This window comes from Novosphingobium sp. SG707 (genome assembly GCF_012275515.1).
In the GTDB taxonomy this organism is placed as follows: domain Bacteria; phylum Pseudomonadota; class Alphaproteobacteria; order Sphingomonadales; family Sphingomonadaceae; genus Novosphingobium.
In genome coordinates, this window is sequence record NZ_JAAZQL010000008.1 from 1 (window position 1) to 112291 (window position 112291).

Here is a 112291-nt window from a genome sequence, read left to right on the forward strand (position 1 = left end):
CGGAGCAAAGCCTGTCAGATAACGGCGGAATCGGGCGAGTTTTAGGAGTTGAAGCCGCGTTCCTTCACATTATCGACACCTCGCGATTACTGGAAGTCTTGCGCGAGGATAACCGGGCGATCTTCCGCGCCGCGAGTCAGGCCAGCAAGGCCGCCGACTGGTTGCTGGCAAGGCATGCCGAATACAGGGTGAGCAAGGACAGCAGGGACAGCGAGGACAACAGGGATACGCCGCAGTCGGAGCCTGCTGAACCGGAGCAAGGCTCTATGACCGAAGGGAGGGCAGCGGCATGATCCTCCTGCCAGAAAAGATCCGTGTGGCCCTGCTGGTCAATGGTGCCCTCCATAGGGTGGCGCAGCGCGACAATCTGCCCGCGCCCGATCCGGTGCCCGTGCTCAAACTGTTCAACCCCTGCGGCGCGGCGACATGGCTGGCAAGCGAACTGGACGAGGATGGTGATACCTTATTCGGGCTGGCTGATCTCGGTTTCGGCTGTCCGGAACTGGGTTATTTCTCGCTGAACGAGATCGCTTCGGTGCGTCTGCCCCTAGGCCTGCGGATCGAGCGCGACCAACATTTTTCCAGCCATCACTCGCTGTCCTTATGGACGCAGACCGCGCGGCGGCTGGGTTCGCTCACCTGGGCGGAAATGTCCTTGAAGCGGAACGGTGGTGTGTCCAACCTTAGCGGCAGGGCATAGGCCATGGGGCGCGAACGACAGCACCGGGACCAGCCTCAGGATCAGGTAGAGCGGCAACGCCAGCGCCTGATTGCCCTGCTCGACACTTTGCCGATGGTGGAGAGGGCAGCCTATCTTCTGTCAGCCACTGATGGTCTCAGCCATGGTGCCATTGCCTTCCGTTTGGGGGTGAGTGTCCGGGAGGTGGAAATCGCTCTGGCGCTGGCTCTGAGCAAGCTCACCGAGGGACTGGAGGAGCCCTGACAGCAAGGCGACCGGCATGGAAGCAGGACAGGCGCGGAAAGGGTGTTGAGAGGCTGCGTATCGCCCCGTGGCGTGGGCGTAGGGGGCGAAAGCGGGGCAGATTGAAGGGGTGATGGCCAACAGGCCATCACCCCTTCACAGCAGCTTCCAGCGCGGCGAGACGTTCCGTGCAGATGGTGTGGACGATGCGCCCCAGTTCCTCGACCCGTTCGCCCAGCCATGCCAGTTCCTCGGCAGTGATCCGATAATGTTTGGAGTAGCGGGCCTTGACGTAAGCGTCCTTGAGCTTCTCGAACAGGGCGCGATCCTTGCGCAATTCGCGGGGCCATGCCTCCACCAGCCGGAGGTCCAGCCGTTCGGCCTGGGTGCGCAGGAAGGCGAGATTATGATTATGTGGCGAATACAAGGTGCTCACGAGAAGGACCGCGTGGAAGAGGCTCTCCGTCGCTTGATGGAGAAGGAACGCAGACTTCTTGTTCCATCCCTTTTCAGCAGTGAATCTCGCTGTCTGGAGAAACTGCAGAGCGCCGGGCATCCACTCTTCAAAATACTCCCGCGCCATATCGAGATTGGCCTGCGGTGTCCGGGGCACCGGTCTTGCCAGCTCACGGTCATCGGATTCGTAGATCGCGATACCTTCGTTGGCGATGTCCATGAAGAAGAACCGCCCATGGGCGAGACCGTCATTCACCTGCTGAAGCGAATGGACGATGAAATTGACCGGCGTCCGCAACCGCCCGGCGATCATCTCCTCGATGAGACGCTCATCCGCGCGGGTCCAGTAGGCGGCCCGGTCAGCCAGTTCCTTTTGGCTGACGATGATCAGCAGATCGAAGTCGGAACGATAGCCTTTGGCGGTATGAGGTTCATCCACCCAGCCGCCGCGCGCATGACTACCATACAGAAGAATCTTGACGATCTTCCCCGTCCTGCGCCTGCCGGTTGCCTCCACATGGGCGCCGTCAAATTCCTCGAACAGCAACTGCACCACGCGGTCGAGTTCGCGCTGCTTATGGGCCGGCAGATGATCGAGATCGGTCTTCATCACCTCATCCTAACAACATCTTGCATGGCCCGCGCAACTGAATTGGTCAGCGGCAAAAAGGGGGCCTCGCTCCGGCATGGTCTTCCGATCCTCAGGACACGTGGGGATTTGCTCCGAGGGGCTTTGTCACCGGCCTTGCTGTCGCCAAAGCCACCCGAAGCCGTTGCCCCCGACTTCCGCGAATCATCCCATAAAGCCAGCCGTTTGGCCACCCATGCAAGTCGTCTATCGGCGCATGGGACAGGCCCATGCGGAGGATCGGACGCACGCCCAAAGCGGGCGTAAGTGTAATGGACCCTACGCACGGGTGCTGCTGCCAATTTCAGCATGAAAATCAGCCTCTTGAGGCTGTAATACGTGTAGGGCTGATTTTCGGTGCTGCGTTGTACAGTGTGCACAAGCCTCAACAGGTGCGGCCTCAACCAGCGGAAAGAGAACCGTTTTCTCCCGTAATACATGTACCACCCGGCATTGCGGACCTTTGGTTGAGAAAGGGAATGCGGCCCCGGAAAGATCGGTCCCTCCCGAGGTGCTGTGGTGCCCGGGATCGCGCCGTGCGCCGGGATGCTGAGCTTGAAATGAAGGCCATGCACCTGTATCTTCGACAGCGCTTCATGACCCCGGCGAAGGTTTCCCCATAAGGAGGCTTTTGCCATGTTCAGAATGAATTTCAGTCCTGACAGATCGCTGCATACCGCTTGGATGCGATGTGCTTGCCTTCCCTTATCAAGCCTGCTTAGGCAGTGGCTCAACCGGGCATGGCCGCCCATGATGGGTGCCATGCTTCGGGACAGCGACACACCCCAACGCGGCTTACTCTGCAATCTCGCCATGCTGCTTTCCACCGGTTGCGGCCCAGTCATTGCGGGAAGGGATATGCTCCAATGAAAAAGCGTATCCCGCCCGCTCAGCCCTCTGCGGCCCAGACTATCGCCCCGCCCATGCTGCCCAAACCGCTCGCCCTGCGCATTCCTGAGGTCCAGCGCATGACCGGCCTTGGACGCACCAAGCTCTATGCCCTTATCGCCGATGGCGAGCTGGCCACGATCAAGATCGGCAGGGCAACGCTGATCCCACTGGCCAGTCTTGAAGCCCTGCTTGAGCGGGGGCAGCAGCACCGCCCCTAGCCGCGTTTCTGTTCCGGAAAGGGCAGGATCTCAGCCCCATTCCGCAGCGCGTCGAGATAGTCGGACCACCACTGCGCCATCTCGACGCGCTCTTTCCAATGCGTCCCCCGATGATAGGCCGCGCGTACCTTGTCGCTGTCGCCATGCGCCAGCGCCCGTTCAATCGCATCGGAGGACCATTTGCCGGATTCATTGAGCAGGGTGCTGGCCATCGCGCGGAAGCCGTGCGCGGTCATTTCGTCGCCAGTGTAGCCTAATCGTCGCAATCCGGCATTGACCGTGTTTTCGCTCATTGGGCGATTGCGGGTACGGATGGAAGGGAAGACATAGCCTGACGGACCAGTGATCGGCATCAATTCCCGGAACACTTCAACCGACTGCCGGGATAGCGGAACCTGATGGGCTTTGCGCATTTTCATTTTCGTTGCCGGAATGATCCAGAGTGCGCCGTCCAGATCAATTTCATCCCATTCGGCGTGGCGCAGTTCGCCGGGCCGCACGAAGAGGTGCGCAGAGAGGCGCATGGCCAGTTTTGTAATGCCCATGCCTTCGTAGGTTTCTATTGCCCTTAGCAACTCGCCAGCGGCCTTCGGCTCTGTGATGGCGCCATAATGCTTTGATTGTGGAGTGGTCAACGCACCCCGCAGATCGCGACTTGGGTCTGACACGAGCCGCGCTGTGGCAATGGCGTAGCGAAACACTCGCCCTGCCAGTTGTAATACCCGGCGCGAGGTTTCGTAATTCCCCTTGCTTTCGATCCGGCGAAGGACCGCAAGCAACTCGGGCGCCGTGATTTCAGAGACTGGCATCCGTACAATCTGGTTGCCCATCCGCGAGACGTAATATTCGCTTTTTTCTGCGGTGGATTCAGACATGCCTTCGCGGCGACGTTTATCGATGAGTTCCTGCGCTACCTCGCCAAAGGTGTTTGCCGCTGCGACCTTGGCTCTGAGCTTCGCTTGCTGCTTTTCCCGAGCAGGGTCTGCACCAGTTGCAAGGGTCTCTTTGGCTTTGTCACGTTCCTTGCGGGCAGCTGCTAAGCTCACCTGTGGCCAAGCACCAAGCGACAGCAGTTTTTCCTTGCCGTCAGTGCGGAACTTAACCCGCCACAGCTTCCCCCCTGCGGGAGAGATAAACAAAAAGAGACCGCCTGAATCGCTAAGTTTGTAAGGCTTATCTTTCGGCTTGGCATTTCGGATTGCAGTTTCTGTCAGCGCCATACCCCGACGCTCCTCATGACCTTGGGGGTATCGGATTCCGGGAGGTATCGAATACCCCACTTCATACCCCCATTACGGGATGGCTGCCTGTGAACGCACACGGACACAGGCGACCGGCTCACGAGAAAATATAGCAGATTTCCGGGGTTTATAAAGCCTTGAGCGGGCTTCCGCGATCAAGGGAATGGTGGGCGATGACGGGCTCGAACCGCCGACCCTCTCGGTGTAAACGAGATGCTCTACCAACTGAGCTAATCGCCCCGATCACGGGAAGGGCGCGATTAGGCGGTTTTTTTCGGGGCGTCAACAGGGCTTTGGCGGCGCAGTTCGGGAAAATCGGCGGCGGGCAGCGCGCGGGAAAACAGATAGCCCTGCGCCTGATCGCAGCCTTCGGCCAGCAGCACGCGCATCTGGTGCTCGTTTTCCACCCCTTCGGCGGTGGTGGTCATGCCCATCGCATGGGCCAGCGCGATCACGGCGCGCACGATGGGCAAGGTCTCGTCGCTTTCGCCCAGACCCTTGAGAAAGCAGCGGTCGATCTTGATCTTGTCAAAGGGAAAGGCGCGCAGATAATTGAGCGAGGAATAGCCGGTGCCGAAATCATCCAGCGCCACCCGCACCCCCAGCCCGCGCAATTTATGCAGCAGCGCGCCATGGACGGCATTGTCCTTGAGCAGCACGTTTTCGGTGATTTCCAGTTCGAGCCGGTCGGGCGCGATGCCGTTTTCGGCAACCGCCTGCATCACGGTGGAGATCAGCCCGGCGCTGCGCAATTGCGCGGGGCTCAGGTTGACCGCCACGCGCAGATGGGCGGGCCATAGCGCCAGCTCCTGACACGCCCGGCGGATCACCCAATCGCCCAGCGGCACCACCAGCCCTGTCTCTTCGGCCAGCGGGATGAACAGATCGGGCATGACCATGCCGCGCGCGGGGTGCCGCCAGCGCACCAGCGCCTCATAGCCCACCGTCCGGCGCGTGATGACATCGATCAGCGGTTGGTAATGCAGCTCGAACTGGCCCTCGCTCAGGCCGGTGCGCATGTCCATTTCCAGCTCGCGCCGGGCCGCGGCGGCCTCGTCCATGCCGGGTTCGAAATGCGAAAACACGCCGCGCCCGCGCCCCTTGGCGACATAAAGCGCAAGGTCGGCCTGTTTCATCAGCGTGGCGGCGTCGGTCTGGCTGTCATGGCTGACCGCGATGCCGATGCTGGTCGAGGTGAGGACCTGGCCGTCCTCGATCAGGCAGGGCTGGCGGACTGCCTCGATGATGCGGTTGGCGGTCTTTTCGGCGATATGGTCGATGCGGCGCCCATGCATCAGAATGGCAAATTCATCGCCCCCCAGCCGAGCCACCAGGTCGCTCTTGCGCACCGCATCCTCGATTCGCCGCGCCACTTCGCACAGCAGCTTGTCGCCCACCGGATGGCCCAGCGTGTCATTGACCGATTTGAACCGGTCGAGATCGAGGTAAAGCACCGCGACCCCGTCATCCTGTGCGCGCCGCCGCAGCAGCGCCCCCGCCAGCGTTTCGTTGAACAGAAAGCGGTTGGCCAGATTGGTGAGGCCATCATAATGGGCCATGTGGCTGACGCGGGCCTCGGCGCGCTTTTGCGCGGTGACATCGCGGGCCACGCCGCGCATCCCGTCCTGCCACGGCTGGGCCGAAAGGGTCCACCAATGGGGCGATCCGTCCAGTGTGAGCGGCAGGGTGATATCGCGAAAGGGCGTGCGCCGGGCCAGATGCGCGGCCAGCCGCTCGGTTTCGGGGCAGGGGGCGAAGAGATCCGGCAAAGGCATCCCGTCCAGCAATTGCCATGCCCGGCGCGCGGCATCGCCAAAGCGCGGGCTGGGCTCCTGAATGCGGCCCAGACTGTCGACTTTCCAGAGCCAGTCGGCCGATTGCGCCTCGAAATCGTTGAGCAGCAATTGCACCGTGGCCCCGGTCTCGCGTAATTGTTCGCGCGCGTGAAAGGCTTTGGTGAATTCGCGCTGGTTCTGAAACGCCCCGCGCGACAGGATCAGCAGATAGGAGGCGCAGAACAAGGTCCCGACCCATACCTGCGCGCCCGGAAACAGCGCCCACGCTATGATCGTGCCGACACAGATCGGCACCATGAACAGGACCGCTGCCAGCGCCATGGTCGAATAGGTCAGCACCGAAGCGCCCAGCATCCCGCCCGACAGGATGGCGATAACGATGAACTGGCGGGTGTTGGCTATGCTGGCCCCGGCGGCGATGCCCGCGCCCCACAGCAGCCCGTTGGCCAGCGCCGTGGCGTGGATATGCCAAAGGTCGCGCCGCCCGTCGATGGTGGCCCATCCCGCCCGCCTGCGCCGCAGCGCCAGTTCCAGCCGGGCGCCGGACACCGCAAATATGCCCGCCAGCCACAACAGCACCATGCCGGGATAGGGCGAGGAAAGCATGGTCAAGGCCACAGCCACGGCATTGGCCGTCCCGCCGATGGCCCCCGTCACGGCGCGGCGCAGATTGTCCGCTATACGCTCGGTCAGCAATTGGCGGGCGGAATCCCCCGTTTGTGGAGACAAAGGATGGATCATTTGCGCCGTGCCGGGAACGTCCTGAAGTTGCATGGGAGTATAGACCCGAGAGCCAATCTTGGCCAGCAAGTCGAAAACCCAATATCTGCGGGTGCTTATCGCCGTTTGATAAATTTTGGCCCTGCCTTCACATCGGGATTGCCCCTAAGGGCGCGTCCCGAGGTGTTCAGGCCGCGCGGTCGGTTGGGGCCATGCGGTCGCCGCGCCTGCCATCGGCAGAAGTCCCATCGCGCAAAGTGTGGCGGCGTTCGAAGCTGAACTGGCCCACGATACCGGCCATGCTGGCAGCCTGATCGGACAGGCCGCGCGCGGCCGCATTCGATTCCTCGACCATGGCCGCGTTCTGCTGGGTGTTGAGGTCGATCTGCTGCAATTGCGCGTTGAGCGCGACCATGCTTTCGGACTGCTGTTCGGAAAAGCTGGCGATGTCGCTCGCCTTGCTGCTGGTATCGTCCAGCCGCCCGATGATCTGGTTGAGCGCATCGCGCATCTGTTCGACCAGATCGGCGCCATGCTGCACATCCTCATTCGATGTGACGATCAGGCTCTTGATGTTCTTGGCCGATTCGGTGGTGCGATGGGCCAGCGCGCGCACCTCGCTGGCCACCACGGCAAAGCCCTTGCCCGCCTCGCCAGCCCGCGCGGCCTCGACCCCGGCGTTGAGCGCCAGCAGGTTGGTCTGAAACGCGATGCCGTCGATCACATCGACGATCTGGGCGATCTGGGTGGCCGAATCCTTGATCTTTTCCATGGCCACAACGGTGGAATCCATGATCGGCCCACCCTTGCTGGCATGGCCCGAAACCTCGGCCACCGATCCGTCGACATCGCGCGCATTGCCCGCCGTGGTGGCGATGGCCGTGGTCACATCGCGCATCACCTCGGAAATATGCGCGACCGATGCGGCCTGCTGCTCTGTGCGGTTGGCCAGATCATTGGCCGCGCAACTGATCTCATGCGCGCCCGATTTCACCCCATGGGCGGCATCGGTCATCTGGATCACCAGATTGCTGATCTGATGGCGCATATTGTGGAAATCGGCGGCCAGTTGTTTGTACGCCGGCGGCACGTCGCCCAGTTGCGCGCGCAGATTGCTGCCTGCCACTTCGCCCATCGCCTTGCTCATGGCCGCGATGATATCGTTGCGCTGGGTCGCCTCGGCCTCGAAATAGGCGCCCAATGCGGCCTCCATGTCGAACAGCGCGGTCTTGACCAGCGTGGCCACGGCCCTGGCCTGACCACGCCTTTGCCATGGCAGGGTAAAGCCCTTGAGCGTGTCCTCGATGATGCTTTCCAGCACCAGCGCATAGCCGCTGATATAAAGGTCCGCCTCCAGCCCGACGCGGGCGTGGATATGGCCGATCTTGGTGGCGCGGGCCACGGCGGCATCGTCAAAGGAGGATTCAAAAAGCGAGAGCCAGTGCTGCAATTGCGCGCTGGAGGCTCTCTCGCGCTGTTCCTGGGTGGGAATGATTTTGGAGGCGGCCGGATGGGCCGCGATGGCGGCATAGAGCCTTTCGAGCGCGCGCGGGGCGTATCGCGCCACCATCGCCCGGATCGCGGGAAACACGCGCAGGTTGGAGGAATCGATCGAGGTTACCGTTTCGCGGCGCGCGCGCTTTGTCGTTTGAATGCCCTGCATCGATCCGATTTCCTCTGCCCTGAGGTCATATGTGTAAAATCGGATCCTGTTCTAGTCGGGCTTGGTTAAATCGGGGGCAAGCGACAGGGAGGGGAAATACCGGATGCCCCCGTTGTGCCTATTGCTCGGCCAGCAGCGCGGCCGCCTCGGCCCCGGCCCAGTCCTTGCCGCCATTGATGCGCCAGACCTCGCGCCCCTGCGCATCATAATAGATCGAGGCGGGCAGGGTGCCGACCTGCCACTGGGTGGCCGCCGCGCCTTCGGGGTCCAGCCATGGTTCCAGCGCATCGCCCCCCCGCGCCTTGAGGAAGGCGGCGACCTTGGCCTTGGCGCTTTCGCTGTCCTGCGACACGGTCAGCACGCGGATCCTGCCGCCTGCTGCCAGCTTGTTCAGCGCGGGCAGTTCGGCGATGCACGGCCCGCACCATGTCGCCCAAAGGTTGATCAGCAGGGGCTTGCCCTTGAGGCTGGCGGTGTTGATCTCCTTGCCCTGCGCATCCCTGAAGGTCAGCGCGGGCAGTTGCGAACCCTTGTGGCTGCGGTCGAGCGCGGCGCCTTCGGCATTGGGCGCCGAGGATGGGGCTGATGCGCTTGCTTCTGGCGGTTGCTTATCGCCGCCGCTTTGCCTATCGCAACCCGCGATTCCGGCCGCGATGGTGGCCACCATCAGGCCCCTACCGGCAAGTTTGAGGATTTTGCGCGTGAGCGAAGGTGACAACAAGGCAGGCTCCAATCAGATGTGGGGAGGGCGCTTTGCCGAAGGGCCCAGCGCCATCATGCGTGAGATTAACGCCTCGATCCCCTTCGACAAGGCCCTTTGGCGCCAGGATATCCGCGCCTCCAAGGCCCATGTCGCCATGCTGGGCGCGCAGGGAATCGTGAGCGCCGATGACGCCGCCACGATCAGCGCCGGTCTGGATCAGGTCGCGGGCGAATATGAAGTGAGCGGCGTCCCTGAGAACTGGGATCTCGAAGACATTCACATGACGACGGAAAGCCGCCTTGCCGAACTGGTCGGTCCGGCGGCGGGGCGTCTGCACACCGCGCGCAGCCGCAACGATCAGGTCGCCACCGATTTCCGCCTCTGGGTCCGCGATGCGGTGGACGAGGCGCTGGCGGGTCTCAACGCGCTGCAAAAGGCGCTGGTGGCCCGCGCGGGCGAGCATGTGAACTCGATCATGCCCGGCTTTACCCATCTTCAGACCGCGCAGCCGGTGACGCTTGGCCATCACCTGATGGCCTATTACGAAATGGCCGCGCGCGATGTCTCGCGCTTTGCCGATGCCCGCGCGCGCATGAACCAGTCGCCGCTGGGCGCGGCCGCGTTGGCCGGGACCGGGTTCCCCATCGACCGTTTCGCCACGGCGCGGGCGTTGGATTTCGACCGCCCTACCGACAACAGCCTCGATTCGGTTTCGGACCGCGACTTCGCGCTCGATTACCTGATGGCGGCGGCGCAATGCTCGCTCCATCTTTCGCGTCTGGCCGAGGAATTCATCATCTGGGCGTCGCAGCCCTTCGGCTTCGTCCGTCTGCCCGACAGTCTCTCGACCGGCAGCAGCATCATGCCGCAAAAGAAGAACCCCGATGCCGCCGAACTGGTGCGCGGCCATGCCGGGCGCATCATCGGCTCGCTCACCAGCCTGATGATCACGATGAAGGGCCTGCCGCTGGCCTATTCCAAGGATATGCAGGACGACAAGCCGCCCGTGTTTGAAGCGGCCGGTCTGCTGACCCTGTGCCTTGCCGCGATGACGGGCATGGTGGAAAGCACCACCTTCCGCACCGACCGTATGCGTCAGGCCGCCGAACTGGGCTATGCCACGGCCACCGATCTGGCCGACTGGCTGGTTCGTCAGGCCAACATCCCCTTCCGTGAGGCCCATCACATCACCGGCGCGGCGGTCAAGCTGGCCGAGAGCAAGGGGATCGCGCTGGATCAGCTCAGCCTCGATGAACTGCAGGCGATCGACCCGCGCATTACCGATGCGGTCTATCCCGCGCTTTCGGTCGAGGCATCGGTGGCATCGCGCGCCAGCCATGGCGGCACCGCCCCATCTCAGGTAGAACAACGTGTGGCGCAGGCTCGCGCCGCGCTTGGTATGGAGTAACGCCCTTATGCGTGCCGTATTTTTCCCGATGGTTGCGCTCCTGGCGCTGGCGGGCTGCGGCACGCAGGGCGAACTTAAACCCGCGCCGGGGCATCAGTTGCCCCCTTCGCCCATTGGCCGCAAGGACCGGCCGAGTGCGACGGAATTGCTCAGCCAATCGTCTCAGGCCCGTCCCAGCCGCAATGTGGAGCTGCACACGCGCTCTGAACCGCGCACGGACGATGCTTTCGATCTGCCTCCTTCAGAATGAGCCGGGGGGCCTTATGCCCCCACGCAGGATTTAAAGACACATGGATCATTTTCATTACGTTGACGGCGTTCTTCATGCCGAAGACACCGCCATTCCCGCCATTGCCCGCGCCGTGGGCACGCCGGTTTACATCTATTCGGCCGCCACGCTGACCCGCCACGCGCGCGTGTTCCGCGAGGCTCTGTCGATCCTGCCCTCGACGCATATCGCTTTTGCGGTCAAGTCGAACCCCAATCTGGCGGTGTTGAAGCTGCTGGCGCGCGAAGGTTACGGCGCGGACGTGGTCTCTGCAGGCGAGATGGACCGCGCGCTGGCCGCTGGCATCCCGGCCAAGGGCGTGGTCTTTTCCGGCGTCGGCAAGACGGCGGACGAGCTGACCCGCGCGCTTGAGGCAGGTATCGGCCAGTTCAACATCGAGAGCGAAGAGGAAGGCGTCGAGCTAGCCGCGATTGCCGCTTCGCTCGGACTGGTGGCCCATGCCGCGCTCCGCGTGAACCCGGATGTGGACGCGGGCACCCATGCCAAGATTTCCACCGGCATGGCGGAAAACAAGTTCGGCGTGGCCTATGACCGCGCCGCCGGTATCTATGCGCGCCTGTCCGCGCTGCCGGGTATCGAGATGCGCGGGCTTGCCGTCCATATCGGCAGCCAGTTGTCCAGGCTCGACCCGCTGGAGGCCGCGTTTAGCAAGATGGGCGAGCTGATGCGCTCGATCCGCGCGCAGGGCCTGAGCATCACCCATATGGATCTGGGCGGCGGCATCGGCGTACCGTACAAGGCTGATGAGGTGTTTCCCTCTCCGGCAGAATATGCGGCCATGGTGGCGCGCGTCACCGCAGACTGGGGCGTCACACTGATGTTCGAACCGGGTCGCGTGATCGCGGGCAATTCGGGCGTGCTGGTCACCGAGGTTGTGCGCGTCAAGGAAGGCGTGACCACGCCCTTCGTCATTGTCGATGCGGCCATGAACGACCTTGCCCGCCCGGCGCTCTATGGCTCGTGGCACGATTTTCTGGCCGTCGAGCCCAATGGTGAGAAGTTTACGGCCAATATCGTCGGCCCGATCTGCGAATCCTCCGACACCTTTGCCATGGGCCGCGAGATCGACGTGGTGAAGGCGGGCGATCTTGCCGTGTTCCGCACCGCCGGGGCCTATGGCGCGACAATGGCCAACACCTATAACAGCCGCGCGCTGGTGCCCGAGGTGATGGTCAATGGCGATCAGTGGGCCATCGTGGCCAATCGCATCGACCCTGCGGCCATTTTGGCGGCGGAGCAGGTGCCGGATTGGTTGATGGATTAAAGGGGGTTTTGCCTCCGGCGGGCAAAGGGCGGGGGCCCTTTGCAATCCCGTTAATGGGGATAGTTTGGGGGATTGGAATTTTAAAAGCCTGCGGCGCTTACGAAAGAGCGCCGCAGGCTCTATAATTTCTGACATTGCGTCCGACACAAAACGCCGAACTCTTCGCGCAACGAGGACAGTAAAGGGAGCGCGAGGGTCTAGACCCTCGCATCTTGTCCTATTCTCCTTATAACCCCCACCATGATCGACACACTCCCTCTCTTTCACCGCATCAAGGGCCAACCCGTCATCGTTCTGGGCACAGGCGATGCGGCTGATGCCAAACGCCGCCTTGTCGAACGCGCGGGCGGACAGGTGTTCGACGATATGCAGGAAGGGATCGACCGCTGTGCGCGTCTCGCCTTCGTCGCCTATGAGGACCGTGAAGCCGCCGCCGCTGATGCCCTGCGGCTGCGCGGGGCGGGCCTGCTGGTAAATGTCGTCGACCAGCCTGATCTTTGCGATTTCACCACGCCTTCGATCCTGGACCGTTCGCCCGTGCTGATCGCGGTGGGGACGGGGGGCGTCTCGGCGGGGCTGGCCAAGCAATTGCGGCTGCGGCTGGAGGCGCTTTTGCCCGAGAGGCTGGGCGCGTTGGCGCAGGCGCTGGGCGCGGCGCGGACCGTGCTGCGGCGGCGGTTTCCCGATGCGGCCGACCGCCGTCGCGCGCTCGATGTGGCGTTGGGGCAGGGGGGAATGCTCGACCCTCTCGACGATGGCAGCGCGGGGCGGGTGGATGCCTTCCTTGCGGGCGCCAGGCTGCCTGACGAGACGCTGGCCGAAATCGTACTGACCTCGCCCGATCCCGATGATCTCACGCTGCGTCAGGCCCGCTGGCTGGGCGGGGCCGATGGGATCGCGGTTGAGGAAGGTGTGCCCGATGCCGTGCTGGCGCGGGCGCGGGCCGATGCGATCCGATTGAAAATCGCGCGGGGGCAGGGGTTTGAGGCGCCCGGTGGGGTTTGGGTTATTGTGAGGAATGGGGGGTAGGAAGCAGGTTTGCCTCCGGCGGGCAAAGGGTGGGGCCCCTTTGCAATCCCTTTAATGGGGATGGTTTGCGGTGGGGTGTTTGGGGCGATATTTATAAAGCTTGCGGCGCTACTTAAAACGCGCCGCAGACTTTAAAATTCTAGCGTCGCGTCCGGTACCCAATGGCCGAATCCATAGCGCAACGCAGACAGTAAAGGGAGCGCGAGGGTCTAGACCCTCGCATATTCATCTTCACCTTGATGCCAGGATCCAAACAAGCAACCCGGTGATCATTAAGCCAATAACGAACCAGCAACCAATGCGCAGGGGCCGTGGCAGCTTATTAAATAGCCAACTTATTACTTCTGAAATGCAATCGCCGATTATGTCGCCGATGAAGTCTACCACCGCATCCCGCCCGCCATCGCATCGCAGGCCGCCTGCAGGATCACCGCCGCCGCTGCGCTGTCGATGCGGGTCTTGCGCTTGGCGCGGCTCATGTTCTGCTCGATCAGCCCGCGCTCAGCGCTGGTGGTGGACCATCGCTCGTCCCACAGCAGGATGGGCAGGCCCAGCACGGCAAGGTTTTTGGCATAGGCGCGGGCCGATTGGGCGCGTGGACCCGATGTGCCGTCCATGTTCAGCGGCAGACCGATAACGATGCCCTTGATGCCGCGTTCCTCGATCAGCGCGGCGATGGCCAATTTGTCCACGCTGAATTTGCCGCGCGCGATGGTCTTGCCGGGCGAGGCAATGCGCCATTCGGGATCAGCAAAGGCGGTGCCGATCGTCTGCGTGCCAAGGTCGAGGCCGATCAGGCCCCCGCCATCGGGCAACGCATCGCGCATATCCAGCGCGGAAAGGGTAATCAGCTCAGCCATTGGCGCCACCAGCCTGCGGTTTTTTCGGTTTGCATATCGGGTGCCTTGCGGGCGCTCCTTGCGGGAGGCGTGCCATGCCATGCTTTGACCCGCCGCGCCACATCCGCGCGCAGGGCGCTCCAGAACAGGGGGATGTCATAGACGTGGAAATTGTTGCCCGGCGCGACGAAGGGGCCAAGCTGGGGCGCGGGGCCGATCATCAAAAACCCGTCCGGCGCGCAGCGCGCAGGCACGAGGCCGGGGACGATGCTGGCCCCGGTCAGCGCCGTATCAGGCACCAGCGTGCCGGGATTGGCCTGCGCCGGGGCGGCGTCACCGGGGCGGCCGGTGAGTGGGTTGACGCAGAGGAACGGGCTGTTGCCGCGGGCTGCGCCATCAAGGCCGGGAAAGCGGGCATAGGCCTCGCGCACCATGTCGGTTTCGGCAGGTTCGGCAAAGCTCTGCCATGAGATGACACAGCCCGCCTGATCGGGGCCTTCGCAGGCGGGCAGGCCCATCGCGGGCAGGTCATGGTCCAGGCTGACCGGCCAACCCACCGCATAGGCCGCCGCCACCCGCGCGGCCAGCGGCTTGCCCGCCACCCGGTCCTGCATCAGATGCATCAGGTGAAATGCGCCCTGGCTGTGCCCGGCGATCACGATGGGCAGGCGCGGGTCGACCGTTGCGATAAATTCATCAAACGCGGCCAGCACATCGCCATAGGCCACATCGAGCGCCTTTCTCCCTGATGGCCGGTCGGTCAGGAAAGCGCCCAAGGTGGCCTGTCGATAGCGCGGCGCCCAGACTTCGGCCGCCGCGCTGAAGGGTGTGGCCAGACCGCGCAGCAGGATTTCCGTCCGCCCCGAAATCAGCGTTTCGTCAACGGCCGAATTCCAGTGCAGCCGGTCGAAATGGCTGGTGGGATGGATGAAAAACACCGCAACGGGCAGGGTCGCCTCGCCCACCGGTGCGCCGGTGGGGCGCCAGCGCGAGGGATCATTCGGCCCGCCCGCCCCGCGCGAATACCACATGGCCGGATCGGCATAGGCATTGGCGGCCAGAGGCGGCGCGGCGGAAAACGGCACGACCGGCACAAAGGTGAATTGTGTCAATTCCTTGGCCCAATAGCGCAAAGCACCCAGCGCACCGATCACAAGCACCACCAGAATTGCAACGCCATAGAGAAACTTTCGCGCCAAGGGGGATTTACACCTGCTCTGTCACTTCGGCGCCATCATGCGCCATCGCGCCGCGCGCCGCCAGCCTTTCCAGCAAGACCTTGAGCATGGCCAGCATCGGATCCGCCAGCGCCAGCCCCAGAATGCCGAACAGCGCCCCCATCATCAGCTGCATCGCCAGGACCAGCGCGGGGGCCAGATCGGCGGTTTTCTTGGCCACCATGGGCACAACGATATTGCCGTCGATCCCTTGGACCACGATATAAACGCCGATACAATAAAGCCCCATCGAGGTGCCGCCCGAAAAGCCCACCATCACCATCAGCAGGCCCGACACCGGCGCACCGATATTGGGCAGGAACGCCAGCACGCCCGTAATCAGGCCCAGCAGCGTCGCCATGGGCACGCCATAGGCCGAGAGCGCCAGACCGATCGTCACCCCTTCGATCACCATGCCCACCAGCCGCCCGAACAGCAGGCGGCGCATCGTATGGCCCATCTGGGTGAACATCTGTTCGAAAAACGGGCGGCTTTCGCGCGGCAGCATCCATGCCAGACCGCGCTGATAGGGCTGGGGGTCGATGGCAAAATAGACGCCCAGCACGAGGATCAGAAACAGCGTGGCCATGCCGCCGAACAGCCCGCCCAGCACGCTGGGTAATTGCGCCGCGCCCGCGATGGCCTGTTCGGTAAAGGTCTGGATCGTGCTGCGGTTCAGTGTAATCAGCCGGTGGCGTTCGGCCCAGTGCAGGCCCTTTTGCGCCTGCGCCATCAGGATTTCGGGCAAGGCGGCGGCCTGAAGCGCGAGTTGCGACCCGGCATAGGTGGCAAACCAGATGGCAAAGCCGGCCGCCGCCGCCAGCACGATGGCCACCCGCCACAGGCGCGGGATCGGCAGCACCCGCCCCAGCAGCCGCGCCCCGCCATCCAGCAGCGCGCCAAACACCATCCCGCCAAACACCACCATCAATGGTTGCGCCAGCACCACCAGCAGCACCATCAATCCGGCAATGCCCAGCCAGATCAGCGCCTTCTTCGCCTCATTGCGGACCATCGGGTCGCGAATGTCGGTCGGGCCGGCGCGGCGCTGGCGAGGTGTGGAGGGCTTGCGGGGTGTTTGGGCCATATTATTTGGGTTTGCTCACCAAGGGCGGGCGCAGCGAGGTGCCCGCGCGGCCCGAACGCAGGCCGGTGAACCAGCTCAGCGGGTTCCAGCCCGCCGTGCCGTTGAAGGAATGGGTGATGAATTCGGCGCGCCCGCCCACATCCGACAAAGGCACCGGCCCGCCAAGCCCGCGTTCCTCCAGCGGCACGCGGCTGTCGGCGGAGTGGTCGCGGTTGTCGCCCATCACAAAGACATGGCCTTCGGGCACACGGATTTCGGCCATGTCGTCAAAGGGCTGTTCCATATGATCGAGGATCGTGTAGGTCGCGCCATTGGGCAAGGTTTCACGCCATGCCGGGATCGAGCAGACCTCCTGACCAGAAGGCTTGCGTTCCTTGAGGCCGATAAAACCGGCGCCTTCGCAGGGGTAGGGGTCTTCATCGCCCCGGATCGCGTCGAGCGGGATTTCGGCGGGTGGTTCGACCGCCTGCGGCACAGGGCGGCCATTGAGGATGATCTGGCCATGGCGCAGCGCGATGCGGTCGCCGGGACGGGCCACCACGCGCTTGATATAATCGTCGCCCGGCCGGTCGCGCGGGACCACGATCACCACATCGCCATAATCGGGCGTGCCGGGCCAGATGCGCCAGCTCCCACGCGGCAGAACGTGAAAGCTGGGCGAGGCCCAGTTCCAGCCATAGGGATATTTCGACACCACCAGATGATCGCCCACCCACAGGCCCGGCAGCATCGAGGCCGAGGGAATGTAAAAAGGCTTGGCCACGAAAGAGTGAAACGCCAGCACCGCCAGCAACATCCCGCCCAGCCCGCGCACCTCGGCCCACCAGTTGATAGGCTGCTTGGCGGCGTCATTGATCTTGGTATCGCTGGAGGCGGACATCAGGGAATCGTCTTTCAAAGAGGCAGGGCTTCGATGATGACTGTGGCGCTGGCCCAAGGCAAATCATCGGTGAGCGAAAGGTGGAGGAAAGCTGTGTGGCCCGGCGGTGTCATCGCGGCCAGACGATCGGCGGCCCCGGCATGGAGAGCGAGTGAAGGCGCGCCCAGATCATTGCGCAAGACCTCGATGTCGGTCAGGCCAAAGCCGCGCCCGATGCCGGTGCCCAGCGCCTTGGCGCAGGCTTCCTTGGCGGCCCAGCGCTTGGCCAGCGTGGCCGCGCGCATCGCGGGGCGCGAATCGGCCAGCGCGATTTCGGCGGGCGTAAAGCTGCGCGCCAGAAAGCGCGCCTCATGCCGTTCCAGCGCGGCCTCGATGCGCTCGATATTCACCAGATCTGTGCCGAGGCCCAGGATCATATTACCCCCGCGCCGCGTCCATCAGTTCGCGCATCCGGCGCACCGCGTGTTCAAGGCCTACGAACACCGCCTCGCCGATCAGATAATGGCCGATGTTGAGTTCGGCGATCTGGGGGATGGCGGCGACCGGCTGGACATTGTCATAGGTCAGGCCGTGGCCCGCATGGGGCTCGATCCCGTTGCGCGCGGCGAGGGCGGCCATATCGGCAAGGCGCTTCAGTTCCACCGCGCGCGCGTCGCCTTCGGCATGGGCATATTCGCCGGTGTGGAATTCCACCACCGGCGCGCCAAGGCGGATCGCGGCGTCAAGCTGGCGCATTTCGGGCGCGATGAAGAGCGAGACGCGGATGCCCGCATCACTCAGACGCTGAACGATGGGGGCAAGGCGGTTGTGCTGCCCCGCCGCGTCAAGACCGCCCTCGGTCGTGCGCTCCTCGCGCCGCTCGGGCACGATGCAGGCGGCGTGCGGTTTGTGGCGCAGCGCGATGTCCAGCATCTCGTCCGTGGCGGCCATTTCCAGATTGAGCGGCAGCGAGGTCGAGGCCTGAATGCGCGCCAGGTCCTCGTCGCGGATATGGCGGCGATCCTCGCGCAGATGCGCGGTGATGCCGTCGCCGCCCACCGCCGCAACGATCTGGGCCGCGCGCACGGGATCGGGATGAGCGCCGCCCCGCGCGTTGCGGATCGTGGCCACATGGTCGATGTTGACGCCAAGGCGCAGGCGAGCGGGGCTGAGCGCGTTCATTACGGCTTGGCCCGGCTGCCGGGCTTGACCGCAGGCGTGGCGGCCAGAGCGGCGGGCACTTCATCGGGCGCATAGGTGGGGAAGTTGAGCGCGATCAGCGGATAGAAGGGCACGCCCAGATCCACCTTGCCCGCGCTGCGGTCGATCAGGGCCGCCGCCGCGATCACCTTGCCGCCCGCATCCTCGATGGCCTTGATCGCCTCGCGGCTCGACAGGCCGGTCGTCACCACGTCCTCGACCATCAGCACCTTGTCGCCCGGTTCGATGGAAAAGCCGCGGCGCAGTTCGAACGTGCCGGTGGGCCGTTCGACAAACATCGCGTCCACGCCCAGCGCGCGGCCCACTTCATGGCCGATGATCAATCCGCCCATCGCCGGGCTGATGACCTTCTGGATTTCCTTGCGCAGGTCGCGCGGCAATTTCTGGGCAATGCCAATCGCCAGACGGCTGGCCCGTTCCGGGTTCATCAGCACGCGGGCGCATTGCAGATAATGCGCGCTGTGGCGCCCAGAGGAGAGCAGGAAATGCCCTTCGAGCAGGGCATGGCTGGCGCGGAATTCGGCCAGCACCTCTTCTTCGGTCATGCTTTGTCTTGCCTTCGTCCAAAAAACTTGTGCGATTCCCGCAGGAGCGGCGCGCGCCCTGCTTCAAATTTACCCCTAGAGGCGCTTGTGGGCTGGGGCAAGCGCTGGTACACCCTGTTCCTAAGGGACAAAAGTCCCGGAGCCTGTGGGACGCCGGACGAGGAGGGGGCTTTTCTTCCGAGCGGCGAAGAAGAAAGAACGTAGGCCATGATTTTGGGAGAAGTATCCGGGGCCTTCGGGCGCCGAATGTTGCGTATTGCCTTGATGGCGCGAAATGTCCTGAAAGTGGCGCCGGGTCTGGCGCTGATCGCTGCGGGCGCGGCCCATGCGGCTGCCGATCGTCTTGCTGTTGCGCCGGGCGGCTATACCCCGATGAAGCCCACGCCCGGCAAGGGCATGCCGGTTGACGGCGGGCTGACCTTTCAGACCCAATATTCCCCCACCGGGCTTGAGGCCCTGTGGATGCACGATCATATCGTGATGACCGTCCTGATCGCGACCACGCTTTTCGTGCTGGCGCTGCTGGTCTGGGTGATGGTGCGTTATAATTCGCGCGCCAATCCGGTGCCTAGCAAGACCAGCCACAACACGCTGCTCGAAGTGATCTGGACCGGCATTCCTGTGCTGATCCTGCTGGTGGTCTTCGTCCCCTCGATGAAGCTGCTGGCCCATCAGTTCAAGACCCCGCCCAAGGAAGCGCTGACCATCAAGGCGATCGGCAACCAGTGGTACTGGACCTATGCCTATCCCGACAATGGCGAGTTCGAGGTGACCAGCAACATGCTGAGCCACGAGGAAGCGGTGAAGCGCGGCGAGCCGCCGCAGCTGGCCGCCGACAACCGCATGGTGGTGCCGGTGGGCGAACCGATTCGCCTGCAGACCACGGGCGCGGATGTGATCCACTCGTTTGCGGTCCCCTCGCTGTGGTTCAAGCTGGACGCGGTGCCGGGGCGGATCAACGAGAAGGTGTTGTTCGTCAAGGAGCCGGGCGTCTATTATGGCCAGTGCAGCGAGCTTTGCGGCGCGCGTCACGGCTATATGCCGATCGTGGTCGAGGCGCTGCCCCGTCCCCAGTATAACGCCTGGGTGATGACGCATGCCGGCGCCAAGATCGACGGCGCGCCCGAGGCGCCCGCTGCGGCCCCTGCCGCTGCCGCCGCCGCGCCTGCCGCCGAAGCCGCTTCGGGGACCGAGGTGGCCGCCGCCGCCTCGTCCGGCGAATAACTTTTACGCGAGGGTTTGAAGAACAATGGCTACCATCGCAGACGAATTTCACGCCCATTCCGACGGGCATGTGCATGACCATCACGATCATGACCACAAGCCGGGCTTTTTCGCCCGCTGGTTCATGTCCACCAACCACAAGGATATCGGCACGCTCTATCTGATCTTTGCCATCACGGCGGGGATCATCGGGGGCGCGATTTCCGGCATCATGCGTGCCGAACTGGCGCAGCCGGGCATCCAGTATCTGGGTTATTTTGCGCAGTTGCTGGGCACGAAAGATCCCAGCTTTGACCAGCAGCTCCACCTGTGGAACGTGCTGATTACCGCGCATGGCCTGATCATGGTGTTCTTCATGGTCATGCCTGCTATCATCGGCGGGTTTGGCAACTGGTTTGTACCGATCATGATCGGGGCGCCCGACATGGCCTTCCCGCGCATGAACAACATCTCGTTCTGGTTGACGGTGGCGGGTTTCTGCTCGCTGATGTGTTCGGCCTTCGTGCCGGGCGGCACGGGTCAGGGCGCGGGCATCGGCTGGACAGCCTATGCGCCGCTCTCGACCTCGGGTTCGCAGGGGCCTGCGGTCGATTTCGCGATCTTCTCGCTGCACCTTGCCGGTGCAGGCTCAATCATGGGCGCGATCAATTTCATCACCACCATCTTCAACATGCGCGCGCCGGGCATGACCCTGCACAAGATGCCGCTGTTCGTGTGGTCGGTGCTGGTCACTGCCTTCCTGCTGCTGCTGGCGCTGCCGGTGCTGGCGGCCGCTATCACGATGCTGCTGACCGACCGCAATTTCCACACCACCTTCTTTGATGCGGCGGGCGGCGGTGATCCGGTCCTGTATCAGCATCTGTTCTGGTTCTTCGGCCACCCCGAAGTCTACATCATGATCCTGCCCGGTTTCGGCATCATCAGCCAGATCGTCTCGACCTTCAGCCGCAAGCCCGTGTTCGGTTATCTGGGCATGGCCTATGCGATGGTGGCGATCGGCGTGGTGGGCTTTGTCGTGTGGGCGCACCACATGTACACCACCGGCCTGTCCGAAGATGTGAAGATGTATTTCACCACCGCCACGATGGTGATCGCGGTGCCCACCGGCATCAAGATCTTCTCGTGGATCGCGACGATGTGGGGCGGTTCGATCCGCTTTGCCTCGCCCATGGTCTGGGCCATCGGCTTCATCTTCCTGTTCACCGTGGGCGGCGTCACGGGCGTTGAGCTGGCCAATGGCGGTTTGGACGACAATCTTCAGGACACCTATTATGTGGTGGGCCACTTCCACTATGTGCTCTCGCTGGGCGCGGTGACCTCGCTGTTTGCCGGTTTCTACTACTGGTTCCCCAAGATGAGTGGACGCTGGCACTCCGAACTGCTGTCCTATCTGCATTTCGCGGTGTTCTTTGTCGGCGTGAACATGATCTTCTTCCCCATGCACTTCCTGGGGATGCAGGGCATGCCGCGCCGTTATCCTGACTTCACGCCTGCCTATGCCTATTGGAATCATATCGCCACGATCGGCTATATGGTGATGGCGGTGTCGATCGGCATCTGGATCGTCAACATCATCTATGCCTTCACTATGGGCAAAAAGGCCGAAGGCAATTACTGGGGCGAGGGTGCCACGACGCTGGAATGGACGCTGTCCAGCCCGCCGCCGTTCCACCAGTTCGAAACCCTGCCGGTGATCAAGGACGATGGTCACCATTAAGGATGGTTGCGGCGCCCGGACCCGCTCCGGGCGCCCGTAATCCGGCCGCATCTGTTACTCGAAGGGACAGCTATGTCTCGCGTGCTCCCTTTACATCGCGGCGCAATGGCGCAAGGGGGAATGCCCATGAGCATCCCCCCTGTCAAAACCGGCGCTAAACCCGCCGCTCGTCAGCCTGCCGACTGGCGCGATTTCTTCGCCCTGACCAAGCCGCGCGTGATGACGCTGGTGATCTTCACCGGCCTTTGCGGATTGCTGGCGGCGCCCGGTCATATCAACCCGGTCATCGGATTTGCCACGATTTTGTGCATCGCGGTGGGTGCCGGCGGGGCCGCCGCGCTCAACCAGTGGTGGGAAGCCGACATTGACGCGGGCATGAAGCGCACCGCCAAGCGGCCTTTGCCTGCCGGGCGGATGGACCGCGAATCAGCGCGCGATTTCGGCATGGCGCTCTCGGGCCTGTCGGTGCTGACCATGGGGCTGGCGGCAGGGTGGATCTGCGCGGTCATTCTGGCGGTGTCGATTGTTTATTACGCGCTGGTCTATACGGTCTGGCTGAAACCGCGCACGCCGCAGAACATTGTGATCGGCGGCGGGGCCGGGGCTTTTCCGCCGATGATCGGCTGGGTGGCGGTGACGGGCCATATCACATGGATGCCGGTGCTGCTGTTCCTCATCATCTTTATGTGGACGCCGCCGCATTTCTGGGCGCTGGCGCTGTTTGTGAAGACCGACTACGCCAAGGTGGGCATTCCGATGATGCCGGTGGTGGCGGGGGAAAAATCCACGCGGCGCCAGATCTTCGCCTATTCGGTGCTGCTGCTGCCGCTCACGCTGCTGCCGGTGTTTCTGCCCAAGGATGATGGCGGGCCGGGATGGATTTACGGCGTGTCGGCAGGCGTGCTGTCCACGCTGTTCCTGTTGCTGGCGATCCGGGTGGGTTTCCGCAACCGGCGCGATGAAGATGATTCCATGAAGCCGGAAAAGCAGCTTTTCGCTTTCTCGGTGCTTTATCTGTTCGCCCTGTTCGCCGCGCTGGTGGCGGATCGCTGGGTGCCGATCATCGGAGGATATTTGTGAGCGAACCGATCGACATGGACGCAAGCAAGATGGAGGAGCGCAAGCGCATCATCGCCGGGCGCAACAAGGCGCTGGGGCTGGTGCTGCTTGGTCTGGTGGTGCTGTTCTTTGCCATCACCATTGCCAAGATGGGGCATTGATCCATGGCCGGCCTGAACCCGCCCGTGCCGCAAAACCGCAACCGCCGCGTGGCGATGATCGCGGCGGGCGTGGCGCTGGGGATGGCGGGTCTGGGCTATGCCTCGGTGCCGCTTTATCGCATCTTTTGTCAGGCCACCGGCTATGGCGGCACGCCCCGCCGCGCCAGCGAGGCCCAGGCCGAAGGCGTCAAGGTGGCCGCCGGGCGCACGATGTCGGTGCGTTTCGACGCCAATGTCGATCCGGGCATGCCATGGCAATTCCGCCCGCGCCAGACCACGCAGACCGTGGGCATCGGCGCGCGCACGCTGGCCATTTTCGAGGCGCATAACACATCGGACAAGCCGATCACCGGGGCGGCCAGTTTCAACGTCTCGCCCGACGAGGCGGCGCGTTATTTCACCAAGGTGGCCTGTTTCTGTTTCACGCAACAGACGCTGCAACCGGGCCAAAGCGTGGCCATGCCGGTCAGTTATTACGTCGATCCCAAGATCCTTGAGGACAAGGACCTCAAAGGTCTGGAACAGATCACCTTGAGTTATACGTTCCACCCCGTGCCGGGAGCCTGAGGCAGGCGGGCGGAACGAGCAGGAAATCCACGCTTTTCGGCCTGCAAATCGTGCTGGACCGGGGGCTTCAGGAAAGATAGGTTTGAACACAACAAATGCCGGGGGAAAGAGGCCGCAACAGGCCCGCACCCATGGCAAAAAGGGGATGAATGCGATGGCCTCTGGCAAGACACATGACTACCATATCCTGCCGCCCGATCTGGTGCCTTTGGCCACCACGCTCGGGGCTTTCACCTTTACCACCGGCATGGTGTTCATGATGCACCCCGAGACGTTCGGGGCGCTGGGTCATATTGTGCCATGGGCGGGGCTGGCGCTGTTGCTGGCGGCCATGTTCACCTGGTTCAACAAGATCGTTAACGAGGCCCATGCGGGCGATCATACGCCGGTGGTGCAACTGCATCAGCGCTATGGCATGATCCTGTTCATCGCCTCGGAAGTCATGTTCTTTGTCGGCTGGTTCTGGGCCTTCTTTGATTTCTCGCTGTTTCCCTCGACCATTTCGAAGGCGATCGGCGGGCAATGGCCGCCCAAGGAATTGGAAGCTGTCCTTGACGCTTTCGACCTGCCGCTGCTCAACACGATGATCCTGCTGCTTTCGGGCACGACCGTGACCTGGGCGCATCACAGTCTGATCCATGGCGACCGTTCGGGGCTGAAAAAGGGCCTGTGGCTGACCATCGTTCTGGGCATTTTGTTCAGCAGCCTTCAGGCGTTTGAATATGCCCATGCGCCCTTCGCCTTTGGCAAGAACACCTATGGTTCGGCCTTTTACATGGCGACCGGTTTCCATGGTTTCCATGTGATCGTGGGCACGATCTTCCTCGCGGTCTGTCTGGCCCGCTCCTATCGCGGCGATTTTACCCCGCGCCAGCATTTCGGCTTTGAGGCCGCCGCATGGTATTGGCACTTCGTCGACGTGGTGTGGCTGTTCCTCTTCGTGTGCATCTACATCTGGGGCAACTGGGGCTTTGCGGTTGACTGATCCGGCAAAGCCATCCTCATCCGCAGGGCAGCCGGGAATTGTCTCGGCTGCCCTGTTCGGTTTGTGCCCGCGCTGCGGGGCCAAGGGCCTGTTTGCGGGCATTGCCCATTTTGCGCCGCGCTGCGAAAAATGCGGGCTGGATTTCGGTGCGTTCAATGTCGGCGATGGACCGGCGGCCTTTCTGACCTTTGGCGTAGGCGCTCTGGCGGCGGCGGTGGCGGCATGGCTGGCGCTGGATGTCGATCCGCCGGTGTGGGTCTATGTCGCGGTGCTGGTGCCGCTGGTGGTTTTGCCCACGCTTTATGGGCTGCGCGTGTCGAAGGCCGCGCTGCTGACGGCGGAATATCAGCGGCGGGCGAGTGAAGCAGGCGCAAAGGATGTCGATTCGCGATGAACTGGCGCAAATTGCCCGTGATCCCCACGCTGCTGGTGCTGGCGGCGGCGGGTTATATGGTCCACCTCGGCTTCTGGCAGCTCGACCGACTGGCCCAGAAAGAGGCCAAGATCGCGCGTTTCACCGCCGCGCAGGGCGACCGCAGCGCGGTTTCGATCGGCGAGGTATGGCGCTATCGCCAATCGGATGCGCGTGATTTCCACCGCACGCAGTTCTGGTGCCAGCAGGTGTTGCAGATCTCGGCCCAGTCCGGGCGCAATGCGGCGGGGCAGGCGGGATGGGCGCATATTGCGCGATGTCTGACCGCGCCGGTTGATACGCAGGGGTTCCACCCCACCGAGGCGCCCAAGGGTGTGCTGGCCGATGTGGTGCTGGGGTGGAGCAATAAGCCCGCGCCCGTGGCATGGACCGGCGGGCAGGTGCAGGGGCTGGTCGTGCCGGGGGGCGAATTTGCCCATCATGTCGTGGCCGATCCGGCACTGGCGGGGCTGGCGAGCAATGCGACGCCCGATCCGCGCGATTTGCCCAATAACCACCTGTCCTATGCGGTGCAGTGGTTCCTTTTCGCGCTGACCGCTTTGGTGATTTATGCGGTGGCGGTGAGGAAGAGGGTGTCGGGGGAAGAAGAAGGGGAGTGATGCGAGGGTCTAGACCCTCGCGCTCCCATTATCGTCTGCGTTGCGCTTTGGGTTCGGCGTTGTGTTTCGGACGTGCGGTTGGAATTTGAAAGCCTGCGGCGCGTTTCAGCCCGAGTTCGCCGCGCCGCAGGCCTTGCCAACGATCCCGATCGCGCCCCGTCACCGACCAAACGCATCCCCCATAATGGGATTGCAAAGGGTCGAGATCCCTTGCCCGCCGGAGGCATAAAAACCCCTGAATCCCGCAAAACCCTTGCCCCAGCGCCCCTCTGCGGCTAACGGGGCGGGCCAAACGGACAGGGAATCCCATGGAATATATCTCCACGCGCGGCAACGCACCGGTTCTTGATTTTGAAGGCGCGACTCTGGCTGGTCTGGCCAGCGACGGCGGGCTTTATGTTCCGCGTGAGTGGCCGCGTTTCAGCAAGGACGAGATCGCCGCGCTGGCAGGCCTGCCCTATGCGGAGCTGGCGGCCAAGGTGATGGCGCCTTTCGTGGGCGAGAGCCTGAGCTATGAGCGCCTGCTGGAGCTGACCACGGCGGCCTATGGCCGGTTTTCGCACGCTGCCGTGACGCCCTTGAAGCAGTTGGACGAGCAGCAGTGGCTGCTGGAGCTGTTCCACGGCCCGACGCTGGCGTTCAAGGACGTGGCGCTGCAATTGCTGGGCCTCTTGTTCGAAGAATTCCTGGGCCGCAGCCCGCAGAACCTGACCATCGTGGGCGCCACCAGCGGCGACACCGGCAGCGCGGCAATTGATGCCGTGGCAGGCCGCGCCAAGGTCGACATTTTCATGCTGCATCCCAAGGGCCGCGTCAGCGACGTTCAGCGCCGCCAGATGACGACCGTGCTGGCCCCCAACGTCTATAACATCGCCATCGAGGGCAGCTTCGACGATGCGCAGGCGATGGTGAAGCGCATTTTCAACGACAAGGCCGTGACCGATCGGTTCAACATCGGCGCGGTGAATTCGATCAACTGGGCGCGTCTGATGGCGCAGGTGGTCTATTATTTCGCCGCCGCGCTGCAACTGGGCGCGCCGGAACGCGAAGTGGCCTTCTCGGTGCCCACCGGCAATTTCGGTGACGTGTTCGCCGGCTATGTCGCCGCGCAGATGGGCCTGCCGATTGCCAAGCTGATCGTCGCCACCAATGTGAATGACATCCTGCACCGCGCGCTCTCGACCGGCGATTATTCGGCCGGGACGGTGACGCCGACGGCTGCGCCCAGCATGGACATTCAGGTGTCGTCGAATTTCGAACGCCTGCTGTTCGATGTGGGCGGCCGCAACGGCGCCGCTCTGGCCGAGCAGATGGCCGGGTTTGAGGCCAATAAGGCGATGACGCTGACCAATGCGCAGCGCGAAGGCGCCGCAGCGCTCTTCGTCTCGGCCCGCGCCGATGCCGATGAAATGGCGCAGGCCATCCGCTGGGGTTGGGAAGCGGCGGGCGAATTGCTCGACCCGCACACCGCCATCGGCATCCATGCCGCACGCAATGCGGGAATCGCCAAGGGCACCCCGGTGGTCACGCTGGCCACGGCCCATCCGGCCAAGTTCCCCGATGCGGTCGAGCGCAGCACCGGTCACCGCCCCGGCCTGCCTGAGCGTGTGGGAGATCTGTTCGAGCGCGAAGAGCGCTATGCCGAACTGCCCGGCGATTATGACGCGGTCTGCGCCTATGTCGCCGAGCGGGCGACCGCGAAGGCATAATGGCAGAGCTGATCCACCAGCCCGTCCTGCTGACCGGCGATGGCTGGGCCGATTACGGGCTGGTCGATTCGGGCGCGGGGCGCAAGCTGGAGCGCTATGGCGACTATCGCTTCATTCGCCCCGAGCCGCAGGCTTTGTGGCAGCCGCGCATGGCCGATTGGGATGCGCCCCATATTGCCTCTCATGGCGAATTCGTGCCGGGCGCGGATGAGGATGGCGGCGGGCGCTGGAATTATACCAAGCCGGTGCCGCGTGATGGCTGGCCGCTGAGCTGGGGTGATGTGAAATTCACCGCGCAATGCACGCCCTTCCGCCATCTGGGCTTCTTTCCCGATATGGCGCCGGTCTGGGGCTGGATGGGGCAGCAATTGCGCGAGCGCAGCGATGCCTCCACGCTCAATCTGTTCGGCTATACCGGCGTAGGCACGCTGGCGCTGAGCCGGTACGGCCCTGTCACCCATGTGGATGCCAGCAAGAAATCGGTGGCGCAGGCGCGGGTCAACGCGGCCCTGTCGGGCATGGAAAGCCGCCCGGTGCGCTGGATCGTTGATGATGCGGCCAAGTTCACCGCGCGCGAGGTACGCCGGGGCAAGCGCTATGACGGCATCATCATGGACCCGCCCAAATTCGGACGCGGGCCGGATGGCGAGGTCTGGCGTCTGGAAGAACACCTGCCCGGCCTGATCCATGATGCGCGGCAATTGCTGGATGAAAACAGCCGGTTCCTGTTCCTGACGGTCTATGCGGTGCGGATGTCCTCGCTGGCCATTGCCGGGCTGCTGGACGAGGCTTTCGCCGGGCTGCCGGGCTATGTCGAGCATGGGGATCTGGCGGTGCGCGAGGATGGCGCGGGGCGGATGTTGCCTACGGCGATCTTTGCGCGGTGGCGTCGGGATTAAAGGAGTTTGCCTCCGGCGGGCAAAGGGCGGGGGCCCTTTGCAATCCCGGTACTGTCTTTATTGTGTTCTACATCAACCGGGGTTGATCGACACAGCGCTTGGATTTTGAAAGCCTGCGGCGCCGATCAGCACTACCTCGCCGCGCCGCAGGCTTTATCCAACCATGCCACACAAGCCGGGTAGCCGGTGAAGCGCGACCCCATTAACGGGATGGCAAAGGGGCCCCGCCCTTTGCCCGCCGGAGGCCCTCCCTTGCCTGCCGGAGGCATTGCCCCTTAAAACCCCTAGACTCCCCCCGCGCAACCTGCCATCGGCCCGCGCGCAAACACCCCCTATCATCGTGAAAGCATCCAACGTGGCGGACAGCCTGATTCTTGAAGTGGCCGATTTCGAAGTGGACGTTCTGACGGGCGTTTATTCGGAGGAGACGGGCCAGAAGCAGCCCTTGCGTATCAGCGTGAGCGTGCGTTTGAAGCCCTATGACCGCTATTTGCCCGACACGCCGCTGGGGGCGAGCAAGAATTACATGGACCTGAAGTTTGCCGCCAGCGATGCGCTGCCCGAGGGCGTGCATTTCACGCTGATCGAGGCGGTGGCCGATCATATTGCCGACACCCTGTTCCTTCAGGACGAGCGGGTGGAGGGTGTGACGGTCAAGATCGTCAAGCTGGCCATCAGCGAGGCGGGGGAAAAGATCGGCATGACCCTGACGCGCGAGCGGCGGTAAATGCCCACGTCCGATCAACAGGTTCTGGCGATAGAGGATTTGCCGGGCGGGCCTTTGGCCGCCGCCGTGGCGTTTCATGCGCAATGGCTGGCGCAGGCCGAGGCAATGCTGGCCGATGGCGATCTGGTGCTGGTGATGCCTCTGGCGGGGCATGAGCATCGCGCCTGGCGTCTGGCGGCGGTGCAGGGGCTGGCGCGGGCCTATGCTCCGGCGCGGGCCAATCTGGTGGAATGCGACGAACCGGCGGGCATTGCGGCGGCCTGTGCCTTTCTGGCCGCTTCACCCGGGATTACCGGGCAAATCCTGCGACTGGATAGCCAAGCGCCCGGAGCGGTGATAGATTGACTCCATGAGCCAGCCGTCGCGTCAACCTTTGGTCGATCAGTTCCAACGCCGGATTTCCTATCTGCGGCTTTCGGTGATCGACCGGTGCGACCTGCGCTGTACCTATTGCATGCCCGAGCGGCAGACCTTTCTGCCCAAATCCGAAGTGCTCAGCCTTGAGGAATTGCACAGGCTGGCGCTGGGTTTCATCGGGCGCGGCGTGCGCAAGATCCGCCTGACCGGTGGTGAGCCTTTGGTGCGGCGCGATATGATCGAGCTGGTGCGGGCGATCGGGCGCAAGATCGGGGATGGTCTGGACGAGCTGACCATCACCACCAATGGCACGCGATTGGCCGAATTTGCCGATGATCTGCGTGAGGCGGGCATCCGCCGCGTCAATGTCAGCCTCGACACGCTGGACCGGGCCAAATTCGCCCGCATCGCCCGGCGCGATCAGTTGCCGCAGGTGCTGGAGGGCATTGCCGCCGCCCGCGCGGCCGGGTTGGCGGTCAAGATCAACACTGTCGCGCTGAAAGGCGAGAATGAGGGCGAGATCGGCGATCTTGTCGCATGGGCGCATGGCGCGGGCCACGAGATCACACTGATCGAGGTCATGCCGCTGGGCGAGGTGGAGGGGGATCGTTACGATCACTATCTGCCGCTGACGCAGGTGCGCACAGGGCTGGAGCAGCGCTTTACCCTGACCGAGGATGCGCATCGCAGCGGCGGCCCGGCGCGTTACTGGCATGTGAAGGAAACCGGCGGTCGGCTGGGGCTGATCACGCCGCTGACCAGCAATTTCTGCGATGGGTGCAACCGGGTGCGCGTGACGGCTACCGGGCAATTGTTCGCCTGCCTTGGCGGGCGCGAGCAGGTGGACCTGCGCGCCGCTCTGCGCAGCGATGAGCCGGAAAGCGCGCTCGAAGCCGCGTTGGACGAGGCGATGCGGATCAAGCCCGCGCGCCACCATTTCGAGATCAACCGCCCCGGCGCCGAGCCTGCCTTGCCGCGCCATATGTCGATGACGGGGGGGTGATGATGGCGCGGCTGGTGTTTCTGGGGCGTCTGGCGGATCTCGCCGGAGGGGCCGAGCGCGAGGTGGCGCCGGGGTCTTTGGCGCGGATTATGGCCGACATGGGGCCGGAACTGGCACAGGCTTTGGCCGGGCCGCGGGTCAGGCTGGCGCTGAATGGCGCGCTGGTGGCGGGCGATGGGCTGGTGTTGAAGGCTGGCGATGAATTGGCGTTCCTGCCCCCGGTGAGCGGCGGATCATCAAGGTCCGGCTGATCGAGCAGGCGTTTGACGCGGGCGATGCGATTCGCGACTTTGCCGCCGCCCATCCGCAATCGGGCGGCGTGGTCAGCTTTCTGGGGCAGGTGCGAGCTGACAGTTCCCAGCAGGGCGACGATGTTGAAGCGCTCGAGCTTCAGCATTACGCCCCGCTGACCCTGCCGGGGATGGAGGCGTTGGCGCGCGATGTGCTGGGCCGCTGGGCGCTTGATGGCCTGCTGATCTGGCACCGGGTGGGTGAGATGGCGCCCGGTGATCCGATCGTGCTGGTGGCGGCGGCCTCGCGGCATCGGCGTGATGCTTTTGCCGCCGCCGATTTCGCGATGGATCACCTGAAAAGCGAAAGCTGGTTCTGGAAGCGTGAAAAGCGCGCCGGGCAATGGGCCTGGGTCGAACCGCGCGAACAGGATTACGCCGATCTGGCCCGCTGGGGCCAAGCCGGGGTTTAACGCGGCAATTTCCGGCGCGCCGCGTCAAGCGCGCGATCCTGCGCCGCGCCAAGGGCGAAGATTTCCGACCTTGCGGTCTCGATCATCCGGGCGGCGGCGCGCGGCATATCTGGATTTTCGGGCGCATGGGCCATGCGGTCCTGCGTATAGAGTTCCTCGACATCGCCTTCGACCACGCCGAGCACGCCGCGCTGGCGCTCAAGATCGCTCAGCGCCAGATTGGCCTGTTGCCATGTCTCATCGCCGGGCTTGGCATGGTCGGCCGCATTGAGCGCCCGGTCGGTGGCAGGGCGGGCGGCGGCGAAAGCCTTGTCGGCATCATGCGCGGCGCGCAGCAGCGAATCGATTTTGGCGCTGAGACCGGCAGGGACCTGATCCTGCGCGGCACCGGCGGCGGCAGCGGCGGGCGTGACCATCGGCTTTTCCTCGGCCCGGCGCGCCAGCGAGGGATAGGAAGCGGTGCTGCATCCCCCCAGCAGCGCGGGAATCAGCAGGGCCAGCGGAGCGAATCGGGCCGCATGCGCGAATCGGTGGCGCTGCGCCCTGCTCGATTGGGCTGTCGATGAGGCGGATTTTGCGATAAGGCCAAGCATGGATGCGCCATAGCACGCCTGTGCCCATGCGCCAGAGGGCAGAAATCGGCCAGAGTTTCCGGGGGGGAATGGGCCTTTCTGTCATGCGGTGCATTGACACGCGGGGGCGGTTGCACTAACGGCGCAGCTTCTTTCCGAACCCTGCCGTGTGTGGCGGGGGTCGGCGCGTCGCTCGCGGCTCCTCGAATAACCGCCTTGCTCGGCCTTTGGCTTGGCGGCAGGTTTCGGGAAACGCGGCCGGGGCGGCCACGTAATTTTTTGAATGGATTTGCATCATGTTCGCTATCGTGCGCACGGGCGGTAAGCAGTATCGGGTCGCCGCCGGAGACAAAATCGCGGTCGAAAAGCTGGCTGGTGAAGCCGGCGAGACGATCACGCTGGGTGATGTTCTGCTGGCCGGCGAAGAAGGCGTTGTCGCCGACGCTTCGAAGGTGGTGGTCTCGGCCGAGATCATCGCTCAGGCGAAGTCGGAAAAGGTGATCGTTTTCAAGAAGCGCCGCCGTCACAACTATCGTCGCAAGAACGGCCATCGCCAGCTGCTCACGCTGCTGCGCATCGTGTCGGTCGCGGCCGCCTAAGCTCAGGAGTTTTCGACAATGGCACATAAGAAAGCAGGCGGTTCGTCGCGTAACGGTCGCGACTCGCAGTCCAAGCGCCTTGGCGTGAAGAAGTTCGGCAGCCAGCTGGTGATTGGTGGCAACATCATCATCCGTCAGCGCGGCACGAAGGTCTATCCGGGCGTGAACGTGGGCATCGGCAAGGACCACACCCTGTTCGCTCTGACCGAAGGCCGCGTGCGCTTTCATGAAGGCAAGCTGGGCCGCAAATACGTGTCGGTTGACGCGTTGGCCGAAGCCGCCGAGTAAGCGGATGGTCTATTTGGGCCATCCTGATGGGATGGCCCCGCCAAGGTTCTGACACCTTGGCTGAACGAGGGAGAGGGGCCCGGCCCATCTCCCTCTTTTCGTATCTCTCCTTCACCCGCCGATCGGTAGGACGCGACAAATTGGTCGGGCTGCGAGCATGGCTTTGCGTTCGATCAAGGCGGATTTGCGTCCAATGCGGTTCAGCATGCGCTGGGCTGAGGCCGGTCGTCACCGCAATGTCACCGCGCGCCCTTAGGAATCCTGCGCGGGACTGAGGATCATGGCGTCCCGAATGGGACCGGGGATTTGGAGCGATACACATGTTTTACCGCAGCGAACGGCTGTTTCTGCGGCCCGCGTGGCCAGAAGACTGGAACGCGATTCACGCCGCGATCGACGACGAGGGCATCGTGCGCAATCTGGCGCGCGCACCCTGGCCCTATACCGAAAATGACGCGCGCTGGTTCGCCAGCCAGCCTCAGGACGAGCGTCTGCCGCATTTCCTCATCACGCGCCCCGGCGCCGAGGGCAGCGCGCTGATCGGCTCGATCGGGTTGAGCGAGATCGAGGGCGAGGCCAACATTGGCTATTGGATTGCGCGCGCGCATTGGGGGCAGGGCTATGCCACCGAGGCGGGGCGCGCGATGCTGGCGCTGGCGCGCGGGCTGGGCCACAAGCGTCTGGTTGGGCGGCATTTTCTCGACAATCCGGCCTCGGGGCTGGTGCTGCGGCGGCTGGGTTTCCGGCCCGTGGACGAACGCGGCGCGATTTTCAGCGCGGGGCGCGGGCAGGCTTGCCCGTCGGCCCGGTTCGAAATCGAGCTGCGCGCCGAGCATGACGATCAGGATGATTCGCCCGATGGCGGTATGGAAGGGAGGCGCGCGGCCTGAAGCGTCTCTGCGCATAACAGGTCTATATGTCTGACATTACGCAAATTCGCTGATGCGTGAATGAAAATTACAGCTTTAGCGGGTAAAATCTTTCGCTTCTTGCTTGACCACCTGCAAACCTTTATGGGTCTGCAATGTGGTTTTGCGAGCCTGCGGGCTTGTACTGTTTGGACATAAGACATGGGCCCGAAGAAGCGTCTCTCCCCCGAAGCCAGCCGCAATGCCGCGATGGAGGCAGCGCGCGATCTGCTTGTCGAGCAGGGGCCGCAGGGGGTGACGCTCAAAGCCGTGGCGGCGCGGGTGGGGCGCACCCATGCCAATCTGCTGCACCATTTCGGTTCGGCGGCCGAGCTGCAAAAGGCGCTGGCCGAGCATATGGCGGTGTCGATCTGCGCCTCGGTCGCGCGCGCCGTGCTGGCCCAGCGCGATGGCAGCGGCAGCGCGCGCGATGTGGTCGATCTGGCCTTTGACGCCTTTGAAAAGCAGGGCGGCGGGCAATTGGTCAGCTGGATGCGGCTGATCGGCAATGTCGATGCGCTCGACACGATTGTGCGCTCGATCCACGCCATCGTGGACGAGGTGCATGATGCGGGCGAGGTCTGCATGCGCCATGTGACGCAGACGCTGGTGCTGCTGGCGCTGGGCGATTCGCTGATCGGCGCGCCCTTGGCCGATTCGCTGGAAATCTCGCGCGATTCGAGCCGCGAGATGGCCGCCCGCCTGATCGAAACCGAGGCGGTGCGGCTGGGGCTGGTCCCGGCGGAGCGGGCGCTTACGCCTCTGGGCTAAGGTCTTCCTGTGCGAACCACGCGGGCGGATTGGTGATGTCATCCACCCGCCAATGCTCGACCGACAGGCCCAGCGCGGGATAATCCACCCTCTGCCGATCCGGGCGTGATTGCGCGGCGGGCACCACGACCACCCGGCGATTGACCTTTTGCCGCCAGTTCATGCGCGCGGTGTTCTCCTGCCCGACATAGCAGCCCTTGGTGAAGGACACGCCGTTCAGCTCCACCGCGTTGCATTCGAGCCAGAGCAGGTCGGCAATCTCGGCCCCTTCAGCCACGCCCAGGGAAAGGCGATGGGCCAGATAGGCCTCATCAACCGCCGCATCGTCATCCGGCGCCAGCCAGCGATAGCCCAGTTCCGCAAGGCGCGGGTCAGGCGCGGCTCCTTCGCGTGGCGTCGGGCTCCAATGCACGGCCAAAGCATCATCCCGCGCGATGGCGATGGCGCGACGCAGGCGATACATCGACAGGCGTTTGACCACCCCATCGGCCTGATCCGCCGCCACATCCAGCAGCAGGTCCGCCCCATCGGCCCATACGATGAAATCGGCGATCACCTTGCCCTGCGGCGTCAACAGCGCGGCATAGGTCGGCAGCGCGCCCAGCACCACATCCTGCGTCACCAGCCCTTGCAGGAATTTGCGGACGTCCTCGTCCGGCGCGGTAGGGGAAAGGCGGATGATGGCGCGGGAGGCAAGTTTGGTCATGCTGATTAGGTGGGGATGATAAAGGGAAAAGGGAAGGGGGTTTGTGCCGTTAATGGGTGCCTCCGGCGGGCAAAGGGCGGGGCCCTTTGCAATCCCGTCAATGGGGTGGCGCCAAGGTTCGTAGCGGAGTGGGGGCGCCGCAGGCTTTAAAATTTAAAGGCCGCGTCCGACACCCCAAGCCGAACCCGAGGCGCAACGCATACATTCACGGAAGCGCGAGGGACGAGTCCCTCGCATCTAAACCTTCATCTTCCCGGCAACCTGTGGCAAAGCGCAACGCATGACCCAAGCGATAGACCTCGTCCTCACCGGTGGCACTGTCCACACTCCCTCTGGCCCAGCACAGGTTGATGTGGCCGTCCGCGATGGCAAAATCATCGGTATAGGCAGTTTTCCCGACGCGGCGCGGCGAATTGATTGCACCGGATTGGATGTTTTGCCCGGCGTGATCGATTCCCAGGTCCATTTCCGCGAACCGGGGCTGGAGTATAAGGAAGATCTGGAAAGCGGCAGCCGCTGTGCGGTGATGGGCGGGATCACCGCCGTGTTTGAAATGCCCAACACCAATCCGAACACCGATTCGGTGATGCGCGTCCATGACAAGCTGGAGCGCGCCCACCATCGTATGTGGTGCGATCATGCGTTCTATGTCGGCGCAACGGCCGCCAACGCGCCGGATCTGGCCGAGCTCGAGCGCATTCCCGGCACGGCGGGCGTCAAGATCTTCATGGGCGCTTCCACCGGCAGCCTGCTGGTCGCGCATGACGAGGAATTGGCCCGCGTGCTGGCCCATGGCACGCGCCGTGTGGCGATCCATGCCGAGGACGAGGATCGCATGAACGCGCGCAAGGATCTGCGCGTTGAGGGTGATCCGTCGAGCCATCCGGTATGGCGCGATGATGAAAGCGCGCTGCTGGCGACCAAGCGTATCCTCAAGCTGGCCCGCGCGGCGCGGCGGCCGATCCACATTCTGCATGTGACCACGCCTGCCGAGCTGGAGCTGATCAGCCAGCACCGCGACATCGCCTCCTGCGAGGTCACGCCTCAGCACCTGACCCTGCGCGGCGAGGAAGCCTATCCGCGCCTTGGCACCTATGCCCAGATGAACCCGCCGATCCGCAGCGGCGAGCATGTTGATGGCCTGTGGCACTGGCTGCAACAGGGCGTGCCCGATGTGATCGGCTCCGACCACGCGCCCCACACGATCGAGGAAAAGGCCAAGCCCTATCCCGCATCGCCCAGCGGCATGCCCGGCGTGCAGACGCTGCTGCCGCTCATGCTCGACCATGTGCTGAACGGGCGGATGACGCTGGCGCGCCTGATCGACATGACCAGCGCGGGCGTGCAGCGCATCTTTGGCTTGCAATCCAAGGGGCGTATCGCGGTGGGCTATGACGCCGACTTTACGGTGGTGGACCTCAAGGGGCAGTTCACCGTCACCGAGGACTGGCTGCAGAGCCGCTGCGGTTGGTCGCCCTATACCGACATGGAGCTGAAGGGTCGTGTGCTTGGCACGATTATCCGCGGGCATCAGGTGATGTGGGAGGCCCAACTGGCCGACAGCGCGGTGGGTGAGCCGTTGAAATTTGCGGGGGCGTTGTAAGCGGGGGTTTGGTTGGGGGCTTTGAATGCCTCCGGCGGGCAAAGGGCGGGGGCCCTTTGCAATCCCGTTACTGTCGGAGGTGCGCCATGGGTTCGGCCTTTGGTGTCGTACGCGATGGTTGAATTTTAAAGCCTGCGGCGCCGGTCGGCGTAAGATCGCCGCGCCGCAGGCTTTATTCATTGCCTGCGACGCGACGATCTCCATTCAAAACCCCCATAATGGGATTGCAAAGGGACCGAGTCCCTTTGCCCGCCGGAGGCATAAACCTCCTCGCTTAAACCACCTCATCCGAATGCAGCGCACACCCATGCCCGCCATCGGTTTCGATCTGGATCGTGGCATGGCCGATGCCGAAATCGTGCTCCAGATCATGGGCCAGACCATGCAGGAAGGCATCCCCCGGGTGGCCGCCGGGCATAATGATATGGGCGGTCATGGCGGTGTCGGTGGTGCTGATCGGCCAGACGTGGAGATCGTGGAGCGCGGCGATGCCGGGGCGCGCCAGCAGGAAGGCGCGCAGCTTTTCTTCATTCACCGAAGCGGGGACGGCGAGCAGGCCCATCTGCACGGACTCCTTCAGCATCGACCAACTGCCGAGCGCGATCATCAGCGTGATGACGAGGCTGGTGACGGGGTCGATCCAGTTCCATGCGGTGAAATGGATGGCCAGACCCGCCAGCACCACGCCCGCTGAGACTGCCGCATCGGCCATCAGGTGCTGAAAGGCGGCGCGCAGGTTGAGGTCATCCTTGCTGCCGCGTGCAAAGAGCAGGGCCGAGAGGCCATTGACCGCGATCCCCGCCGCCGCCACCGCCATCATCAGCCCGGCAGCTGCCGGTTCGGGCGAGGCGAATTTCTGCAACGTCTCGATCAGGATCGCCCCCAGCGCGACCCAGAGCAGCGCGGCATTGGCCAGAGCCGCCAGGATCGAGGCGCTTTTCATGCCATAGGTGAAGCGGCGCGAGGGCGCCCGCGCGGCCAGACGGCTTGCCCCCCAAGCCAGCAGAAGCGAGAGCACATCGGACAGATTATGCCCGGCATCGGCCAGAAGGGCGGTCGAATGGCCGATGAAACCGGCGGCGGTTTCTATCAGGACAAACAGGACGTTGAGTGAGGTGGCCACGGCAAAGGCGCGGCCATGGGTGGTCCCGGCCCCGTGATGATGGTGATGGCCATGATGATGCCCATGATGATGCCCATGGTGATCCCCATGGTGATCGTTGCCGCCATGCGATTCGCCATGATCATGGTTATGATGATGGTGATTGTGGCCGATACCCATGGTTTTTCCCGATCTGCTGCGTTGCACAAATGTCGCACTGCGGCCCAATTCGCAACAGCGGAATTTTGGGCCAACATTTAAATTCCATATGAATTTCGTCAAGGTCGTAACAAAGTTACATCAATGTCAATTAGGCGAGAAACAATCTTGCCTTTTGCGGCATCAGCCTGTCGCGCGCGCCGTCCCGTGTCAAAATTGCGTCACAAACCGCTGTTTAGAAGCCTCTCAAACATCGTTAGGTGTTTTGCATCCGAATGATTTTCGTCGCTCGGACGGGGGCATTTCGGCGATTTTGACACAAAATTGTCATGCAGGGGCATTCAGCATGCGCATTATTAAAAATTCGGCTCTGGCCTTCAGTTCATTCGCGATTGCAGCAGCGGTTGCATCGCCCGCTTTCGCTCAGTCGACCGGCGCGGTCGATTTCGAAAACACCATCGTTGTGACCGGCACCAAGGCCAAGGCGATCAATGGCGTTGATATTCCCGCCACGCCCAAGGCCAAGCAGGTTCTGGACCAGACCTTCATCTCCAAGAGCACGCCGGGCCAGTCGATCAATGAAGTGATCAACATGGTGCCGGGCGTGTCGTTCTACAATGCCGACCCGTTCGGTTCGTCGGGCGGCGCGATGTTCATCCGCGGCTTCGACAATACCCGTATTTCGCAGACCTTCGATGGTATGCCGCTCAACGATACCGGCAACTATGCGCTCTATTCGAACCAGCAGCTTGACGCCGAACTGATCGAGCAGGTCAATGTGAACCTGGGTTCGACCGACGTGGACAGCCCGACGGCCGCAGCTTCGGGTTCGACGGTCAACTATCGTTCGCGCGATCCGCTGGAAAAGGCGCAGGTGATGGCCGTGGGTTCGGCCGGTGACCTCAGCTACAAGCGCGGTTTCATCTCGGTTGATACCGGCAACATCACCAATTCGGGCCTGAAGGCCTGGTTTGCCGCTTCGGTGGCCTCGAACCGCTTCCTGCCCAACACCGGCGGCCAGGTGGCCAAGCAGCAGCTCAACTTCAAGGTGAAGCAGCCGCTGGGCGACAATGGCGACTTCATCTCGGTTGCCGGTCACTTCAACTTCAACCGCAACAATTTTGCGCCTTCGATGTCGCTCTACACCCAAAATTCGGCGAGCCGTCCGGTCAACTCGTCGAGCAGCGGCCGCACGCCCTACAACTGGGACGAAGCGCAATACACGATCAACTGCGCCGACACGACCAGCTCGTCGGCTTCGAACACCGGCTATGGCGCGTTCGAATGCCGCTTCAATCCCTCGCGCACGGCCAACCTGCGCATGAACGGCCGTTTCACGCTGGCTGACAACCTGACGCTGACCGTTGACCCCAGCTTCCAGTACACCAAGGCCAATGGCGGCGGCGTGGGCAAGCTGAACGAAGCCTCGGGCCCCAACGGCATGGTCGGCCTCGTGGGCGGCAACTATTATTCGGGCCGCGATGTGAACGGCGACGGCGTGATCAGCAGCAGCATCCTGATGGGCAATGCCAGCGAAACCGAAACCAATCGTATCGGCTTGCTGACCTCGCTGCGTTGGAAGATCAACCCGAACAACACGCTGCGCATCGGTTATTCCTATGACCGCGGTCGCCACAAGCAGACCGGCGAAATCACCTTCCTGAATTCGCAGACCGGCTATTATGCCACCTACTTCCCGATCGATCTGGCGATCACGGACAAGTATGGCAATGCGATCGAAAAGCGCAACCGGATGTCCTATGCGATCCTGCATCAGGTTTCGGGCGAATATAACGGCAAGTTCTTCGACGGTAAGCTCGATGTTCTGGCCGGTGTCCGTGCGCCTTTCTTCAAACGTAACCTGACTACGTTCTGCTTCGCCACCAACGGCACGGGCGGCTATGATTGCCCCAGCCCGCAGGATCAGGCCGCCTATGCCGTCGCGAACCCGACCTATGGCGCGCCCCAGCAGCGCAACTACAACTATAACAAGGTTCTGCCCAACGTCGGCTTCACCGTCGCGCTGGCGCAGGGCGCTTCGCTCTATGCCAACTATTCGAAGGGCCTTCAGGTTCCCGGCACGGACACGCTGTATAATGCGTTCTTCTATCCGGTGACCTCGTCCTACGGCAGCCCCAAGGCGGAAACCTCGGACAATTTCGACGTGGGTCTGCGTATGCGCGCGGGTCGTCTGAGCGCTTCGTTGGGCGCGTGGTACACGATGTTCTACGACAAGATCTCGCAGATCTATAACCAGGACACCCAGACCTCGCTCTACACCAACCTGGGCAAGGTGGAGAAGTATGGCTTCGACGCCACGATGACCTGGAAGGTTGACGAACACTTCTCGATCTATGCTTTCGGCTCGTACAACAAGTCGCGCATTCTGGCCGACATCCTGGCGGGCAAGGGCGCGACGAACACGGTTGTCAACGGCAATACCATCCTGCGCAGCGATGGCACGAACACCTATTACACCACCGCAGGCAAGCGCGAATCGGGCGTGCCGATCTATACGGCCGGTGCGCGCGTCGAAGCCAATTTTGACCCGTTCGATCTGGCCGTTTCGGTCAAGAACAACGGCAAGCGCTATATCAACTCTGAAAACCTGCCGGTTTACAACAGCTCGAATGTTCAGGTGAACCCGGCCTCGCTGCCCGCCTACACCACTGTCGATCTGTCGGCCCGCATGAAGCTGGCGATCGCCGGCCTGAAGTCGGACAAGAGCTTCATCCAGCTCAACGTCACCAACCTGTTCAACCAATTCTACATCGGCGGCTTCACCAGTTCGTCGACGCCGATTGGTGCGACCACCATCCCGACCGTCTATCTGGCGACCCCGCGCACCGTCGTGGGTACGCTCAGCGTGGCGTTCTAAGCCTTAACCGGCCTTGGAAAACGGAGAGGGCGCTCCCGCGTGGGGCGCCCTTTTTGTTTGGGGTTGATGTGAGGTTTTATGCCTCCGGCGGGCAAAGGGCGGGGCCCTTTGCAATCCCGTTATTGGGGTTGCACGCCATTCGCAACGCAGTGTGGTGGGCGGCGGTTAAAAGAGCCTGCGGCGCGGATAGGTCTAGCTGAAAGGCGCCGCAGGCTTTTAAATTCCACCGCTGCGTCCATGCACCTTGGCTGAACCTAATCCCCGATCCTAACAGTATCGGGATTGCAAAGGGCCCCCGCCCTTTGCCCGCCGGAGGCACCCGACCTTCACTGATAAATGCAATCGTCCTGATCATTGCGCCGCACCACGCCGGACCGCTTGGCGATGGTGTTGCCATGACGGCGAGTAAAGCCGGTGGCGCCCACCACGGCGCGCTTTTTCGGGCTGGGCAGGGCAGCCGCGATACGGGCGGCCTCGATCTGGGTCAGGTTGGCGGCGGAGTGGTGGAAATAGCGCTGGGCGCCTGCCTCGACGCCATAGGTGCCGATGCCGGTTTCCGCCACATTGAGGTAAATCTCCATGATCCGCCGCTTGGGCCAGAAGGTTTCGATCAGCACGGTGAACCATGCCTCCAGCCCTTTGCGGATATAGCGGGTGATGCCGCTGCCCTGCCAAAGGAAGGTGTTTTTGGCGGTCTGCTGGCTGATGGTCGATCCGCCGCGCAATTTGCTGCCGTCGCCCGCCAGGTTGCGTTCCAGCGCATATTCGATCCCTGCACCGTCAAAGCCGTGATGGACGCAAAAACGCGAATCCTCGCCCGCGATGACCGCGTCCACCATTTTGCGGTCGATGCGTGAGAGGGGCGTCCATGATTTGCTGAACCCGTTGCGGTCAAACAGCATGGTCAGTGTGACGGGCGGCGGCACCACGCGATAGAGCAGCGTGATGCCTACCGAGAGGCCGACAAACCAGAGGATGGCCATGGCCAGATACCAGCCGAGGCGGAAACGGAAACTGCGGGTTGGCCCGGGGCGGGCAAAGAAGCGTGCCATGGCGGCAATCTAGCGAGGGACGGGGCGACCCTCAAGCCGCCCCCACCAAATCACGCCAATTCCAGAGAGCGTTTCACGCCAATTCCAGAGTGCGTTTCACGCAATGCCCAATTGCGGCAACCAATGGCCGATGGCGGCGAATTTTGCGACTACCAGAATGCCCCCCAGCGTCGCGCCCACGGCAATGCTCTTGGCGTCGGTGATGGCAAAGGCGACCGGATCGCTGTCCACTTGGCCCCGGCGGCCCATCATCCAGATGCGGTTGAGCCAGTAGAGCAGCGGCAGAGGCAGCAGCCAGAGCAATTGCGGCGTGGCATAGGCGCCGGTCTTGCCCATCGCCTCTGCAAACAGCACCATGACCAGGATCGAAACCATGCCCGCCGCCAGCCCGCTGATCGCGACGATTTCGGTGTCGGAGCGGGTGTAGCCCCGCCCGGAGAGCAATTCGTCGGGCTCGCGCGCGCTGCTGCGCAATTCGACATAGCGCTTCAGGTAGCCGAGGCTGAGAAAGAAGAAGACCGAAAAGAGCAGCAGCCATGACGACACCGGCACCGCAATCGCCGCCGCGCCCGCGATGATGCGGATCGTATAAAGGCAGGCGAGCGTAAGCACATCGGCGATCATCGCCGCCTTCAGCCGCATCGAATAGGCCAGCGTCAGCGCGAAATAGGTCGCCATGGCCGAAAAGCTGGGCAGGCCCAATTGCCACGCCAGCGCCAGACCCGCGCCCGCAAAGGCGATGCAGGCCAGCAGCGCCTGCGGGATGGGCAGGGCGCCGCTGGCCAGCGGACGACGGCGCTTTTTCGGATGCGCGCGGTCGCTTTCGATATCGAGCAGGTCGTTGAGCAGATAGACCGAGGAGGCAATCAGGCTCATCGCGGCAAAGGCGAGGCAGGATTGGGCGATGGCACGGGGATTGGCCAGCAGGCCCGAGGAGGCCAGCGGCACAAAGACCAGCGCGTTCTTGGCCCATTGGTGCGGGCGGGCGGCCTTTACCAGCGCGCGCAACCGGCTGCGCGCCGGGGCGAGGCGTTCTTCGTGGCGTACGCCGGTGGGTGCCTCGACGGTATAGGCCACGCGCGCCTCGCGCCAGATGCGGCGGTCGGCCCCGCAATCGCCGACGTAATCGAAAGTTTGCTGGCCCAAGGCTTCGCGGATCGCGGTCAGTTTCGCGCCGCCCTTGGCGTTGCGGCGGGCGCCGCTGGCGATCACCTCGTCGAACAGGCCCAGATGGGCGGCCACGCGGCGGGCGTTGCGCCAATGGGCCGCGCTGGCCAGCACTACGCGGCGGCGCTGGCGGCGGGCATGGGCGATCAGTTCGAGCACCTCTGGCCGATAGTTGAGCAAGGCCGGATTAACCGGTGCGCGCCGGGCCAGCAGGGTCTTTAGCCGCGCCCGCCCCCAGATCATCGTCCAGAGCAGGACGAACAGGGCCACGAAGCCGCGCTTGGCTTCGGTCACACAGGCTTCCATCGCCACATCGCCCGAAATCAGCGTGCGGTCCAGATCGACCACCAGAACAGTGTCATCGGTGATGCGTTCATGCAGCATGGGGGCTCTCCCTGCGGGCCAGACGGTTGGTGACGATTTCGGTCAGCGCCGCCGACGCCATCACGATCAGCAAGGGCATGACGGGATCGCGATAGCGGTCGATGATATAGGCGACGCCGTGGAGCGCCCAGAAACCGGTGATGGCGCCCATCACCACGATCTGGCGCGGCCGCCCGATGCCCGGCAGCAGCAGGCACAGCCCTGCCAGCGTGAGGAACAGCAGATATTGGACGACCTCGAACAGGCGGACATAGGTGACGGCAGGCGAAAGCGCGAAATCATTCGAATCGGGCAGATTGGGCGCCCAGAAAGCGGCCAGCTTGACGGCGGCAAGGCGGGCCACTTCGGCGGGGTTATGCGCCATCCAGTCGCGCGCCATCGCGCCCAGCGCGGCGCTGGCGCCCGCCTCGCCAAGGTTTTCGCGCAAGGCGTGCCATTGCGGGCCGATGGGCGTGGCCGCGATCGAGACGAAGCGCCCGGTGGCCGCGGGATTATTGCCGATATAGAGGTTGAAGCCGGTGTTGGTGGAGAGCGTGGGGCGGCCCAGCATGGCCTGCGTGGCCATCGCCCATGGGGCCAGCACCAGCGCGGCCCCCATGCCCATCGCCAGCGCCGGGGCCACCGCGCGCCGCACCGGCCCGCCCAGTACCAGCGCCAGCAAAGGCGCGGCAATCAGCGGCAGGGCCGATGTGCCCGCCAGCATGGCCGCGCCCCAGACCGCGCCCGTGACTGCCGCCAGCCCGAGGCTGGAGGGCGAGCGCAGCAGGCGCAGGGCCAGCCACACCACCGCCACCAGCAGCGGCGTCGAGAGATTTTCCCGCGCCAGCATCGTGCAGTTCCAGATCCCCGGCAGCCACAGCGCATAGCCCAGCAGCGCCAGCTTGCGCCCCAGATCGCCCAAGCCCGCCTCACGCGCCAGCAGCACGATCAGCCCGCCCGTGGCCAAAGCCAGCGCCAGATTGACCCCAAAGGCCACCCCCGCCGAAGCCCCCAGCAGCGCGAAGAAGGGCGCAAGGACCAGCGGATAGCCGATGGAATAGAAGGCATGTTGCCCCAGATTGTCGACCGGCCATTCGCCATCGGCCATGGTCTGGGCCAGGGTGAAATAGGCCAGCCCATCGCTCTGCAGCGGCTGGGGCAGGGCGAAATGCGCGGCCAGACGGATCGTGACCGCCAGCAGCAGCAGTGAATTGATCGACAGCGCCGGCGCGCGCGCCGGGGCGGGGGTGGCGGCCATTACGCGATGCTCCTTGAAACGCAGACGCAGCCCAGCGCGATCAGCAAGGTGCCTGCGATGCGGATCGGGCTCAGGCTCTCGCCCAGCGCCAGCACGCCCAGCGCCATGGTCAGGATGAAGCCGAGGCCGACAAAGGGATAGGCCGCGCTGAGCGGCAGGCGGGCCAGCACATAGAGCCACAGGATCGCCCCAAGCCCATAAAGCCCGAAGCCCGCGATCACCCATGGCGATTGCACGAAGGCCAGCCCCGCGCCCGCGCCATTCGCGCGCACCGACCCCACGCCCATTTTGAGCAGCAATTGCGCGATAGCCGACATGGCCACGCTGGTCAGGATCAGCATCAAAAGGGCCGGTTGCATCGATTCCTCCTTGGGTAGCCTCTCCTATCTCGTGAAAGAGGCCACGCAGGAAGCGCGGTAACCATGGCCATTTCCCCCCTGTGCCGGAATGAGACGATGCGCCGCGCCAGGTTAATTTCATCGGTGGGACGAAAGGGAGATGGAGTCGGGAATTCGCCTAAATTTATGACTCGCGCTGCATCTCAATGCGCGAGGGGCCGCCGCCAGGGCCCCCGCTTGATCGGGATCAAAGAGGGGCGGTCAATTGTAAGTGATGCACACGAAGGTCAGGCCGGCCATCGCGGATGGCGGGCTGCATGATCTGGAGAGGCCACTATGTCTGGACCGCAAAATGTGAGCGAGCCGATTCCGGGCACCCATCTGTTCGATGGCGATGCTGCGGCCAAGGGCTTTGAGCTCAACGCCATGTGCTATTCCTTTAACAACGCCGCCAATCGTCAGGCCTTCCTTGATGATGAGGAAGCCTATTGCGCCAAATTCCACCTCACGCCCGAGCAGCGCAAAGCCGTGGCCGAGCGCAGCGTGCTGGGCATGATCGCGGCGGGCGGCAACATCTATTACCTTGCCAAGCTGGCCGGGATTTTCGGCCTGAATGTGCAGGATGTCGGCTCGATGCAGACCGGGGTTTCGGTCGATGATTTCAAGGCGATGCTGCTGGCGCAGGGCGCGGGTCGGACATATGACGAGGCGCATGGCGCCATGATCGGGAAGGAGAAGGTCCATGGCTGAAATCGTAGGCGCTTATTTCACCAGCCATGTGCCCGCCATCGGCGGCGCGATCCACAAGGGGCTGCAACAGGAACCCTATTGGAAGCCCTTTTTCGACGGGTTCCACAAGGTTCACGAATGGCTGGCGCAGGTGAAGCCCGATGTGGCCATTGTGTTCAACAATGACCATGGCCTCAACTTCTTCCTCGACAAGATGCCCACCTTTGCCGTGGGCGCGGCGGCCGAATATCACAATGCGGACGAGGGCTGGGGCCTGCCGCTCTACAAGCCTTTTGCCGGGCATACCGAGCTGAGCTGGCATATCATCAACAGCTTGGTTGAGGATGAGTTCGACATCACCACCTGTCAGAAGATGCTGGTGGACCATGCGCTCTCGATTCCCTTTGAACTGGCATGGCCCGATGTTGAGGCATGGCCGGTCAAGATCGTGCCCTTTGCCATCAACACGGTGCAGCACCCGCTGCCCTCGGCCAAGCGTTGTCTGGCGCTGGGTCAGGCGGTGAACAAGGCGCTGCAGAGTTGGACGGGCGACGAGCGGATCGTCATCATCGGCACGGGCGGCCTGTCGCACCAGTTGGACGGCGAGCGAGCCGGTTTCATCAACCGCGATTATGACACATTCTGCATGGACAATCTTTCGGTCGATCCCGCCGCGCTGACCACGGATTCGATCCACGAGATGGTGCGCAAGGCCGGTACGCAGGGCGTCGAAGTGCTCAACTGGATCGCGGCGCGCGGGGCCTTGGGCCAAGCTCCGGTTCAGGAGATTCACCGCAATTACCACATCCCGATTTCGAACACGGCGGCGGCCACCATGCTGATGGAACCGGCCTGAAATCAAGCCTCTGGCGTAAACCCCGTCCTCTTGACCCGCCATCGTCGGCGGGGCAGGATGGCGGGGTCATTGCTTTCAATTGTTACCTTTTCTCCCCCTTGACCACCTCTCCAAAAACCGTAAGCATTGCATACAGTCGAGACGCCGAAGAATGTCGGCGCCGAAGGAGAGGTTATGCAAGCGCAAGCAAAGTCAGGGGCGAAAAGCGCCTTGTGGTTGGGTGGTCTGCTGGCCGGGGCCGCTGTGCTGGCTTATGCCGGCGGCGCGACGGGCGCCGGAAAGGTCAGGCTGGCCGTCAATGCCGCCGCCATTGCCGCATCCGCAGACAAGGGCGACAACTGGCTCAGCCATGGCCGCACCTATGACGAACAGCGCTTCAGCCCGCTGACCCAGATCAACAAGGACAATGTGAACCAGCTTGGGCTGGCATGGTATGCCGACCTTGACACCACGCGCGGGCAGGAAGCCACGCCGCTGGTGATCGACGGGGTGATCTATACCACCACGGCCTGGTCCAAGGCCAAGGCCTATGATGCGCTGACCGGCAAGCTGATCTGGGAATATGACCCGAAGGTGCCGGGCGAAACGGCGGTCAAGGCTTGCTGTGACGTGGTCAATCGCGGCATGGGCGCATGGGGCGACAAGCTGTTCTACGGCACGCTGGACGGGCGCCTGATCGCGCTGGACCGCACCACCGGGCGCCTGCTGTGGTCGACCGTGACGGTGGATCGTACCAAGCCCTATACGATCACCGGCGCCCCGCGCGTGGTGAACGGTGTGGTCATCATCGGCAATGGCGGCGCGGAAATGGGCGTGCGCGGCTATGTTGCGGGCTATGACGTCAACACCGGCAAGCAGCTCTGGAAATTCTACACTGTCCCGGATCAGCCGGGCAAGAACAAGGCCGAATATCTCCAGCGCGCCGAGGCGACCTGGAAAGGCGAGTGGTGGAAGCTGGGCGGCGGCGGTACCGTCTGGGATTCGATGGCCTATGACCCGGCGCTCGACCTGCTCTATATCGGCGTGGGCAATGGTTCGCCCTGGAACCAGTCCTATCGCTCGCCGGGCGGCGGGGACAATCTCTATCTGTCCTCCATCGTCGCGGTGCGGCCCAAGACCGGCCAATATGTCTGGCATTTCCAGGAAACGCCGGGTGAAACATGGGATTTCACCGCCAGCCAGCATATCGTTCTGGCCGATCTGATGATCGACGGACGGATGCGCAAAGTGCTGATGCACGCGCCCAAGAACGGCTTCTTCTATGTGGTGGACCGCCAGACCGGGCAGTTCATCAAGGGCAAGAATTTCGTGCCGGTAAACTGGGCCACGGGCCTCGACCCCAAGACCGGCCGCCCGATCGAAAATCCCCAGGCGCGGTTTGACAAGACCGGCAAGCCCTTCGTCTCGATGCCCGGCGCGGGCGGGGCGCATAGTTGGCAACCGATGGCCTATGATCCCCGGCAAAAGCTGATGTTCATCCCGGCCAATATCGCGGCCTTCCCCTATGTGCCTGATGAGAAGTGGAAAGCGGCCAAATATGGTTTCAACAACGGGTTGAACCAGGGCGCTGCCGCAATGCCCGCCAACAATGACGTGCGCGAGGCGGCCAAGGCGGCCACCAAGGGCGCGCTGATCGCGTGGGATCCGGTGACCCAGACCGAGAAGTGGCGCGTGGATTATCCCGGCCCATCGAACGGCGGCTTGCTGGCCACGGCGGGCGATCTGTTGTTCCAAGGCACGGCCAAGGGTGATTTCGTCGCCTATTCCTCGCTCGATGGCAAGAAGCTGTGGTCGTTTGACGCGCAGACCGGCGTCATCGCCGCGCCTGTCACCTTTACCGTCAAGGGGCAGCAATATGTCGCCGTCATGGCGGGCTGGGGCGGGATCTGGCCGCTGGCCACAGGGGCGCTGGCGTGGAAATCGGGGCCGGTGCGCAATATCAGCCGCCTGCTGGTGTTCAAACTGGGCGGCAAGGCGCAATTGCCCGCCAAGCCCGACCCCAATTTCGGCCCGCTCGACCCTCCGGCCCAGACCGCGAGCAAGGAAGTGGTGGCCAAGGGCGCCAATACGTTCGGCCGTTTCTGCGGCGTGTGTCATGGCGATGCGGCCATCGGCGGCGGCGTGGTGCCCGACCTGCGCCACAGCGCGGCGCTGGGCAGCCCGGAGACGTGGCAGGCCATCGTGCATGACGGCGCGCTCAAGGCCAATGGCATGATCGGCTGGTCGGCGCAGCTCAGCCGTGAGGATATTGACGCGATCCGCCATTACGTCATCGCTCGCGCGCATGAGGACAAGGCTCTGGGCGAGAAATAGGGGGCCTGAAAAACAGAGGGCGCGAGACATAAACGCGATGGGCCGTCTCGCGCCCGGCTTGGCAGATTGCTATGGAATGATACATTAAAAATAGCGCGGGCGAACCGTGCAGGAGAGAGAGAGGATCAAGGCCATGAATGATATGACCACTGTTTCCTATCAGCAGCATGCCTATTCGGCGGCGGCGCAAAAGTCCCTGTCGCGCAAGCCCGCCCTGTTCATCAATGGCGAATGGGTGGCCTCCAGCCATGGCGGGCTGATCGATGTCGAGGACCCTTCCTCGGGCAAGGTCGTCAGCCAGATCGTAGACGCCAGCCTGGCCGATACCGACCGGGCCGTGGCCGCCGCGCGCGCCGCCTTTGACGATGGCCGGTGGAGCGGTCTGGCGCCCATCGCGCGCGAAAAGATCATGCTGCGGCTGGCCGATCTGATCGAGGCCCATGCCGAGGAATTTGCCGAGTTGGAAGCCATCGACAATGGCAAGCCCAAGACCATGGCGGGCGCCATCGACGTGCCCGGCGCGGTCAGCCACATCCGCTATATGGCCGGGTTTGCCGCCAAGGTAGGTGGGGAAACCACGCCGCCCTATACGCTGCCCACGGGTGCCTTCTTCACCTATACGGTCAAGGAGCCGGTGGGCGTCTGCGCCCAGATCGTACCGTGGAACTTTCCGCTGCTGATGGCGTGTTTGAAGATCGGTCCGGCGCTGGCGGCGGGCTGCACGATCATCCTCAAGCCTGCCGAGCAGACCTCGCTGACCGCGCTGCGGCTGGCCGATCTGATTGCGGAAAGCGGCATTCCGGCGGGCGTGGTCAATGTCATCACCGGCTATGGCCATGTTTCGGGCGACCGGCTCGTCAAGCACCCCGATGTGGACAAGGTGGCCTTCACCGGCTCGACCGAAATCGGCAAGCTGATCAACAAGAACGCCACCGATACGCTCAAGCATGTGACGCTGGAGCTTGGCGGGAAATCGCCGGTGGTGGTGATGCCCGACGTGGATGTGGCCGAGGCGGCGCCGGGGGCGGCGGGCGCGATCTTCTTCAATTCGGGGCAGGTTTGCGTGGCCGGTTCGCGGCTTTACGCGCATAAATCGGTGTTCGATCAGGTGGTTGAAGGCATTGCAAATACTGCGCCTTTCTGGGCCCCGCGCCCTTCGCTGGACCCTTCCGCGCATATGGGGCCGCTGGTTTCGCAGGAACAGTTCGACCGCGTGATGGGATACATTGAGGCGGGCAAGCGCGATGGCGCCAGCGTCGCTATGGGCGGCGATGCGCCCAGTGCGGATGGCTATTACGTCAACCCCACGATGCTGGTGAATGTGAACCCGCAGATGAGCGTGGTGCGCGAGGAAATCTTTGGCCCGGTTGTCGTGGCTCAGCGTTTCGACGACCTCGACGAGGTGGTCAAGGAAGCCAACAACACCCAGTTCGGCCTTGCCGCCAGCGTGTGGACCAAGGACGCCTCGACGCTGCACAAGCTGGCCAGCAGGATCAAGGCCGGGACCGTGTGGGCCAATTGCCATGCGATGATCGACGTGGCGCTGCCCTTTGGCGGATACAAGGAAAGCGGCATCGGACGGGAGCAGGGCCGGGCGGGGATCGAGGCCTATCTCGAAACCAAGTCGGTGATTGTGAAGCTTTAAGGGTTTGGGTGCCTCCGGCGGGCAAAGGGACTTGGCCCCTTTGCAATCCCATTATGGGGTTGTGCTTGGTCTGCTGGGGGGCGTGATGCCCATGGTTTGTAAAGCCTGCGGCGCGGTGAAGTAGCGTCAAAAGCGTCGCAGGCTTTAACTGTGCAACACCGCGTCCGATCCCCAACGCCAAACCCTTGACGCAACAAAGACAGTAACGGGAGCGGCAGGGGCCAGACCCCCGCATTCTTCCCTTAAAACTTGGACATCAAATCATGCCCATCGACCTTACAAAAATCCGCGCCATTGATGTTCATGTCCATGCCGAGGTGTCGTGCCACGATCCGGAAGACCCGGTGATGGGCCAGTTTTTCGATGCGGCCAGCGCCTATTTCAAGGCCTCGCGCGAACGGCCCAAGATGCCCGAAATCGTCGAGCTTTACCGCGAGGCGCAGATTGCCTTCTGCCTGTTCACGGTGGATTGCGAGAGCCATATCGGCGCCAAGCGGGTTTCCAATTTCGAGATCGCCGAATTTGCGGCGAAACATGATGACATCTGCATCCCCTTTGCCAGCATCGACCCGCACAAGGGCAAGATGGGCGCACGTGAGGCGCGCGATCTGGTCGAGAATTGCGGCGTCAAGGGTTTCAAATTCCACCATATCATGCAGGGCTGCAATCCCGGCGATCAGGTCGGCTATCCGATCTATGAGATCATCAACCACTACAAGCTGCCCGCGATTTTCCACACCGGCCATTCGGGCATGGGCACGGGGATGCGCGGCGGCGGCGGCGTGCGGCTGAAATATGGTCAGCCGATGCTGGTCGATGATGTGGCGGTGGATTTTCCCGACATGAAGATCATTCTAGCCCATCCGTCGTGGCCCTGGGTGGATGAAAGCTTGTCGATGGCTCTGCATAAAACCAATGTTTACATCGACCTGTCGGGCTGGAGCCCCAAATATTTCGCGCCCCAGATCATCCAGTATGCCAACACGCAACTGCGCAAAAAGATGCTGTTCGGCAGCGATTTTCCGCTGATCCACCCGGACAAGTGGCTGGATGCGGCGCGCGGCGTGGGTTTCCGCGAGGAGATTCTGCCCGGCATCATGAAGGACAATGCGGCGCGGCTTTTGGGCTTGGTCTGAAGGCAGGACGCCGGAGAAGGAGAGAGCGATGGCGTTGAAATATTACCATGCCGAACCGGCGGCCAATTCCCTGAAATCCATGATCCCCCTGATCGAAAAGGGGCTGGACTGGGAAAGCGTCTATGTCGATCTGCACAAGTTCGAGCAGCACCAGTCGTGGTTCACCGCCATCAACCCCGAGGGCCAAGTGCCGGTGCTGGATCATGACGGCGCGATCATCACCCACACCACGGTCATCAACGAATATCTTGAAGACGCCTTTCCCGAGGATCAGCCCGACAGCGGCCCCTTGCGCCCGCGCGATCCGGTGGGCGCGGCACGGATGCGTTATTGGAACAAGTTCGTCGACGAGCATGTGATGAATTTCGTCTCGATGCATGGCTGGCACCGGATGGTGGGGATCATCGCGCGCAACATCGAATCGGGCGAATTTGAAAAGCTGCTCGAAAGCATTCCGCTGCCCGATCAGCGCAAGAAATGGGCCACCGCGCGCAGCGGATTTTCGGAAGGCGATCTGGCCCATGCGACCGCCAAGATCGAATATGCGGTGGACAAGGTCGAGCGCCAGTTGGGCGAAACGGCATGGCTGGCGGGCGATGCCTATACGCTGGCCGATATCAATTTCTACAGCCATTGCGGGATGATGGTCGAGCGCATGTTCCCCGATATGGAGATCGCTCGGCGCTGTCCCCGGTTGGTCGAATGGCGCGACCGGATGACGGCGCGCCCGGCGGTGGCCCGCGCCTTGGCGGGCGAGGATCGCACCGCGCCGGGTCTGCGCACATGGACGGGCCATGCGCGTTGATGGGCGCCCGATAGGCTGATCGTTTCGAACCTGAGCAAAGGGCACGCGGATCAATTGCGCTCATAGAATTTAGTTTGTGTAGCTTACAAAATTTGCTATGCCAAAGGGGCAAGAGCAAACAAACCTTTGAGGAGAGAGGAACCACCATGGCCGCTCAAAATCTTGAACAGGTGCTGGCTGGCACCGACAACATCGTTGAAATGCTGCGCAATTCGCAGCTTGGCGCTTATGTCTATCCGGTCGTGGCGCCCGAATTTTCCAACTGGCGCTCTGAACAGTGGGCATGGCAGCATAGCGCCGTGCTGTTCGATCAGTCGCACCACATGGTGAACCTCTATATCCGTGGCAAGGACGCGCACAAGCTGCTGTCCGACACGATGATCAACAGTTCGAAGGGCTGGACTGTCAACAAGGCGAAGCAGTACGTTCCGACCACGCCCTATGGCCATGTGATCGGCGACGGCATCATCTTCTGGGAAGAAGAGGAAAGCTTCACCTATGTCGGCCGCGCGCCCGCCTCGAACTGGCTGCGCTATCACGCCGCGACCGGCGGCTATGACTGCGAAATCGAGCTGGACGACCGTTCGCCGATGCGCCCGATGGGCAAGCCCGTCAGCCGCAAGGAATGGCGCTTCCAGATCCAGGGCCCCAACGCATGGGCCGTGATCGAAAAGCTGCATGGCGGTCCGCTCGAACAGCTCAAGTTCTTCAACATGTCCACGATGAACATCGCGGGCAAGACCGTGCGCACGCTGCGCCACGGCATGTCGGGCGCGCCGGGTCTCGAAATCTGGGGCCCCTATGCCGAGCAGGAAGAAATCCGCGCCGCCATCCTCGAAGCGGGCAAGGAATTCGGCCTGATCGCTTGCGGCAGCCGCGCCTATCCGTCCAACACGCTGGAATCGGGCTGGATTCCCTCGCCGCTGCCCGCGATCTACACCGGCGAAAAGATGAAGGGCTTCCGCGAATGGCTGGGTGCCGATTCGTATGAAGCCACCGGCTCGATCGGCGGTTCGTTCGTTTCGGACAACATCGAGGATTATTACCTCAACCCGTGGGAACTGGGCTATGGCTCGTTCGTGAAGTTCGACCACGAATTCCACGGCCGCGAAGCTCTGGAAAAGCTGAACCCCGCCGAGCAGCGCAAGAAGGTGACGCTGGCCTGGCATCCGGAAGACATGGCCAAGATCATGGCCTCGATGTTCAACCCGGACGGCGAAGCCTACAAGTTCTTCGACGTGCCGCTGGCCAACTATGCCTCGTCGAACTACGACCGCGTGGTCGATGCCGATGGCAAGACCGTGGGCCTCTCGATGTTCACCGGCTTCTCGTACAATGAAAAGCAGGCGCTCTCGCTGGCCACCATCGACCCGGCCATCCCCGTCGGCACCGAGCTGCATGTGATCTGGGGCGAGGAAAACGGCGGCACCCGCAAGACCACCGTCGAACCCCACAAGCAACTGGCTGTGCGTTGCATCGTCTCGCCGGTGCCTTACAGCCGCGTGGCGCGTGAAAACTATGCCGAAGGCTGGCGCACGGGCGTGACGGCCTGATTTCGGGCTTTTGGTGCCTCCGGCGGGCAAAGGGACTCGTCCCTTTGCAATCCCATGATGGGGTTGCGGGTTGTTCGTTCGGGGGTGCCAATAATTAAAAGCCTGCGGCGCGGCGGACTTGCGCCATAAGCGCCGCAGGCTTTAATTTTGAAACGCTGCGTCCGTTGCGCCTTGGTCGAACCCTTTGCGCGCCAAAGACAGCAACGGGAGCGCGAGGGTCTAGACCCTCGCATCTATCCTTTTATAAAAAATCAGAGAGGCCCTGAAACGATGACCGACTATGTTCTGGTGCATGGCGCATGGGCCGGCGGTTGGTCGCATCAGGGGCTGGCCGAGGATCTGCGCGCGGCGGGCCACCGGGCCGTGGTGGTGGAGCTGAGCGGGCTTGGCGAGCGGCGCGAGGAACTGCACCCTGGCATCACGCTCTCCGATCACGTCAGCGATGTCTGCGCGGCGGTGGAGGAGGCCGGTTTCGACCGTTTCGTGTTGGTGGGCCATTCCTATGGCGGCATGGTGATTACGGGCACGGCCACGCGGCTGGGCGCTCGAATCGAGACGATTGTCTATCTCGATGCTTTTCTGCCCGAGGATGGCCAGTCGCTGTGGGACATCACCAGCGAGTATGAGCATCGCCACTATATCGACACGCAGAAATTCACCCCCGGCCTTGTTGCGCCGATCATTGGCGAGATGGGCCGCAAGCTCTCGCGTCACCCTCTGCTGACCCTGCTGGAAGGCGTGCGTTTTACCGGCGAGGAGGCCAAGATCGCGCGGCGCATCTATGTGCTGGCCACTGGCTGGAAGCCTTCGCCTTTCCCGAAATTCGCCGCGCGGATCAAGGACGATGCCGCATGGGAATATCACGAGGCCGATTGCGGCCATGACGTGATGAATGGTCAGCGCGAGCAGGTGGTGAAGATCCTGCTGGGGGCCTAGCCCCGCGCGTTTTCTTCCTCGCTCCACCAGCGCAGGCCCTGCGCCAGTCCGCTGTTAGCCACGATTCGTTCGAGCGCGTCGGCCAGTTTTTCGGTCGTTGCCTGCGTGGGGATCTTGCGAAACCAGCGGCGCAGGAAGGGCCTGGACGGTTCGATAAAGCACAGGACGCCATCGGGATATTCGGGATAAAATCCGCAACCAATCCACAATGGGAATGCCTCATTGTGGATCTGGATCCGCCAGCCCCAGTCCTCGGCATGGACCTTTTCGACCTCGAACCCATGCGCGGGCAATCGCTCGGCCAGAAAGCGAGCGGTGGCTTCACCTTGCGGCTCACCCTCGGGCGGATTGGCCAGCAGAGTGGACGAGCGGAATTCAAGGTTGGTGCGCATCGGGCAAAAGGTGATGCAATCGCCTGCCTGCGTCCAGCCTAATCGCCAAAGAAATTCAATTCAAACAGCACTTCATTGGGATCGCGCACAAAGATCTGGCGCAGGCCGATGGCGGCGACGAAATTGCGCTGATAATCCAGCCCCGCCGCCTCCAGCCGCGCGATCATTGCCTCATCGCCCTGACAACTCAACGCCACGTGATGCAGCGCACCCGTCGGCCCCGGCGCAATATCGCGGTCATAGGCGCGCGGTGCGTCCAGACTGTTGAGGTGGATCACCGCGCGCCCGGCGCCATCGTACATCCATTGCCCGGTCTGCGGGGTGAGGGGAGGCGGCCCATCGCGCCGCTCCAGCCCAAAGACCTGCGCATAGAAGCGGGCGGACCCTTCCAGATCCGCCGTGATGATGTTCACATGGTCGAGCGCCAGAATCACGTCGCTTTCCTCGCTGCCTCGCGCGCTTCCTTATACCGCTCGCGCCGGAATTTCTCGAAGCCGAGGCGCTGTTCAAAGCCCGGATCCTCCGGATAGTCGCGGAAATCGGCCAGATATTCCTCGAACAATTCGGCCACTTCCTCGCGGAATTCGGGGTGGCTGAAGATATAGGTCTGGTTGTCCTCCATGCCCTGCATCACCCGCTCGGCGATCACATCCGGTTCCATCCCGGCCTGATGCGCGCCTGCCAACCTCTCGATGGCGGCATGGTCGACCGGCTTGGCCCCCTCCATCAATCCGGCGGGGCGCACATCGTCGCTGGCATAGATGTAGCTTTTCACCAGACCGGGGCACAGGATCGACACGCCGATGCCATGCTTGGCCAGACTGTAGCGCAGCGACTCCGACATGCCGCGCACCGCGAATTTGGTGGTGTTGTAAATCCCCGGCGCGCCCGAGGCCAGCCATCCGGCCATGCTGGCGGTGTTGACGATATAGCCGCCATGGCCCGCCGCAATCATGCGCGGCACAAAGGTCATCACGCCATTGATGACCCCATGCAGGTTCACCCCCATCACCCAATCCCAGTCCGACCAGCTTGAATCCTCGATGGTCTGGAACAGGTTGATGCCCGCATTGTTGAACAGCAGCGAGACCGGACCAAAGCGCGCCTCGACCTCATCGGCCGCCGCCGCCATGGCCTCGCGGCTGGAAACATCCACCTGAACGCCCATCACCTCGGCATTGTCCAGCGTTGCCAGTGCCGATGCGATGGATTCCTCACGAATATCGGCGATGGCCACCCGGCACCCGCGCGCCAGCAGCGCGCGCACCAGGCCCAGCCCCACGCCATTCGCGCCGCCGGTGACAAAAGCGGTGCGTCCTGCAAAATCAATCATCGGCTTTATCCTCTCGCCCGCGCGCGTCGCGCCATCTTTTTATCGTGGCCATGCCGATTGGGGCTTGCCAAGCGGCTCGCTATGCATTGTATCTAACACATACAAAACATGCGCTGTAAAGATCCAGCGCGAAATCGCCCCTCGCCAATCGGGGGCAGGCACGGGAGAGGTGCATATGGCAGTTTCTATGAGCGGGCCCGATATGGCCGCCGAACTCAATCATGGCGTGGATGCCCAAGAGGCCGCCGCCCATCACCTTGCCGTGGCCGCGCGTGACGAGCCGTGGCCCAGCGCCGGGGCGGCATGGTTTGCGCTTTCGGTCATCATCTTTGCCACGTTTCTCAACTTCTTCGATTCGGCGGCTTTTGGCCTGCTGATCGAACAGATCAAAACCGAGTTCGGCCTGTCGAACACCGCCATCGGCCTGCTGCAGGGGCCGGTCAATGTCGTGTTCTATATGGTGGTGATGCTGCCGCTGTCGCGCTGCTCGGATATTTTTCCGCGCAAATATGTGCTGGCCATCGGCGCGCTGCTGATCGCGCTGCTCAATGCGGCGGGCGGGTTTACCAGCACCTTTATGGCTCTGGCCTTCACCCGGATGCTGGTGGGCGCAGGGGGCGGGGCGCATGCGCCGGGGTCTTACTCGATGCTGGCCGATTTCTTTCCGCCCGAAAAGCGGCGCTGGCCTTTCGCCGTGCTGCAACTGGGCTTTATCGGCGGCAGCACGATCGGTCTCGTCATCGCGGGCAAGCTGCTGGCGCTGGCGATGAGCCTGCCCGAAACCCCCTTCATGGGGACGACGCTCCATGGGTGGAAATATGTGCTGATGATGCTGGCGCTGCCGGGCGTGGTGGCCTGCGTGCTGCTGCTGATGGTGCCCGAACCGCCGCGCCGGGGCGTGATCGAGGGGGGCAAGCCGCTGCCGATCCGCGCCGTGATTTCGGAAATCTGGCGCCGCCGGGCGGTCTATGGCCCGCTGTTTCTGGGGCTGGGCTTTTCGGCCGCTCATGCCATGGCGGCGCCCGCATGGATGGTGCCTTTCTACAAGCGCACCTATGGCTGGAGCGAGGTGGAGATCGCCACGCGCGCGCCGATGTTCATGCTGGCAGGTCAGATTGCCGGGCTGCTGCTGGGGCCGATGCTGATCAAATTGCTGGCGCGGCGCTATCGTGATGCCAATGTCCGCGCCGTCACGATCTGTTTTTGCGGGGTCGCGCCGCTGGCCATTCTGGGGCCGATGATGCCCAATCCTTGGTTGGCGCTGACCTGTTCGATGCTGTCGGGAATGCTGGGCATTGCCTCGGCCGTGCCGCAAAATCTGGTCATTCAGGAAATTACCCCCAACCAGATGCGCGGGCAGGTGACGGGCCTTTACCTGATGATGTTCACCGCCGTGGGCGCTCTCGGCCCCTTCCTGATCGGCTTTTTCACCGACCACGTGTTCGGCCATGACGGCGATGTGTGGAAAGCGCTGGCGCTGTCGGGGGCCTTGCTCAGCCCGCCTGCGGCCTACATCATCAGCCGCGCGATCCGGCCCTATGCCGACGCTCTGGCTTTGCTCGACAAGGAAACGCAATGACTTATCCTGAACTCTCCATGGTGATCGGCGGCGAAAAGGTGGGGATCGACCACCGCCGCACCCATGCCGTGCTGAACCCCGCCACCGGGGCGGTGATCGGGCAATTGCCGCTGGCCGATGCTGCCGATCTCGACCGCGCGCTGGCCGTGGCGGATGAAGGCTTTCGCATCTGGCGCAAATCCACGCCCCAGCAGCGCGCCGCCGTGCTGGCGGGCGCGGCGGGCCTAATGGTTCAGCGCCAGGAGGAGATCGCCCGCACCGCCACTTTAGAGCAGGGCAAGACTTTGGCCGAAACCCGCATCGAGGTGATGATGGTGGCGGGCCTGTTCAATTTCTATGCAGGAGAAGTGGGGCGCATCTATGGCCGCACCCTGCCGCGCCCCGATGGCATGCGCTCGACCGTCACCTATGAGCCGGTGGGGCCGGTGGCGGCTTTTGCGCCGTGGAATTTCCCCATCGGCAATCCGGGGCGAAAGCTGGGCGCGCCGATTGCGGCGGGGTGCAGCGTGATCCTGAAACCTGCCGAGGAATCGCCCGCCAGCGCGCTGGCCGTGCTTCAGGCTTTGCTCGATGCCGGCCTGCCGCCGCAGGTGGCGCAAGTGGTGTTCGGCGTGCCGGATGAGGTGAGCCGCCATCTGCTGGCCAGCCCGGTGATCCGCAAGCTCTCCTTCACCGGTTCGACCGTGGTGGGCAAGCATCTGGCCAAGCTGGCGGCGGACAATTGCATCCGCACGACGATGGAACTGGGCGGGCATGGGCCGGTGCTGGTCTTTGCCGACGCGGATATCGAGCGTACGCTCGATATTGCTGTGGGCCACAAATATCGCAACGCGGGTCAGGTCTGCGTCAGCCCGACGCGCTTCCTTGTCGAGGAAAGCGTGTTCGAGCGTTTCCGTGATGGCTTTGCCGAGCGCGCCAAGGCGATCACCGTGGGGGATGGCATGGACGAGGGCAGCCGCATGGGGCCGATGGCCAACCCGCGCCGCCCGGAGGCCATCGAGGCCTTGGTGAAAGATGCGGTGGCGGCGGGCGCGAAATTGAACGCGGGCGGCAAGCGGATCGGCAATCAGGGCTTCTTCTTTGAACCCACCGTGATTTCGCAAGTGCCGCTGAGCGCCCGCATCATGAATGAGGAGCCCTTTGGCCCCGTCGCCATCATCAACCCGATGGCGGGCGAGGAGGCCATGATCGCGGAGGCCAACCGGCTGCCCTATGGCTTGGCCGCCTATTGCTGGACGCAGGATGCCGCACGGCAAAAGCGTCTGGCGCGTGAGTTGGAGGCCGGGATGGTGGGCATCAACACGGTGGCCATCGGCGCGGCGGATTCGCCCTTTGGCGGCGTCAAATGGTCCGGCCACGGCGCCGAGGACGGACCGGAGGGGCTTCACGCCTGCCTTGTCAGCAAGGCGATCCATGAAGGATAATTGCCCTTTGTCATGGCCCAGCAACAGTTGAGCAAAACAGGCGAGGTAAGCGGCGTGGCCCAGCGTCATGCCGCCCCCGCAACGGGAGGAGGCCGCGATGGCCTCCCCCTGTTTGCGAGATTTTGCCATGAAGCTTCTGTTGTCCCTGCCTCTGCTCCTTTTGGCGCCCATGGCCCATGCCGCCGAGGAGGATACGCAGACATGGGCCGCCGTGCATGGCATGGTCGGGCTGGGGGGCCGGGCCGTGGTCAATTTCGACTATCAGGCGCGCATGACCGACACCCACAGCCGCGCCGGACAGGTCCTGCTGCGTCAGGCGATCGGCTATCGCATCAACCCCAAGACCAGCGTGTTTGGCGGCTATGCCTATGTCCGCACCGACAATCTGGGGGCCAAGGTGCTGGACGAGCATCGCCTGTTTCAGCAGGTGAATTTCAGCATTCTGGACGCGGGCAAGAGCGGCGCGATCACCGGGCGCACCCGTTTGGAGCAGCGCTTTGTCGAAGGTTCGGGCGAGGTGGGCTGGCGGATGCGGCAACAGGTGCGAGGCAGCCTGCCCATCGGCAAGGGCTTGGCGCTGGTGGGCACGGCCGAGCCGTTCTTTGCCTTCAATCGGACCACATGGGGCCAGAAGGCTGGCTTCGACCAATTGCGCCTGTTTGGCGGGATCGCCGTGCCCGTGGCGCGCGGCTTTGCCATCGAGACCGGATATATGGGCCAATATATTGCGCGCGACGCAAAGGCCGACCGGATGAATCACATTATCAGCCTGGCCATCACCATCAACCGATAAGGGGCGCCGGGCTGTCGGGAAAGAGGAGCAGCCCAGAATGAGCGATCAACCCCATCTCCACCCCCTGCGCACCGGCGGTGAGCGAGGCTATCTGCGCATCGCCACCGAGGAAGCCTTTGCCACGCGCGAGCAGGTGGACATCTTTTTGCGCATGATCCGCGACGGCACGGCGGACAAGGGCATGGTCAGCCTGTGGGGCTTTTATGCACAAAGCCCTTCGCCGCGCGCGACCCAGATCATGGAGCGCCTGCTGGATCTTGGCGAGCGGCGGATTGCCGACATGGATGCGACCGGGATTGATGTCGCCATCCTCGCGCTGACCAGCCCCGGTGTGCAGCCGATTCTGGATGTGGAAGAGGCCAAGGGCGTGGCGCGGCGGGCCAATGAACTCTTGGCGGATGCCTGCGCGAAATATCCCACGCGCTTTGTCGGCATGACGGCCGTGGCGCCGCAGGATCCGGAATGGTCGGCGCAGGAAATCCTGCGCGGTGCGCGCGAATGGGGCTTTAAGGGATGCCAGATCAACAGCCACACGCAGGGGCACTATCTGGACGAGCCGCAGTTTGACCCCATCTTCCGCGCGCTGGTCGAGGTGGATCAGCCGCTCTATATCCATCCCGCCACCTTGCCCGACAGCATGATCGGGCCGGTGCTGGAGGCGGGGCTGGACGGCGCGGTGTTCGGCTTTGGCGTGGAAACGGGGATGCATCTGCTGCGCCTTATCACCACGGGCATTTTCGACCGCTATCCCACCCTTCAGATCATGGTCGGGCACATGGGCGAGGCGCTGCCCTACTGGCTCTATCGGCTGGATTACATGCATCAGGCGGGCGTGCGTTCGCAGCGCTATGAACGCCTCAAACCGCTGAAAAAGACCATCGCCGAATACATGCGCAGCAACGTGCTGATCACCAATTCAGGCATGGCGTGGGAACCGGCGATCAAGTTCGCCCAAGAGGTGATGGGCGAGGATCGCGTGATGTATGCCATGGACTATCCGTATCAGTACGAGGCGCGCGAAGTGGTCGATATGGACAATATGGCCATGAATTTTGCCACAAAACGCAAGTTCTTTGAGGATAACGCGCGCCGCTGGTTCAAACTGTAGGCGTGGGGGCCTTGCGTTAGCCGCAAGGCCCAGCCACTTATGCAGGCGCAGATAAAGGGGCAAGCGCAGGGGCATGGCAAAAGTCAAGGAAACGCTGGTGAAAACCACCCCTCCGGGGGAAGATGCCGACGATATCGGCGAAATCCGCGACATCGTGGGGTTTCACCTGCGCCTTGCCCATGGCGCGGTCTATCGCCACTTTACCGAGACCTTTGCCGAACTGGACCTGACGCAGAAACAGGTTTCGGTGCTGTGGCTGGTGGATGACCACCCCGGCATCGCGCAAACCGGCCTGGCCCAGCGTATGCGGATGGACCGGGCCACCACCATGGCCATCGTCAACCGATTGGAGGCGCGCGACCTGTTGCAGCGCGGCAAGTCCGACACCGATGGGCGCAAGCAGACGCTGCACCTGACTGTGGCGGGCAAGGCGATGCTGGCCACGGCGAAAGAGGCGATCCGCGCGCATGAGGAATGGCTGAAGTCGCGATACACTGCGCGCGAGGTGGCGGTGTTGATCGAGTTATTGACGCGGTTGCATGAGTGAAGGGTTTTAAGGGAGTTTAGAATGCGAGGGTCTAGACCCTCGCGCTCCCGTTACTGTCTGCGTTGTGCCAAGGGTTCGCTGTTGGGTGTCGGACGCGGCGTTGGGATTTTAAAGCCTGCGGCGCTTTCTAGCGTGAACCCTCCGCGCCGCAGGCTTTCAAACATGGCAAGCGGACGCCCCGCCGCCAACCAAACACCACCCCATTAACGGGATTGCAAAGGGACCGAGTCCCTTTGCCCGCCGGAGGCAAAAAGAGGAAAACCTCAATCCTCCACCATCACCCCAAACCCGGCCACCCGCTCCGCCGCCATCAAGGCCTGCGCGCCGGCCAGAGTCGCCCGCGGCGCAATATCGGCCAGCGCATAGCGCCCCGCCGCCGCCATTTGGCGCGACAACGGATCGCCCGCCTCCGCTGCGATCAGCCGCGCCGCAATCCAGCCCGTGGCCACCACGCCCGCCAGCGTCAGGAAGGGGGTGGAGCCTGCCTCGGCTACCGCTGGATCGGCAGCGATCAGGGCCTCGGCGGTGGCGGTGAAGGTGTCGAGCGCCGCGTTGAAACCGGCATGGTCGATGCGGGTGGCATCCTCGCGCGCGGCCTGCAAAAACGCATGGTATCCCGCCGCGCCCGGTGCGCGCAGGCGGCGCAGGGTGATGTCCTGAGCCTGCATACCGGTGGTGCCTTCAAACACGGTGAGGACGCGCGCATCGCGCAACCCCTGCTCGACCGGCCATTCGCGCGTATAGCCCGCGCCGCCCAGCACCTGAATCGCATCCGAGGCGACGCCAAAGCCGGTCTCGCCGCCCAGCGTTTTGACGATGGGCAGCAGCCACCCGGCCAGCGCCTCATTATGCGCCTTGACCTCCGCATCATCGGTAAAGCGCGCCAGATCGGCGGCATTGGCGGTGGCAAAGATCAGCCCGCGCAAAGGCTCAACCCGCGCCGAGAGCGAGAGCAATTGCGCCTGCACATCGGCATGGGTGTTGATCGTGACCGGCTGCGGCCCATTGCCGCCCTGCCGCCGCTCGGCCGCATAGCCATAGGCGATTTCGGCGGCGCGGCTGGCCACGGCAAGGCCCATCACCCCGGTGGCCAGGCGCATGTTGGTGATCATCACGAAGAGCTGCGGCAGCCCGCGCCCCATTTCGCCCAGCAGATAGGCGGGCGCCCCTTCAAAGCCCATCACGCAGGTGGGCGAGGCATGAAGGCCCAGCTTTTCCTCGATCCGGCGCACGACTATCGGCGCGCGCGCGCCATGTTCGACCGAGGGGACGAGGAACAGGCTGATCGGGTCCTTGGGGCTGGGGGCTTGTCCATCGGGCGCGGTCTTGGCCAGCAGGAGGTGGGCAATCGCGCCCGTCAGGTCCTGATCGCCAAAGCTGATCCAGCATTTCTCGCCGGTGATCCGCCATGTGCCGTCGGCCTGCTTTTCGCCGCGCGTGCGAAGGCGGCGCACATCGCTGCCCGCATCGGGTTCGGAAATGCAGATGGTGGCGCCGATGGTCCCGTCGATCAGGCCTGGCAGCCATGCCTCGCGCACCGCATCATCGGCAAAGGCATGGATCAGCCGCGCGCCCGCCCGGCTGGGCACGGGCATCATGCCAAAAGCGGGGCAGTGGCGGTCCATCATTTCCTGCACCGCATTGCCCAGCGCCGTGGGCAGGCCCATGCCGCCGATCTCGGGCGAAGCGTCGAGCATCAGCCAGCCGCCTTCGCAAAATTCCGACCATGCGGCCTTGTGTTCGGGCACGGTGATGACGCGGCCATCGACCAGTCTGCACCCCGCAACATCGGCCGCGGCGTTCAGGGGCGCCAGACGCTCCAGCGCAAAGCGGCCCGCCGAACCGAGGATCTCGGCAATCATGTCCTCGCTGGCCTGTGCGCAGGATTCGCTGGTGGCCAAAAGCGCATCCCAACCGGGACTGATGGCCAGATGGCGTGCGATGGTGGCGGTGATATCCATGCGGTCCTCTCGTCTAATTCTGTTATCATGCATAACATTAATGCACGGGCCTGCCAATCGCCACCATGGTCTAAAAATCGCACGTGGTGCGGATTTTTGTTGCACGCCCCCCTTGCCATCGGCCTTCGCGGCCTTCACGAAAGATTGTTATGAACGATCCTTTGGCAAATCTTCCCGGCTATGTGCTGCGCCGGGCCTCCTCGGCGGCGCTGGCCGGGCTTAATCGGCGCCTGTCGGCGCTCACGCTGCGCCATGTCGATGCCAGTCTGCTGATGCTGCTGAACGGGCAACCGGGCATTACCCAGAGCGAGGCGGGGCGTATCCTCGATATTCAGCGGGCCAATATGGTGCCCATCGTTTCGCGGCTGGAGGCGCGGGGCCTGATCGACCGTCAGCGGGTCGATGGCCGTTCGCAGGGGCTTTACCTGAGCGCCGAGGGCGAGGCGCTGCATACGCAGGTCATGACTGTGATCGACGGCTATGAGCAAACGCTGATGGAGGGCGTGCCCGCGCCTTTGCGCAAACAGGCGATGGCGGTTCTGCATGCCTTCTGGCAATCGGCAGAAGCCGCCATCGAAGGGGACTAAGCCATAATCCGCCTTAAGCCATAACCCACTGGGCCAGCGCGGCGATGCAGTCGCGGCCCAATTGCGCGCTGCGTTCCGGGCTCCACCCCTGAACGGGGCAGGGCAGGTCGTTGTGGTCCTTGAAGGGCATTTCCAGCGTCATCGCCACCGCGCCAAACCGCTCGGCAATCTGGTTGGTGGCCATGGTCAGATTGGCCCGGCCCGCAGGCGCGATGGGGTAGCCCGCGCTGGTCTGGAAATCGGGCGTCTGCGCGTCCAGAATCGCCAGATAGCGATGGTATGACGCCAGTTGCGTCTCGGTGATGGAGGGGATGCCTTCGAAACCGGCGATGAAGACGTGCGGGATCGCCTCGTCGCCATGCACATCCATGCACAGGGCCACGCCGGTTTCATCCATCGCATTGCGGATGGCCAAAACCTCGGGGCTGCGGTCCGGCGTGGGATCATGCCATTCGCGGTTCAGGTTCACCCCCGCCGCATTGGTGCGCAAATGGCCCCGGCGCGATCCGTCGGGATTGGCGTTGGGCACGACATGCACCGTGGCCCGCTGGCGCAGCAACCGCCCATGCGGATTGGCCGGATCGGTCAGCGCATCCAGCGCCCCTTCCATCCACCATTGCGCCATGCTCTCGCCCGGATGCTGGCGCGCCTGCAGCCAGATCTGCACCGGCCCATGGCCCATGGTCAGGCAGTCGATGGACTGGCCATCGAGGCTTTGTCCAAGGCGGCGATAGATGACGCCCGGCTCGGCGGCGATCTGCGCGATCAGGTCGTGGTGGCGCTCCATGGAATAGGGCGCGAAATAGGCAAACCAGCAGACCTCGCTCTCGGGCGTATAGGTGATGGTCAGCGTGCCGTTTTCGGTATGCGGGTCCCATGTGGTGTCGGCGCGGCCCCAATAGTCGCGGTCTTCGGATACGCAGGCGCGATAGCCTTCCCAGCCGCCCGGATAGGCAGCCCCGTTCAGCCCGGTGATGCGCAGCACCAGCTCGCGCCCCGCCGCGCCCGAAACGCGGAAGTGAAACCATTGGAAAAAGTCGCTGTGCGCATCGCGGCGGATGGCCAGCGTGGCGGTGGCGCCATGAATGGCGCGCACTTCAATATTGCCCGAATCAAAGGCCGAATCGATGTGGATGGCAAATTCGCTCATGGATATACTCTAAGGAAGGCGGATCAGGGGACGCGGATGGTTTCGCCCGATTGGCCGGGAAAGCCGGAGAACAAGGCCTGCGCCAGCTTGGGCGCGGCCAGTTGGGTCTGGGCCAGCGGCGATGTGGCCGAGACGGTAAAGCTGGCGCGGCCCTCCCACAGGGCCTTGCCGCTGGCGCGGTCACGGATCACGGCGATAAGGTCGGTGGCGGTGCTTTGGCCCGAACCGGTGCGGATGGGGATGGAAATGCCCACCCCGGCGCCGCTGCCGTAATTGCTGCCCGATGCGCCCAGGCTGACGCCCACCGGGCTGCGGCTCTCGGTCAGGGCTGTCCGCACAAGGCGGATCGCCGCGACCTGATCCGCGCTGTCGGGCGGGGCGGCGGTATAGCCCAGCGCGGAGAGTTCGCGCTCGACGGCAATCTGATAGGATTGGAGTTCGAGGCTGGACGCATCCATGCCGGGGCCGGGCACCACCGCAATCGTGCCATGGCCCAGTGGCGAGGCATCGGCGACATGGAAGCGCGACACCTCGACCGGGCCAACCGGCACGGCGCAGGCAGACAACAGGATCAGGGGCGCAAGGGAACTGATAAAGCGCATCATGGAGCCGGTGGTGGCCCCATGCGCGCGATCATGCAAGAGGCGAATCAGCGTGACGCCAGCGAGGAGGAGGGGAAGCGCTCGAACAGCGCGCCGGCCAGACGCACCGAGACGGCATCGTCGCTGGCCGCCTTGGTGCCTTCGCGCGTGGCGATGCGGGCGCGGGCCTCATACAGCGCCTTGCCCGAGGCGCGGTCGCGGATACGGATTTCCATATTGGTCATCACCAGAGCGCCGCGCGGCTTGGTGGCGTCATAGGCGAGGGAGAGGCCCATCATCGATCCGCGATTGGATACGCCCATCGTCGCGCTGCCCGAAATCGGGTTGTGCTTTTCCTCGGCGGGCTCCAGCTGGTCGCGCACCACGGTGATCTCGACGATCTGGCCGCCATCGCCGTCCGGGCCTGCGGTGTCATAGCCCGCCTTGGCCAGTTGATCGACAACGGCCGCCTCGAAGGTGGCCTGCTCGCGGTCCGAAGCGGTGGTGCCGGGCATGGTGCGCAAGGTGATGCGCCCATGGCCCAGCAGCGGAATGGCGCCATCGGCCAGGAACCTTTCGGCGTCCACCCGGCCTTCGCGGTCATCGCGCGGGGCCGAATAGCGGCCTGATCCGCCAAAGCCGCCGCCATAGCCGCCCCAGCCCCCCATACCGCCCCAGCCGGGCTGGGCATGGGCGGGCGTGGACAGGGCAAGAACGGCAAGCAGGGCAGCGCCAAGGCTGGCGGCGGGCATTTTTCCGTAAATGGTCGGCTTCATGGCAGTGTGCGACTTTCTGTGCAGCAATGGCGATGGAATGTATGCCCCTTGGGCCTCAGGCTAGGCGGCCATAGCTTGCCCGATGATGAACCTGTTTGTCCTTGTGTCTGCGAAATTGTCGCAGGATTGCGATGAAAATGGCGCAGAATTTAGTCCCATGTCCAATGGATCATGCTAGAGACGACACCCATGACAGACACAACGATCGGAAAGCTTCCCGTCCTTGTTACCGGCGGGGCGGGTTATATTGGCAGTCACGCCGTACTGGCGTTGAAGGACGCAGGCTGGAAAGTGGCCGTGGTGGACAATCTGGTCACCGGATTCCGCTTTGCCGTGCCCGATGGCGTCGCTTTTTATCAGGGCGATATTGAGGACGGCGAACTGATCGCCCGAATCATCGCCGAACAGGGAATCGGCGCGATCATGCATTTTGCCGGATCGGTGGTTGTGCCCGAATCGGTGGAAAATCCCCTGAAATATTATCACAATAACACCGCCAAGAGCCGCGCCCTGATCGAGGCGGCGGTCAAGGGCGGCGTCAAACATTTCATCTTCAGCTCGACCGCGGCCACCTATGGCATCCCCGAGGTTTCGCCGGTTGAGGAGGATATGCCCAAGGTTCCGATCAACCCCTATGGCATGTCCAAGCTGATGACCGAGATCATGTTGAAGGACGTGGCGGCGGCCCATCCGATGAACTATTGCGCGCTGCGCTATTTCAACGTGGCCGGGGCGGACCCGGATGCGCGCACCGGGCAATCGACGGCGGGCGCGACCCATTTGATCAAGGTGGCGGTCGAGGCGGCGTTGGGCAAGCGTGAGAGCGTGGGCGTGTTCGGCACCGATTTTGCGACGCCCGACGGCACCGGCGTGCGCGATTACATTCACGTTTCCGATCTGGCCGATGCGCATGTGCTGGCGCTGGAGGCGCTGATCGCTCAGCCGCAGCGCTCGCTGACGATGAATGCCGGTTATGGTCGGGGCTTCTCGGTGCTCGATGTGTTGGACGCGGTGGACCGGGCGACCAATCGCACCATCCGGCGCGTCATGCAGCCGCGCCGCGCGGGCGACCCCGATTCGCTGATTTCGAACAACGCGCGCATCAAGGCCACCGTGCCCTGGGTGCCGCGCTATGCCGATCTCGACGTGATTGTCAGCCATGCTCTGGCGTGGGAACGCAGGCTGACGGAAATTCGCGGCGAAGGTTGACTTTGCCACCCGCGCAGCCTATCGGCGCGGTTCAATTTTCGGCCCGGTCGGTTCGGGCAAAGGGATTTGTCATGAAGATTCGCAACAGCCTCAAGTCGCTGAAGGACCGTCACCGGGATAACCGCGTGATCCGCCGTCGCGGCCGCACCTATGTCATCAACAAGACCCAAAAGCGTTTCAAGGCTCGCCAGGGCTAATTGATACGCGGTCGGCATCGGGTTCCTCCGGGTTCCCTGCCTACCACGGGTAAGCTTGCAAGCCCGCCACCGCCCAGCGCGATGGCGGGCTTGCTGCGTCTGGGCCCTGTTCGGCGCGAATTAGGGCGAATCGGAGAAGATGATGAGCGAGAAGCAGCCTCATGTGGTGGTGTTCGATATTGGCCGGGTGCTGGTCAAATGGCGAATCGCGGGCCTGTATGAAAAGCTGATCCCTGACGCGGACCGGCTCGCATGGTTCCTGCGCGAAGTGGTAAGCGAGGAGTGGCATGCCCAGCATGACGCGGGCAAACCCTTTGCCGAGATGATCGAGGAACTGGCGCAGGAATATCCCGAAGAGCGCGAGCTGATCGAACTTTATGCGCCGCGCTGGCTGGAATGCGTACCCGGGCCTATTGAGGGGACTCACGACATTGTGCGCGCGCTCGATGCGCGGGGCGTGCCGCTCTATTCGATCACGAACTTCGGCGTGGATGCATGGGCGATGTTCCGCCCGACCTTCCCGGTGCTCGACCATTTCCGCGACATCGTGGTGTCGGGGCATGAGCGCCTGATCAAGCCCGATACGGCGATCTTCGACCTTGCGGCCCAGCGTTTCGGCCATGCGCCGGACGAGATGTTCTTCATCGACGACAATGCCGACAATATCGCTGTCGCGCGGGCGCTGGGGTGGCATGTGCATCATTTCGTCGATGGCGCCGAGGCGCTGGAGGCGGATTTGCGGGGGCGGGGATTGTTGTAACGGGCGGCAAGGAAGTTTGCCTCCGGCGGGCAAAGGGCGGGGGCCCTTTGCAATCCCGTTAATGGGGTGAGTGTTTGGTTGGGGGCGGGGTGTCTGTCCTAGGTGTTTTAAAGCCTGCGGCGCGGATCGGGATGCGTTTCCACGCCGCTGGTTTTACCATTCAAACATGGCGTCCGAACCCTATGCGCAACAAAGGCCGCAACGGGAGCGCAAGGGTCTGGACCCTCGCATCTTTCCCCCTTTAACCTCCCGCGCATGCTTCTCCGATTCGCTCTCGCCGCCGCCCTGATCGCCACCCCCGCCTATGCCGCCCCTGCGCGCAAGGCTCCGCCCAAACCGGCGGCGGTCAAAGAAGTCTCGCCCCAGCCTTTGCATGACACCGAGACCGTGGCGATGACCACCGAATTGGGCGTCATCACGCTCGAACTGGACGGTAAGCATGCCCCGATCAGCACGGCCAATTTCATGCGCTATGTCGATAACAAGCGCTTTGACGGGATCGTGTTTTACCGCGCCATGCATCTGAAATGGGGCGAGCAGCCCAATGGCCTGATTCAGGCCGGTACGCGCGGCGATCCGCGCAAGATCTTCCCGCCCATTGCTCATGAACCGACCAGCCAGACCGGCGTCCTGCACAAGGCCGGAGCGATTTCACTGGCGCGTCTCGCGCCGGGTACGGCAACGGGGGATTTCTCGATCCTGCTGTCCGACATTGACGGGCTGGACGCCAATCCGCAATCCGCCGATCCGGAAGTTCAGGCCGGATATGCGGCCTTTGGCCATGTGGTGTCGGGCATGGATGTGGTGCGCAAGATCTGGGATCAGCCGGTCGATCCCAATGCGGGCGAGGGGGCCATGAAGGGGGAAATGCTCGCCCAGCCGGTCAAGGTGATCAGCGTGCGGCGGGTGGTTGCGCCCTGATCGATCAATCCTCGTCGCCGGCGATGCTGGACGACTTTCCGCCAAAGCCGAAGGTGCGCACCCAGTCGCGCACCCACTGGTCGCGCTTGATCCGTTTGATCGGGGCGGCGCAATGTATGCAATGGCCGACGTAGTGATCTGTGGCCGAGCGGCGAACCTTGCGGCGATTCGGGGCGTGCGGCATGAAAAAACATCGAAGCAAACCAAATAGTTTCATATTTTCGACAGACTTTCCCCAAACGGCCAATATTTCGACATTAGTGGGGTGATGGCGGGCCTGCAACCTCTCCAAAGGGTGAACCGTCCGTTAATGCTAAACGCTTATGCGCGGGGCGGCTGGCGGCGATAGGACAGGGCTTCGGCCACATGCGCGCGCGATACGGTCTGCGCGCCCGCCAGATCGGCGATGGTGCGCGCCACGCGGCGGATGCGCGTATAGCCGCGCGCGGTCAGGTTCATCGCCTCGGCGGCGCGAATCAGCAATTTCATGCCCTCGCCATCGGGCGTGGCAAAGCGGTCGAGCGATTCGCCATCCAGATCGGCGTTGTTGCGCATCCTCGTGCCGCAGAGCCGCTCGGTCTGAACCCCGCGCGCGGTGGCCACACGGGCGGCCACCTGCGCACTGCTCTCGGCGGTCGAGGGCAGCGCCAGATCGAAGGCGCGCACCGCCTCGACCTCGACATGCAGGTCGATACGGTCGAGCAGCGGGCCGGAAACCTTGCTCTGATAATCCCCGGCGCAGCGCGGCGCGCGCGAACAGGCCAGCCCCGCATCGCCCAGATGGCCGCAGCGGCATGGGTTCATCGCCGCGATCAGCTGAACCCGGGCGGGAAAGGTGACATGGGCATTGGCGCGCGCCACGGTGACTTCGCCGGTCTCCAGCGGCTGGCGCAGCGAATCGAGCACGCCGCGCTGGAATTCGGGCAATTCGTCGAGGAACAGCACGCCCAGATGCGCCATCGACACTTCGCCGGGGCGCACGCGCAATCCGCCGCCGGTCATCGCCGCCATGCTGGCCGAATGGTGAGGGCTGCGGAAGGGCCGGGCGCGGCTGATTCGTCCGCCCTCCAGCGTTCCGGCGACCGAGGCGATCATCGAGACTTCGAGCGCCTCGGCAGGCGTCAATTCGGGCAATATGCCGGGCAGGCAGGAGGCCATCAGCGATTTGCCCGCACCGGGCGGCCCGATCATCAACAGATTATGCCCGCCCGCTGCCGCGATCTCCAGCGCGCGCCGGGCCGTTTCCTGCCCTTTGACCTGACGCAGGTCCGGCCCCGGCATGGCGGGCGCGCTCTGGCCGGGCGCGGGGGGCGAGAGCGCCTGCGCGCCTTTGAGATGGGCCAGCAGGCTGGCCAGATCGGGCGCGGCGACCACAGGAACGCCTGCGGCCCAGCTTGCCTCGGAGCCTTGCGCGGCGGGACACATCAGGCCCAATTCGCGCTCGCTGGCATGGAGCGCGGCCAGCAGGACGCCGGGCGAGCCGACGATCCGCCCATCAAGAGACAATTCGCCCACCGCCACAAAATCGCCCATCTGCTCGGCATCGATCACCCCCATCGCGGCCAGCAGCGCCAGCGCGACGGGCAGGTCGTAATGCGATCCTTCCTTGGGCAGATCGGCGGGCGACATGTTGATGGTGATCCGCTTGGGCGGCAATGCCAACCCCATCGCGGTCAGCGCCGCCTGAACCCGCTGACGGCTCTCATTCACCGCCTTGTCGGGCAGGCCGACCACGGTAAAGCCCGGCAGTCCGGGCGCCAATTGGCATTGCACCTCGACGGCGCGCGCCTCCAGCCCCAGATAGGCCACCGTCCGGACCAGCGCGACCATGTGCAAATTCCCCGTCTGAACTTCCCCTATCCAAGTATTTGTGCGTAAAGTCAGTCTTGTCGAGGGGAAAAGCACGCGGTCGATTCCGCTGTGCCGAATCCCTTGACTCAGCGGCCCACTTCCCATAGTGGCGCCGCTTCACGCCTCTTCGCTATCGAGGGGGTGGCCGTTTTTATCCGCGCTGCACAGCGCCGAGCATTGTTTGAGGGTTTAGACCATGAAGCGCACTTTCCAGCCCAGCCGGCTTGTCCGCGCCCGCCGTCACGGCTTCCGCGCCCGCACCGCCACGGTCGGCGGCCGCAAGGTGCTGCGCGCCCGTCGTGCGCGCGGCCGCAAGAATCTGTCGGCCTGATGATCTGGCCCGGTGGGGAGCAATCCCCGCGCCGGGCCGGTTCGCTTGAACGCCGGGGCTGATCGGTGGCAGGCGAAAACATCGTGACAGATGACACAATAGGGTCGGAGGCCTTGCCTTCGGCCCATTGTGCGTTTGCGGAAGGGTGTGGCGTAGCGCCCAGGCTGCGCATCATGACCAAGCGTTCCGAGTTTTTGGCCGCGAACAAGGGTTTGCGCGTGGCGCGGCCCGGTTTTGTGTTGCTGGTCCTGCCGCATGGCCTGCCCGATACGGGCGATATCCGGCGCTTTGGCATCACCGTTACCAAAAAGATCGGCAATGCCGTGGTGCGCAACCGGATGAAACGCCGGTTTCGCGCGCTGGCGCGTGAGCTCTTGCCTGAGCATGGGCTGGCCAATCACGACCATGTGCTGATCGGCCGCGAGGGCGGGGTGGAACGCGATTTCGCGCTGCTGCGCAAGGAATTGCTGATCGCGCTGGATCGCGCCAGATCGGGCAAGGGCGATGCGCCGCGCGGGGCCAAAGGCGGCAGGGGAGGCGGCAAGCCTCACCATGGCCGTGGCAAAGGCCCGCGCCCTGCTCCCCAGGCTCCCCAAACGTGAAATATGTGCTGATCTTCATCGCCCGCCTGTGGCAATGGGGCCCATCGGCCATGATGCCGCCCACCTGCCGCTACTCGCCGTCCTGTTCGGCCTATGCGATCGAGGCTTTGCAGAAACATGGCGCGATTAAGGGTGGATGGTTGACGGTGAAGCGTCTATTGCGCTGCCATCCATGGGGCGGTCATGGCTATGACCCGGTCCCGTGAACCTGTAATTTTGACCAATGTATTGGGGAAATATGCGTGAGTAACCAGCGCAATCTGATTATTGCCATGCTGCTGACCGGGCTGTTGCTGTTCGGCTGGGATGCGGGCCTGCGCTATTTCTATCCCGACATGGGCAAGAAGCCCGCCGTCGCGGCCTCAGCCGCGCCGACCCCCGCGGCCAGCGCCAAGCCGACCCGCGAGGGCGGCCTCGGCAGCGTGGTGGATCAGGCGATTGAGGCCAAGGCGCTCAACGCGGATCTTAACGGCGGCGGCCGGGTGAAGGTGGAAGCGCCGGGCCTGTCGGGCTCGATCAATCTGGTGGGCGCGGTGGTCGATGACCTGTCGATCAACCGCCACAAGCAGACCATCGACAAGGACAGCGCGCCGGTTCGCCTGTTCAGCCCCGCCGGCACGCCCGCCGAACATTTCGCGCAACTGGGCTGGGTCGGTCAGGGCGTGGCGACGCCCAATGGCACGACCGTCTGGGCCGCGCCTGCCGGTGCCAAGCTGACGCCGCAGACGCCGGTGACGCTGAGCTGGGCCAACACCACGGGCCAGACCTTCACCATCACCTTTGCCATCGACAATGATTACATGATCACCGCCAAGCAGGCCGTGCAGAACGCCGGTCCGGCGCCGATCAGCGTGCAGCCCTTTGGCCTCATTCGCCGCACCGAAAAGACCGCCAGCGTCGATTCGTGGAACATCCATTCGGGGCCGTTCGGCGCCTATGATGAAGCGGTGAACTTTGGCGTCAATTACAAGGATGTCGCCGAAAAGGGTCAGGTCAATCCTGATGGCAAGACCAACTGGATCGGCTTTACCGACATCTATTGGATGAGCGTGCTGGTGCCCGATGCGGTGCCCGCCACGGGCGATTACCGCAGCCTTGGCAACCAGCTTTTCCGCGCCGACCTCATCTATCAGCCGCAGGTGGTGGCCCCCGGCCAGACCGCGCTGCGCGCGACCCGCCTGTTTGCGGGCGCCAAGGAAAGCCTGCTGCTCGACAAGTATGAGGCGCAGGGCGTGACCCGCTTCAGCCTCGCCATCGACTGGGGCTGGTTCCGCTGGTTTGAAAAGCCGATCTTCTGGCTGCTGCGTTCGCTGTTCAAATTCGTCGGCAATTTCGGCGTGGCGATCATCCTGCTGACCGTCATCGTGCGCGGCATCATGTTCCCGGTGGCCCAGCGCCAGTTCTCGAGCATGGCCGCGATGAAGGCGATCCAGCCCAAGATGAAGGCGCTGCAGGAACGCTATAAGGACGACAAGGCCAAGCTGCAGGAAGAGACGCTCAAGCTCTACAAGGAAGAGGGTGTGAATCCGCTGGCGGGCTGTCTGCCGATCTTCCTTCAGATCCCGGTGTTCTTTGCGCTGTATAAGGTGCTGATGGTGTCGATCGACATGCGTCACCAGCCTTTCGCGCTGTGGATCCATGACCTTTCGGCGCCGGACCCCAAGCATATCCTCAACTTGTTCGGCCTGCTGCCCTTCGATCCGCCCAGCTTCCTGGCGATCGGCGTGCTGGCGGTCATTCTGGGCATCACCATGTGGCTTCAGTTCAAGCTGCAACCGGCCGCCCCCGATCCTGCTCAGCAGCAGGTGATGGGCATCATGCCGTGGATGATGATGTTCATCATGGCGCCCTTTGCCTCGGGCCTGCTGGTTTACTGGATCACCTCGAACCTTCTGACCATTGCTCAGCAGAAGTATCTGTATGCACGGCATCCTGACTTGAAGAAGAATGTCGATAAGGAGCGCGCCATCGTCGAAGCGGCGGCGCATAAGAAAAAGTGAACGAAGACAACAATCTTGAACTGATCGAGCGCGCCCGGAAAGTGTTTTCCGGGCGCGTGGACTTTTTGCTGTCCGCGCCCGCGCTGAAATTCCTGCCCGATCCGGTGGTGCCCGAAATCGCGCTGTCGGGGCGTTCGAATGTGGGCAAAAGCTCGCTCTTGAACGCCATCACGGGCCGCAAGGCGCTGGCGCGCACCTCGGTGACACCGGGGCGCACGCAGGAGCTGAACTTTTTCGACGTGGGTGGGGTTGCGGGCGAAATCCCCGATTTCCGTCTGGTCGACATGCCCGGCTATGGCTTTGCCAAGGCCCCGCCCAAGGTGGTGGAGCAGTGGAAGAAGCTGGTCCGCGATTTCCTGCGCGGGCGGGTGGTGTTGAAGCGCACGCTGGTGCTGATCGACAGCCGCCATGGCGTGAAGCCGCCCGACCTTGAGATGATGGAAATGCTGGACGGGGCGGCGGTGGGCTATCGCCTGGTGCTGACCAAAGCGGACAAGGTCAAGGCCAGCGAACTGGACGAGGTCCATGCCAAGGTGATGGCCGAGGCGCGCAAACATTCGGCTGCCTATCCCGAAGTGATGATCACCAGCAGCGAGACGGGGATGGGCATTGCCGAGATCCGCGCGGCGGTGTTGGGCGATGCCGAGCTTTAAGCTTTACGTCTGTCATATTCCGCCGCTAACATCGGGGTAAGTTTGTCTCGAGTGAGGTCGCTTACCCCCATGTCTCGCAAAAAGTTTCGCAAAAGTTTGAAGCTGCTGGCCGCCGGTGTGGCGGCGCTGGGCCTGTCCGTGTCGACCCCGGCTCTGGCATGGGGCGATCTGGGCCATCGCACGATCGCCAATATCGCGCTGGCCAATGTTTCGCCCAAGACCAAGGCGGCGATCGACGCGCTGCTGACGGCGCAGGAAGGGCTGGGCACGGCCCAATGCCCGGTCCATTCGCTGGGCGATGCGGCGACATGGCCCGATTGCCTGCGCAGCGAGAGCTGGCGCTGGGGCCATACGTTCCCCTGGCATTACCATGATGGCGACATCACCGCGCCCGCCTTTGACATGAAGGCCAATTGCAGCGGCGGCCAATGCGCGACGTTCCAGATCACCCGCTTTGAGCGCATTCTGGCCGACAAGAGCCTGCCGGTGGCGCAGCGGCTCGAAGCGCTCGCTTTCCTCAGCCATATCGTGGGCGACCTGCATCAGCCGCTCCACGCTGCCGAACATGACCATGACGCGGGCGGCAATGGCGTGACGGTCACCAATCTGCCGGGCGAACCCTATATCATCAACACCACCCCGCCCACGGTGGTGAACCCCAAGGCCGGTACGCTCAACCTGCATTGGATGTGGGACAATTTCCTGGTTATCCGCGCGCAGAAAGCGGGCAAGCTACCCGAAGTGCGCGCCTATTCGGCCGCCGACCGCGCCAAAATCGCCACCGGCGGCATTGCCGACTGGGCGCAGGAAAGCTGGCAGATCGCCCATGACACCGTTTATCCGCAGGCCTTCGGCCATGTGGTGAGCGCCGAGGAAAAGACCGCGAAGGATGTGACCATCAGCGATGCCGCCATCGCGCAGGACATTCCCATCGTCAGCCAGCGCCTGCTGCAGGGCGGGCTGCGTCTGGCCAAGGTGCTGGACGAAACGCTGGGCGGCTAAAGCGCCGAGCCGGCCAGCCAAAGTGCAATGCCCAGCATAATCAGCGCCATCACGCGCCGGATGCGAACCATCCGGCGCGGGTTGCTGATCAGGCCATGTGCTCTGGCCCCGCCCGCCACGATGGCCAGATGGACGGCCGTGGCCAGACCCACGCTGATCGCGGCAAAGCCCATGGCCTGCGCGATGGTGGGCGCGGCGCCGCCAAGGAAAGGCGGCACCACCACGACAAAGAACAGCAGCGCCTTGGGGTTGAACAGATTGACCAGCAGGCCCGAGGCGAAATGGCGCCCGATGCCGCCCGGTTGCGGCGCACCGGGGGCGATGTCGGCCTCGCGCCACGCCTGCCATGCCAGCCAGAGCATCAACGCCACCCCGGCCCAGCGCAGCCCCGACAGCAATCCGGGCCGTACGCTGAGCAATTCGACCAGCCCCAGCGCGGCCAGCATCGCATTGAGCGCCAGTCCGATCCCGATCCCGGCGGTGGCCACCAATCCCGCACGCCGCCCCTCGGCCAGACTGAGCGCGGCGAGCCATGCCATATTCGGCCCCGGCGTCAGCTCGATCACCAGCACGGCAAGGGTAAATTCAAACCAGTTGATGGTCATGGCCTTGCCCCGCGCCGCGCATCAATCCGCAAAGGGCGTACCGTCGCGGTGGAGAAAGCGGTCGCCTTCGAAGATCATGTCGATGTCGCTGTAGCCGCCCGATGTGCGCGGGCCTGCCGAAAGGGCGAGGAAGGTGCAATCCTCGCCGCTTTCATTGATCAGATGATGGCCATTGGCCACGCCCGCCGGAAAGACCGCCATATCGCCCGCCCGCATCACGCTGCGCGTGCCATCCTCGACCAGCACCGCCTCGCCGCTCAGCATCACCACCATCTCGTCCTCGCCATCGTGCCAGTGGCGCTGGGATGACCAGGCGCCCGGTTTCAGCACGACATGGCTGGCCCCCAGATGGGCGAAGCCTGAGAGCGGGGCAAGGCGGCTGTACCAGCGCCCGGCAACGGGCCCTGCATGTTCGGGCGGATAGCCGGTGCGGTTGGTATGGGCGAGCGAGGCGAGGTCGATCTTTGGCATCGGCGCAGGATAGGGCGGGCGGCGGTTGGCGGCAAGCGGGATGGTCCAAACTCCGCTTGCCCTTGGCCCTGCATTTGCTAGGCGAGGGGCATGAATGACATGGTGAAGAGCGAGTTGGTCCGGCCCGGCGCCGGTGTGGCCGAATTGGCCGAGGCCCTGATTGCCTGCCCCAGCGTGACGCCCGCCACGGGGCTGGTGTTCGATTGCCTTGAGGAAATGCTGGTTCCGCTGGGCTTTGTCATCCACCGCGCCGTGGTGGGCGAGGCGCCCGACGGGCCGGTGGAAAACCTCTTTGCCATCCGTCAGGGGCTGCAGGGCAGCCGCCATTTCGCCTATGCGGGCCATGTCGATGTCGTCCCCCCCGGCGAGGGGTGGAGCAGCGCGCCCTTTGCGCCCGAACGCCGGGGCGAATTGCTCTATGGTCGCGGCGCGGTGGATATGAAGGGCTCGGTTGCCGCCTTTGTTGCCGCCCTGCGCGATATTCCGCGCGAGGAGGGCACGATCAGCCTGATCATCACCGGCGATGAGGAAGGCGCGGCGACCTTCGGCACAGTCAAGATCATCGAGCATATGCGCGAGACCGGGATCAATCCCGACCTGATCCTTGTGGGCGAACCCACCAGCGTCAACCGCCTTGGCGACATGATCAAGGTCGGGCGGCGCGGCAGCGTCAATATGTGGATCGAGGTTGAGGGTAGCCAAGGCCATGTCGCCTATCCGCATCTGGCCGACAATCCGATCACGCGGTTGGTGGCTATGCTGTCGGAACTGAAGGCTATTAAGCTGGACGAGGGAACCGACTGGTTCCAGCCCAGCAATCTGGAGGTGACCGACATCTCCTGCGGCAATCCGGCCACCAATGTCATCCCGCAAAAGGCCAGCGCGCGCATCTCGATCCGTTTCAACGATCTGCACACGGGCGAGAGCCTGTCAAAGCTGGTGCGTGAAATCGGGGCCAAGCATGGCGCATCGGTCCGTCCGGTGATCTCGGGCGAGGCTTTCCTGACCCCGCCGGGCGAGTTTTCCGCCATCGTGGTCGATGCGATCCGCGCCGAGACCGGGCTGGACACCGAAATTTCCACCAGCGGCGGCACGTCGGATGCGCGCTTCCTCAAAGCCTTGGCCCCGGTCATCGAATTTGGCCTGTGCAACGCCACGATGCACAAGAAGGACGAGGCGGTCGCGATTCCCGATCTGGAAACGCTTTCGCGGATCTATGCCCGCATCGTGCTGGCCGGTCTCAAACGCGCCTGATACGCTATCCGGCCCAATTGCCCGCATGAGCGGTGATTGGTAGCCGGATTTTTTCTTTCGGAGTTTTTCCAAGATGCGCCAGCGTCTGACGCAATTCCTGATTCTGGGCCTGATTCTGGGCATAGGCTTGGGCTATGTCCTGCATTCGTCCTATGATCCGGCCGATCCCTTGCTGGCGGCATGGTCCGATTATCTCAAGCTGCTGCCCGATGTGTTCCTGCATCTGATCAAGATGATCATCGCGCCGCTGATCGCCTCGACCATCATCACCGGCATTGCGGGCATGGGCGATTCGACCGCGCTGGGCCGCATCGGCGCCAAGGCGATGGCCTGGTTCATCTCGGCCAGCTTCGTCTCGCTGCTGCTGGGCATGGTGCTGGTCAATTGGTGGCAGCCGGGCGTGGGCGTCAATGCCGTGGCCAGTTCGGGGGTCGATCTGGCCACCAAGGAACTGACCGTCCGCCACTTCGTGCTGGAAATCTTCCCGACCAGCGCGCTGGAGGCGATGGCCACCAACAATGTGCTGCAGATCCTGCTCTTCTCGGTGTTCTGCGGCGTGGCGCTCAGCGCGATTGGCGAGAAGGGGCGGATCATCGTCGAATTCGCCGAGGCGGTGGTGCAGATGATGCTGCAGGTCACCGGCTATGTGATGAGCGTTTCGCCCATCGCGGTGTTTGGCGCGGCGGCCTCGATCGTGGCGCAAAAGGGGCTGGGCATCATCGCCACCTATGGCGTGCTGGCGGGGGAATTCTATGCGGGTCTGGCGATCCTGTGGATCATCCTGATCGCGGCGGGCAGCCTGTTCCTGGGCAAGAAGATCTTCCTGCTGATGCGCTATGTGCGCGAGCCGGTGCTGATCACCTTCTCGACCGCGACCAGCGATGCATCCTTGCCGCGCATGTTCGAGGCGCTCGATCGCTTTGGCGTGCCGCGCCGTGTGTCGGGCTTCGTCCTGCCGCTGGGCTATGCGTTCAACCTCGACGGCTCGATGATGTACACCAGCTTCGCTTCGCTCTTTATCGCGCAGGCCTATGGTATCCACCTCAGCTTTCAGCAGCAGATCCTGATGCTCCTGACGCTGATGGTTTCGTCCAAGGGCATCGCGGGCGTGCCGCGCGCCAGCCTCGTCGTCATCGCCGCCACGCTCAACCAGTTCCACGTGCCGGTCGAAGGCGTCGCGCTGCTGCTGGGCATCGACACGTTCCTGGATATGGGCCGTTCGGGCACCAGCGTTTTCGGCAATGCCGTCGCCACCGCCGTGGTCTGCCGCGCAGAGGGCATGTTGCAGCCGCCGCTGGACCCCGATGCGCCGTTGCCCGAGGCGCCGCATGATACGGCCGAGCATGGGCGCAAGGGGTTGCATCTGGAGGGGTAGGTTTTTTGGGGTTTTGCCTCCGGCGGGCAAAGGGACTTGTCCCTTTGCAATCCCGTTAATGGGGTGGTGGGCCGGATAGGGTGCGGTGAATTTATAGCCTGCGGCGCATCGGCCTCGTGCTGGATTGCGCCGCAGGCTTTATTATTTCAACGCCGCGTCCGACACGTTAGGCCGAACCTATCGCGCAACGCAGACCGTAACGGGAGCGCGAGGGACGAGTCCCTCGCATCACCTACTTCTTCGCCTTCTTCTCCAAAACCTTATCCTTATACCCGCACAGATCCACCACCGGACAGCGCCAGCATTCCGGCGTCCGCGCCTTGCAGATGTATCGCCCGTGGAGGATCAGCCAGTGATGCGCGCCCACGCGGAAAGGCTTGGGGGTCTTCTTTTCAAGGCTGCGCTCGACCGCGTCCACGTTCTTGCCCTTGGCAAGGCCCGTGCGGTTGCCCACGCGGAAGATATGCGTGTCCACCGCAAAGGTTTCGGCTCCAAAGGCGCAGTTGAGCACCACATTGGCCGTCTTGCGCCCCACGCCGGGCAGTTTGACCAGTTCATCGCGGTCGGCGGGCACTTCGCCCGCATGCTCTCGCACGAGGATCTCGGCCATGGCCATCACGTTCTTCGCCTTGGAATTGAACAGGCCGATGGTCTTGATGTGGTCCTTAAGTCCCTCTTCGCCCAGATCCAGCATATCCTGCGGCGTCTTGACGATCTCGAACAGCGCCCGCGTCGCCTTGTTCACGCCTACATCGGTCGCCTGCGCCGAAAGCGTCACCGCCACCAGCAACTGATACGTATTGCCAAACTCTAGCTCCGTCTGCGGGTCCGGATTGGCCTCGGCAAGGCGGCGGTAGAATTCGAAGATGTCGGCGGATTTCATATGCGGGGTATGGCTTGGATGGGGGCGGGGGGCAAGAAGGTTTGCCTCCGGCGGGCAAAGGGCGGGGGCCCTTTGCAATCCCATTATGGGGTGGTGTTTGATTTGCCAGAATGAGGGAAATTCAATGTTTTAAAGCCTGCGGCGCGGCGAACTTGCGCCAAAAGCGCCGCAGGCTTTAAAATTCAAACGCTGATCCGACACTCAACGCCGAACCCTATGCGCAACAAAGACATTACCGGGATTGCCAAGGGACGAGTCCCTTGGCCCGCCGGAGGCATTTAAAACCTCACAACCCCAACACTTCCCGCATCCCATACCGCCCCGCAGGCCGCCCGGCCAGCCAGAGCGCCCCCTTGACGGCCCCTCGCGCAAAGATCCCGCGATTTTCGGCAATATGGCTCAGAGACAGGCGCTCGTTATCGGCCAGAAAATGGACAGTGTGATCCCCGGCCACGCTGCCCCCGCGCAAAGCTGCAAAGCCAATTGTGCCGGATTCGCGCGCGCCGGTGATGCCGTCGCGCCCGCGCACGGAAACATTGGACAGGCCGACCTCGCGCCCGCGCGCCGCCGCTTCGCCCAGCAGGAGCGCTGTGCCCGAGGGTGCGTCCACCTTCATCCGGTGGTGGGTTTCAACGATCTCGATGTCCCAGTCCTCACCCAGCCGCTTGGCCGCTTCCTCGACAAGGAAGGCCAGCATGTTGACGCCCAGCGAGGTATTGCCGGTCTGCAGCACGGCGATTTTGTCGGCGGCCTGATCGAGCAGCCAGTGGTGGCGTTCCTCAAGGCCGGTGGTGCCCACAAGGATCGGCACGCCCGCCGCGATGGCCGCATCCAGATTGCCTTCGAGCGCGGAGGGCGAGGAAAAGTCGATCAGCACATCCGATGCGGCGGCCAGCGGGCCGACATCCTCATCCCGGTCCACGCCGCCCGCCAGTTCATGTCCGGCATCGGCAATGGCCTGCGCGATGGCGCGGCCCATACGTCCGCCGCTGCCGATAATTCCCAGTCTGGTCATGGGGTAAATTCCTTTCGGCGCGCTTCATGGGCGAGGCGCGCCAGAATCGCAATTCCCCAAATCGCAATTACCAAAGTACGCCTTCGGCATCCACGACCACCGGCGCGGGCGCGCTTTCGCCCAAGCCCTGCAGCAGGTCGATCTCGATGGTGCGGCACATCGTGTCGAGCGGCAGATCGTGGCGTGTATTGGCAAAGGGATCGACCAGATCATCGCCGATCGCCAGCACCGCCATGAACATCATCCCCGCCACGGTCGAGCCCAGCGGTGTGGCCGGTCCTAGCGCCTCGACCAGACCAAAGGGCAGCAGGACGCAGAACAGATGGGTGAAATAGGTTGGGAACAGCCGGAACTGCGCAGGCAGGGGCGTGTTCTTCAACCGCTCCATCCCGCCCTGCGCATTGGCGATATCGACCAGAACCCTCTCGATCTGGGTCTGCTGGATCGAATCGATGATGCCCTGCGCTCGCGCCTGCGCCACCTGGGCGCCGGTGGCGTCCAGCAGGGCATTGGCGGTGTTGGTGCGCGTCTGGGCCGCCTTGGCCTCGGCCGCGGGGATATAGGGCAGCGCATCGCCTTCCAGCGGCAGGCGGCGCAATTGGCAGCGCAGCGCGTTCACATAGGCGATCTGGCGCAGCACGATGGCGCGCGCCATGGCCTGTCCGTCCGCCCCGGTCATGAAATTGCGCGACGCACGCGCCAGATTCCGGCTGGCATTAATCATCAGCCCCCACAGCCCGCGCCCTTCCCACCAGCGCTGATAGGCCGAGGTGGAGCGAAAACCCAGGATCAGCGCCAGAACGCTGCCGAACAGCGTGAGCGGCAGGCCGGGCGCGGGAAAGGGCACCACATAATAGGTGATCGTGACGATCACATCCCAGATGAACAACAGCACCAGCGGGGTCTTGATCGACCGGGCGATGCTGCGAAGGGTATGGGGTGTGTGGATGATCATGGGTTGGTTCAGTGTCCTGAATTGGTCTGGGCGGCGTGATACAGGGCAAGCGAAGAGCCCGAAGCCGGGCGCAGTTCGAACCATTCGGGCCGTCCGATGGCTATCATAAATATGAGCAGCGCCAAACAAAAGGCGACCAGTTCAAACCGCCCGCGAAACTGGTTGCGCGGCTTGCCCGGTGTGGTGGGCAGGGCGGAATTGAGCGGCCGGTGGCGGATCGGGCGCGGGCCGGGGGGCGTGCGCGGCTGAAAGCGGCGAAAGGGATTGGGCGAGGGCATGGCTGGCTCCATGATTGAAAGCATTGATCAGAATGACAATCTGGGCGGTCAGCCTCTCTGTTGAATGGCCGTTTCGTTACAAATCTTTGCTGCGATGCGGCATTTCGTTGTGCGGTGCGTCATAAGCGGCGGATCGATCGGCGGCTTGGCCTTGGCCGCGCTTTCGGGCATAGGAAAGGCATGGAAATGACAGGCAATATCGTGATCCTGACCGGGGCGGGATGCAGCGCGGAAAGCGGGATCGACACATTCCGCGATGGCGGCGGTTTGTGGGAACAGCACCGCGTCGAGGATGTCGCCACGCCCGAAGCTTTTGAACGCGATCCCGCGCTGGTTCAGCGTTTTTACGACATGCGCCGCGCCGCGATCCAGACCAAGGCTCCCAATGCTGCCCATTACGCGCTGGCCCGACTGGAGCGGGAATGGGATGGCGGCACGGTCACGCTGGTGACGCAGAATGTCGATGACCTGCATGATCGGGCAGGCTCGAAAAACCTGATCCATATGCATGGCGAGCATCTATCGGCATGGTGTACCGCCTGCGACACGCGGATGGGCTGGACTGCCCCGCTGATCGAGGGGCCGCCATGTCCGTCCTGCGGGGCGGCGGCGCTGCGGCCCGATATCGTGTGGTTTGGCGAGATGCCCTATCGCATGGAGGAGATCCATGATGCGCTGCGCGATTGCGATATTTTCGTGTCCATCGGCACCTCGGGCGCGGTCTATCCGGCGGCGGGTTTTGTCCGGCTGGCGCGGGAAATGGGCGCGCATTGCCTCGAACTCAATCTGGAGCGCAGCCAGGGTTCGGCATGGTTCCATGAAACGCGGCTTGGCCCGGCGGGCGATATTGTGCCTGCGTGGGTGGAGGAACTGGTCGGGCCGGATTGATGGCCTCGCTTATCCCTGATGCCAGGGCGGAAGCTGATTATGCGGGCCAAGCGGCGCCCGATCATCGCAAGGCTTTGGGGCAATTTTTCACACCCCCGCGTCTGGCCGCGCTGATGGCCGATTGGGTGGCGGGGGCGCAGCCGCGCATGATCCTTGATCCCGCGATGGGGGCGGGTGTGCTGACCCGCGCGGCGCAGGCGCGTTGCCCGAATGCGCAGGTGGTGGCCTATGAGCGCGACGAGGCAATCTTGCGCGCCGCCGATGCCGGACGGGCGCAGGTGCGGCATGAGGATTTCCTGCGCGCCGGGTGGGAGCACTATGACGGCGTGGTGATGAACCCGCCCTATATCCGCCATCGAGAACTGCGCGATCATGGCCCCTTGCGTGCGGAGATTGGCGCGCGGGCCGGCTATGTCCTTCCCAAATCGGCCAATCTCTATGTCGATTTCGTGGTCAAGGCGACGTGTCAGTTGCGGCGCGGCGGGCGGGGCGCTTTCCTGATCCCCGGCGAATGGATGGGGGCCAATTTCGCGCGCGGGTTCAAACAATTCCTGCTGGGGCCGGGGGGCTTGCAACAGGTGGTGCTGTTTTCGGGTGCCGATGTGTTTGATGATGCGCTGACCACGGCTTCGATCCTGTTGGTGCAGCGGCCATGATTACCGGCTGGGATTGGCGGGGGCCAGAGAAAGGAGAGGGCGATTGGCCCGCCTCGCTCGATGAACTGGCGGCGGGGGCGCGGCGGGTGGAACTGTCGCGGGCGGAACTGGCCGGGACGGATAAATGGGAGCCCTTGCTGCAAGGCCATCGCGGCGAGGCGCGGGCCGGGTTTGTGCCTCTGGCGCAACTGGCGCAATTCCGGCGCGGGATCGCCACGGGGGCCAACGGGTTCTTTCTGCTGAATGCGCAGAAGGTGGCGGATCTGGGCATTGACCCTGCGCGCTGCCTGCCCTGTGTCGGGCGGGCAACGGCGGTGCGGGGGCTGATCTGGCGAGGTGGGGGTGATGGGCTGCTGCTCAACCTCTCCGATCCGCTGATGTCCGCCGAGGCCGCCTATGTCGCGCAGGGGGCGGCGCAGGGGCTGCCCTCGCGCTATATCCTGGCCCATCGCCAGCCTTGGTATGGGATGGAGCGGCGCGCCGTGGCGCCGATCTGGGGCGCGGTCTTCGCCCGGGGGGCCTTGCGCTTCATCCATAATGCGGCGGGGTGGAGCAATCTGACCTGCTTCCACGGCATCTATCCCTTTTCGGACGATCCGCTGCTGCATCAGGCGCTGGTGCTGTGCCTCAATTGCGATTCGGTGCGGGCGGCCTCGCGGCTGCATGGGCGGGTCTATGGCGGGGGCCTCAACAAGTTTGAGCCCAACGATCTCAAAGGTCTGATGGTGCCCGATCTGCGCCTTGCGGATCGCGCCTTGCTGGAGGAAATGGCCGCGCATCTGGCGCTTCTCGACGCCGCGCCCGAGGATCAGGCGCGGCGCCGGAAGGCTGATGAACTGGCCGAGGAAGCGGCCAGTCGCGGTTAGTTGTCAAACCAGCCGGTATCGCCGCCAATCGGCATACCCGGCGGGATGGCGGGTGCCTTGCGGCCCATCTTGCCGATTTCCGCCTCCAGCGCGGGGCCGTTTTTCAGCAGCGCCGCCACGGTCTTGCCCCAGCCGGTGCCTTCGCCCAGCTTGGCCGCAGCCGCATCCAGCTTTTCCTGAAGCAGGGCGGCCACATCGACCGGCGTTGCCGCATCCCGCCGCGCCCGCGCCACCGAAAGCAGCGCGCGCAGGGCAATGCGCCGCTCGACCGGCGTCGCATTATGCTCCCACGTTGCCGCGCCCAGCGCGTCGATCATTTCGGCAAGGCCCAGTTGCCCCGGATCGCGCGCCTGTTGCAGATGAACGCGGGTCAGGCGCGTGGGCGCCAGCAGGCTGTCAAGCGTGACCTGCGCGGCAACATCGGTGGCGACCAGCGGATCGAAGGCGGCGGCTCCGGCATTGTCGAAAACCTCGGTGTCGAATTGCGCGTCGTTGCGTCCGTTCACGCCCGATGACAGCCAGCCCACCAAAGCATCCGGCACGGTCAGTTCTGCGGGCGAGAGGGTTTTGAGCATCGCTGCCAAAGCTGCGCGCTGCTTGGCCGGCGTCACGGGCTGGGCCGGTTTGTTGGCGTCCCCGGCCACGGCATAGGCATAATCGACGCCGCCCACCCATTTGCCGGTCGCCGCCACTTCATAACGCGCCAGCAGCCACACCGGCACGAATTTGCGCCGCAGGTTGGACAAAGCCTCGCCTTTGCGCAGCACGCCGGGGCCAAAGTTGTTCAACGCCACGCGCCGCACCGCCAGCATATGGGCAAGTTCCTCGGGCTTGTCCTCGCCATTGTCCCACATGCTGTCATGCGGGGCGGGGCCATCATCGGCGCGGCCATCGATGTCGGTCATATAGCGCGTGCCTTTGGCGAACTCTGCGTCCGCCAGCGCGAAGGCCCATTTGTCGGCATCCGTGCCGGGCTTGGGCTGGCCATAGAGCCATTGCACGGTGAATTTGTCCCACGAACCGATGCCCTTGGCATAGGCGTCGGACAGGTCGATCTTGCCGCCCTTCAGCCCGATCAGCGGTCCGGGATAATCCATCACCGAGGTGCGGCCCTGCGTCGATCCGGCAAAGTTGTGAACAAAGCCGATGGCATGGCCGACCTCATGCGCGCCCAACTGGCTGATGCGATCAAGCGAGACCTTGACCGGATCGTTGGGGCCGCCGCTATTGTCCTGCGCCGCGCCCACCAGCGCCTCGAAGATCTGCATATCCTGCCGCACGCGTAGCGCGCCCAGCACGACATTGCCCTTGATGATCTCGCCGGTGCGCGGGTCGATGATGCCCCCGCCATAGGACCAGCTGCGCGTCAGGCGGTCGCCCCAGTTGACGATGGAATAACGCGCATCCTGCGGGTCGATGTCGGGGGTGAGGGGCTTGACCTGAAAGGCGTCAATATAGCCCGCGCTTTCAAACGCCTGATTCCACCATGCCACGCCGCGCGCCAGAGCGCCGCGAATCGGTTCGGGCGCGGCATTGTCGATATAGAAGGTGATCGGCTTTTTGACGCGCGACTTGGCCGCCGTCGGATCCACCTTGTCCAGCCGGAAATGGTTGGCCAATTGGTACTGCACATCGTCGCCCAGCGGTGTGCCGAAGTCATAGACCTGTGTGCCATGGCTGCCCGAACGGATGTCGAATTTACGCACCGCAAAACCGGGGCCGGGCAGACGGATCAGCGAATGGCGGATGGTGAAGCTGATCTGGCGCGGATCGGCGGCGATATTGCCCACCTCGCGCCCCGGCGTGTCCGAGGCGAAGGTCTGCACCGCCTCCATCTCGATATTATCGGGGAAGACCTTGACCGAGGTCGGGTCGGCGGCGGAGAGATTATCCGCCAGACGGAACCCCTTGGCCTCCTGATTGAGCGCATCGGCCAGATGCATCGTATCGCGGGTCAGGAAAGGGCTGATGTCCACCACCGTGCCCTTGGCGTCGGAGGAGACGATGTCGAGCATGGCAACGGTGCTGAAGGGGAAACTGGTCTTGGCGCCATATTGTACGGATGCCTCGCCAGTGGCGCGAAAGCGGGGGTTTTCATAGACCACGGCCACCTTGCGCCCAAAGCGGCGGAAGGTGAGGATCTGGGTTGGCCCCAGCATCCCCCGGTCGATGCGGATCGGGGCCGAGCCAAGCCCGCTGCGCACGGCGGTCGCATAGATGAAGCGGCCCATCACCCCTTCGGCATCGGCTTTGGGCAGGGTCAGCAGGATCTTGCCCGCATCGGCATCGACCCGCACGGGCAGCAGATCGCCGTCCTTGGTGTTCGACACGCCAACGGGATCGGCCATGGCCAATTGCGGCGCCAGCAACGCCATCAATGCCACGCCTGCCAGCTTTTGGCCCAGTTTCCGGCCCCTTGCCTGCTTCATGTGATGCCCCTTTTCGCTTGAGATCGCCGTGTTCTAGCCAGCCATGCCTCACGGCAAAGGTGCCAGTTTGACGTATTTCCAAAGCTACCACAGTCGTCGCACTCTATCTGACGAAATACGGAGCAGTTTTGCCTGCTTCTTGACGGAAATCCGTTGCAACAAGGGGCCCGCGTGACGGAAAACACTCTCACCGAATTTGATGCCACAGACTTTCGCATCATGAACGCATTGGTCGAAGACGGCCGGATGTCGGACGTGATGCTGGGCGAAAGGGTGCATCTTTCCGCAACGGCTGCGGCCCGGCGGCGCAAGCTGCTGGAGGAACAGGGCGCGATCAAGGGCTATACGGCCGAGCTTGATCTGCCGATGCTCGGCCTTGGCATTGTGGTCATTGTGGCCATCGAATTGCGATCGCAGGCCGATTCCGTGCTGACCGAATTTGAAGAGGCGGTCGTGCGCTGTCCCTCGGTCACCTTCTGCAGCTTTGTCTCGGGCGACACGGACTTTCTGATGATGGTCCATGTCAAAAGCTTTGAGGATTACGACCGGATCTATCGCAGCGAACTGGCCACGCTGCCCCATGTGGCCAAGATCCGCTCCAGCTTTGTCATGCGCCGGGTGACCCAGCGCAACGTGCCGCCTGCGGTCTTTGCGCGGGGCAAGTGAAGGCGATTCGCGCGGCTTTGAATTCGGGCGAGATCGGGCGGGCGGCATTGGGAATCCAAAGTAATAATTCAATTATGATAAGAAATTCTCTAATATATGTAAAAAATATGCCGATGTTTCTCGGAAAAAATTGAAAACTATCGTGTAGAATTTGCTGCGTTGCAAAAGAAGGTTGGGCTTCAGCGCGGCAATGGCGAGATAAAAGGGGTCGCACCCTTTTGGGATATTCAACAGGGGGCCGCTGAACGGGCCGAAACCAAGGGGCGGAATTGGTGCAGGACCGGCCTGACGCCATCGCCCGATCATAAAAGCGCGGCGCCCGCCATCGGGCAGCCGCGACACGGGAACAGGATCGCCGGGGAATAAACAGATAACCAATAGGGGGTTTTCATGGCGATTGATCGAACGATGAGGGAATGGGCGCAGTCGGCTGGCGGCTTTGCATTGCAGGGCCACAGGGCATGGCTGGGTGGAGCCGCCGTTTCGGTGCTGGCCATGATGGTGGCCACGCCCGCACTGGCAGGCTCGGTGGCCGCAGAGGCCCCGGCGCCCGCCGAAGCGGCCGAGCCCGCCGCCGAACCTGCCAGCGACATCGTGGTGACCGGCACGCGCATCGTGAAGGACGGCTTTGCCGCGCCCACGCCTGTTGCCGTGCTCTCCTCGGCCGACATCAAGGCGCAGGCGCCCGCCAACCTGTCGAACTTCGTCAACCAGTTGCCCGCCGTGACGCAGGGCTCCACCTCGGCCAACTCCTCGGGCAGTCTGTCGAACGGTCTGGCCGGGATCAACAGCGTCAACCTGCGCGGCCTTGGCGCCTCGCGCACGCTGGTGCTGGTCGATGGTCAGCGTTCGGTCTCCAGCGCCACCAACGGCGTGGTCGATGTCAACACCGTGCCCCAGGATCTGGTCGAGCGGGTCGAGGTCGTGACCGGCGGCGCATCGGCGCAATATGGTTCGGACGCGGTGGGCGGTGTCGTCAACTTCATCCTGAACAAGAAGTACAAGGGCTTCAAGCTCACCGCCGACCAGGGCATCACCACCTATGGCGACGGGCGCAACTATCGCCTCAGCGGTTCGGCGGGTTTCTCGCTGCTGGATGACCGCATGCATGTCCTGCTTAATGCCGAATATGCCAAGCAGGACGGCGTGGCCACCATCGCGCGCAGCTGGAACAACAACGGTTATTTCATGATCGCCAACCCCAACACGGCGGCGGGCCAGCCCAGCTGGATCAACGGGGCCGGGATCGGGCCTTCGGGCTATACGGCGGGCGGGCTGATCACGGGCACCAGTCTGAGCAGCGCCAGTGCGCTGGTCGGCAAATATTTCATGGCGCCGGGTCAGATCGGCACGCTCAACTTCGGGGCCAAGAGCACCTCGGGCTATATGGTCGGGGGCGATTACCAGACCACGCTGGCGGGCCATGTGGGCACCAATTCGCTGATGCCGGATGAAGCGCGCTTCAGCGCCTTTGGCCGGGTGGGTTATGACCTGACCAGCCGCATCGAGGTCTTTGCCCAGTTCGGCTGGAACCGCTATATCGGCGAGAGCTTCTATCAGCAGACGCCGAGCACCGGCGTTTCCATCAAGGGCGACAATGCCTATCTGCAATCGCTCTATCCCACGGTTGCGGCCGCGCTGGGCAATTCCTCGGCCAATACGATCACCATCGGCACCAGCAATGCGGGCTATCCCGTGCCCGGCAGCCACAACACGCGCGACGTCTATCGCTATGTGGTGGGCACCAAGGGCAAGTTTGACATGCTGGGCCGCGAATGGAACTTCGACGCCTATTTCCAGCACGGCGAAACCAAGAGCCACGAACAGCTGATCAACACTTGGCAGACGCAGCGCATGGCGCTGGCGCAGGATGCGGTGTTTGCGCCTGCGGGCAACGCGCTGGGCGTGGCGGCGGGCACGATTGTCTGCCGCTCCAGCCTGACGAGCCCAAGCGATGGCTGCGTGCCGATCAACCGTCTGGGCACCAGCGGGCCTTCGGCGGCGGGGCTGGCCTATATCTACGGCAACCAGCCCTGGCGCGACCAGACGCTGAAGCAGGATGTGGCGGCCGCCTCGCTCAGCGGCGACCTGTTCAAGCTGCCCGGCGGCAGCGCGGCCATCGCGCTGGGCGGCGAATGGCGGCGTGAAAGCGTCAGCGGCTATGTGCCCGACGAATTCCAGCCGCTGAAAAACGCCAACGGCACCACCACGGCGCGCTGGCTTTACGGCAATTATCTGCCCAATACCGGCGCCTATAATGTGAAGGAAGGTTTCGTTGAAATCGACCTGCCGGTGCTGCCGGGCGTGAACCTGAACGCGGCGGCACGCGGCACCGATTATTCGACCAGCGGCAGCGTGCTGACCTATAAGGGCGGGGCGACGTGGCAGGTCAATTCCTCGATCAAGCTGCGCGGCACCTATTCGCGCGACATTCGCGCGCCCAACCTGTCCGAACTCTTCGCCGCGCCCACCGCGCGCACCAATACCGTGGTGCTGCCCGCCGGGATTGCCGGGATTTCGGGCGTGACCGCCGGCACGGCCGGTTTTGTAGAAAGCACGATCGGCAACACCGCCCTCAAGCCCGAAAAGGCCAACACCTGGACCATGGGCGCGGTGCTGACCCCGTCCTTCATCCCCGGTTTCACGGCCAGCTTTGACTATTACGACATCAACATCAAGGACTCGATCGGCTCGATCACCTCGCAGAACACTGTCGATTTCTGCGCCAGCGGCCAGACCGCCTATTGCTCGAATCTGGTGTTCAGCGGCTCGACGCTTCAGTCGATCGTGATCCAGCCGTTCAACTTTGCCAGCCAGCATGCCAAGGGCTTTGACATTGATGCGAGCTATCGCACGATGCTGTCAAAGATCAGCGCCAACCTGCCCGGCACGCTGACCATTCGCGGCACGACTACGCATTACATCGCCAACGTGGTGGATAACAAGATCTTCCCTGTCGACTATGCCGGCGTCAACGGCGGCAGCCTGTCGGGCAGCAACAGTTCGCCAAGCTGGGTCTATCGCATCAGCGCCTTTTATGAAGTGGGCGCGGCCAACATCAACCTGGTCTATCGCGGCTTCTCGGACGGCGTTTACGGCAACGATTATATCGAATGCAACGGCTCGTGCCCGACCGTGTCGAACCTGAATCAGTATCGCACGATCAACAACAACAAGATCAAGGGCACCAGCTATCTGGACGCCTCGGTCCAGTTCAAGATCAAGAGCGAGCGGGTCAAGGATATGTCGCTCACCTTCGTGGTCAACAACCTGCTGGACAAGGATCCGGTGCTGGTGGGCAACGGCCCGACCGGCAACAACGTCCCGGCCTATGCCCAGACCAACCGCAGCATTTACGATGTGATGGGGCGCACGTTCCGCATCTCGGCCAAAATCGGCTTCTGATTGGGAGAAGGATTAGTCATGAATTTCGTGAAACGCAGCACTCTGGCCCTGATGGCCACCGCCGCGCTGATGGCCGGATCGCAAGCCCATGCCGCCGCCAGCCCCAAGCTCAAGGCCGAGGCCGTGGCCGGGGTCGAGGCGCAGAAGAAGGATATCCAGGTGATGGTGGATACCGTGTTCAGCTATGCTGAACCCGGTTTCCAGGAATTCCGCACGATGGAATATCTGACCGGCATTCTGGAAAAGAACGGCTTTAAGGTGACCAAGGGCGTGGCGGGCATTCCCACCGCCTTTACCGCGACATGGGGCGAGGGTGGCCCTGTGCTGGCGCTGGGCAGCGACGTGGACAATCTGCTGGGCACCTCGCAGACGCCGGGCCTGCCCTATATCAAGCCGATGGTCGAAGGCGCGCCGGGCCATGGCGAAGGCCATAATTCGGGTATGCCGCTGGTGGTGGCCGCCGCGATTGCGGCCGAGCAGGTGATGGAAAAGAACCACATCCCCGGCCGCCTGATGATCTGGCCCGGCATTGCCGAGGAATTGCTGGCCACCAAGGCCTATTATGTGCGCGAAGGCATGTTCAAGGGCGTCGACCTTTGCATCTTCAACCATGTCAGCTCCGACTTCGGCACCGCCTATGGCGAGCTGGGCATGAACGGCATGGTCTCGGTCGAATATACGTTCAAGGGCAAGACCGCCCATGCCGCGGGCGATCCGTGGGATGGTTTCTCGGCGCTGGACGGCGTGGAAATCATGGACGCCGCGTGGAATTTCCGCCGCGAACATCTGCCCGTGACCCAGCGTTCGCATTACGTCATCACCAATGGCGGCGGCCAGCCCAACGTCGTGCCCGACAAGGCCAGCGTCTGGTACTATTTCCGCGAGCGCAGCTTTGGCGCGGTGCGCAACCTGTACAACACCGGCAATGAAATCGCGCAGGCCGCCGCCAAGGCGACCGGCACCACGGTAACCTCGCAAATCCTTGGCTATGCCGCGCCCAATTTCGGCAACAAGCCGCTGGCCGAGGCCGCCTATGCCAATATCAAGGCGGTGGGCATGCCCAAGTGGACCGCCGACGATCAGGCCTTCACCAAGGCGGTTCAGACGATCAACCACCGCACGGTCAAGCCTTTGTCCGACACGGTGGGCGAACTCTCCTCGCCCGAAAACCGCCCGCGTTCGATCGGCGGCGGTTCGGATGACATCGGCGACATCATGTGGACCGTGCCGACCATCACGATCCGCTATCCGGCCAATATCCCGAACATGATCGGCCACAATGTGCTCTCGGCCATGGCGATGGCCACGCCGATTGCGCATAAGGGCGTCGAGGCCGGGGCCAAGGCGCTGGCCATGACGATCCTGGACGTGATGACCACGCCCAAGCTGGTGGCCGACGCCAAGGCCTATTTCACCGATGTGCAGCTCAAAACCGACAAGTATGATCCGATTCTGGGGCCCAAGGCGGCGACCTGGCTGAACGAGAAGACGATGAAGGAATATCGCCCCCAGATGGAGAAATACTACTACGATGCGGCGAAATACCCGACCTACCTCGATCAGCTGGGGATCAAATATCCCACGCTGGAGGCGCCCAAGTCGTAAGCATGTAAGTTTGTGAAAGGGACCGGATGGGCATCGACCCATCCGGGCTTTTCGCGCAGGAGGAAGCAGGGTCGTCCGGCTGGGGCGACCCTGCTTTTTTATGGCCGCGTTTAATGGCCTGGGCGTTTAATGAGAGGGGCAGGCTGGGTCGGCGGGGATGGTGATCGTGCGCAGCGATGGCGCGAGGCCGTCTAGCAGATGCAACCGCCCCCATTGCGGATCGGCCAGCGGCCCGGGCACGCCCGCACCATGCAGGATCACACGGATGGCCGATTGCGCCGCCATCGTGCCCACCATGCCGACAAAGGCCCCCAGCACGCCATCGGCGGCGCAGGTGTCGCAATCGATGGCGTCGAACGCATCGCCGACAAAGCAGCGATAGCAGGCATGGCCCGGCAGATGGCCCGCGAAATTGGCGATCTGGCCCTGAAACCGGCCTACGGCGGCGGTGGTCAGGGGAATGCCGGCGGCCACACAGGCGTCCGACACGGCAAGGCGGGTGGCGAAATTGTCGCAGCCGTCGAGGACCAGCGTGGCCCCGGCGATAAGCGTGGGGGCGTTATCGGTCGAGATGCGGGTCTGATGGTGGCTGACGGCGATCTCCGGGTCAAAGCGTGCGACCCAATCGGCTGCAGCCTGAGCCTTGGGCATGCCGATGTCGGCCTCGGCAAAGATCGTCTGGCGTTGCAGATTGCTGGCCTCGACGCTGTCGTCGTCGATCAGCGTCAGGCGGCCAACCCCGGCGGCGGCCAGATATTGCAGGGCCGGGCTGCCGATCCCGCCGCAGCCGATCATCACCACATGGGCATCGGCCAGCGCCATCTGTCCCACCCCGCCGACCTCGGGCAACACGATATGGCGGGCAAAGCGGGAGAGGCGTTCGGGGGTCATGCGGGGGATTTAGGGGAGGCCGGGGGGGATGACAAGCGGGGGAAGGGGCAAGGAAGAAGGAGCCTCCGGCGGGTTAAGGGCGGGGGCCCTTAACAATCCGGTTTTGGGGTGGGGTTGGCCGGTGGGGAGTTTGGGGCGATATTTATAGCCTGCGGCGCGGCGAAGTGGCGTTAATAGGCGCCGCAGGCTTTCAAAGACAAACGTCGCCTTGACACCCGACGCCTCCGTCCCGGCACAACGTAAACAATAATGGGATTGCAAAGGGATAAGTCCCTTTGCCCGCCGGAGGCATAAAAGTCATTTCCCCAGCATACCCCCAAGCTTCCCACTCTTGGCGAACAGCTTATCCACAGGCATACCAACAGGCGATGCACAGGCTTATCCAGCCCTTATGCACCGCCCGTCAACAGCTTGTACCGGGGTTTTGCGATCAGCTTTCCAGCTGACGGAGCAGCGAGCGCACGTCGCCGTCAATGTCGGCATCGCGCGTGCGCAGGTCCTCAATCAGGCGCACCGCATGGATCACGGTCGAGTGATCGCGCCCGCCAAACTTGCGCCCGATTTCCGGGTAGGAGCGCGGGGTCAGCACCTTGGAGAGGTACATCGCCACCTGACGCGGGCGCACCACGGCGCGCGCGCGGCGCTTGGACGACATTTCCTGACGGTCCACCCGGTAGAACTGGCAGACTGTGCGCTGGATCTCGTCGATGGTGATGCGCTTGCGGTTGGCCGACAGGATATCGGTCAACTGTTCCTCGGCCAGTTGCAGGCTGACGGCCTGACCCGTGAGCTGGGCATAGGCGATCAGCTTGTTGAGGCCGCCGACCAGCTCACGCACGTTGCGGTTGATCGTGCGGGCCAGAAATTCGATCACATCGCCGGGCACCACCACCGAGGTGAAGCGGGCAAGGCGATGTTCGAGCACCGAGCGGCGCAATTCGATGTCGGCCGGGATGATATCGGCGACAAGGCCCATCGACAGGCGCGAGAGCAAGCGCTGCTCAACCCCGTCAAGAGCCTGCGGGCTGCGGTCGGCGGCAAACACCAGACGCTTGCCTTCGGCCAGCAGGGCGTCGATCGTGTAGAGCAGTTCTTCCTGCGCGCTGGCCTTGCCGATGATGAACTGGATATCATCGACCAGCAGCAGGTCGAAACCGCGCAGGCGCGACTTGAACTCGATCATCTGGTTCTGGCGCAGGGCCTGAACGAACTCGACCATGAAGCGTTCGGCGCTGCAATAGAAGATGCGCGCGTGCGGATGGTTGGCCAGAAACGCGTGGCCGATGGCATGCATCAGGTGGGTCTTGCCCTGACCCGTTGCGGCCTTGAGATAGAGCGGCGAGAATTGCGGCGCTTCAAGGGCTGCCATGCGCTGGGCCGCGTTGAAGGCCAGCACATTGCTGGTGCCGGTGACAAAGGTCGGGAAGGTCAGCGAGGGGTCGAGCCCGATCGAGGCCAGCGCCAGCGTATCGGTCGCAGCGCTCGCGCCTTCGGTGGCATGGCCATGCACGCGGCCCGAATTGCCCAGCACCGGAGCAGGGCGCGCGGGCGTGTTGTCGCGGGCCAGACGCAGGTCGGGCATCGCGCGGCGGCCGGGCTGAGCGCTGATGCGCACATGGCGCACATCGCGGGCGATCTTCCAGGCCAGCGTCAGGCGATCGGCAAAGCGATCCGCCACCCAGTTGGCCGAGAATTCGGTGGGCAGAAACAATTCGAGCGTGCCCGAATCCTTGTTGAACGCGCCGAGCTGAATCGGGCGAATCCATTGATTGAACAGCTGCGGCCCAAGGTCCTTCTTCAGGCCCTGACAGATGTCAGCCCAATCAGCGGCCAGGTCGAGTGCATCCTGATCTTCGGCGACATGCCCGGACTTGCCCTTTGCAGGGCCAGCCTCGGCGCGCTTGCCGCCCCAAACGGTTCCCGTCACCCCAAATGCTCCTGATCCGCCATTAAGCCCCAACCCGCCGACGCAATTGTCGACGGCCTTACCTTGCACACGGAAAAAGGCTCCCCGCCTGCGAAACCGAAAGTTCCGCAAGTGTTACAGAGTGACCTATTTCTGTGAAGTTCAGAGGCGCCGAACGCCTCGAACCCATCCGTTTTAGGGATGATCGCAGGCGCTGCGCAAGGGCGTTATCTGCAAAAATTTTGAAATAATTGGCTTGACAGCGCAACCCCAGCAAATCCGCCAAACTCGAAAAAGCCATTGAATTTTAAGGGTAAAATATCATGACAATTTGCGAATCGTTGGAATTGCAGGATTTCTTGAAGCTGTCATTTTTGCCCGGCAAAGGGCAAAGTTAAAGCCGGCACGGGGCAAAGCAAAAGCCGACGGGAATCCCCATCGGCTTTGCTTACGCGCTCTTGCTTATCGCTATGCCGTGCAACCGTTTCGCAGGCCGCACGAATCGCGAATCAGAGAGCGGCGACCGCCTTGGTCAGGCGCGAGTACTTGCGCGCAGCGGTGTTCTTGTGCAGCACGCCGCGAGCAACGCCGCGAGCCAGTTCAGGCTGGGCTTCGTGCAGGGCGGCCGCAGCAGCGGTCTTGTCACCACCGGCGATCGCGGCTTCGACCTTCTTGACGAAGGTGCGGATGCGGCTGATGCGGGCGCCATTGATTTCGGCGCGACGCTCGTTACGGCGGATGCGCTTGCGGGCTTGCGGCGTATTGGCCATGTGTGTCCTCGTATCGGGCCGATGCGGCCGGAAATTGCTAGCGAAAATCGGTATAGCAGAACCATCGGTTCCACCAGAAGCGGCGCCCTTAACCAGCGTTGGCCGAATCGTCAAGGGAATAGGAGTCTTTATTGTTCCGCCCCGGACCATCCGGCGCGGCCCGTTTGCCCTATTTCTGACAGGCCGGACACCAGAAACTCGACCGGCCGCCCTGCGCCACGCGCGCAATCGGCGCGGCGCAGGCGTGGCACGGCTCGCCCTCGCGGCCATAGACGCGCCAGTTGGCCGCGAAATAGCCCAGCTCGCCGTTGGGCTGGGCATAATCGCGGATCGTGCTGCCGCCCGCCGCGATGCTTTCGGACAGGACATCGACAATCGCGGGCACCAGCAGCGCCAGTTCGCGCTTCTTCACATCGCGCCCCAGCCGCAAGGGGCTGATCCCTGCCCGGTGCAGCGCCTCGCAGACATAGATATTGCCAAGGCCCGCCACCACCGCCTGATCGAGCAGCAATTGCTTGACCGGGCTGAGCCGCCCCTTCATCCGCGCGGCCAGCAGGGCAGGGGTCAGTTCCGGCCCCAAAGGCTCCGGCCCCATCGCGGCAAAGGGCGGCCACGCGGCCAGCGCATCATCCGCCACCAGATCGACCGAGCCGAATCGCCGCGCGTCATTCAGCGCCAACCGGCTGCCCGCCTCGGTGGTCAGCACCAGATGGTCGTGCTTCTCTAAGACATCAGGATCAATCCGCCACCGCCCGGACATGCCCAGATGAAACACCATCACCGCGCCCCGGTCGGTATGGATCAGCCCATATTTGGCCCGGCGCGACAGGGTCGTCACCGTGGCCCCCGTCATCACCTGCACCAGATCGGCGGGAAAGGGGCGGCGAAGCCCCTCGCGGCGGGTTTCGACACGGGCGATCCGTTGTCCGTCCAGATAGGTGGACAGGCCGCGCAGTGTGGTTTCGACTTCAGGTAGCTCTGGCATGGGGGGGAGATAGGAGGTTTAGAAGGATAATGCGAGGGTCTAGACCCTCGCGCTCCCATTACTGTCTTCGCTGTGCCGGGCTGGCGGCCGGGCGGATTTGGGCGATGAATTTCTGCCTGCCGCGCTTGCATAAGCACCTTTCCGCAAGCGCGAAACCGTCCTAAAGCGGCGCCCATGACTCAGAGCGATCAACAGCCCGACACCGTCTCCTTTGGCTATGAGGAGGTCAGCCCCGAGGAAAAGACTGCCAAGGTGGGCGCGGTCTTTTCATCCGTGGCCAAGAAGTATGACATCATGAACGATGCCATGTCGGCCGGTCTGCATCGCCTGTGGAAGGACAAGTTCGTGCGCCGGGTGAAACCCCAGCCGGGCGAGATGATTCTGGATATGGCGGGCGGCACGGGCGACATCGCCTTTCGCATGGCCGAGCGCGGCGCCTCGATCACCGTGTCCGACATCAATCAGGACATGCTGGACGTGGGCATCGAACGCGCGATGGAGCGTGGCCTCGACGGCCTCGTCTGGAGCCGTCAGAACGCCGAGGAGCTGAGCTTTCAGAGCCGGGTGTTCGATGCCTATACGATTGCCTTTGGCATCCGCAATGTCACGCGCATCGACAAGGCGCTGAAGGAAGCCCATCGGGTGCTGAAATTCGGCGGGCGTTTCTTCTGCCTTGAATTTTCGACGACCGAATGGCCCGGCTTCAAGGAAGCCTATGACGCCTATTCGCACAAGCTGGTGCCACAACTGGGCCAGATGATCGCGGGCGATGCCGATTCCTATCGCTATTTGATCGAATCGATCCGCCGTTTCCCGCCCATGCCCGAATTTGAAGGCATGATCCGCGAGGCCGGTTTCGTGAACACCCGCGTCGAGCCGATCCTTGGCGGGCTGGTGGCGATCCATTCGGGCTGGAAGGTCTAAGCACCTTGTCACCCCGCAAGCATATCTGGCGCCTGCTGAGCTGGGGCCGCATTCTGGCGTCGCATGGAGCATTGCGGGGGATCGAGCAGGATCCCCATACGCCCGCCCCGGTGGCCCGCCTGTGCCGCATTGCGCGGTTTGGCGCGCGCATTCCCGCTGTGCCCGATTATGCCGGGGCCTTTCGCGCCATCGGCCCCGCCGCGATCAAGCTGGGCCAGACTTTGGCGACCCGCCCCGATCTGGTGGGCGAGGAGGCGGCCAACAATCTGCTCGAGCTGCAGGACAGCCTGCCGCCCGTTCCCTTTGCCGCGATCAAGGCGGAGGTGGAGAGCGCCTTTGGCCGTCCTTTAAGCGAACTCTACGCCGAATTCGAGGAGCAGCCGGTGGGCGCGGCCTCCATCGCGCAGGTCCACCGCGCGATCACCACCGATGGCCGCCGCGTGGCGGTCAAGGTGCTGCGCCCCGGCATCCGCGAGAAATTCGCGCAGGATATCCAGACCTATGAATGGGCCGCGGCCCATCTGGAAGCCCTTGGCGGCGAGGCCACGCGCCTGCGCCCGCGTCTCATCATCGCCAATTTCAAGCGCTGGTCGATGCGCGAACTCGACCTGCGCCGCGAGGCCGCCTCGGCCTCCGAACTGGCCGAGATGATGAAGGGCACCCACGGCTATCGCATTCCCGCCATCGACTGGGATCGCACATGCGGCCGCGTGATGACGCTGGAATGGATCGACGGGATCAAGATCAGCGACACCGCCGCGCTCAAGGCCGCCGGGATCAATCTGGAAAGCCTGGCCAAGCGTCTGGTCATCGCCTTCCTGACGCAGGCGGTGCATCTGGGCTATTTTCATGCCGACATGCATCAGGGCAACCTGTTCATCGAGCCGGACGGCACCATTGTCGCCATCGACTTCGGCATCATGGGCCGGATCAACCGTCAGGCGCGCATCTGGCTGGGCGAGATCCTGCATGGGCTGACCACGGGCAATTACCGCCGCGTGGCCGAGATCCATTTCGAGGCGCAATATGTGCCTTCCTATCACTCGGTGGACGAATTCACGACCGCGCTGCGGGCCGTTGGCGAACCGATGCGCGGGCGTCCGGTCAAGGATCTCTCGGTCGGGCAGATGCTCGACGGGCTTTTCGCCATCACCCGCGATTTCGACATGTCGACCCAGCCGCATCTGCTGCTGCTGCAAAAGACGATGGTGATGGTCGAGGGTCTGGCCACGCAGCTCTATCCAGACATCAACATGTGGGATGTGTCGGGGCCTTTCGTCTCCGAATGGATGCGCGACGAGCTGGGCCCAGAGGCGGCCATCGCGCGCGGCATCCATCGCGGCCTGCGCCGGATCATGCGTATGCCCGACCTGATCGAGCGGATCGAGGAAAGGTTCCCCCTGAAGGGCGCCGCCCCCGAACAGCCGCCCTTGCCCGATATTCCTCTCATCTGGGATCGTCAGGGTAAACCGAATGCTAACCGCTGGCCCGGATATATCGGAGCCTTCCTGTTGGGGGGTTTAAGCGTATGGGCGGCGTGGCATATCGGCTGGATGGGGTGAACGGGCGGGGGCCTGCGCCCTACGACCGTTTCGCCGCATGGGGCCGGTGGCCCGCGCGGTTGGCGCTGGCGGTGCTGGCGTTGTTGCTGGCGGCTTCGGCATGGGTGCCGCTGACGGTCGGGCGGGGTGAGCAGGCCAAGGCCCCCAGTCTCGTCATCGCCCATAATAAGGCCGCCGAGCGCCCGCGCGACGAGGATCTCAAGCTCTATGACCGCGCCATATCGCGCATCCTCCATGGTGAGAACTATTACGACTTCATCGTGAGCGAACATCGCCGCGCCGATTATCCGGTGCGGCCGGGCGCGGCGGTGCGTCTGCCCACGCTCGCCTATCTGGACGCGGCGATGGGGGTGGATGGCGACCGGCCCGCGCCTGTTGCTATGGCGGTGGCCTTGGCGCTGATGGTGGGCGTGATCGCGGCATGGTGGGGGCGGCTGGGCGATCTGGGCGTGGATCCTTCGTTGCGGCGGATCGGCACGGCGCTGGTGTTCTTTGGCGCTTCGCTGGGGTTGAACCGCTACTATTTCGTGCTGCATGAACTTTGGGCGGGGATGCTGGTGGCGCTCTCGCTGGGGCTGCATCGGCCGGAACGGGGTAAGTGGGTCGGTGCGGTGCTGGCCGCCGCGCTGGCGCTGTCCATCCGTGAGCATGTGCTGCCCTATGTTCTGCTGATGGGGGCGATGGCGGGCTGGCGCGGGGCGTGGCGCGAGGCGGCGGCATGGGGCGCCTTGGTGGCGCTGTTTGCGGTGGGTTATGCCTGGCACCTCCACCTGATTGCGCTGCAAACCCTGCCCACCGATCAGGTCGGGCCAAGCTGGCTGGCGATGCGCGGGCTGGGGGGCTTCCTGTCGAACACGGTGCTTTCCTCCAACCTGCGCTTTCTGCCCCATCAGATCGCCGGGCCGCTGACCATCCTGATGATTTTCGGCTGGGCCTCGTGGCGATCGAGCGCGGGGCTTACCGGGCTGTTGCTATTTTCCGGCTATGCGCTGCTGTTCGCCATCGCCGGGCGGAATGACAATTTCTATTGGGGGGCAGTGATTACGCCGGTCATGGCTTTGGGGTTGGCCTTTGTGCCGATGGGGCTGGGGGCTTTGGTCCGGGGGGCTTTTAAGAAGTAAGTTTGCCTCCGGCGGGCAAAGGACAGGGGCCCTTTGCAATCCCGTTAATGGGGTGGTGCCAAAGTTCAACGAGTGTGTTTGGGGCCATGTTTGAAAGCCTGCGGCGCGGTGAGGTTCGTCCTGTCCGCGCCGCAGGCTTTAAAATTCAAACATCGCGTCCGACACCAAACGCCGAACCTCTAGCGCAATGCAGACAGTAACGGGAGCGCGAGGGTCTAGACCCTCGCATTCTTCCCCTACCTCTTCTATGACCATCCCCATGCTTGGCAAACGCATCCTTCTCATCATCGGCGGCGGCATCGCGGCCTATAAGTCCTGCGAACTGATCCGCCTGATCCGCAAGGCGGGGGGCGATGTCACCTGCGTCCTCACGCAAGGCGGGGCGCAGTTTGTGACGCCGATGACGCTGGCGGCGCTTTCGGAAAACCCGGTGCATACCAGCCTGTTCGACCTGAAGAACGAGGTCGAGATGGGCCATATTCAACTGAGCCGTCAGGCCGATCTGGTGGTGGTGTGTCCGGCCACGGCCGATCTGATGGCCAAGATGGCCTGCGGCATTGCCGATGATCTGGCCACGACGCTGCTGCTGGCGACGGACAAGCCGGTGCTGGCGGTGCCTGCGATGAATGTGCGCATGTGGCAGCATGGGGCGACGATGGCCAATGTCGCCACGCTGCGCGCGCGCGGTGTGAATGTGCTGGACCCGGATGATGGCGTGATGGCCTGCGGCGAATATGGGCCGGGGCGCCTGCCCGAGCCGGAGGCAGTGATGGGGGCGATCGGCGCGGCGCTGGCGGGCGAAAAACCCCTGACGGGGCGGCATGTGCTGATTACCGCCGGGCCGACGCATGAGCCTATCGACCCGGTGCGCTATATCGCCAATCGGTCGAGCGGGCGTCAGGGTTTTGCCATTGCGCAGGCCGCGGCACAGGCCGGGGCATCGGTCACGCTGGTGGCCGGCCCGGTCGATCTGCCCACGCCCTATGGCGTGGCCCGCGTCAATGTCGAAACCGCGCGCGAGATGGCGGCGGCGGTCGAGGCTGCTCTGCCCGCCGATATTGCCGTTATGGTGGCCGCTGTGGCGGATTGGCGCGTGGCCGATGCTGGCGCGCAAAAGATCAAGAAGGATGGCAGCGGGGCCGTTCCTCCGCTCGCCCTTGTCGAGAACCCGGATATTTTGGCGGGCCTGTGCGCCTCGCCCCGCCGCCCGCGCCTTGTCGTGGGCTTTGCCGCCGAGACGCAGGATGTCATCGCCCATGCCACGGCCAAATTGGCGCGCAAGGGCGCGGACTGGATCGTCGGCAATGATGTGTCGGGCGATGTCATGGGCGGTTTGCGCAACAGCGTTCATATTGTCAGCGCCGATGGGGTAGACAGCCTGCCCGATCTGCCGAAAGAAGCGGTGGCTGCCGCTCTGGTTGAAAGGATTGCCCGTGTCTTTGTCTGAACCCATTCCCGTCCGTCTCAAGCGCCTGCCCCATGGGCAGGATCTGCCCTTGCCCGCCTATGCCACCAGCGGCGCGGCGGGCATGGATGTCGTCTCGGCCGAGGATGTGGTGATCGCGCCGGGCGCGCGCCATGCGGTGGCCACGGGCCTTGCCATGGCGATCCCGCATGGTTTTGAAATTCAGGTCCGCCCGCGCAGCGGTCTGGCGCTCAAGCATGGCATCACCGTGCCCAACACGCCCGGCACGATTGATTCGGACTATCGCGGCGAATTAAAGGTCATCCTCATCAACCACGGCACGCAGGATTTCGCCATCGCGCGCGGTGATCGCGTGGCGCAGCTCGTGCTGGCCCCGGTGGTGCAGGGCGGCTGGATCGAGGTGGACGAACTGGATCAAACCGCGCGCGGAGAGGGCGGGTTCGGATCGACGGGCGGCGTGGTCGCGCTGGGCAATTAAGGCCACGAAAAAACCCGCCGCTGACGAAGGCGGCGGGTTTTTCTCAATTTCGGTTTTTACTTCGCCGGACCCTTCACCGTGGTCTTTTCAGGGGCCACCGTGATGCGCAGCGTTTCGCCCGAATTGCCGGGGAAGCCGGTAAAGAAGGCCTCAACCAGATTGGGCACCAGCCAGGTCAGCTTGTTCGAGGCCGAGGCGGCTTCGGCCTTGCCTTCGAACACGCGCTTGTTGGCGCTCTTGTCGTCGATCTTGACGCTGATGCCGCTGGTGTAAACGGTATAGCTTTCCACGCCCTGATCGAACCAGGGATCATACCAGCCATAGCCCCAGCCGCCCATCATATAGGGACGACCATAAAAGCCGCCGCCGTAAAAGCCCCGACGGCCAAAGCCCGGCCCGTACCACGGACCCCAGAACGGATCGCGCATGCCGGTTGAGCGGACATGCACGCGGCCCTTGTCCACGCCATAGGAAAAGCGCACGATCAGGTTGGCCGCATCCGGGTTGACCGCTTCGGTATAGCCCTTCTTGGTCAGTTCACCGGCCACCAGCTTGGCATACTGGCCAAATTCGATCCCGCCCGCCAGCGACGGATCATCGGCCACAACCGCAAAGGTCTGGCCCTGGGGCGCGGGCAATTGCGATTGAAAGCGGGTGACACGCGTGTCGAGCGTGTCGGCACAGGCGGAAAGGCCCAGCATCAGGAGGCCAGCCATGGCTCCCTTTATGCCGCGCGAGATCCATTGAGAGTTAGCGCCACTCATTCGTTTTTTCTCCTCTGCATGCCGCTCTGGCCGACTATCCCTCCCCGGTTAGGGCGCAGCAGTGGTATGGTGCCGCGATGCTAGGCTTGCAAGGCTGAATAATGGTTGAATGATGCGGCAAAAAGAGGCGGGCGCAAAAGGGTTTAACCCCCTTTTGCGCCCTCATTTGTCAACGCACCAGACCCAGCGCGTCATAGGTGGCGGCCAGCGTCGGGGCCGAGGCGGCGCGGGCCTTTTCGGCACCTTTACGCAGGATGGCGTTCAACGCCTCGCGGTCCTGACGCAATTCATTGAAGCGCGCGTTGATGGGCGCCAGTTGCTCGACCAGCAATTCGCCCAGCGCGGGCTTGAAGGCGCCAAAACCCTTGCCGCCGAAATCCGCCAGAATCTGCGCCACCGACTGGCCCGACATGGCCGAATAGATGCCCACCAGATTGCGCGCCTCGGGGCGGCCCTCCAGCCCTTCGGCCTCGCTGGGCAAGGCGTCAGCGTCGCTCTTGGCCTTCTTGATCTTGCCCATGATCGCGTCCGCATCGTCGGTCAGGTTGATGCGGCTCATGTCGCTGGGGTCCGACTTGCTCATCTTGGCTGAACCATCGCGCAGCGACATGATGCGCGCGGCGGCGGGCGGGATGATCGGTTCGGGCAGGACGAACAGCGGCGCGTCCGCAGGGCAGAAGTCATTGTTGAACTTTTGCGCAATGTCGCGCGCCAGTTCGAGATGCTGCTTCTGATCCTCGCCCACGGGAACATGCGTGGCCTGATAGATCAGCACGTCGGCGGCCTGAAGCACGGGATAGGTGAAAAGCGCGACCGACTGGCCATCGCGGTTCTTGCCCGCCTTGTCCTTCCACTGCGTCATACGGTTGAGCCAGCCCACGCGCGCCGTGCCGTTGAGCAGCCATTGCAGCTCGGCATGGGCGGGCACCTGCGTCTGGTTGAACAGGGTGCTCTTGTCCGGATCGATCCCGCAGGCGACCAGCGCGGCGGTCATCTCGCGGGTGTTCTCGCCCAGCGCCTTGGGATCATGCGGCATCGAAATCGCGTGAAGGTCGGCGAGGAAATAGAAACATTCCCCGCCCTTGGCCGTCCACTCGTCCTGCATCGCCACCCAATTGCGGATCGCACCAAGGTAATTGCCAAGGTGAAGATTGCCGGTGGGCTGAATGCCAGAAACGATACGCATGTGTTTCACTTCTCTGCTGAAACGCGGCGACGCCGCAAAAGTTTAAGATCCTCGACGCCAAAGGCGCCAAGGGCAAAGCTGGCGAGGCCATAGACAAAAACGCCCCCGCCCACCAGCGCCCCCATCGAGGCTAGGCGCACAAACCACGAGCCATGGGTATAAGGCATCAGCCAGGGCTGGCTGATCCACAGTACCGCGCCCATGGTCAGCGCCGCCACGCCCAGGCGCCAGGCCCGGTGGCGCAGGCGCAGATCCATCTCGAAATGGCCGCGCTTGACCAGCGTGGCATAGAGCAGCCAGACATTGACCGTCGAAGCAATCGCGGTGGCCAGCGGCGGCCCCATATGGTGCAGCGGCAGGATCAGGATCAGGTTGAGCGCGAGGTTGACCCCCATGCTGATGGTGGCGAAACGCACCGGGGTCTTGGTGTCGTGGCGTGCGTAATAACCGGGCGTCAGCACCTTCACCAGAATATAGCTGGGCAGGCCGATCGAGAAGGCGGCCAGCGCCTGCGCGGTATGGGCGGTGTCGAGCGCGGTATAGCGGCCATAGCCGAACAGCGCGGCGGCAATCGGCTCACCGCAGAACACCAGACCCACCGTTGCGGGCAGGGTGAGCAGCAGGGCGATTTCGAGGCCGCGGTTTTGTGTCTCCATCGCCCCCGCTTCATCGCCCGCGCCCAGCAGGCGGCTGATCGTGGGCAGAAGCACCGTGCCCAGCGCAATGCCGATCAGGCCCAGCGGCAACTGGTTGAGCCGGTCGGCCATATAGATATAGGTCACGCTGCCATGATCGAGCAGGCTGGCGGCCAGCGCGGTGGAGATGACAAGGTTGATCTGCACCGCACCCGCGCCCGCCGCCGCAGGCCAGATCAGCGCCATCAGCCGTTTCACCTCCGGCGTGAAACGCGGCCAATGCGGGCGCAGCGAGACGCCGTTGCGCCATGCCGCATGGGCCAGCCACGCCAGTTGCAGCGCGCCCGACACTGTGACCGCCAGCGCCTGATTGCGCGCGGTTTCAAACGGATCGGGCGAGTGGAAAAACAGCAGCGCGCCGATCAGCGTCAGATTGAGCAGGATGGGCGCGGCGGCATTGACCCAGAATTTATGCAGCGAATTGAGGATCCCGCCCAGCAAAGACACCAGCGAGATCAGCATCAGATAGGGGATCGTCAGCCGCGAAAGCTTGACCGCAAAGGCGAACTGATCAGGCGAAACCCCATGGAACCGGCCCGATAGCGCCCATGTGACGGGCCACGCAAAGACCTCAAGCAGGATCGTCATCGCGATCAGCACGGGCAGCAGCACCGAAAGCGCCGCCTCGGCAAAGGCGATGCCGTCGGGCAATCCGCGCCCCTGCGCATCGGCCACTTTCTGATTGAACATGGGCACAAAAGCGCTGGCAAAGGCGCCCTCGGCAAACAGGGCGCGGAACATGTTGGGCAGGCGAAAGGCCACCAGAAAGGCGTCCGAGGCAAAGCCCGCGCCCACCATGCGCGCAAAGAGCGAATCGCGCACCAATCCCAGCACGCGACTCAGCAAGGTGAGGCCGCCGATCGTCCCCGTGGCTTTAAGAAGGTTCATGGGTTGGGCGGTCTTGTGTTGGCTTTATCGGGAAATGCCCGGCCCCCGCATGGAGGCCGGGCAGGACATTATGCGTGGCCGGCGGGCTCGTCGGTGGCCGAGGGGCCCTGCTGGGCTTCGGCCTGCGCGGCAAGCTGCTGGATATAGAGGCCATTGAAATCAATGGGTTCCAGCATGACCGGGGTGAAGCCTGCATCGCGCGTGGCATCGGCGATCACGCGGCGGGCAAACGGGAAGAGGATGCGCGGCGCTTCGGCAAACATGAAGGCGTGCATCTGGGCTTCTTCCAGATTGCGCATCCCGATCAGGCCCGCATAGGTCAGATCGACGATATAGGCCACGCCCGCTTCGGCGCGTGCGTTGATCTGGATCTTCAGTTCGACCTCATGCACGTCGCCCTCGATGGCGCGGGCCTGAATGTTGAACTGGATGTCCAGCTGGGGCGAATCCTGCCACGAAAAACTCTCAGGCGCATTGGGATTTTCGACCGACAAGTCCTTCACATACTGCGAAATCACGCCTGCGCTGGGCAGGGTGTCCTCGCCGTCCAGACGCAGCGAGGAAGTGACGGTGCCATCATCGGCCATGTTTGATACTTTCCCTGTGTGGCCCGGACTGCGGGCGCATGTGGTGGTCATGGTTTGGGCAAAGCGCCTAGCATCACGGCCCGCACCGCACAAGGATCTGGGCGGCAAAGCAGACAGTTGCGGCGATTGTGACGCAGTGCGGGATTTTTTCGGGATTATATCCCCATCCATGCGTTGTTCATTTGTCAATCGTCACTATGTAGGGCACTATCAAGGGTGAAGTCCGCATGTTGCAAGACTCGCTCACAGGGATGAAAGCAAACGCAAGTGACCGTCTCGATCGTCATTCTGGCCATGATCGCAGCCTTTCTGGGCATGCGTCTCTATTCGGTGCTGGGGCGCCGCGCCGAACATGGCGAGGAGCCGGTACAGAGCCGTCTGGACGCCCAACCCGCCGCTGCGGCCCCCGCTTTGCCGCTGCCCGAACGGGCCGTGGCCGGTACGGTCCGCCCGCGTGAACTGGGCGCGGTGTTGCCGGGTGTCGAGCGCGGATTGCGCGAAATCATCTCGGCGGACCGCCGTTTTGACCCCGTCACCTTTGTCGAGGGCGCCCGTTCCGCCTATCGCATGGTGCTTGAGGCTTTCTGGCGCGGCGATCGCGGGCAATTGAGTCATCTTTGCGATGCCGAAGTCGCACGCAGCTTTATCGAAGCCATCGACGCGCGCGAGGCCGCCGGTGAAACCTTCAACAACAGCCTTGTCCGTATCGAGGAAACCCAGATCGTGGGCGCCAGCTATTCGGCTCCCTTTGCCCGCGTGTCGATCCGCTTTGTCGCCGATATCGCCGCCGTCACCCGCGACCGCGATGGCAAGGTGATCGCCGGTTCGCTCAATGACGCGGTCGAGGTTCGCGATGTCTGGACATTCCGCCGCGATATCCACTCGGCCGATCCCGATTGGCTTCTCGAAGAGACCGACGAAGGTTAAGACCTTCGCGAAGCGGGGCGGCGCCAAGGCGTTCGCCCCGTTTGCCTGTGCCAAAGGGCCGGGCATGGAATGCGCCAAAAGGCGAATCTGGTGGGGACGATTATGAATTTGAGGCAGTCGCGAATCGGCGCGGCGCTGGCTGGATTGCTGTTGCTTGAGGCTTGCGCCCGCATCATTCCCGGCCCCCGTCCGCCCGTTACGCCCCCTCCGCGCCCGGTTCCCACCACGCCCGTTCCCCCGCCAAAGCCGGTGGTGACCGCACTGGATGTCGGCGTGCATCGCGGGCCGGATCTGGCCTCTTTCGCGCTGAGCGACGGGACGGCGCAGAGCGCGCTGGCCTCTTTCCGTGAAAGCTGCCCCAAGCTGATGGCGCGCCCGGACACCAGCGGGCTGACCCAGCGTGGCGATTGGCAGGATGTCTGCGCGGCGGCCTCGGGTTGGCCCTCGTCGGATGCGGCGCGGTTTTTCCGCTCCCGCTTCGAACTGGCGCAGGTCAGCGATGGAGCGACTTATGTCACCGGCTATTACGAGCCGGAAATCGCGGGCAGCCGCACCCGCCAACCCGGTTATGACGTGCCGGTCTATGGCGTGCCGCGCGATTTGGTCCATGCCCGCCCTGGCGATGCGCCGATCAAGCCCAACGGCCAGACGCCCTTTGGCCGCTATGACGAGAACGGGGTGTTCCAGCCCTATTTCGAACGCGCCGAAATCGATGATGGAAAGCTGGTGGGCAAGGGGCTGGAAATTGCCTGGGCGGCCGATCCGGTGGAGTTCTTCTTCCTGCAGATTCAGGGTTCCGGGCGGTTGCGCGGGCCGGACGGGCGGGTGATTCGCATTGGCTATGCCGCCGACAATGGCCAGAATTACACCGGCATCGGCACCATCATGCGGCAGCAGGGCCTGCTGGGCAATGCGCCGGGACAATATCCGGGTTCGATGCAGGGCATCATGCAATATATCCGCGAACATCCGCAGGATGGCATGTCGCTGATGCGCCAGAACAAGAGCTGGGTCTTCTTTCGCGAATTGACCGGCGACGGGCCGATCGGCGCGATGGGCGTGCCGGTGCGGCCCCATGTCAGCGTGGCGGCCGATCCGCTGTTTACGCCGCTGGGAGCGCCGGTCCTGATCGCGGCCGATCCGGCGCTGGCCAATGCGAACAAGGTCAACGGCCTGTGGGTGGCGCAGGATACCGGCGGGGCGATCAAGGGGCCGAACCGCTTTGACAGTTTCTGGGGGGCAGGCGACGAGGCAAGGCGCATCGCGGGCGGTATGCTGGCGCGTGGCCGCGCCTATATCCTGCTGCCCAAGGGTACGCTGGCGCGGCTTGGGGTGCGATGAGGGCGCCGTTCTCCCTGCGTGGCGGGCGCAGGCTGACGCCGGAAGAAGAGGATCTGTGGCGCCGGGTGGCCGATACGATCGAGCCGCTGGAGCCGCGCCGCAGGGTTGAACCCAACTTGCCGCCGCCGGTTGTGCCCGAGGCCCCGCCCCTGCCGCCGAAGCGGATCAAAGGCCGCGTCCCGCCCTCTCTGCCGCCGCCCGCGCCGCCACCGGCGCCCACGCGTCCGCTGGACCGGCATGGGCTGGACGGCGGATGGGATAAAAGGCTGAGCAAGGGGCAGGTGGCCCCCGATTTCACGCTCGACCTGCATGGCGCCAATCTGGAAGGGGCCTATCAGCGCCTCGATCACGGCCTTGCTCTGGCGCTGGCGCAGGGCGCGCGGGTGGTGTTGCTGATTACGGGGCGCGCGCGTCCGGCTCCCGGCCCGGCGGATCGTGGATCGCATCGCGGGGTGATCCGGGCCAAGTTCCTCGACTGGCTGGTCCATGGCTCGCATGCTTCGCGCATCGCCGCTGTGCGGGCGGCGCATCCCCGGCATGGGGGCGCGGGGGCGGTGTATATTATTTTGAAGCGGGGGAAGTAAGGGAAGGGGTTGCCTCCGGCGGGTTAAGGGACTTGGTCCCTTAACCCGCCGGAGGCATAAACCTCTTATTCAACCCCTTCCAACACCGGCGCCGGCGTGCGGATCAGATAATCGAACGCCGACAGCCCCGCCGTTGCCCCCGCGCCCATGGCGATGACGATCTGCTTATAGGGCACGGTGGTGCAATCGCCCGCCGCGAAGACGCCTGGCACGCTGGTCGCGCCCTTGGCGTCGATCTCGATTTCGCCGCGCGGGCTCAGGGCGAGGGCGCCTTTGAGCCATTCGGTGTTGGGTACGAGGCCGATCTGGACAAAGATGCCTTCGAGCTCGACCGTGTGGACCGCGTCGGCGTTGCGGTTTTTATAGGTCAGGCCCGTCACCTTGGCGCCATCGCCCAGCACTTCGGTGGTCAGCGCGCTGGTGATTACGTCCACGTTGGGCAGCGAACGCAGCTTGTCCTGAAGCACCGCATCGGCGCGCATCGCGCTGTCGAATTCGATCAGCGTGACATGGGCGACGATGCCAGCGAGGTCGATGGCCGCCTCGACGCCCGAATTGCCGCCGCCGATTACCGCCACGCGCTTGCCCTTGAACAGCGGGCCGTCGCAGTGCGGGCAATAGGCCACGCCCTTGTTGGCATAGTCCTTTTCGCCCGGCACATTCATGTTGCGCCAGCGCGCGCCGGTGGACAGCACGATGGACCGCGCCTTGAGCACACCGCCATTGGCCAGCTCGATCTGGTGATAGCCGCCTTCGCGCTCCGCCGGGATCAGCTTTTGCGCGGTGGCTAGGTTCATGATGTCGACATCATAATCCTTCACATGAGCTTCGAGCGCGGCGGCCAGTTTCGGGCCTTCGGTGTGGGAAACCGAGATGAAATTCTCGATGCCCAGCGTGTCGAGCACTTGCCCGCCGAAACGCTGTGCCGCGACACCCGTGCGGATGCCCTTGCGCGCGGTATAGATGGCCGAGGCAGCGCCTGCGGGGCCGCCGCCGACAACCAGTACTTCGAACGGCTCTTTGGCGTTGACCGCTTCGGCGGCCTTCGCTTCGGCGCCCTCGTCCAGATCGGCGACGATCTCCTCCAGCGTCTTCTTGCCCGACAGCCACATCGCACCATCCTTGAACACGGCGGGCACAGCCATCACGCCGCGCTCATCGACTTCGGCCTGATAGGTGCCGCCCTCGATCAGGGTTGCGGAGAAGCGCGGGTTCTTCAGCGCGATCAGCGTCAGCGCCTGCACCACGTCGGGGCAATTGTGGCAGGTCAGC

114 protein-coding genes, 1 tRNA gene and 1 pseudogene (1 of these 116 cut by a window edge) are annotated in these 112291 nt (G+C 63.5%); 70 read left to right on the forward strand and 46 right to left on the reverse strand.

The genetic code is table 11. The annotated features are described in order from the left end of the window. From FHW92_RS25860 to FHW92_RS19415, 3 genes and pseudogenes are all read left to right on the forward strand, one after another. Positions 1-293, forward strand: a pseudogene (locus FHW92_RS25860) (hypothetical protein); the annotation flags it as partial. Beyond that, complete coding sequence (locus FHW92_RS19410) at positions 290-700, forward strand: DUF2958 domain-containing protein (RefSeq protein WP_168604946.1); 411 nt, start codon at positions 290-292, stop codon at positions 698-700. The pseudogene FHW92_RS25860 and the gene FHW92_RS19410, both read left to right, overlap by 4 nt. Positions 701-703: 3 nt before the next feature. Continuing rightward, positions 704-943, forward strand: a complete 240-nt coding sequence (locus FHW92_RS19415) for a sigma-70 region 4 domain-containing protein (RefSeq protein ID WP_168604947.1) — start codon at positions 704-706, stop codon at positions 941-943. A gap of 127 nt (positions 944-1070) precedes the next feature. Here FHW92_RS19415 and FHW92_RS19420 read toward each other — a convergent pair whose 3' ends face one another. Continuing rightward, positions 1071-1988 carry a HEPN domain-containing protein gene (locus tag FHW92_RS19420; protein ID WP_168604948.1) on the reverse strand — a complete coding sequence of 306 codons (918 nt, stop codon included), beginning with the start codon at positions 1986-1988 and terminating at the stop codon, positions 1071-1073. A gap of 884 nt (positions 1989-2872) precedes the next feature. Here FHW92_RS19420 and FHW92_RS19425 point away from each other — a divergent pair. Continuing rightward, on the forward strand, positions 2873-3115 hold the full coding sequence (locus FHW92_RS19425) for a helix-turn-helix domain-containing protein (protein ID WP_246870301.1): 243 nt from the start codon (positions 2873-2875) through the stop codon (positions 3113-3115). On the opposite strand, the gene FHW92_RS19430 is transcribed toward FHW92_RS19425, so the two are convergent. The 5 genes from FHW92_RS19430 to FHW92_RS19450 all read right to left on the reverse strand — a co-directional run bounded on the left by FHW92_RS19430 (position 3112) and on the right by FHW92_RS19450 (position 9202). Next, positions 3112-4335 (reverse strand): integrase arm-type DNA-binding domain-containing protein, encoded by a 1224-nt coding sequence (locus FHW92_RS19430; RefSeq protein ID WP_168604949.1) that lies wholly within the window; start codon positions 4333-4335, stop codon positions 3112-3114. The genes FHW92_RS19425 and FHW92_RS19430 overlap by 4 nt on opposite strands. A gap of 185 nt (positions 4336-4520) precedes the next feature. Beyond that, positions 4521-4596 (reverse strand) — tRNA-Val (locus FHW92_RS19435). 20 nt (positions 4597-4616) lie between these two features. After that, positions 4617-6926 (reverse strand): EAL domain-containing protein, encoded by a 2310-nt coding sequence (locus tag FHW92_RS19440; RefSeq protein ID WP_168604950.1) that lies wholly within the window; start codon positions 6924-6926, stop codon positions 4617-4619. A 133-nt stretch (positions 6927-7059) separates the two neighbouring features. Beyond that, a complete protein-coding gene (locus FHW92_RS19445; protein ID WP_168604951.1) occupies positions 7060-8535 on the reverse strand; it encodes a globin-coupled sensor protein in 1476 nt (491 codons plus the stop codon). Between the two features lie 118 nt (positions 8536-8653). Further along, positions 8654-9202 carry a TlpA disulfide reductase family protein gene (locus FHW92_RS19450; protein ID WP_168604952.1) on the reverse strand — a complete coding sequence of 183 codons (549 nt, stop codon included), beginning with the start codon at positions 9200-9202 and terminating at the stop codon, positions 8654-8656. Between the two features lie 70 nt (positions 9203-9272). On the opposite strand from FHW92_RS19450, the gene argH reads away from it, so the two are divergent. The 4 genes from argH (at position 9273) to FHW92_RS19470 (ending at position 13228) form a co-directional block, all read left to right on the forward strand. Continuing rightward, the gene (argH, locus tag FHW92_RS19455) at positions 9273-10646 is read left to right on the forward strand and encodes an argininosuccinate lyase (RefSeq protein ID WP_168605120.1); all 1374 of its coding nucleotides are present in this window, start codon (positions 9273-9275) and stop codon (positions 10644-10646) included. 28 nt (positions 10647-10674) lie between these two features. Beyond that, positions 10675-10896 carry a hypothetical protein gene (locus FHW92_RS19460; RefSeq protein WP_246870302.1) on the forward strand — a complete coding sequence of 74 codons (222 nt, stop codon included), beginning with the start codon at positions 10675-10677 and terminating at the stop codon, positions 10894-10896. 40 nt (positions 10897-10936) lie between these two features. Further along, positions 10937-12199 (forward strand): diaminopimelate decarboxylase, encoded by a 1263-nt coding sequence (lysA, locus tag FHW92_RS19465; RefSeq protein WP_168604954.1) that lies wholly within the window; start codon positions 10937-10939, stop codon positions 12197-12199. Between the two features lie 240 nt (positions 12200-12439). Continuing rightward, on the forward strand, positions 12440-13228 hold the full coding sequence (locus tag FHW92_RS19470; protein ID WP_168604955.1) for an NAD(P)-dependent oxidoreductase: 789 nt from the start codon (positions 12440-12442) through the stop codon (positions 13226-13228). 380 nt (positions 13229-13608) lie between these two features. Here the strand turns inward: FHW92_RS19470 and ruvX are convergent, their stop codons facing one another. From ruvX to pyrE, 7 genes are read right to left on the reverse strand one after another with little or no spacing between them, the layout of a single operon-like run. After that, positions 13609-14088 (reverse strand): Holliday junction resolvase RuvX, encoded by a 480-nt coding sequence (gene ruvX, locus FHW92_RS19475; protein WP_168604956.1) that lies wholly within the window; start codon positions 14086-14088, stop codon positions 13609-13611. Then, positions 14076-15266, reverse strand: a complete 1191-nt coding sequence (locus FHW92_RS19480; RefSeq protein WP_168604957.1) for a DUF3089 domain-containing protein — start codon at positions 15264-15266, stop codon at positions 14076-14078. Before FHW92_RS19480 ends, ruvX begins: the two co-directional genes overlap by 13 nt. A 7-nt stretch (positions 15267-15273) precedes the next feature. After that, the gene (locus tag FHW92_RS19485) at positions 15274-16371 is read right to left on the reverse strand and encodes an AI-2E family transporter (protein WP_168604958.1); all 1098 of its coding nucleotides are present in this window, start codon (positions 16369-16371) and stop codon (positions 15274-15276) included. A 1-nt stretch (position 16372) separates the two neighbouring features. Continuing rightward, a complete protein-coding gene (lepB, locus tag FHW92_RS19490; RefSeq protein ID WP_168604959.1) occupies positions 16373-17251 on the reverse strand; it encodes a signal peptidase I in 879 nt (292 codons plus the stop codon). Between the two features lie 14 nt (positions 17252-17265). Next, complete coding sequence (gene acpS / locus FHW92_RS19495; RefSeq protein WP_168604960.1) at positions 17266-17667, reverse strand: holo-ACP synthase; 402 nt, start codon at positions 17665-17667, stop codon at positions 17266-17268. A gap of 1 nt (position 17668) precedes the next feature. Then, positions 17669-18412 carry a pyridoxine 5'-phosphate synthase gene (locus FHW92_RS19500; protein WP_168604961.1) on the reverse strand — a complete coding sequence of 248 codons (744 nt, stop codon included), beginning with the start codon at positions 18410-18412 and terminating at the stop codon, positions 17669-17671. Beyond that, complete coding sequence (gene pyrE / locus FHW92_RS19505) at positions 18412-18996, reverse strand: orotate phosphoribosyltransferase (RefSeq protein WP_168604962.1); 585 nt, start codon at positions 18994-18996, stop codon at positions 18412-18414. The genes FHW92_RS19500 and pyrE overlap by 1 nt, the downstream gene beginning before the upstream one ends. Before the next feature lie 264 nt (positions 18997-19260). On the opposite strand from pyrE, the gene coxB reads away from it, so the two are divergent. The 15 genes from coxB to FHW92_RS19580 all read left to right on the forward strand — a co-directional run bounded on the left by coxB (position 19261) and on the right by FHW92_RS19580 (position 31139). Beyond that, a complete protein-coding gene (gene coxB, locus FHW92_RS19510; RefSeq protein WP_246870303.1) occupies positions 19261-20220 on the forward strand; it encodes a cytochrome c oxidase subunit II in 960 nt (319 codons plus the stop codon). A gap of 25 nt (positions 20221-20245) precedes the next feature. Then, positions 20246-21937 carry a cytochrome c oxidase subunit I gene (gene ctaD, locus FHW92_RS19515; RefSeq protein WP_168604964.1) on the forward strand — a complete coding sequence of 564 codons (1692 nt, stop codon included), beginning with the start codon at positions 20246-20248 and terminating at the stop codon, positions 21935-21937. A gap of 126 nt (positions 21938-22063) precedes the next feature. Further along, entirely contained in the window at positions 22064-23017 is a 954-nt protein-coding gene (locus tag FHW92_RS19520; protein ID WP_168604965.1) for a heme o synthase, read from the forward strand. Beyond that, positions 23014-23157 carry a hypothetical protein gene (locus tag FHW92_RS19525; protein WP_168604944.1) on the forward strand — a complete coding sequence of 48 codons (144 nt, stop codon included), beginning with the start codon at positions 23014-23016 and terminating at the stop codon, positions 23155-23157. Before FHW92_RS19520 ends, FHW92_RS19525 begins: the two co-directional genes overlap by 4 nt. Before the next feature lie 3 nt (positions 23158-23160). Continuing rightward, positions 23161-23724, forward strand: a complete 564-nt coding sequence (locus FHW92_RS19530) for a cytochrome c oxidase assembly protein (protein WP_168604966.1) — start codon at positions 23161-23163, stop codon at positions 23722-23724. 154 nt (positions 23725-23878) lie between these two features. Next, positions 23879-24709 (forward strand): cytochrome c oxidase subunit 3, encoded by an 831-nt coding sequence (locus FHW92_RS19535; RefSeq protein ID WP_168604967.1) that lies wholly within the window; start codon positions 23879-23881, stop codon positions 24707-24709. Beyond that, the gene (locus FHW92_RS19540; protein ID WP_168604968.1) at positions 24702-25103 is read left to right on the forward strand and encodes a DUF983 domain-containing protein; all 402 of its coding nucleotides are present in this window, start codon (positions 24702-24704) and stop codon (positions 25101-25103) included. Before FHW92_RS19535 ends, FHW92_RS19540 begins: the two co-directional genes overlap by 8 nt. Beyond that, on the forward strand, positions 25100-25741 hold the full coding sequence (locus FHW92_RS19545; RefSeq protein WP_168604969.1) for an SURF1 family cytochrome oxidase biogenesis protein: 642 nt from the start codon (positions 25100-25102) through the stop codon (positions 25739-25741). The genes FHW92_RS19540 and FHW92_RS19545 overlap by 4 nt, the downstream gene beginning before the upstream one ends. 308 nt (positions 25742-26049) lie before the next feature. Then, on the forward strand, positions 26050-27450 hold the full coding sequence (thrC, locus tag FHW92_RS19550) for a threonine synthase (protein ID WP_168604970.1): 1401 nt from the start codon (positions 26050-26052) through the stop codon (positions 27448-27450). Further along, a complete protein-coding gene (locus tag FHW92_RS19555; protein WP_168604971.1) occupies positions 27450-28349 on the forward strand; it encodes a class I SAM-dependent methyltransferase in 900 nt (299 codons plus the stop codon). The genes thrC and FHW92_RS19555 overlap by 1 nt, the downstream gene beginning before the upstream one ends. A 355-nt stretch (positions 28350-28704) precedes the next feature. Continuing rightward, positions 28705-29076: a dihydroneopterin aldolase gene (locus FHW92_RS19560; RefSeq protein ID WP_168605121.1), complete on the forward strand. Its 372-nt coding sequence runs from the start codon at positions 28705-28707 to the stop codon at positions 29074-29076. Next, on the forward strand, positions 29077-29421 hold the full coding sequence (locus FHW92_RS19565) for a Rossmann fold domain-containing protein (protein ID WP_168604972.1): 345 nt from the start codon (positions 29077-29079) through the stop codon (positions 29419-29421). It abuts the gene before it with no gap. A 4-nt stretch (positions 29422-29425) separates the two neighbouring features. Then, positions 29426-30436, forward strand: coding sequence for a GTP 3',8-cyclase MoaA (moaA, locus tag FHW92_RS19570; RefSeq protein ID WP_168604973.1), 1011 nt, complete (start codon positions 29426-29428; stop codon positions 30434-30436). Then, the gene (locus FHW92_RS19575) at positions 30436-30687 is read left to right on the forward strand and encodes a MoaD/ThiS family protein (protein ID WP_168604974.1); all 252 of its coding nucleotides are present in this window, start codon (positions 30436-30438) and stop codon (positions 30685-30687) included. The genes moaA and FHW92_RS19575 overlap by 1 nt, the downstream gene beginning before the upstream one ends. Then, entirely contained in the window at positions 30669-31139 is a 471-nt protein-coding gene (locus FHW92_RS19580; protein WP_168605122.1) for a molybdenum cofactor biosynthesis protein MoaE, read from the forward strand. The genes FHW92_RS19575 and FHW92_RS19580 overlap by 19 nt, the downstream gene beginning before the upstream one ends. Here FHW92_RS19580 and FHW92_RS19585 read toward each other — a convergent pair. Beyond that, positions 31136-31732, reverse strand: coding sequence for a hypothetical protein (locus FHW92_RS19585; RefSeq protein WP_168604975.1), 597 nt, complete (start codon positions 31730-31732; stop codon positions 31136-31138). The genes FHW92_RS19580 and FHW92_RS19585 overlap by 4 nt on opposite strands. 275 nt (positions 31733-32007) lie before the next feature. Between FHW92_RS19585 and rplU the strand changes: the two genes are divergently transcribed. From rplU to FHW92_RS19605, 4 genes are all read left to right on the forward strand, one after another. After that, positions 32008-32310, forward strand: a complete 303-nt coding sequence (rplU, locus tag FHW92_RS19590) for a 50S ribosomal protein L21 (RefSeq protein ID WP_168604976.1) — start codon at positions 32008-32010, stop codon at positions 32308-32310. Between the two features lie 18 nt (positions 32311-32328). After that, complete coding sequence (gene rpmA, locus FHW92_RS19595; protein WP_168604977.1) at positions 32329-32598, forward strand: 50S ribosomal protein L27; 270 nt, start codon at positions 32329-32331, stop codon at positions 32596-32598. Positions 32599-32918: 320 nt separating this feature from the next. After that, positions 32919-33488 carry a GNAT family N-acetyltransferase gene (locus FHW92_RS19600; RefSeq protein WP_168604978.1) on the forward strand — a complete coding sequence of 190 codons (570 nt, stop codon included), beginning with the start codon at positions 32919-32921 and terminating at the stop codon, positions 33486-33488. Between the two features lie 180 nt (positions 33489-33668). After that, entirely contained in the window at positions 33669-34277 is a 609-nt protein-coding gene (locus FHW92_RS19605) for a TetR/AcrR family transcriptional regulator (protein ID WP_168604979.1), read from the forward strand. Here the strand turns inward: FHW92_RS19605 and FHW92_RS19610 are convergent. Beyond that, on the reverse strand, positions 34261-34989 hold the full coding sequence (locus FHW92_RS19610; RefSeq protein ID WP_172249353.1) for a folate-binding protein YgfZ: 729 nt from the start codon (positions 34987-34989) through the stop codon (positions 34261-34263). The genes FHW92_RS19605 and FHW92_RS19610 overlap by 17 nt on opposite strands. Before the next feature lie 274 nt (positions 34990-35263). On the opposite strand from FHW92_RS19610, the gene FHW92_RS19615 reads away from it, so the two are divergent. Continuing rightward, entirely contained in the window at positions 35264-36586 is a 1323-nt protein-coding gene (locus FHW92_RS19615) for a dihydroorotase (RefSeq protein WP_168604981.1), read from the forward strand. A gap of 274 nt (positions 36587-36860) precedes the next feature. Here FHW92_RS19615 and FHW92_RS19620 read toward each other — a convergent pair whose 3' ends face one another. Next, on the reverse strand, positions 36861-37709 hold the full coding sequence (locus FHW92_RS19620) for a cation diffusion facilitator family transporter (RefSeq protein WP_349237719.1): 849 nt from the start codon (positions 37707-37709) through the stop codon (positions 36861-36863). Between the two features lie 15 nt (positions 37710-37724). Between FHW92_RS19620 and FHW92_RS26260 the strand changes: the two genes are divergently transcribed. Further along, positions 37725-37949, forward strand: coding sequence for a hypothetical protein (locus FHW92_RS26260; RefSeq protein WP_246870304.1), 225 nt, complete (start codon positions 37725-37727; stop codon positions 37947-37949). 244 nt (positions 37950-38193) lie between these two features. Further along, positions 38194-40725 (forward strand): TonB-dependent receptor, encoded by a 2532-nt coding sequence (locus FHW92_RS19625; RefSeq protein ID WP_168604983.1) that lies wholly within the window; start codon positions 38194-38196, stop codon positions 40723-40725. A 326-nt stretch (positions 40726-41051) separates the two neighbouring features. Here FHW92_RS19625 and mtgA read toward each other — a convergent pair whose 3' ends face one another. From mtgA to FHW92_RS19645, 4 genes are all read right to left on the reverse strand, one after another. Beyond that, the gene (gene mtgA / locus FHW92_RS19630; protein ID WP_246870313.1) at positions 41052-41708 is read right to left on the reverse strand and encodes a monofunctional biosynthetic peptidoglycan transglycosylase; all 657 of its coding nucleotides are present in this window, start codon (positions 41706-41708) and stop codon (positions 41052-41054) included. 165 nt (positions 41709-41873) lie between these two features. Then, entirely contained in the window at positions 41874-43328 is a 1455-nt protein-coding gene (locus tag FHW92_RS19635) for a UbiA family prenyltransferase (protein ID WP_168604985.1), read from the reverse strand. After that, on the reverse strand, positions 43318-44565 hold the full coding sequence (locus FHW92_RS19640; protein ID WP_168604986.1) for a hypothetical protein: 1248 nt from the start codon (positions 44563-44565) through the stop codon (positions 43318-43320). The genes FHW92_RS19635 and FHW92_RS19640 overlap by 11 nt, the downstream gene beginning before the upstream one ends. After that, the gene (locus FHW92_RS19645; RefSeq protein WP_168604987.1) at positions 44565-44924 is read right to left on the reverse strand and encodes an EamA family transporter; all 360 of its coding nucleotides are present in this window, start codon (positions 44922-44924) and stop codon (positions 44565-44567) included. The genes FHW92_RS19640 and FHW92_RS19645 overlap by 1 nt, the downstream gene beginning before the upstream one ends. 315 nt (positions 44925-45239) lie before the next feature. Between FHW92_RS19645 and FHW92_RS19650 the strand changes: the two genes are divergently transcribed. The 8 genes from FHW92_RS19650 (at position 45240) to FHW92_RS19685 (ending at position 54876) form a co-directional block, all read left to right on the forward strand. Continuing rightward, positions 45240-45653 (forward strand): protocatechuate 4,5-dioxygenase subunit alpha, encoded by a 414-nt coding sequence (locus FHW92_RS19650; protein WP_168604988.1) that lies wholly within the window; start codon positions 45240-45242, stop codon positions 45651-45653. Continuing rightward, complete coding sequence (locus FHW92_RS19655; RefSeq protein WP_168604989.1) at positions 45646-46488, forward strand: class III extradiol dioxygenase family protein; 843 nt, start codon at positions 45646-45648, stop codon at positions 46486-46488. Before FHW92_RS19650 ends, FHW92_RS19655 begins: the two co-directional genes overlap by 8 nt. Positions 46489-46662: 174 nt before the next feature. Further along, positions 46663-48801, forward strand: a complete 2139-nt coding sequence (locus FHW92_RS19660; RefSeq protein WP_168604990.1) for a PQQ-dependent dehydrogenase, methanol/ethanol family — start codon at positions 46663-46665, stop codon at positions 48799-48801. 133 nt (positions 48802-48934) lie between these two features. Continuing rightward, positions 48935-50446: an aldehyde dehydrogenase family protein gene (locus FHW92_RS19665; protein ID WP_168604991.1), complete on the forward strand. Its 1512-nt coding sequence runs from the start codon at positions 48935-48937 to the stop codon at positions 50444-50446. 263 nt (positions 50447-50709) lie between these two features. After that, positions 50710-51582, forward strand: coding sequence for an amidohydrolase family protein (locus tag FHW92_RS19670; RefSeq protein ID WP_168604992.1), 873 nt, complete (start codon positions 50710-50712; stop codon positions 51580-51582). 28 nt (positions 51583-51610) lie between these two features. After that, entirely contained in the window at positions 51611-52387 is a 777-nt protein-coding gene (locus FHW92_RS19675) for a glutathione S-transferase family protein (RefSeq protein WP_168604993.1), read from the forward strand. 146 nt (positions 52388-52533) lie between these two features. Further along, positions 52534-53940, forward strand: a complete 1407-nt coding sequence (locus FHW92_RS19680; protein ID WP_168604994.1) for an aminomethyl transferase family protein — start codon at positions 52534-52536, stop codon at positions 53938-53940. A 270-nt stretch (positions 53941-54210) separates the two neighbouring features. Next, positions 54211-54876 (forward strand): alpha/beta hydrolase, encoded by a 666-nt coding sequence (locus FHW92_RS19685; protein WP_168604995.1) that lies wholly within the window; start codon positions 54211-54213, stop codon positions 54874-54876. Here FHW92_RS19685 and FHW92_RS19690 read toward each other — a convergent pair. From FHW92_RS19690 to FHW92_RS19700, 3 genes are read right to left on the reverse strand one after another with little or no spacing between them, the layout of a single operon-like run. Continuing rightward, positions 54873-55268: a hypothetical protein gene (locus FHW92_RS19690; RefSeq protein WP_168604996.1), complete on the reverse strand. Its 396-nt coding sequence runs from the start codon at positions 55266-55268 to the stop codon at positions 54873-54875. The two genes, FHW92_RS19685 and FHW92_RS19690, sit on opposite strands and share 4 nt — an antisense overlap. A gap of 38 nt (positions 55269-55306) precedes the next feature. Further along, positions 55307-55702 (reverse strand): VOC family protein, encoded by a 396-nt coding sequence (locus tag FHW92_RS19695; RefSeq protein ID WP_168604997.1) that lies wholly within the window; start codon positions 55700-55702, stop codon positions 55307-55309. After that, on the reverse strand, positions 55699-56601 hold the full coding sequence (locus FHW92_RS19700; protein WP_168604998.1) for an SDR family NAD(P)-dependent oxidoreductase: 903 nt from the start codon (positions 56599-56601) through the stop codon (positions 55699-55701). Before FHW92_RS19700 ends, FHW92_RS19695 begins: the two co-directional genes overlap by 4 nt. Positions 56602-56776: 175 nt before the next feature. On the opposite strand from FHW92_RS19700, the gene FHW92_RS19705 reads away from it, so the two are divergent. From FHW92_RS19705 to FHW92_RS19725, 5 genes are all read left to right on the forward strand, one after another. Then, complete coding sequence (locus tag FHW92_RS19705; protein ID WP_168604999.1) at positions 56777-58180, forward strand: MFS transporter; 1404 nt, start codon at positions 56777-56779, stop codon at positions 58178-58180. Continuing rightward, entirely contained in the window at positions 58177-59604 is a 1428-nt protein-coding gene (locus FHW92_RS19710) for an NAD-dependent succinate-semialdehyde dehydrogenase (protein WP_168605000.1), read from the forward strand. The genes FHW92_RS19705 and FHW92_RS19710 overlap by 4 nt, the downstream gene beginning before the upstream one ends. A gap of 127 nt (positions 59605-59731) precedes the next feature. Then, a complete protein-coding gene (locus tag FHW92_RS19715) occupies positions 59732-60397 on the forward strand; it encodes a DUF2490 domain-containing protein (protein WP_168605001.1) in 666 nt (221 codons plus the stop codon). Positions 60398-60434: 37 nt separating this feature from the next. Then, a complete protein-coding gene (locus FHW92_RS19720; RefSeq protein ID WP_168605002.1) occupies positions 60435-61505 on the forward strand; it encodes an amidohydrolase family protein in 1071 nt (356 codons plus the stop codon). Positions 61506-61578: 73 nt separating this feature from the next. Then, positions 61579-62052, forward strand: a complete 474-nt coding sequence (locus FHW92_RS19725) for a MarR family transcriptional regulator (protein ID WP_168605003.1) — start codon at positions 61579-61581, stop codon at positions 62050-62052. 263 nt (positions 62053-62315) lie between these two features. Here the strand turns inward: FHW92_RS19725 and FHW92_RS19730 are convergent, their stop codons facing one another. After that, positions 62316-64013: an acyl-CoA dehydrogenase gene (locus tag FHW92_RS19730; protein WP_168605004.1), complete on the reverse strand. Its 1698-nt coding sequence runs from the start codon at positions 64011-64013 to the stop codon at positions 62316-62318. Between the two features lie 149 nt (positions 64014-64162). Here FHW92_RS19730 and FHW92_RS19735 point away from each other — a divergent pair, with 149 nt between their 5' ends. Next, positions 64163-64600, forward strand: a complete 438-nt coding sequence (locus FHW92_RS19735) for a MarR family transcriptional regulator (protein ID WP_168605005.1) — start codon at positions 64163-64165, stop codon at positions 64598-64600. A 13-nt stretch (positions 64601-64613) separates the two neighbouring features. On the opposite strand, the gene FHW92_RS19740 is transcribed toward FHW92_RS19735, so the two are convergent. Genes FHW92_RS19740 through FHW92_RS19750 form a run of 3 tightly spaced genes read right to left on the reverse strand, consistent with a single transcriptional unit; the run spans position 64614 to position 67107 of the window. Further along, complete coding sequence (locus tag FHW92_RS19740; RefSeq protein WP_168605006.1) at positions 64614-65750, reverse strand: M14-type cytosolic carboxypeptidase; 1137 nt, start codon at positions 65748-65750, stop codon at positions 64614-64616. 23 nt (positions 65751-65773) lie between these two features. Beyond that, positions 65774-66355 carry a DUF4136 domain-containing protein gene (locus FHW92_RS19745; protein WP_168605007.1) on the reverse strand — a complete coding sequence of 194 codons (582 nt, stop codon included), beginning with the start codon at positions 66353-66355 and terminating at the stop codon, positions 65774-65776. 44 nt (positions 66356-66399) lie between these two features. Further along, positions 66400-67107: a hypothetical protein gene (locus FHW92_RS19750; RefSeq protein ID WP_168605008.1), complete on the reverse strand. Its 708-nt coding sequence runs from the start codon at positions 67105-67107 to the stop codon at positions 66400-66402. A 189-nt stretch (positions 67108-67296) separates the two neighbouring features. Here FHW92_RS19750 and galE point away from each other — a divergent pair, with 189 nt between their 5' ends. From galE to FHW92_RS19770, 4 genes are all read left to right on the forward strand, one after another. Then, the gene (gene galE / locus FHW92_RS19755; protein ID WP_168605009.1) at positions 67297-68316 is read left to right on the forward strand and encodes a UDP-glucose 4-epimerase GalE; all 1020 of its coding nucleotides are present in this window, start codon (positions 67297-67299) and stop codon (positions 68314-68316) included. A gap of 71 nt (positions 68317-68387) precedes the next feature. Beyond that, the gene (gene ykgO, locus FHW92_RS19760) at positions 68388-68513 is read left to right on the forward strand and encodes a type B 50S ribosomal protein L36 (protein ID WP_054122357.1); all 126 of its coding nucleotides are present in this window, start codon (positions 68388-68390) and stop codon (positions 68511-68513) included. A gap of 139 nt (positions 68514-68652) precedes the next feature. Further along, positions 68653-69273, forward strand: a complete 621-nt coding sequence (locus FHW92_RS19765) for an HAD family phosphatase (protein WP_349237720.1) — start codon at positions 68653-68655, stop codon at positions 69271-69273. A gap of 255 nt (positions 69274-69528) precedes the next feature. After that, a complete protein-coding gene (locus FHW92_RS19770; protein WP_168605011.1) occupies positions 69529-70194 on the forward strand; it encodes a peptidylprolyl isomerase in 666 nt (221 codons plus the stop codon). A gap of 4 nt (positions 70195-70198) precedes the next feature. On the opposite strand, the gene FHW92_RS19775 is transcribed toward FHW92_RS19770, so the two are convergent. Together FHW92_RS19775 and FHW92_RS19780 are read right to left on the reverse strand one after the other, a co-directional pair. After that, positions 70199-70411, reverse strand: a complete 213-nt coding sequence (locus FHW92_RS19775) for a hypothetical protein (RefSeq protein WP_168605012.1) — start codon at positions 70409-70411, stop codon at positions 70199-70201. 104 nt (positions 70412-70515) lie between these two features. Beyond that, entirely contained in the window at positions 70516-72024 is a 1509-nt protein-coding gene (locus tag FHW92_RS19780) for a YifB family Mg chelatase-like AAA ATPase (RefSeq protein ID WP_168605013.1), read from the reverse strand. 217 nt (positions 72025-72241) lie between these two features. Here FHW92_RS19780 and rpmH point away from each other — a divergent pair, with 217 nt between their 5' ends. The 6 genes from rpmH (at position 72242) to FHW92_RS19810 (ending at position 76633) form a co-directional block, all read left to right on the forward strand. After that, positions 72242-72376, forward strand: a complete 135-nt coding sequence (gene rpmH / locus FHW92_RS19785; RefSeq protein WP_018075531.1) for a 50S ribosomal protein L34 — start codon at positions 72242-72244, stop codon at positions 72374-72376. 173 nt (positions 72377-72549) lie between these two features. Beyond that, on the forward strand, positions 72550-72978 hold the full coding sequence (gene rnpA / locus FHW92_RS19790; RefSeq protein ID WP_168605014.1) for a ribonuclease P protein component: 429 nt from the start codon (positions 72550-72552) through the stop codon (positions 72976-72978). Then, complete coding sequence (gene yidD / locus FHW92_RS19795; RefSeq protein WP_168605015.1) at positions 72975-73184, forward strand: membrane protein insertion efficiency factor YidD; 210 nt, start codon at positions 72975-72977, stop codon at positions 73182-73184. Before rnpA ends, yidD begins: the two co-directional genes overlap by 4 nt. Positions 73185-73220: 36 nt before the next feature. After that, a complete protein-coding gene (yidC, locus tag FHW92_RS19800) occupies positions 73221-74978 on the forward strand; it encodes a membrane protein insertase YidC (RefSeq protein WP_168605016.1) in 1758 nt (585 codons plus the stop codon). Further along, the gene (gene yihA / locus FHW92_RS19805; protein WP_168605017.1) at positions 74975-75631 is read left to right on the forward strand and encodes a ribosome biogenesis GTP-binding protein YihA/YsxC; all 657 of its coding nucleotides are present in this window, start codon (positions 74975-74977) and stop codon (positions 75629-75631) included. The genes yidC and yihA overlap by 4 nt, the downstream gene beginning before the upstream one ends. 69 nt (positions 75632-75700) lie before the next feature. Next, complete coding sequence (locus tag FHW92_RS19810) at positions 75701-76633, forward strand: S1/P1 nuclease (protein WP_168605018.1); 933 nt, start codon at positions 75701-75703, stop codon at positions 76631-76633. On the opposite strand, the gene FHW92_RS19815 is transcribed toward FHW92_RS19810, so the two are convergent. Both FHW92_RS19815 and FHW92_RS19820 read right to left on the reverse strand, forming a co-directional pair. Further along, a complete protein-coding gene (locus FHW92_RS19815) occupies positions 76630-77238 on the reverse strand; it encodes a LysE family translocator (RefSeq protein WP_168605019.1) in 609 nt (202 codons plus the stop codon). The two genes, FHW92_RS19810 and FHW92_RS19815, sit on opposite strands and share 4 nt — an antisense overlap. 21 nt (positions 77239-77259) lie before the next feature. Next, on the reverse strand, positions 77260-77709 hold the full coding sequence (locus FHW92_RS19820; protein ID WP_168605020.1) for a cupin domain-containing protein: 450 nt from the start codon (positions 77707-77709) through the stop codon (positions 77260-77262). A 99-nt stretch (positions 77710-77808) separates the two neighbouring features. On the opposite strand from FHW92_RS19820, the gene dapE reads away from it, so the two are divergent. Next, the gene (gene dapE, locus FHW92_RS19825; RefSeq protein WP_168605123.1) at positions 77809-78963 is read left to right on the forward strand and encodes a succinyl-diaminopimelate desuccinylase; all 1155 of its coding nucleotides are present in this window, start codon (positions 77809-77811) and stop codon (positions 78961-78963) included. Positions 78964-79036: 73 nt separating this feature from the next. Then, on the forward strand, positions 79037-80338 hold the full coding sequence (locus FHW92_RS19830; protein ID WP_168605021.1) for a dicarboxylate/amino acid:cation symporter: 1302 nt from the start codon (positions 79037-79039) through the stop codon (positions 80336-80338). 232 nt (positions 80339-80570) lie between these two features. Here FHW92_RS19830 and nth read toward each other — a convergent pair whose 3' ends face one another. The 4 genes from nth to FHW92_RS19850 all read right to left on the reverse strand — a co-directional run bounded on the left by nth (position 80571) and on the right by FHW92_RS19850 (position 83469). After that, positions 80571-81221: an endonuclease III gene (nth, locus tag FHW92_RS19835; protein WP_168605022.1), complete on the reverse strand. Its 651-nt coding sequence runs from the start codon at positions 81219-81221 to the stop codon at positions 80571-80573. 286 nt (positions 81222-81507) lie between these two features. Continuing rightward, positions 81508-82236 (reverse strand): 4-hydroxy-tetrahydrodipicolinate reductase, encoded by a 729-nt coding sequence (gene dapB, locus FHW92_RS19840; RefSeq protein ID WP_168605023.1) that lies wholly within the window; start codon positions 82234-82236, stop codon positions 81508-81510. 67 nt (positions 82237-82303) lie between these two features. Then, entirely contained in the window at positions 82304-83191 is an 888-nt protein-coding gene (locus FHW92_RS19845) for a bestrophin family ion channel (RefSeq protein WP_168605024.1), read from the reverse strand. Between the two features lie 8 nt (positions 83192-83199). Next, the gene (locus FHW92_RS19850; protein ID WP_246870305.1) at positions 83200-83469 is read right to left on the reverse strand and encodes a hypothetical protein; all 270 of its coding nucleotides are present in this window, start codon (positions 83467-83469) and stop codon (positions 83200-83202) included. Positions 83470-83649: 180 nt separating this feature from the next. On the opposite strand from FHW92_RS19850, the gene FHW92_RS19855 reads away from it, so the two are divergent. The 3 genes from FHW92_RS19855 to FHW92_RS19865 are packed head-to-tail and all read left to right on the forward strand — an operon-like array spanning position 83650 to position 85879. Continuing rightward, positions 83650-84357, forward strand: coding sequence for an NAD-dependent deacylase (locus tag FHW92_RS19855; RefSeq protein ID WP_168605025.1), 708 nt, complete (start codon positions 83650-83652; stop codon positions 84355-84357). Next, complete coding sequence (locus FHW92_RS19860) at positions 84357-85013, forward strand: N-6 DNA methylase (RefSeq protein WP_168605026.1); 657 nt, start codon at positions 84357-84359, stop codon at positions 85011-85013. Before FHW92_RS19855 ends, FHW92_RS19860 begins: the two co-directional genes overlap by 1 nt. Beyond that, positions 85010-85879 carry a hypothetical protein gene (locus FHW92_RS19865; RefSeq protein ID WP_168605027.1) on the forward strand — a complete coding sequence of 290 codons (870 nt, stop codon included), beginning with the start codon at positions 85010-85012 and terminating at the stop codon, positions 85877-85879. The genes FHW92_RS19860 and FHW92_RS19865 overlap by 4 nt, the downstream gene beginning before the upstream one ends. Here the strand turns inward: FHW92_RS19865 and FHW92_RS19870 are convergent. Beyond that, on the reverse strand, positions 85876-88308 hold the full coding sequence (locus FHW92_RS19870) for a zinc-dependent metalloprotease (protein ID WP_168605028.1): 2433 nt from the start codon (positions 88306-88308) through the stop codon (positions 85876-85878). The genes FHW92_RS19865 and FHW92_RS19870 overlap by 4 nt on opposite strands. Positions 88309-88479: 171 nt before the next feature. Between FHW92_RS19870 and FHW92_RS19875 the strand changes: the two genes are divergently transcribed. After that, complete coding sequence (locus FHW92_RS19875; protein WP_168605029.1) at positions 88480-88974, forward strand: Lrp/AsnC family transcriptional regulator; 495 nt, start codon at positions 88480-88482, stop codon at positions 88972-88974. 72 nt (positions 88975-89046) lie between these two features. Here the strand turns inward: FHW92_RS19875 and FHW92_RS19880 are convergent, their stop codons facing one another. Then, complete coding sequence (locus FHW92_RS19880) at positions 89047-89316, reverse strand: hypothetical protein (protein WP_168605030.1); 270 nt, start codon at positions 89314-89316, stop codon at positions 89047-89049. A gap of 48 nt (positions 89317-89364) precedes the next feature. On the opposite strand from FHW92_RS19880, the gene FHW92_RS19885 reads away from it, so the two are divergent. Together FHW92_RS19885 and FHW92_RS19890 are read left to right on the forward strand one after the other, a co-directional pair. After that, positions 89365-92379: a TonB-dependent receptor gene (locus FHW92_RS19885; RefSeq protein ID WP_349237721.1), complete on the forward strand. Its 3015-nt coding sequence runs from the start codon at positions 89365-89367 to the stop codon at positions 92377-92379. A gap of 18 nt (positions 92380-92397) precedes the next feature. Beyond that, positions 92398-93984, forward strand: a complete 1587-nt coding sequence (locus FHW92_RS19890; protein ID WP_168605031.1) for an amidohydrolase — start codon at positions 92398-92400, stop codon at positions 93982-93984. 126 nt (positions 93985-94110) lie between these two features. Here FHW92_RS19890 and FHW92_RS19895 read toward each other — a convergent pair whose 3' ends face one another. The 4 genes from FHW92_RS19895 to mutM all read right to left on the reverse strand — a co-directional run bounded on the left by FHW92_RS19895 (position 94111) and on the right by mutM (position 98536). Next, positions 94111-94875 (reverse strand): HesA/MoeB/ThiF family protein, encoded by a 765-nt coding sequence (locus FHW92_RS19895; protein WP_168605032.1) that lies wholly within the window; start codon positions 94873-94875, stop codon positions 94111-94113. Positions 94876-95305: 430 nt separating this feature from the next. Further along, positions 95306-96802, reverse strand: coding sequence for a chromosomal replication initiator protein DnaA (dnaA, locus tag FHW92_RS19900; protein ID WP_349237722.1), 1497 nt, complete (start codon positions 96800-96802; stop codon positions 95306-95308). Positions 96803-97290: 488 nt separating this feature from the next. Continuing rightward, a complete protein-coding gene (gene rpsT / locus FHW92_RS19905; protein ID WP_168605033.1) occupies positions 97291-97551 on the reverse strand; it encodes a 30S ribosomal protein S20 in 261 nt (86 codons plus the stop codon). A gap of 169 nt (positions 97552-97720) precedes the next feature. Continuing rightward, the gene (mutM, locus tag FHW92_RS19910) at positions 97721-98536 is read right to left on the reverse strand and encodes a bifunctional DNA-formamidopyrimidine glycosylase/DNA-(apurinic or apyrimidinic site) lyase (RefSeq protein WP_168605034.1); all 816 of its coding nucleotides are present in this window, start codon (positions 98534-98536) and stop codon (positions 97721-97723) included. Between the two features lie 174 nt (positions 98537-98710). On the opposite strand from mutM, the gene FHW92_RS19915 reads away from it, so the two are divergent. The 5 genes from FHW92_RS19915 (at position 98711) to dut (ending at position 104047) form a co-directional block, all read left to right on the forward strand. Beyond that, the gene (locus FHW92_RS19915; RefSeq protein WP_168605035.1) at positions 98711-99460 is read left to right on the forward strand and encodes a class I SAM-dependent methyltransferase; all 750 of its coding nucleotides are present in this window, start codon (positions 98711-98713) and stop codon (positions 99458-99460) included. Between the two features lie 5 nt (positions 99461-99465). Next, the gene (ubiB, locus tag FHW92_RS19920; protein ID WP_168605036.1) at positions 99466-101022 is read left to right on the forward strand and encodes a 2-polyprenylphenol 6-hydroxylase; all 1557 of its coding nucleotides are present in this window, start codon (positions 99466-99468) and stop codon (positions 101020-101022) included. Further along, a complete protein-coding gene (locus FHW92_RS19925; protein ID WP_349237723.1) occupies positions 100998-102143 on the forward strand; it encodes a hypothetical protein in 1146 nt (381 codons plus the stop codon). The genes ubiB and FHW92_RS19925 overlap by 25 nt, the downstream gene beginning before the upstream one ends. A 259-nt stretch (positions 102144-102402) precedes the next feature. Beyond that, positions 102403-103590, forward strand: coding sequence for a bifunctional phosphopantothenoylcysteine decarboxylase/phosphopantothenate--cysteine ligase CoaBC (gene coaBC / locus FHW92_RS19930; protein ID WP_168605129.1), 1188 nt, complete (start codon positions 102403-102405; stop codon positions 103588-103590). Further along, the gene (dut, locus tag FHW92_RS19935; protein WP_168605128.1) at positions 103583-104047 is read left to right on the forward strand and encodes a dUTP diphosphatase; all 465 of its coding nucleotides are present in this window, start codon (positions 103583-103585) and stop codon (positions 104045-104047) included. The genes coaBC and dut overlap by 8 nt, the downstream gene beginning before the upstream one ends. A gap of 56 nt (positions 104048-104103) precedes the next feature. On the opposite strand, the gene FHW92_RS19940 is transcribed toward dut, so the two are convergent. The 4 genes from FHW92_RS19940 to secB all read right to left on the reverse strand — a co-directional run bounded on the left by FHW92_RS19940 (position 104104) and on the right by secB (position 108167). Next, positions 104104-104763 (reverse strand): DUF4136 domain-containing protein, encoded by a 660-nt coding sequence (locus FHW92_RS19940; protein WP_246870306.1) that lies wholly within the window; start codon positions 104761-104763, stop codon positions 104104-104106. A 217-nt stretch (positions 104764-104980) separates the two neighbouring features. Next, a complete protein-coding gene (gene trpS, locus FHW92_RS19945) occupies positions 104981-105997 on the reverse strand; it encodes a tryptophan--tRNA ligase (protein WP_168605038.1) in 1017 nt (338 codons plus the stop codon). Positions 105998-106002: 5 nt separating this feature from the next. Continuing rightward, positions 106003-107580 (reverse strand): murein biosynthesis integral membrane protein MurJ, encoded by a 1578-nt coding sequence (murJ, locus tag FHW92_RS19950; RefSeq protein WP_168605039.1) that lies wholly within the window; start codon positions 107578-107580, stop codon positions 106003-106005. A 68-nt stretch (positions 107581-107648) separates the two neighbouring features. Then, entirely contained in the window at positions 107649-108167 is a 519-nt protein-coding gene (gene secB / locus FHW92_RS19955; RefSeq protein WP_168605130.1) for a protein-export chaperone SecB, read from the reverse strand. 267 nt (positions 108168-108434) lie between these two features. Between secB and FHW92_RS19960 the strand changes: the two genes are divergently transcribed. The 3 genes from FHW92_RS19960 (at position 108435) to FHW92_RS19970 (ending at position 111019) form a co-directional block, all read left to right on the forward strand. Beyond that, the gene (locus FHW92_RS19960; protein WP_168605040.1) at positions 108435-109094 is read left to right on the forward strand and encodes a Tim44/TimA family putative adaptor protein; all 660 of its coding nucleotides are present in this window, start codon (positions 108435-108437) and stop codon (positions 109092-109094) included. Between the two features lie 102 nt (positions 109095-109196). Next, the gene (locus FHW92_RS19965; protein ID WP_168605041.1) at positions 109197-110435 is read left to right on the forward strand and encodes a murein transglycosylase A; all 1239 of its coding nucleotides are present in this window, start codon (positions 109197-109199) and stop codon (positions 110433-110435) included. Beyond that, the gene (locus FHW92_RS19970; protein WP_168605042.1) at positions 110432-111019 is read left to right on the forward strand and encodes a Smr/MutS family protein; all 588 of its coding nucleotides are present in this window, start codon (positions 110432-110434) and stop codon (positions 111017-111019) included. Before FHW92_RS19965 ends, FHW92_RS19970 begins: the two co-directional genes overlap by 4 nt. Positions 111020-111084: 65 nt before the next feature. Here the strand turns inward: FHW92_RS19970 and ahpF are convergent, their stop codons facing one another. Continuing rightward, positions 111085-112291, reverse strand: the 3' portion of a protein-coding gene (ahpF, locus tag FHW92_RS19975; RefSeq protein WP_168605043.1) for an alkyl hydroperoxide reductase subunit F. It continues 377 nt past the right edge of the window; 1207 of the gene's 1584 nt are visible here — the last part of the coding sequence; its start codon lies off the right edge, out of view; the stop codon is at positions 111085-111087.

Coding starts and splice junctions, on each gene's coding strand:
- FHW92_RS19410 (WP_168604946.1), top strand. CDS start 290: ATGATCCTCCTGCCAGAAAAGATCCGTGTGGCCCTGCTGGTCAATGGT.
- FHW92_RS19415 (WP_168604947.1), top strand. CDS start 704: ATGGGGCGCGAACGACAGCACCGGGACCAGCCTCAGGATCAGGTAGAG.
- FHW92_RS19420 (WP_168604948.1), bottom strand. CDS start 1,988: ATGAAGACCGATCTCGATCATCTGCCGGCCCATAAGCAGCGCGAACTC.
- FHW92_RS19425 (WP_246870301.1), top strand. CDS start 2,873: ATGAAAAAGCGTATCCCGCCCGCTCAGCCCTCTGCGGCCCAGACTATC.
- FHW92_RS19430 (WP_168604949.1), bottom strand. CDS start 4,335: ATGGCGCTGACAGAAACTGCAATCCGAAATGCCAAGCCGAAAGATAAG.
- FHW92_RS19440 (WP_168604950.1), bottom strand. CDS start 6,926: ATGCAACTTCAGGACGTTCCCGGCACGGCGCAAATGATCCATCCTTTG.
- FHW92_RS19445 (WP_168604951.1), bottom strand. CDS start 8,535: ATGCAGGGCATTCAAACGACAAAGCGCGCGCGCCGCGAAACGGTAACC.
- FHW92_RS19450 (WP_168604952.1), bottom strand. CDS start 9,202: ATGGTGGCCACCATCGCGGCCGGAATCGCGGGTTGCGATAGGCAAAGC.
- argH (WP_168605120.1), top strand. CDS start 9,273: ATGTGGGGAGGGCGCTTTGCCGAAGGGCCCAGCGCCATCATGCGTGAG.
- FHW92_RS19460 (WP_246870302.1), top strand. CDS start 10,675: ATGGTTGCGCTCCTGGCGCTGGCGGGCTGCGGCACGCAGGGCGAACTT.
- lysA (WP_168604954.1), top strand. CDS start 10,937: ATGGATCATTTTCATTACGTTGACGGCGTTCTTCATGCCGAAGACACC.
- FHW92_RS19470 (WP_168604955.1), top strand. CDS start 12,440: ATGATCGACACACTCCCTCTCTTTCACCGCATCAAGGGCCAACCCGTC.
- ruvX (WP_168604956.1), bottom strand. CDS start 14,088: ATGGCTGAGCTGATTACCCTTTCCGCGCTGGATATGCGCGATGCGTTG.
- FHW92_RS19485 (WP_168604958.1), bottom strand. CDS start 16,371: ATGGCCCAAACACCCCGCAAGCCCTCCACACCTCGCCAGCGCCGCGCC.
- lepB (WP_168604959.1), bottom strand. CDS start 17,251: ATGTCCGCCTCCAGCGATACCAAGATCAATGACGCCGCCAAGCAGCCT.
- acpS (WP_168604960.1), bottom strand. CDS start 17,667: ATGATCCTGGGCCTCGGCACAGATCTGGTGAATATCGAGCGCATCGAG.
- FHW92_RS19500 (WP_168604961.1), bottom strand. CDS start 18,412: ATGAACGCGCTCAGCCCCGCTCGCCTGCGCCTTGGCGTCAACATCGAC.
- pyrE (WP_168604962.1), bottom strand. CDS start 18,996: ATGACCGAAGAAGAGGTGCTGGCCGAATTCCGCGCCAGCCATGCCCTG.
- coxB (WP_246870303.1), top strand. CDS start 19,261: ATGGCGCGAAATGTCCTGAAAGTGGCGCCGGGTCTGGCGCTGATCGCT.
- ctaD (WP_168604964.1), top strand. CDS start 20,246: ATGGCTACCATCGCAGACGAATTTCACGCCCATTCCGACGGGCATGTG.
- FHW92_RS19520 (WP_168604965.1), top strand. CDS start 22,064: ATGAGCATCCCCCCTGTCAAAACCGGCGCTAAACCCGCCGCTCGTCAG.
- FHW92_RS19530 (WP_168604966.1), top strand. CDS start 23,161: ATGGCCGGCCTGAACCCGCCCGTGCCGCAAAACCGCAACCGCCGCGTG.
- FHW92_RS19535 (WP_168604967.1), top strand. CDS start 23,879: ATGGCCTCTGGCAAGACACATGACTACCATATCCTGCCGCCCGATCTG.
- FHW92_RS19545 (WP_168604969.1), top strand. CDS start 25,100: ATGAACTGGCGCAAATTGCCCGTGATCCCCACGCTGCTGGTGCTGGCG.
- thrC (WP_168604970.1), top strand. CDS start 26,050: ATGGAATATATCTCCACGCGCGGCAACGCACCGGTTCTTGATTTTGAA.
- FHW92_RS19555 (WP_168604971.1), top strand. CDS start 27,450: ATGGCAGAGCTGATCCACCAGCCCGTCCTGCTGACCGGCGATGGCTGG.
- FHW92_RS19565 (WP_168604972.1), top strand. CDS start 29,077: ATGCCCACGTCCGATCAACAGGTTCTGGCGATAGAGGATTTGCCGGGC.
- moaA (WP_168604973.1), top strand. CDS start 29,426: ATGAGCCAGCCGTCGCGTCAACCTTTGGTCGATCAGTTCCAACGCCGG.
- FHW92_RS19575 (WP_168604974.1), top strand. CDS start 30,436: ATGATGGCGCGGCTGGTGTTTCTGGGGCGTCTGGCGGATCTCGCCGGA.
- FHW92_RS19585 (WP_168604975.1), bottom strand. CDS start 31,732: ATGCTTGGCCTTATCGCAAAATCCGCCTCATCGACAGCCCAATCGAGC.
- rplU (WP_168604976.1), top strand. CDS start 32,008: ATGTTCGCTATCGTGCGCACGGGCGGTAAGCAGTATCGGGTCGCCGCC.
- rpmA (WP_168604977.1), top strand. CDS start 32,329: ATGGCACATAAGAAAGCAGGCGGTTCGTCGCGTAACGGTCGCGACTCG.
- FHW92_RS19600 (WP_168604978.1), top strand. CDS start 32,919: ATGTTTTACCGCAGCGAACGGCTGTTTCTGCGGCCCGCGTGGCCAGAA.
- FHW92_RS19605 (WP_168604979.1), top strand. CDS start 33,669: ATGGGCCCGAAGAAGCGTCTCTCCCCCGAAGCCAGCCGCAATGCCGCG.
- FHW92_RS19615 (WP_168604981.1), top strand. CDS start 35,264: ATGACCCAAGCGATAGACCTCGTCCTCACCGGTGGCACTGTCCACACT.
- FHW92_RS26260 (WP_246870304.1), top strand. CDS start 37,725: ATGGGTGGTCCCGGCCCCGTGATGATGGTGATGGCCATGATGATGCCC.
- FHW92_RS19625 (WP_168604983.1), top strand. CDS start 38,194: ATGCGCATTATTAAAAATTCGGCTCTGGCCTTCAGTTCATTCGCGATT.
- mtgA (WP_246870313.1), bottom strand. CDS start 41,708: ATGGCCATCCTCTGGTTTGTCGGCCTCTCGGTAGGCATCACGCTGCTC.
- FHW92_RS19635 (WP_168604985.1), bottom strand. CDS start 43,328: ATGCTGCATGAACGCATCACCGATGACACTGTTCTGGTGGTCGATCTG.
- FHW92_RS19640 (WP_168604986.1), bottom strand. CDS start 44,565: ATGGCCGCCACCCCCGCCCCGGCGCGCGCGCCGGCGCTGTCGATCAAT.
- FHW92_RS19645 (WP_168604987.1), bottom strand. CDS start 44,924: ATGCAACCGGCCCTTTTGATGCTGATCCTGACCAGCGTGGCCATGTCG.
- FHW92_RS19650 (WP_168604988.1), top strand. CDS start 45,240: ATGTCTGGACCGCAAAATGTGAGCGAGCCGATTCCGGGCACCCATCTG.
- FHW92_RS19655 (WP_168604989.1), top strand. CDS start 45,646: ATGGCTGAAATCGTAGGCGCTTATTTCACCAGCCATGTGCCCGCCATC.
- FHW92_RS19660 (WP_168604990.1), top strand. CDS start 46,663: ATGCAAGCGCAAGCAAAGTCAGGGGCGAAAAGCGCCTTGTGGTTGGGT.
- FHW92_RS19665 (WP_168604991.1), top strand. CDS start 48,935: ATGAATGATATGACCACTGTTTCCTATCAGCAGCATGCCTATTCGGCG.
- FHW92_RS19670 (WP_168604992.1), top strand. CDS start 50,710: ATGCCCATCGACCTTACAAAAATCCGCGCCATTGATGTTCATGTCCAT.
- FHW92_RS19675 (WP_168604993.1), top strand. CDS start 51,611: ATGGCGTTGAAATATTACCATGCCGAACCGGCGGCCAATTCCCTGAAA.
- FHW92_RS19680 (WP_168604994.1), top strand. CDS start 52,534: ATGGCCGCTCAAAATCTTGAACAGGTGCTGGCTGGCACCGACAACATC.
- FHW92_RS19685 (WP_168604995.1), top strand. CDS start 54,211: ATGACCGACTATGTTCTGGTGCATGGCGCATGGGCCGGCGGTTGGTCG.
- FHW92_RS19690 (WP_168604996.1), bottom strand. CDS start 55,268: ATGCGCACCAACCTTGAATTCCGCTCGTCCACTCTGCTGGCCAATCCG.
- FHW92_RS19700 (WP_168604998.1), bottom strand. CDS start 56,601: ATGATTGATTTTGCAGGACGCACCGCTTTTGTCACCGGCGGCGCGAAT.
- FHW92_RS19705 (WP_168604999.1), top strand. CDS start 56,777: ATGGCAGTTTCTATGAGCGGGCCCGATATGGCCGCCGAACTCAATCAT.
- FHW92_RS19710 (WP_168605000.1), top strand. CDS start 58,177: ATGACTTATCCTGAACTCTCCATGGTGATCGGCGGCGAAAAGGTGGGG.
- FHW92_RS19715 (WP_168605001.1), top strand. CDS start 59,732: ATGAAGCTTCTGTTGTCCCTGCCTCTGCTCCTTTTGGCGCCCATGGCC.
- FHW92_RS19720 (WP_168605002.1), top strand. CDS start 60,435: ATGAGCGATCAACCCCATCTCCACCCCCTGCGCACCGGCGGTGAGCGA.
- FHW92_RS19725 (WP_168605003.1), top strand. CDS start 61,579: ATGGCAAAAGTCAAGGAAACGCTGGTGAAAACCACCCCTCCGGGGGAA.
- FHW92_RS19730 (WP_168605004.1), bottom strand. CDS start 64,013: ATGGATATCACCGCCACCATCGCACGCCATCTGGCCATCAGTCCCGGT.
- FHW92_RS19735 (WP_168605005.1), top strand. CDS start 64,163: ATGAACGATCCTTTGGCAAATCTTCCCGGCTATGTGCTGCGCCGGGCC.
- FHW92_RS19740 (WP_168605006.1), bottom strand. CDS start 65,750: ATGAGCGAATTTGCCATCCACATCGATTCGGCCTTTGATTCGGGCAAT.
- FHW92_RS19745 (WP_168605007.1), bottom strand. CDS start 66,355: ATGATGCGCTTTATCAGTTCCCTTGCGCCCCTGATCCTGTTGTCTGCC.
- FHW92_RS19750 (WP_168605008.1), bottom strand. CDS start 67,107: ATGAAGCCGACCATTTACGGAAAAATGCCCGCCGCCAGCCTTGGCGCT.
- galE (WP_168605009.1), top strand. CDS start 67,297: ATGACAGACACAACGATCGGAAAGCTTCCCGTCCTTGTTACCGGCGGG.
- ykgO (WP_054122357.1), top strand. CDS start 68,388: ATGAAGATTCGCAACAGCCTCAAGTCGCTGAAGGACCGTCACCGGGAT.
- FHW92_RS19765 (WP_349237720.1), top strand. CDS start 68,653: ATGATGAGCGAGAAGCAGCCTCATGTGGTGGTGTTCGATATTGGCCGG.
- FHW92_RS19770 (WP_168605011.1), top strand. CDS start 69,529: ATGCTTCTCCGATTCGCTCTCGCCGCCGCCCTGATCGCCACCCCCGCC.
- FHW92_RS19775 (WP_168605012.1), bottom strand. CDS start 70,411: ATGAAACTATTTGGTTTGCTTCGATGTTTTTTCATGCCGCACGCCCCG.
- FHW92_RS19780 (WP_168605013.1), bottom strand. CDS start 72,024: ATGGTCGCGCTGGTCCGGACGGTGGCCTATCTGGGGCTGGAGGCGCGC.
- rpmH (WP_018075531.1), top strand. CDS start 72,242: ATGAAGCGCACTTTCCAGCCCAGCCGGCTTGTCCGCGCCCGCCGTCAC.
- rnpA (WP_168605014.1), top strand. CDS start 72,550: ATGACCAAGCGTTCCGAGTTTTTGGCCGCGAACAAGGGTTTGCGCGTG.
- FHW92_RS19810 (WP_168605018.1), top strand. CDS start 75,701: ATGTCTCGCAAAAAGTTTCGCAAAAGTTTGAAGCTGCTGGCCGCCGGT.
- FHW92_RS19815 (WP_168605019.1), bottom strand. CDS start 77,238: ATGACCATCAACTGGTTTGAATTTACCCTTGCCGTGCTGGTGATCGAG.
- FHW92_RS19820 (WP_168605020.1), bottom strand. CDS start 77,709: ATGCCAAAGATCGACCTCGCCTCGCTCGCCCATACCAACCGCACCGGC.
- dapE (WP_168605123.1), top strand. CDS start 77,809: ATGGTGAAGAGCGAGTTGGTCCGGCCCGGCGCCGGTGTGGCCGAATTG.
- FHW92_RS19830 (WP_168605021.1), top strand. CDS start 79,037: ATGCGCCAGCGTCTGACGCAATTCCTGATTCTGGGCCTGATTCTGGGC.
- nth (WP_168605022.1), bottom strand. CDS start 81,221: ATGAAATCCGCCGACATCTTCGAATTCTACCGCCGCCTTGCCGAGGCC.
- dapB (WP_168605023.1), bottom strand. CDS start 82,236: ATGACCAGACTGGGAATTATCGGCAGCGGCGGACGTATGGGCCGCGCC.
- FHW92_RS19845 (WP_168605024.1), bottom strand. CDS start 83,191: ATGATCATCCACACACCCCATACCCTTCGCAGCATCGCCCGGTCGATC.
- FHW92_RS19850 (WP_246870305.1), bottom strand. CDS start 83,469: ATGCCCTCGCCCAATCCCTTTCGCCGCTTTCAGCCGCGCACGCCCCCC.
- FHW92_RS19855 (WP_168605025.1), top strand. CDS start 83,650: ATGGAAATGACAGGCAATATCGTGATCCTGACCGGGGCGGGATGCAGC.
- FHW92_RS19860 (WP_168605026.1), top strand. CDS start 84,357: ATGGCCTCGCTTATCCCTGATGCCAGGGCGGAAGCTGATTATGCGGGC.
- FHW92_RS19865 (WP_168605027.1), top strand. CDS start 85,010: ATGATTACCGGCTGGGATTGGCGGGGGCCAGAGAAAGGAGAGGGCGAT.
- FHW92_RS19870 (WP_168605028.1), bottom strand. CDS start 88,308: ATGAAGCAGGCAAGGGGCCGGAAACTGGGCCAAAAGCTGGCAGGCGTG.
- FHW92_RS19885 (WP_349237721.1), top strand. CDS start 89,365: ATGGCGATTGATCGAACGATGAGGGAATGGGCGCAGTCGGCTGGCGGC.
- FHW92_RS19890 (WP_168605031.1), top strand. CDS start 92,398: ATGAATTTCGTGAAACGCAGCACTCTGGCCCTGATGGCCACCGCCGCG.
- FHW92_RS19895 (WP_168605032.1), bottom strand. CDS start 94,875: ATGACCCCCGAACGCCTCTCCCGCTTTGCCCGCCATATCGTGTTGCCC.
- rpsT (WP_168605033.1), bottom strand. CDS start 97,551: ATGGCCAATACGCCGCAAGCCCGCAAGCGCATCCGCCGTAACGAGCGT.
- mutM (WP_168605034.1), bottom strand. CDS start 98,536: ATGCCAGAGCTACCTGAAGTCGAAACCACACTGCGCGGCCTGTCCACC.
- FHW92_RS19915 (WP_168605035.1), top strand. CDS start 98,711: ATGACTCAGAGCGATCAACAGCCCGACACCGTCTCCTTTGGCTATGAG.
- coaBC (WP_168605129.1), top strand. CDS start 102,403: ATGCTTGGCAAACGCATCCTTCTCATCATCGGCGGCGGCATCGCGGCC.
- FHW92_RS19940 (WP_246870306.1), bottom strand. CDS start 104,763: ATGGCTGGCCTCCTGATGCTGGGCCTTTCCGCCTGTGCCGACACGCTC.
- trpS (WP_168605038.1), bottom strand. CDS start 105,997: ATGCGTATCGTTTCTGGCATTCAGCCCACCGGCAATCTTCACCTTGGC.
- murJ (WP_168605039.1), bottom strand. CDS start 107,580: ATGAACCTTCTTAAAGCCACGGGGACGATCGGCGGCCTCACCTTGCTG.
- secB (WP_168605130.1), bottom strand. CDS start 108,167: ATGGCCGATGATGGCACCGTCACTTCCTCGCTGCGTCTGGACGGCGAG.
- FHW92_RS19965 (WP_168605041.1), top strand. CDS start 109,197: ATGAATTTGAGGCAGTCGCGAATCGGCGCGGCGCTGGCTGGATTGCTG.
- FHW92_RS19970 (WP_168605042.1), top strand. CDS start 110,432: ATGAGGGCGCCGTTCTCCCTGCGTGGCGGGCGCAGGCTGACGCCGGAA.